The sequence below is a fragment of the Pseudoduganella sp. jia 12 genome, assembly GCF_055502675.1.
In genome coordinates this window covers 1-111729 of record NZ_JBUXKP010000006.1, presented here as the reverse complement: position 1 = coordinate 111729, position 111729 = coordinate 1, and the positions used below count along the sequence as shown (strand labels likewise).

Below are 111729 nucleotides of genomic sequence, written 5' to 3'. Positions count from 1 at the left end.
AGCGCGCCGCTGGCGCCCGCCTCCAGGCTGTAGCCGACGTATTCGGGGCGCGGGCAGTTCGGTTCGGACTTCGCCTGCTGCGGTACCGCGTTCTCGGCATAGTGATAGAAGCCACGGCCCGACTTGCGGCCGAGGAAGCCGGCATCGACCATTTCCCGCTGCAGCACGGAAGGCGTGAAGCGCGGGTCGCCGTAATAGGCATCGAACACGGATTTCGTGACGGCGTAGTTCACGTCGTGGCCGATCAGGTCCATCAGCTCGAAAGGCCCCATGCGGAAACCGCCCGCCTCGCGCATGACCGCGTCGAGCGTGGCCGTGTCGGCGGCGCCTTCGTTCAGCAGGCGCCACGCTTCGGCGTAGTATGGCCGGGCGACGCGGTTGACGATGAAGCCCGGCGTGGATTTCGTGTGCACGGGGTTCTTGCCCCAGGACGCGGCCGTGTCGTGCACGGTCTGTGCGCAGGCGTGGCCGGTGGCCAGGCCGCTGACGATTTCCACCAGCGCCATCAGCGGCACCGGGTTAAAGAAATGCATGCCCACGAGCCGTTCCGGGCGGCGCAGCGGCGCGCCGATCGCCGTGACGGAGATCGACGATGTGTTGGTGGCCAGGATCGCGTCGTCCGCGACGATGCCTTCCAGTTCCGCGAACAGCGCCCGCTTGGCGTCGAGGTTCTCGACGATCGCCTCGATGACGAGCGCCGCGTCGCGCAGCTCCGCCATGGAGGCCACGGCATGCAGCCGGCCGCGCGCGGCTTCGGCATCGGCCACGCTCATCTTGCCTTTCGCGGCCAGCTTGCCGAACGTGCCGGCGATGTCGTCGATCGCCTTGTCCAGGGCGTCCGGGCGGGCGTCGTACAGTTTCACGACGTGGCCGGCGGCGGCGACCACCTGGGCGATGCCGGCGCCCATGGCGCCGCTGCCGACGACGGCGACGATGGAATCACGATTCAATGCGGCCATCATTCCCCCTTGAAGTGCGGCGTGCGCTTGGTCACGAACGCGTCGACGCCTTCGCGGTAGTCGTGGCTGTTGCCCAGCTCGCGCATCATGTCCGTTTCCAGCTTCAGCTGGGCATGCAGGCCGTTGCAGGCGCTGAGCTGCATGGCACGCTTCGTGTAGGCCAGCCCTTTCGTGGGCGCGCATGCGAAGTGCTCGGCCATGGCCATGGCTTCCGTCATCAGCGCGTCGTCCGGCAGCGCCTTCCAGATCAGCCCCCACTCCTCCGCACGGTCGGCGGACAGTTTGTCGCCCAGCATGGCCAGCCCTCTCGCCCGCGCCGGGCCGACCAGCCGCGGCAGGTGCCACGTGCCGCCCGTGTCGGGGATCAGGCCGAGCTTGCAGAACGACTGGATGAACGATGCCGATTTCGCGGCCAGCACGATGTCGCAGGCCAGCGCCAGGTTCGCACCGGCACCGGCCGCCACGCCGTTGACGGCGCAGATCACCGGCATCGGCAGTTCCTGGATCGCCATGACGAGCGGCGCATAGTATTTTTCCACGGAGTCGCCCAGGTCCACGGGCTGGTCGCCGGCCGATACCGCGCGGTCCGACAGGTCCTGCCCGGCGCAGAAGCCGCGGCCGGCGCCGGTCAGCACCAGCACGCGCACGCTCTTGTCCGCCCGGATCCGGTCGAAGGCTTCGCGCACTTCCAGGTGCATCGCCTGCGTGAAGCTGTTCAGTTTGTCGGGGCGGTTCAAGGTCAGGGTGGCGATGCCGGCCTCGATGTGGAACAGGATGTTCTGGTAGGTCATTCGCTGGCTCCTTGTTGAATTCAGGGTACGAAAGGGTCAAGGAGTACTGGCCTGCAGGCCAGTACCGCTTCGCCGGCAAGGAGCGATGCTCCTTGAAACCCCGGCTACGCCCCGGCGGGTCTGCCCCCAGGGTTTGCCGTTGGGTTGCTTCTTGCTATTCCGCCTGATCAAAATCGATAATCACACGGTCCGTGGCGGGAAAACTCTGGCAGCTCAGCACGAAGCCGCGGGCGATCTCGTAATCCTCCAGCGCATAGTTGACGTCCATGTCCACCTTGCCGTCGATTACCTTGCAGCGGCACGTGGAGCACACGCCGCCCTTGCACGAGTAGCGCATTTCCAGCCCGGCGCGCAGGCCCGCATCGAGGATCGATTCCTTGTCTTTCTCCATCGTGAACGTGGCCGCGTTGCCATCCTGGATCACGGTGACTTCGGTAAGGTGTTGCGCCGTGTGCGCATCGAACTGCGCGCGCGGCTTGTGCTGGTGCTTCGGGATCGATGCGGCGAACAGCTCGATCTTGATGGCGGCTTTCGGCATGCCCGCTTCCTGCAGCGCTTCGGAAACGCCGAGCATCATGTCTTCGGGGCCGCAGATGAAGGCTGTGTCGTAGTCGGCGATGTCGATCCACTGCCGCAGGAAGGCCGCGGTCTTTTCCTTCGTGATGCGGCCGTTGAACAGTTCGATATCCTGCTGTTCGCGGCTCATCACGTAGACGAGGTTCAGGCGATCCAGGTACAGGTCCTTCAGCTCCATCAGCTCGTTGCGGAACATCATCGACGACGATGATCGGTTGCCGTAGACCAGCGTGAAACGGCTGTGCGGCTCCGTCATCAGGGTGGTCTTCACGATCGACAGGATCGGCGTGATGCCGCTGCCGGCCGCGAAGGCCAGGTAGCTCCGTTCGTTTTCCGCGGCCAGCGGCACGTTGAAGTGGCCCATCGGCGGCATCACGTCGACGACGGCGCCCTGCTTCAGCGATTCGTTGGCCCAGCAGGAAAACATGCCGCCCGGCGTGCGCTTGATGGCCACCCGCAGGGCGCCATCCTGCACGGCCGAACAGATGGAGTAGGAGCGGCGCACGTCCTCGTCGCCGATCTTCGCGCGCAGGGTCAGGTGCTGGCCCTGCTGGTACTGGAAACTGTCGCGCAGCTCGGGCGGCACGGCGAACGTGACGGCGATGCAGTCGCGCGTTTCGTTGTGCACGCGGGCGACGGTCAATGGATGGAATTTGCTCATCTCAGTTACTCTTTCCTTGCCCTGGATGGAATTTGCTCATCTCGGTTACTCTTTCCTTATCCGGTTCAGTGGCACTTGAAGTAATCGAACGGCTCCCGGCAATCGCGGCACCGGTACAGCGCCTTGCATGGGGTGGAACCGAACTGGCTCGTGAGTTCCGTGTGCGTGGAACCGCAGTGGGGGCAGGCGATCGCGGGTGCGATGCCGGCGCCTCGCAGGTGGGAACGCGATACCGCGGCGGCCAGCCCGCCGCGCAGGCCGGAAATGTCGATCACCTGCTGCGCGGGCGGGGCGATGCCGTAGCCTTGCAGCTTGCGTTTTCCCTCCGCGCTGAGCCAGTCGGTGGTCCACGCCGGCGACAGTTGCGTGACGATGCGAACATCCTCCGCGCCATGCGCCTGCAGCGCCTCGCGCACGGCCGCTTCGATCACATGCGTGGCCGGGCAGCCGGAATACGTGGGCGTGAGCGTGACGGTGACGGCGTCGCCATCCACCTCGACGGCGCGCACGATGCCGAGGTCGACGACCGAGATCACGGGGATCTCCGGGTCGGCCACTTCCGCGAGCCACGTCCACACGGTGGCTTCATCCAGTGCGGTGGTCATCATGGCCGTCACCAGCTCGCGTTCGGGTAGGCCCGCTGCAGGAACTGCATTTCCGCCAGCAGGTAGCCCAGGTGTTCGCTGTGCCGGCCCTGCTTGCCGCCCTTCTGCATCCAGGCATCCGGCGATGGCATCGCCAGCGTGGCTTCGGCGAAGATGTCGCCCACGTGGGCCAGCCATTGCGCGCGCAGTTCGGCGGCCGGCGGCGCGATGCCGGCGGCGACCATCGCTTCATCCACGGCGTCGTAGTTGAACACCTCCCCCGTGTACATCCACAGCTCGTCGGCGGCGGTTTGCGTGTAGTCGTGGCTGATCTCCGTGCCGTCGCCGAGGCGCACGACCAGGTCGCCGCTGCGGCGCAGGTGGTACGTGACTTCCTTCAGCGACTTTTCGGCGATTTCCGCGATGCGCGGATCAGGCGATTTTGCCAGCGCGCCGATCAGGAAGTAGTGCCACGTATCGAAGTAGAACTGGCGCACCAAGGTGTGCGCGTAATTGCCGTTCGGCTGTTCGACCAGCAGCACGTTGCGGAAATCATGCGCGTCGCGCCGGTAGGCCAGCGCATCCTCGTCGCGGCCCTGCCCTTCCAGCTCGCCGGCATAGGTGAACCACAGGCGCGCCTGGCCCAGCAGGTCGAGCGCGACGTTCGTCAGCGCCATGTCTTCTTCCAGCGCAGGGCCCTTGCCGCACAGTTCGGACAGGCGCTGGCTCAGCACGAGGGCGTTGTCGCCCAGGCGCAGCAGGTAATGGGACAAATCCGCGATCTTGTCGTTCATGGCGCGCCTTACAGGTTCTTCACTTCTTCCGGCATCGGGAAGAACGTGGGGTGGCGATAGACCTTGCTGTTGGCGGGCTCGAACAGCGCGCCCTTGTCGAACGGGCTGCTGGCGACGATGTCCGCCGCGCGCACCACCCAGATCGACACGCCTTCGTTGCGGCGCGTGTACACGTCGCGGGCGTTATTCACCGCCATTGCCGCATCCGGCGCGTGCAGGCTGCCCACGTGCTTGTGGGCCAGGCCGTGCTGGCTGCGGATGAACACTTCCCACAGGGGCCATTCCTTGCTCATTGCTGTCTCCTCAAGCTGCTTCTTGTGTTTTGCCTGCCGCTTTGTCCGCATGCGCCACCAGCGCATCGCGGAACCACTGGCCGTCGTCCCATGCCTTGACGCGGGTGCGCAGGCGCTCGCGGTTGCACGGGCCGTTGCCCTTCAAAACGTCGTGGAATTCCTGCCAGTCGATCTCGCCGAAATCGTAATGGCCGCGCTCCTCGTTCCATTTCAGGTCGGGATCGGGGACCGTCAGGCCGAGGAATTCGGCCTGCGGCACGGTCTGGTCGACCATGCGCTGGCGCAGCTCGTCGTTGGAGAACAGCTTGATGCGCCATTGCGACGACTGCGCGCTGTTGACGGAGTGCGCGTCCGACGGGCCGAACATCATCAGCGACGGCCACCACCAGCGGTTCAGCGCATCCTGCGCCATCGCCTTCTGTTCCGGGGTGCCGTTGCACAGCGCCAGCATGATGTCGTAGCCCTGGCGGGCGTGGAACGACTCTTCCTTGCAGACGCGGATCATGGCGCGCGCATACGGGCCGTACGAGCAGCGGCACAGCGGGATCTGGTTGATGATCGCGGAACCGTCGACGAGCCAGCCGATGGCGCCCATGTCGGCCCACGACAGCGTGGGGTAGTTGAAGATGCTCGAATATTTCGCTTTGCCGGAATGCAGGGCCTGCAGCAGCTCGTCGCGCGACACGCCCAGCGTTTCGGCAGCGCTGTACAGGTACAGGCCGTGGCCTGCTTCATCCTGGATCTTCGCCAGCAGGATCGCCTTGCGCTTGAGCGTGGGGGCGCGCGTGACCCAGTTCCCTTCCGGCAGCTGGCCCACGATTTCCGAGTGGGCGTGCTGGGAAATCTGGCGGATCAGCGTCTTGCGGTAGGCCTCGGGCATCCAGTCCTTCGGCTCGATCCGGATGCCTTCGTCGATGCGCGCCTGGAACGCGCGCTCCTGCTCGCTCATCGATTCGGCCGTCTGCACGTTCTTCAGCCCGGTTTCCACCATCTGTGCGTACATGGTTGTCTCCTCCTGTTGCATCACTCCAGCCATAATACGATACAGAATTTTATTTGCAAGCTGTTTTTGTGTGTCATATCGAAAGTCCGTATCTTGTTCGGCTGAGTACAATGGCGGCATGAACAATGAACTGACCAATGTGAGCTTGAACAAGTGGATCGACCGTTTCCTGGCCGACGAACCGCCCCGCTCGAAATCGCTGGTGATGACGGTCTTCGGCGACGCGATCGTCCCGCACGGCGGCCTGGCCTGGCTGGGCAGCCTGATCGACCTGCTGGCGCCGTTCGGCGTCAACGACCGGCTGTTGCGCACCTCCGTATTCCGGCTGGCGCAGGAAGGCTGGCTCGTGTCGCAGCGCGACGGCCGCCGCAGCCACTACACGATCACGCCGGAAGCGGCGCAGCGCTTTGCCCGCGCGTTCCGGCGCGTGTATGCGGCGCCGCACGTGCACTGGCATGGCAGCTGGACGTTCGTGCTGGGGACGAACAACCTGACGGCGGTCGAGCGGGCGACCTTGCGCAAGGAATTGCTGTGGGAGGGCTACAGCGTGGTGGCGCAGGGTATCGCCGGGCATCCCGCCGGCGATGCCGAAGCGCTGGACGATCTGCTGGGCCGCCTCGGCATGCGCGGCAAGGTGTACGTGGTGCAGGCGGCGCAACTGCCCGGCGTGCAGGGCAAGCCGCTGGCGGACCTGGTGGCCGAGGGATGGGACTTGCGGGAAGTGGCGGCCGGCTACGAGCGCTTCATCGCCACCTTCGCGCCGCTGCGTGCCCTGCTTGCCGGCGGCGTGGCGCCGGAGCGCGCCTTCGTCGTGCGCACGCTGCTGATCCACGCCTACCGGCGCGTACAGCTGCACGATCCGCAGTTGCCGGTGGAGCTGCTGCCCGAGCCGTGGCCCGGCGCTGCCGCCTATGAACTGGCGCGCGAGTTGTACTTGTCGACGTACGCGCCGGCCGAGCAGCATGTGCTGGAAGCGTTGCGGCGGGAGCAGCCGGAGGTGCCGGATGCGGGGGCGGCGTTCTTTGAACGGTTCGGGGGGCTGCGTTAGGCGGGGCCAGGGCGCTTTCATGCATACCATGCAGACCTTCGACGCTGCCCCCCCCGGCAACGTGTCCTTGATGCCGCACCTGCGAGCGATCCGAACTCCGGTTCGTCCATGACCGGTGCCCGGCTATCCGTGGCACATTTGCATCATTTTTTCTGTCCCCGTCGTGCTATCGTTATCGGGCGCCATCCTGCGACAAAACGGCGCCCCGATACCCCCGCAATGTCAACCACATCCGGACGAGGCACACCATGTTGCAGACCACGCGCGTCATCGCATTGCTTTCGTTGCCCCTCACGATCGGCCTCGCTGGCTGTGGCGGCGACGGCGACCAGGGCCCACAGGGCCCGGCCGGCACCCCCGGCGCCAATGCCGACGCCATCGCCACCATCGGCGAGGGCGCCATCATCATCGACGGCGCGGCCGCCAGCGATCCGAAGGAAAGCATCTATGTCCGCAAGGCCGGCCACGGCCCGAAGACCATCGTGCTCGTTCCCGGCAATAACACTTCGGGCGCCATCTTCGACGGCATGATGGGCTTCTTCCGTTCCGTCGATGCGCTCAATGACGCCTACACCGTCTATACCTTCGATTACCGCGGCAGCGGCAAGTCGAGCTACAACCGGAAGATCACGTCGCTGAAGGATTTCGCCGCCGACTTCGAGAAGGTGATGAACAAGATCACCAGCTTCCCCACGTCCGGCGTCACGGTGGTCGGCTACTCGATGGGTTTCGGCGTCGCACTGGAGATGGTCATCGCCAATCCCGGGCGGTATGCCAATGTCGTCAGCCTGGCGGGGATCGGTACACGCGGCGTGCGTGTCGGCTTCAATGCGGGCCAGGCCGGTATCGATCCGGCAGGCCACTCATGGGCGAATGGCGACTGGGTCACCATCGCGAACGATGCCGCCGGCCTCGCCGGCACCGCCTTCCAGCAGCGGTCATGGCAGGGCGAGCAGCGCACCTATGCCAACGTGCAGGCCACCTGGGATCTGGTCGTCTATAACGATGTCCTGAAATACGATGTCAGCAAGATCTTCACGCCGGCGGCGGTTACCGACCCCACGTTCCGCGCTTCGCCGAACTACAGCGGTTCCCTGCTCGACGGCTTCACCATCCAGTACATGCCGGAATCGCTGTACTACGCGCATAAATTCAACGTCTCGCCCGTCAACGTGGTCAAGCCCGCGCCGAATGCCGACGGCAGCGTGGTCACCATTCCGGGCGACGGCCGCCTGGGCGCGCTGTTCAACGGCAAGCGCGCGATGCTGGTGAAGGCCACCACCGACCTGGCCACCTGGCGCGGCGACCAGGTTATCTACGACAACTACACCGCCACCTCGAAATATGACCTCAAGCGCGCGGGCGCCAGCGTGACCGCGGTGATGATCAATCCGAACCAGGGCTTCGACCACGGCTTTCCGGTCGCGCGGCCGCTTGAAACGGTGCGGCTGGTCGACGCCTTCATCAAGGGCGATGTTTCGGCGCCCGGTGCCACGGGCGCACTGGGCGGCGCGGGCGTCGCCGTGTATCCGAATGCCGAAACCGCCTGGGAGACCAATACCTTCACCGGCTTCTGACGCATGGCGTATGCGGGGACGATGCCGCAGTAGCCGGCAGGGTCATCCCTCCGGACCAGCCACGCCCATGCACGAAGGTTGACACGCCGCTCGTTTCGTCTTAAATTTCTGTAACGACAGAAATTAGAGAAAACCATGAGTCTGAGTCCGACCGAACAAAAATACATCCTGCACTGGGGCGAGATGGGCACCCGCTGGGGCGTCAACCGCACCGTCGCGCAGATCCACGCGCTGCTGTTCCTGGCCAATGCGCCGCTCAACGCCGAGCAGATCGTCGAGCAGCTCGGCGTGGCCCGCTCCAATGTCAGCAACAGCCTGAAGGAGCTGCAAAGCTGGGGCCTGGTCAAGGTGACGCATGTACTGGGCGACCGGCGCGACCATTTCGTGGCACTGCAGGATGTGTGGGAAATCTTCCGTACCATCGTCGAGGAGCGCAAGCGCCGCGAAATCGATCCGACCTTGACCGTGCTGCGCCAGTGCGCCATCGAAGCCGAAGGCGACAAGGGCATGGAAGACGCTACCCGCGAGCGGATGGCGCAGGTGCTGGAATTCCTGGAAATGCTGACCGACAGCTACGACGACTACAAGCACCTGGAGCCGGCCACGCTGAAGCGTTTCATCAACATGGGCGGCAAGGTCGCCAAGCTGCTGGGCTGAGGAGGCATCATGGGCACACCCGAACTGACCGTCTACGTCGACGGTACCTGCGGCTTCTGCGTGGCCGAGGTCAATATGCTGAAGCGCCACGACCGCCTCGGCGCCCTGGCCTTCGTCGACCTGGCGACGCCTGGCTTTGCCGACTTCCCGCCGGGGACGGACCTGGCGACCCTGAACGCCAGGCTGCATTCGGTAACGGCCGATGGGCGCGTGCTCACTGGCCTGGACAGCATGCAGGCCATCTATCGCCAGGTGGGCCTGGGCTGGGTGGTCTGGCCGCTGCGTATCCGCCTTCTGCGTCCACTGATGGCCTGGTGCTACGAGCAGTTCGCGCGCCATCGCTACCACGTCTCGAACTTCTTCGGCATGCGCGTGACGCCCGCCACGCCGCGATGCGACGGCACTACCTGCCATGCCGGCAGCCCGTTCACGAAAGGCCTGCGCGATGAGTGAGAACCTGCGCGACTGCGCAACGGCCACGCCGGCGCTGACCCTGTACTACGACGGCGCATGCGCCTTCTGCACCGATGCCATGCTGACCCTGCGCCGCCACGACCGGCGCGGCGTGCTGGCCTTCGTCGATATCGCCGCGCCGGGCTTTGCCGATTTCCCCCCGGGCACGGACATGGCGGCACTGGACGCCAGGCTGCATGCCGTCACGGCCGATGGCCGCGTGCTGTCCGGCCTGGACAGCATGCAGGCCGCGTATTCGCTGGTGGGCATGGGCTGGGCCGTGCTGCCACTGCGCATCGCCCCGCTGCGCCCCGCCCTGGCCTGGGCCTACGACCACTTCGCGCGCAACCGCTACCGGGTGTCACGCCTGCTGGGCATGCGCCTGCCGGCGACGCATTGCGACGGCGATGTGTGCTATCGCGGCAGCCCGTTCGTGAAAGGCCTGCGCGACGACTGATACGATGGCTTGCGGCCTGGCGCGAAGGAGTGCTGCTACTATTCGCGATAACTTTCCGCCCCTATTTGCAAGCCAAGTCCAGAGGAGTACGCAAATCCTACGTTTTTTGATCACTACGGCGATACGCACGCCAAAGCTGACGATCGCTGTCGCGTTATGCGTGCTGGCCGCCCTGGCCGGCGCGATGACCTACACCGGTTTCCTGGTCATCGGGGTCCTGGCCGATTATCTCGGCACGGGCCGGTTCCTCGCCGGGCTGCTTCTCGGGGTTCTCTTTGCACGGTTTCCCTGGATCAGGAAAGGCAAGCCGCGCATCGTTGGACTGTTACCGAAACCTGTCCGCCGGCCACTCGTGGTCAGCTTGCTGGTACTTTGCACGCTGCATTTCCTGTCGCGAGGCGACTACGTGTCCGCGGGCTTTACCGGTTTTGCCACGGCTTTCCTTCTCACCTTCCCCTGGCTGCGGCGGGCCATTTTCGACCGGATGCTGTCGTCCGTCTTCAACTTCACCGGGCGAAAACCGTCCGCAAGCGCCGACGACACGGTGATCGATGGGGAGTTCAGGGAAAAGAAGGATTGAGATCGACCGTTCAGCGGCAGCTTTACATGTCGTAACGTGTGATACAGGTGACGGTATATCCTGCGCGCGCCTCAACCATTAATCTACTTCCACAGGCTAATCAATCGCCATGGGAGAAAATAATGGAAAACATCGCCACCGCAAGCCGTATCCACCCACTCGTTGCCGCGGCAGCCGTCTCGGTGATTGCCGTCAGCGCCGCCGGTATCGCCGCTCTCACCGGCGTACTGCCATCGAGCAAAGCCGAGCCGGCTGCGCAGATCGCTCCAGCGAGCCTGGCGGCCCAGCAGCTGGCAGCGGCGCAACCGGCTGCGCTGCAGCCCTTGCCGCAAACGCTGCAGCCGGCAGCGCTCGCGGAACCGGCCGCGGCGGTGCGCCAGCCGGCTGTACAGGCAGCGCCGGAACGCGTGATCGTGCGGGAAGTCGTCTACCGTGAACCCGCACCGAAGCCAGTGCACAAGGCGCCGGCCCGCAGCTATGCGGCGCAGCACCAGCAGCCGGTGCAGGCCCCGGCCCCGGTCGCGCAGGAAAGCAAGCCGAACTATGTGGCCATCGGTACCGGCGCCGTGGTCGGCGGACTGATCGGCAACCAGATCGGCGACGGCAATGGCAAGAAACTGGCGACCCTCGCCGGGGTGCTCGGCGGTGGCTATGTCGGCAACGAGATTGCCAACCGCAACAAGTAAGCTGCACAACCAAGCAACTCACGTAAGCAACTCAAGTAAGCAACACGAGTAAGCACCGACACCGCATGCTTCACCGGGCGAAAGCCGAAGCGGGCGGGTGCGACGTGGATGTCCGCTTCGGCCGAAGCGGACATCCTTGCTTACCCGTTCATCGTTTCAGCCGCCCTCCCCGACCGGTATGACAAACGCCCTGAGTTCGGCCAGCTTGCCGTCGCGCAGGCGCCAGACGTCGCTGTAGGCGTTCCGCACCACCTTCCCCGCCTCGTCCCGGCTTTCGATGTCGCCGAGTGCCACCACGTAGGCGCCATCGGCCACCAGTTCGCGTACGGTGAACACGGGCGGCTGCACATAGTCCTTCGCCATCAGGGCGCGCACCGCCTCCTTGCCATGCAGCGTTGCGCCGCCCACGGTGGACCAGACGATATCGTCCGTGCAGAACGCCAGGAAGCCTTCGTTGTCGCCGGCGGTCACCGCCGCATTCGCCTGTTGCAGGACACGCTTGTTCGCATCGGACATGGGCATTCTCCTCGTGGGTGTTGGCCCCCGAATCTATCACGTGAGGCGAACGCCAGGGAGGCTGCGGCGATGCGGAACATGCGGAGCTGTATCGCAGCAGGCGAACCACCTGCAGGCTTCGCGGGGTAGACGGTCAGGTACGGTCAGGTGCGCACCGCCCCGCGCGCCGTGCCGTGCAGCCAGATGAAAAGCGCCGTCGCGGCGCCGGCACCGGCCAGTTGCGCCAGCACGAAGGCCGGGGCGTCGACCAGGCGCAGCGCGCCGGCCTGGCCGATCGCCTTGGCCAGCGTCAGTGCCGGGTTCATGAAGGCCGAGGAAGAACTGAACCAGCAGGCCGCCATCACATACGCGGACACGGCGAACGGCGCCACGACCGGGCGGGCCCGGCCGCAGCCGATGAACACGCACAGCATGCCGAACGTGGCGACGAATTCGCCCAGCCACTGGCCGGTACCGGTGCGCACCTGCTGCGTGGCCATCGCCAGGTCCAGTCCGTACATGGCATGCACGGCCGCCACGCCCGCCACGGCGCCTACCGCCTGCACCGCGATGTAGGGCGCCACGTGGTCGGCACGCAGGTTGCCGCGCCACGCTTCGGACAGTGTCAGCACGGGATTGAACAGGCCGCCGGAAATATTGCCGAACGTGAGGATCAGCACAGCCAGCCCGGTGGCGCCGACGAGCGCGCTGACCAGCAGCGCCATCGCGGGGTCGCCGCCCGCCAGGCGCTGCGCGGCAATGCCGGCGCCGCTGCCGATCGCCAGCAGCAGTGCGGTGCCGATGAATTCGGCCGCCAGGCATTTTGCCAAAGCCTTGGACATATCTTCCCGAAATACATGTTAAAACACGTACTCTAGGGCAACGTGACGTAGGCGGCTATCGGAGCCGGACTATATTCTGTATGTAGCGGCAGCGGGGTATGGGTCGCTGCCGCCCTGCCGGGCCTGCGTCCGGTGTACTGGCAACCTTCTAGACGCCTGCCGCCGCGATCGTCTGCGCAAACTGCGACACGCCGTCGAGGTTGAACAGTTCGACCGTCATCGCCTTCGTGCGCGGGTCGATATTGACCTCGCCGAAGAACTGGTAGCCCGCAAACGGCGACGAAGCCTGGATCGGCGGCGCTTTCGAGAAGACCACGCTCGGGCCGAAAGTCCTGTCGAGCACGCCGGGGCCGAAGCTGCCGGCGTTCATCGGGCCGGCAACGAATTCCCAGAATGGGGAAAAGTTCGTGTACAGGGCATTGGCCGGGTCGTAGTAATGGGCGGCGCAGTAGTGGACGTCGGTGGTGATCCAGACCACGTTGGGCACGTCCTTGATACTGCCGAGCAGGCGGGCCATCTCGATTTCCCGGCCGAGCGGCACGCCGTCGTTGCCGTTCGCCACTGCTTCCCACAAGGCGTTGCCCTGGGCATCCTTGCCGTCGCCGACATTCAGGCCGATAGGCATGTCGGCGGAGATGACCTTCCAGGTTGCCTTCGACGCTTTCAGGCCGGCGATCAGCCATTCGAGCTGCTCGCGGCCCAGGAATGCCGAGCCGGCGTCTTCGATGGTTTGCAGGTTGGTGCTGTTCGGGCCGCGATAAGTGCGCATGTCCACCACGAACACGTCGAGCAGCGGGCCATGCGAGATGGTGCGGTAGATGCGTTGCGGTTCGCTTTGCTTGTAATAGCGCATCGGCGCATATTCGAGGAAGGCCTGGCGGCCGCGGGCCGTGAGCGTGGCGATGCTTTTTTCGGTGTAGCGCGCGTCGCCCGACAGGTTCTTGGCGTCGCTGTAGTTGTTCGTCACTTCGTGATCGTCCCATTGCCACACCTGCGGCACCTGGGCGGCGAACTTGCGGAAGTTCGCGTCCAGCATGTTGTAGGCATGGCGGCCGCGGAATTCCTTCAGCGTTTCCGCGACCTTGCTGACTTCTTCCGTGACCACGTTGCGCCACAACTGGCCGTTTTCCGCCTTTACCTCGGCCAGGATCGGGCCGTCCGCATACACCGTGTCGCCGTTGTGAACAAAGAAATCCGGGTCGCGCAGGCGCATCGCCTCGTAGATCTTCATGCCGCCAAAGTCGGTGTTGATGCCCCAGCCCTGGCCGCACTGGTCGCCGCTCCAGTGGAAACGCACGGCTTTCGTGCCATCGGCGGGCGTGGTCCTGAATTGACCGGATACGGTTTCGCTTTCGATCCGCGCATCGTCGGGATCCACGTAGCGCACGCGCACGAAGACCGTTTGCCCGGCGGGCAGGCCGCCCAGGTCGACACGGGTCGTGAAATCGGTGGCTTCGCTGGCATACGGGCCGACGATGCGGCTGGCATTGGCGAAACGGTCGCTCGTGTCGTATTCGACGATCATCTGCGCATTGCGGTCGCTGCGCCCCCAGATGATGGCCTTGTTGTCCGTGATGTCGCCGAACTGTATCCCCGACGGCATCTTCGGCCGTTCGTTTTCGCTGACGCCGATCGACGCGCTGCCGCCGCAACCTTGCAGCAGCAGCGTGCCACCCAATGCCGAACTGCCCGCCAGGACGCCGCTTCGAGAGAGGAAACGGCGGCGCGAAATGGATGAAGTCATGCTTGCTCCGGTAATTGATAAGCGGGAAAGTGTAGGTTGCGGATATGACGTGGCGATGAAACCGGCAGTGCGAATCGGCCTCTAGGGAACCTTGCGCGCCACCCACTTGCGATGGTCGATCAGGTCCAGCATGCCGCGGCAGTGATCGGCATGGCTCATCGCCAGCAGTTCGAACTTGTCGCCCGTCCACAGCCACCTGGCGGCATGGCCGCAATCGGCCAGGGTGCGCCCGGTGTAGGAACCCAGCACCTGGCCATCGAAATCGGCGTTGACGAGGACATCCGCCGGCAGGCCATTGGTGGGAAGGTCGAGCCGGCGCGGCCGATACGGAGGCCGCGCGTTGGCCAGCCAGGCTTCGTAAAAACTCGCCGTCGGGCCACGGCTCGATTCGAACAGGAACAGCAGCCGGCCATCCGCCAGGCGATACAGGTCATGGCGGTCGATCCATTCTTCCTGCGGCGGGCCGGTCTCCGCGAGGAATGCCGCTTCGATCCCGCGATCGGAGATCCGCTGCGCCGGCGGCGCCGCGCGCAGCACCGGCATGGCCGGCGCCGGGGGAACGGAAGATTCCGCACGGCTGCCGCGCCGGACCAATGCGCCGGGGGTATCGATCCGCCCCTGCAAGGCATCCATGCGCAACAGCGCCGCCTTCATGCCGGCGAGCGGCAGGGTCCACTGCTGCTGGCCGTCGCTGGCCTGGCCCTCCCTGCCGTCGATCATCCGGTCCAGCAGTTCTTGCGCCGCCGTCCGCGGCAACGGCTGGTTGGCGCGGAGCGTGACCGGCCGTTGCCGGTCCACCGTCAGGGTGAGATCGACGGGCTTTGCAGGCCCGCCTTCGGCAAGGACGATTCTGGCCTGCACCGCCGTACCCGGCCCCGCATCGCGCACCAGTTGCACGGCAAGCCATCGCGCGGTCTCGCGATCCGGTCCGTACCCGACCGCCTCGCAGTGGTTGACGTTATCGCACTGCACGGTCCAGTCCTCGTATTCCTGCGCGGCGCAAAGGAGTGGTGCCGACAGGGCCGCGGCGAGGGAGACGCATCGGAGCAGGACAGTGATCGTCATCGGGCCACTTGGTTGACGGTTGATCGGTGACAGTTGATTAGTAATTCGATGTGGCTCGCACTATAGCGCAGCGGCCGGCCCGGCATGCGGGAACCGCTTTGCGCTGCGGCGAACGCAGGATTTTGTTATCGTCACGGCATGAAGATCCTTGTCACCGCGCTGCTCGGCGCCTGCGCCCTCCCCGCCATTGCCGGTACGCCGGCCGGCTTCCATTTCGCCCATCACGATTGGGAAATTGCCTGCGACAACACGCGCACCTGCCGCGCCGCCGGCTACCATCATCGTGGCGAGGATGACGATACGCCGGAGGTTTCCGTGGTGCTGGAACGCGCGGCCGGGCCGGACCAGCCCCTGAAGGCAACGCTGAGGCTCGGCATCCGCGATGAAAAGGAATGGGTGCCGAAGGCGGGCGTGACGATGCATGTCGACGGCCGCGCACTGGGCCACGTGAAGATCGGCAGCGACTACATGACAGGCGAGCTCTCTCCCGCGCAGATACAGGCCCTGGTGGCGGCGGTTGCCGGCACCGGGATCGTGCAATGGCGTGATGGCGCGCGCGCATGGACGCTGTCCGGCGCCGGTGCGGCCGCCGTGCTGCTGAAGATGGATGAATTCCAGGGCCGCATCGGCACCCCGGGCGCGTTGCTGCGCAAGGGCGCCAGGGCCGAGAACAGCGTGCCGGCGGCACCGCCGATGCCCGAGGTGCTGGCGGCGCCGGCCGGAAACGCCGAAGTGGACCTGCCGCCGGCTGCCCGGGCCGCACTGTTGCGCGAGCTGCGCGGCACGCTCGGCGAAGGCGATTGCGAAGCCCTGGTGCCGGACGATCTGTCGATACGGCGGCTCACCGCCGCCAGGCTGCTGGTCTACGGCCAATGCTGGGCCGGTGCCGCCAGCACAGGCACTGCCTACTGGGTCGCCAATGGCACTGCGCCGTTCAAGCCGGTGCTGGTGACGACCGACGGCAGCGATCATGAAGCCGGCAAGATCTCCGCGAGCCACGGCATGGGCAGCTGCCGGGAAACCAGGGAATGGGTGTGGGATGGCAGCCGCTTCGTGCCGACGCTCGTCGCCGACACGGGCATCTGCCAGTCGGTGGGACTCGACGGCACATGGGACCTGCCCACCCATGTCGCCAAGGTGATACGCCCCCCGCGCTGATCACGAAGCACCGCTCAGCGCCGCCCCGCCGCGATCAGGTAATTCTGCATGGCCGCCTCGGCCACCGACGCCCACTGGTTCTGGTCGTGCCGGAACCGCTTCCAGGGCTCGTAGATCTTCCTGAACTTCGCGTTCTTCGCCGCTTCCTCTTCCATCACGGCTGTGGATTGCTTATAAGCGGCATCCATCACGTCCTTGCTGAAGTTGTGCAGCTTCGCGCCGTTCTTCAGCAGGCGGGCCAGTGCGCCGGGGTTTTTCGCATCGTAGTCGGCCTGCATGCGCACGTGGCATTCATACGTTGCCGCCTCGAGCGCGGCCTGGTACTGCTTCGGCAGCTTGTCCCAGTGCTTGCTGTTCACGTAGAACGACAGCTGCGGGCCCGTTTCCCACCAGCCCGGCGAGTAGTAGTGGGGCGCCACGCGCACGAGGCCCAGCTTTTCATCGTCGTACGGGCCGACCCATTCGGCCGCGTCGATCGTGCCCTTCTCCAGCGCGGCATACACGTCGCCGGCGGGGATCTGCTGCGGCACCACGCCCATGCGCTCCATCACGCGCCCCGCGAAGCCGGCCACGCGCATCTTCAGGCCCTTCAAATCGGCCACGGAGCGGATCTCCTTGCGGTACCAGCCGCCCATCTGCACGCCGGTGTTCCCGCCCATGAAGTTGACGATGCCGTAGCCGCGGTAGAACTCGCGCAGCAGTTCACGGCCGCCGCCCTGGTCGAACCATGCCGTCTGCTGGCGGGACGTGAGGCCGAACGGCACCGCGCAGTCGAATGCGAACGTGGGGTCCTTGCCGAAATAGTAGTAGGCCGGCGTGTGGCCGATCTCCACGGTGCCGGCCTGCACGGCGTCCATCACCTGCAGGCCGGGCACGATTTCGCCGGCGGCGAACTGGCGGATCTGGAACTTGTTGTTGGTGAGCTGGGCCACCCGTTTCACGAAGCCTTCGGCCGAGCCGTAGATCGTGTCGAGCGTCTTGGGAAAGCTCGAGGCCAGCCGCCAGCTGACGGCTGGCTGCGCCTGCGCGAAGGCCGGCGCGGAGATGGTCGAGGCCACTGTGGCGGTGCCCGCCACGGCGGCGGACTGGGTCAGGAAGGAACGGCGCTGCATCGTCGGTCTCCTCAGAATGGATGAGGCATTGTAGCCGCTTGGGAAGCGCGGGCAAAAGCCGTTATCATGGCGGCCTCGCGCCGCGGCGCTCCAATCCACCACAGGGACACACAATGTCTATCAAGATCAGCAGCCAGTTCGACGCTGGCGCCATCGAATTCGTCAGCGCCACCAGCGTTGGCGATATCGACCTGAACATCCGCAAGGATTCCCATGCCGACATCACGCAGTGGTTTTATTTCCGCGTGCAGGGCGCGGGCGGCATGCCGCTCACGATCCGCTTCCTGAATGCCGGCAAGGCCGCCTACCCGGATGGCTGGAAGGATTACCAGGCCGTGGCCAGCTACGATCGCGATACGTGGTTCCGTGTGCCCACCAGCTTCGATGGCGAAGTGATGACGATCGAGCACGCGCCCGAATACGACAGCGTGTATTACGCCTACTTCGAGCCGTATTCGTGGGAACGCCACCTGTCGCTGCTGGACAATGCCCAGCTGTCGCCGCTGGCCGAGCTGGTCGACCTGGGTTCCACGGTGGATGGCCGCGACCTGAACATGCTGGTGATCGGCGATCCGGACGCACCGAAGAAGGTGTGGGTCATCGCGCGCCAGCACCCCGGCGAAACGATGGCCGAATGGTTCGTCGAAGGCATGGTCGAGGCGCTGCTCGATCCGGCCGATCCGTTCGCCAGCCAGTGCCTGAAGGAAGCCGTGTTCTATGTGGTGCCGAACATGAACCCGGACGGCTCGGTGCGCGGCAACCTGCGCACGAACGCGGCCGGCGCGAACCTGAACCGCGAGTGGAACACGCCGACGATGGAGCGCAGCCCCGAGGTGTACCTCGTGAAGCAAGCCATGCAGGAAACGGGCTGCGACCTGTGCCTGGACGTGCATGGCGACGAAGGCCTCCCCTACGTGTTCGTGGCCGGCAGCGATTCGCTGGAAAACTTCACGCCCGAACAGAAGGCCGCGCAGGATGCGTTCATCGCCGACTTCAAGGTCGCCAGCCCCGACTTCCAGAGCGAGTTCGGCTACCCGGACGCGCCGTTCACGCCGGAAGTGCTGACGATGGGTTCGCCGCACATCACCCACCTGTTCGGCTGCCTGTCGCTGACGCTGGAACTGCCGTTCAAGGACAACGCCAACGACCCGGACCCGGTCAACGGCTGGAACGGCGCCCGTTCGATGAAGCTCGGCGCCGCGGTGCTGCAGCCGGTGCTGCAGGCGCTGCGCCGGTAATAGCGCTGGAAAATTCGCCGGCAGGGTCGCCAGCAACGGCGCTGGCAACGGCGCTGCCGCGCCGGAGCGCCGCGAAGGCCTCCGGCATCCATGGCCGCGCGGCCAGCAGGAACGTGACCGACTGCCGCTCCGCGTACGGCAGCCGGGCATCGGCCTGGTGCTGCTGCGAAAAGTCGTCCGCCACCTGGCGCAGCCGCGCCAGCAGCGCGCCGGTGGACGCCGGCGACAGCATCACGCTCACCAGCCGCAACGCCTCGCCCTCGCCATCGAAGCGCGCGTCGAGGTAATCGCCGGCGGCCTCGCGCCGGAACCATGTCTGGATCGGGCCGTTCGGGATCCAGTCGAACGTGCGCGCCACCAGCAGTTTGACCCGGTTGTTCGGCTTGAGCACGAGGAAGCCGATCCTGTCGAGCCGCAGCAGGTACTTCACCGTTTCCGCCTCGGTCAGCGTGAACGTGGCCACGATCTCCTCGACCGGCAAGCCGTTCAGCGCGGCCACCGCGACGAGCAGCAGCTTCGGGTCGCCGATCAGCTCCTCTTCCTGCGCATGGGTCAGTTGCGCCACCAGCTTCGGTGCGTCCAGCGCCGTGCGCGTGAGGTCGAGCAGGTCGATGCCGGCTGCGGCCAGGATTTCGTCGAGTCGCTGCAAGGTCAGGCTGCGCTGCGCGAACATGCGCTTCACGCTGGCCTCGGACATGCCGATGCGCCGCGCCAGCTCCGCATAGGTCACGCCGCGCGCCTTCAGTTCGCGTTTCAGGCCGTCCACCAGCATCACGCTGCTCGACATATAAAACCTTTTGAAAGTATCGTATTCCGATACTTTACCAGTAGTGGCCCGCCACCGTGGACATAACGCTTGCCCCGTTTTTCACCGCAGCCGATGATGCGTGCACCTTCACTTATAGGGAACGAATCATGAAAAGCCTGCTGCTTGCCACCCTGCTCTCGTTTGCCTGCGCCACCGGCCAGGCCGCAGATGCATCCAGCCCGTCCGAGTCCATCGGCGATGCTTCTGCCATCGTGGTGGCCGGGTCGCTGGCGCCTGTCGTTATCGGCGGCAGCATTCTCGTGGTGGCGGTGGACAAGGTTGGCGACGGCATCGATCTGCTGCTGGAAAGCGCGAAGGATGCCAGCCGCGCCACCGTGCGCCTGTCGGGCAAGGCGGCCGAGGGCTTGTCGGTGGCCGCCGGCACCGTCGTGAACGTATCGGCAACGGCCACCGGCCACGTGCTGGTCGCCTCCGGCAAGGTCATCGCCTTCATCCCGAACGAGGCGGGCAAGGCGCTGCTGCGCAGTACCAAGGCATCCTGACTTGCCACTCTGTAGTCATTCCAACGTTTGCATGCAGTACCCGGGCAGGCCATCATGGCCGCCCGGCCACCACCATGGAGTCGTTACGATGAAACTGTTGTCCCTTGCACTGGTCGCGTCGCTGCTGGGCACGACGCCCGTCATTCACGCCGCACCTTCCGAAGCCTCGTACGGCAGCGCCCTGCTGTCCGGCTACGTCGTGCTGGGCTCCGTCTTCGTGGCCGGGGCCTCCGGCGCCGCCATCGTCGAGAGCGTGCAGAAGGTGGGCGATGGCGTGGAGCTGGTGCTGACGAACACGTCCAACGCGAGCAAGGCCACGGTGCGACTGTCCGGCAAGGCCGCGCAGCAGCTGTCGGTGGCGGCCGGCACGACGCTCGACGTGGTGGCCACGTCCACGGGCCACATGCTCGTCTTCTCCGGCAAGGTGCTGGCGTTCATCCCGAACGAACTGGGCAAGGCGCTGCTGCATCACGAGAAGGTGACGTGATGACAGCGAAGACGATGCGGCGCGTGGCGCTGGCCGCCTGCCTGGTGCTGGCCGCCCCCGCGTGGGCTGGCCGCTCGTGCGAGGAAACGCCGATGGCGGTGGCCGATACCGTGAAATCGCTGGACCTCGCGCAGCGCACGTTCGAGGCGCTCGATGCCAGCGGCAGCCAGGTGGCGCTCATCTCGCGCGCCGGCCAGGATTTGAGCAAGTACGGTCTGCGCTACTCGCACATGGGCATCGTGGTGCGCGACCATCCGTCCGGGCGCTGGACCGTCGTGCACGAGCTGAACGAATGCGGTACGGCTTCGTCGGCGCTGTACAACGAGGGCCTGGGCAACTTCTTCCTTTCCGGCCTGTTCCGCTACGAGGCGCAAGTGGTCATTCCCGGCCCCGAAGCGCAGGCGCGGCTGGCCCAGCTCGTGACGACGCGCACCGCGCGCCGCCTGCACGATGCCGATTACAACATGCTGTCCTACGCCTTTTCGACGCGCTACCAGAATTCGAACCAGTGGGTGCTTGAAACCTACGCGGCGGCCAGCGCGCCGGCCAGCCAGGTGGAAACGCGCGAGGAAGCGCAGGCCTGGCTGAAGCAGACGGGCTTCGCGCCGATCACCGTGTACGTGCCCAGCGTGAAGCGGCTGGGCGGGCGCATGTTCCGCGCCAACGTGGCGTTCGACGACCACCCGTTCGACCGGCGCATGCTCGGCCAGATCGACACCATCACCACCGAGGCGATCGTTCGCTTCGTGCGGGCGACGGATGGCGCCTCGAAAGTGTTCATCGTCGATTGAAGGGCAGGTGCACATGGTTTGACCTGCCGCAAGTGCAGCGCCCCCGGCAGCGCAAAGATGGGCATTCGAACCCATCCAGTCGGAGACAACCATGCGCTTGCTTTCCCTGCTGGCTGCGGCCGCCTTGCTTGCCGGCTGCACCCTGCCCTACCGCCCGCCCCGGATCATGGAAGCGGATGCGGCATTTCCCGGCCTGATCGACTTCACCGCCCGTGCCGCCACGAAACAGACGGACGTGCTGCTCGTGCACGGCATGTGCACGCACGATGCCACGTGGGCCACGGAGACGGTGGGCAAGCTGGCCGCCCAGCTGGCGGCGAACGTGACGCCGGGCCCCGTCGAGCGCGCGGCCTCCCCGCTTGCCCCGGCCATCGGAATCGTGCCGATCGATGTCGGCACGCCGCACGGCACGATCCGCTTCAAGGCGCTGATCTGGTCGCCGCTGACGACACCCATCAAGCAGCAGCTGTGCTATGACCAGACGGACAAATCGCCGATCTGCGCGGGCGCGCCGCCATTCACGCCGGTGCGCGCGAAACTCAACGGGAAGGTCAAGGACCGGCTGCTCGACGACTGCCTGCCCGATGCGCTGATCTATCAAGGCGCGGCACGCGAGCAGATCCAGTTGCGCATGCGCGATGCGATCCTGGCGGCCACGGATGGCGCCGATCCCGATGCGCCCCTCGTCGTGATCTCGGAAAGCCTGGGCAGCAAGATCCTGTTCGACACGCTGCTGCGGATGATGGACGAACCGGCCACCAGCCGCGCGGCGCAGGTGGCCGCGCGCGAAGTGCAGCGGATGGCGTGGCTGGTCATGGCCGCCAACCAGATCCCCCTGCTGCAGATGGCCGAACAGCCGCTGGCCGATGCGGCCGGTGCGCGGGCGGGCATGCAGTCCACGCCGCCGGACAGCCTGCAGCGGCTCCTGCAGAAACGCCGCGCCCCGGCGACCGACCGGCGCGGCACGCCACCGCTGATGCTGGTGGCCTTCAGCGACCCGGGCGACGTGCTGACCTACACACTGCCGCCGGACCGCTACCGCGATGAAGGTGCCGGCGTGTTCAACGTGCTGGTGTCGAACGCCCCGACGTATTTCGGACTGCTGCAGGACCCCGTGCGGGCGCACGAGGGTTACCTGTCGAACCCGGACGTGGGCAGCCTGGTGGCCTGCGGGCAGCCCCGGAGCACCCTGTGCAAGTGATGCAAAAAACCGGGGACAGGCACCAATTCTTTGGGAATATTTCCCTGGAAATGGTGTCTGTCACCGGTTTTGAAGGTGGCCGGCGGTATGCCGGCGCTTCCGATCAATTGCGCAGGTTAATGCCGAACATCAGCTTGCGGCCCGCATACGCATAGTCGGCCAGCATTGGTGTGCCGTTGGCAAAGGCGTTGTAGCTGCCCTGGCTGTTCGACGTGGTTTCCTTGCCCAGGTTGCGGGCTTCGGCGAACACTTCGATGTTGTCGTTGATGCGATAGGCAACCTTGGCGTCGATGAACTTCGAAGCATCCTTGAAGTTCGGCGAGCCCGGGTTGTACGGCAGGAACGCGGTGCGGCCACCGCCGGCGTTCGGGTAGTTGTTGACGCCGGTGTTGCCGCACGCCGCGATGCAGTAGAAGAAGCCGGTATCGGCCTGCACGGCCACGCGGGCCGACAGCTTGCCGTCGTCATACCACAGCGACCAGTTGTACGAGTACTTCGATTCGCGCACCGGCGGCAGCGGCGTGCCGGTGATCAGGTCCACCACGTTGACCGCCGAGGTGGCCGAACGCACGCGGGTGTAGTTGATGTCCAGGCCCGTGTAGCGCAGGTACCATGGCAGGAAGGTGAACGCGGTTTTCGACGAGAATTCAAAGCCCTTGCGCACCGTGGCGGCGCCGTTTTCCCACGTGTTGTAGCTGAAGTCCACGTCGTCGAGCGGCCGGCCGGTTTGCGGGTCGACCAGGTTGGAGCCCTGGAACACCTTCACGCCGGAAACGCCGGTGGTACGCGACGGGCCGATCTTGCCGCGCTGGCGGAACGCGGCCAGTGAGAACTGCGTGTCGACGTTCGGATACCATTCCAGCGTCAGGTTCTGGTTGATGTTCGTCTGCGGCCGCAGGGCGGGGTTGCCCACGGTGCCGGAGCAGCGCATGTCCGCGTCGTCGCTGTTCGAAGACAGCTGCGTCGCATCGAACGTGCAGTTGCCGGCCGGGATCAGCTGGCCGACGGCCGGCCGGGCCACGGCCTTGCCCTGGTTGTAGCGCACCACCCACTCGTTCGGCACCATCCACAGTGCCAGGTTCCAGATCGGCAGGTAGTCGGTTTCGCTCGATTCCAGCGTGGTCAGCTTCGACACGGTGGCTGTCGTCCTGCCTGCCGGGGCGGAGGGATTCGCCGGATCGAAGTTTGCGTTCGGTACGATCGACGTGAACTGCATGCGCCCCGTCGCCTCGACCCGGGTATTGACGACGCGAACACCCGCATTGCCTTCCAGCTCCATGCCGAACGGCAGCGGACGGTCCGAGAACGGAATGTGGTCGAGCGCAAAGTCGGTCATCAGGTAGCCCGACCTGGTGCGTTCGCGGAACGTGTTCACCGGCTGCGCATACACCTGGCCATCGCTGCCGGTGCACTCCTTGACGCAGTTGAAGTTCACATTCGGCAGGTTCGCCATGGCGAACACTTTCTCGACGTCGATCTCGGTCCAGCCGTTGATCAGCTGCGACGGACGGTCCTTGGCGCCATTGAAGAAGTTGGTGGTAGCCGTGTGCATCGACTGGGCGATGATGTCCTGGAACTGGGCCGGTGTCAGTACCATCTGGCCGGACTGGTTCGTGGCGGTACCATGGGTATTGCTCGGTACATAGCCGTACTGGCAGGGCTTGCCGCCCGCGCCCAGCGAGCCGGGGGTATCCTGGCAGCCGACGAACGAGCTGCGCACGTTGGCCGATGGCACCATCACGGCGCGCTGGAAGCCCGGCTGCCCGAAGCTGCCCACGGCCGACTGGGCCTCGACACCGCCGCCGCCCCAGGCGCTGCCTTTGGTGTCGCGGAAGTTGAAACCGGACTTCAGGCGGGTCAGGAACGGAATGCCCTCGGGCAGCGCATACGTGAGGTCCAGCTTGGCGGTGCGTTCGCCGGTTTCGCTGATCTTCGGCGTCCAGGTGATCTGCGGTGCCTGCGTCTGCAGCGGCTGCTGGTCGATCGAATACGCGGGTGAGCCGTTGATGATCGTGGGACTCGGGTCCACGACCTTCTGGGCCACCGATGCCGGGCGCAACGTCGCGTACTGCGCCGCCGTGACGGCCGATGGGCCGCCGCCCTGCGGGAATTCATATGTCCACAAGCCGTTCGGCAGCACGGACAGGGTGGCCGGGCCGTAGTTGTAGCTCCAGCTGGTACGCTTGTCGCCGCGCGTGAAATCGGACTTCGCGTCGCCCACCAGGAACTCGGCGAACAGCCCGCCCTTGCGGTAGCTGCCGCCCAGCTGCAGGTAGCGGGCCGAGGTTTCCATGATGTTGTGGATCTGGTCCGTGCCCACGTTGCCATCGGCGATCGTGAACTTGGTCACATGGTGGGCGTCGTCGTAAGTGAGCGAGGCGGGATCGATGTTGACCACCGAGTTCGCCCATGGGTAGTTAGCCGAGCGGAACGAAGGCGTGGCATAGCTGAAGTAGCCGGAACCGGGCACCGGCACGAGGCGGTTGTTGGCAACGTCTTCGGTGAAGGCGGCGCCGGCGTAGTTCGGGTTGGCGGTCGATGCGGGATTGATGGCCACGCCGCCCAGGTTATAGGTGAGGAAGTTGTCGTCCACGCGGCGGCGCTGGTAGCTGCCCTTGCCGTACACGGTCAGTTCGTTGTTCACCTTGAAATCGACGCGCAGGTCGAGCGAGCGGCGCTTGTCGACCTGGCGCTTCTGCACGTAGCGGATCAGCGATGGCGTGTAATCGTTCCACTGGTTCAGGCACGACAGCTGTTCGTTACCCCGGTGGTTGATCGCAGCGCTGCGTTTATCCGATGCGATGGAATTGACCTGTGCTTCCGTCAGGTTCGGAAACGCCGCATAGCAGTCGGCCTTGGTTTGCGCGGCGGCCGAGCGGGTGACGACGTCCAGCGGGGTGGAGGCATCGAAGAAACCGCCGGCGGCCAGCGGGCTGCGCAGGGCTGGCTGCGTGGCCGTTGCGTCCGTGGTGGAGACGGTGGACGGGTTGTACGCAAACGTTTTTTCCGGCGAACCGTCGAAATCGATCGCGCGGGCATAACCGGAACTGTTGGCCCAGTTCTGCGCCGAGTGGCTTTCGTTGCGCACCTGCGAAGCGGAGCCGTTCAGCACCACGCCGAGGCGGCCGTCCATGAATTGCCGGGCGATCACCAGGTTGCCGTCCGGCGTCCAGTCCTTGTTCAGCGAGTTCTGCGCACCGGACAGGCGCAGCGAATAGAACGGCTTCTTGAAGTCGAGACCGGTACGGGTCTTGATGATGATGCTGCCGCCCAAGCCACCCTCGGTACCGTCGGCCGTGGCGCCCTTGACGATGTCCACGCTCTTGATCAAGTCGGCGGAAATCTCGCGCAGTTCCACGCCGCGGCCGTTGCCGCCGCCATTCAGGTCGGTACCACCGCCGGACTGCACGCCCTGGCCGTCGATTTCCACGCGGGTCAGGTCGGGGCCGTTGCCGCGCAGGGCGACATTGACGCCTTCGCCGAAATCGCCGCGGTCCACGGCGATACCCGCGATGCGCGAGATTGCTTCGGCCACATTACGGTCGGGGAAGGCGCCCACGTCCTCGGCGACGATCGAGTCGATCGCCGTGGCGGCGTTCTTCTTGCGCTCGATCCCGGATTGCTGCGATGCGCGCGTGGCGATCACTTGCACCTTCTGGATCGGCTCGGCGGATTCGGCGGCGGCCTGTTGTGCCATGGCGGTCGTGCTGCCGGCCATCGAGGCCAGCGCCAGCGACACGGCGGCGCTCAGCGTGCTGAGCCGGATCGGCTTTGTGAAACTGTGCATTCTCTCTACTCCACTTTTTAATTGAATTCTTGCTTTGGATACGTTGGTATATTTAAACGGCATACGGCGGAGATCCATTCCCCGATGTGCCTTTACTCAGCAAGTTGATTGGATCGCATATGTCGCACGCGCAGCATCGGCAGCCGCAGCCGCTTCCGGTTCGGTGCATGAACGAGCAAGGTGGAATCGTTATCCGCTGCGCGCATGCGCATTAATGCGAGAGATCGCTCAGGAAAGTGATTGAAGTGAAGATATTTTGCAGTGCAACATCAATCAGCAGGGCCAGGAAGGGCGAGTGTTGTATTAAACCAAAGCCATCCATGCTGATGATTTCGCTCTACGAGGCGAGGTATTCCAGAATGAATATTTGCTATATCGATCCGATATACGTCGGCGATAAAAAAGCCGGCAGGTTTTATCTTGCCGGCTTGCGCATTTGAATTTAATTACCTGTCACCAGCGGCTTATTTACCCCGGCCCGCATTGATCAGGTAATTCTGGATCGGGGCCTCGGCCACCGAAGCCCACTGGTTCTGGTCTTGCCGGAACCGCTTCCACGGGTCGTACACCTTGCGGAACTTGGCGTTCCTGGAAGCTTCTTCTTCCATCACGGCGGTGGCCGTCTTGTAGCAGGCGTCCATCGCATCGCGCGGATAGGTGCGCAGCTTCACGCCATTCTTCAGCAGCCTGGCCAGCGCCGTAGGGTTCTTCACGTCGTACTCAGCCTGCATGGCGATGTGCGCCTCGTAGGTGGCGACCTCGAACGCGGCCTGGTAATCCTTGGGCAGCTTTTCCCAATCCTTGACGTTCACATAGAACGAGAACGAGGCGGAAGGCTCCCACCAGCCGGGTGCATAGTAGAACGGCGCCACCTTGAAGAAGCCGAGCTTTTCATCGTCGTATGGGCCTACCCATTCGGCAGCGTCGATCGTGCCCTTTTCCAGCGCCGGATAAATGTCGCCGCCGGCCAGCTGCTGCGGCACCACGCCCAGGCGCTCCAGCACCTTGCCGGCGAAGCCGGCCACGCGCATCTTGGTGCCCTTCAGGTCGGCCAGTGTCTTGATCTCCTTGCGGAACCAGCCGCCCATCTGCGTGCCGGAATTCCCGCCCAGGAAATTGACGATGTTGTAGTCCTTGAAGAATGCGCGCATCAGTTCGCGGCCGCCGCCCTGGTCATACCAGGCCGTGTGCTGGCGCGACGTCAGGCCGAACGGCACGGCGCAGTCGAACGAGAACGTGGCATCCTTGCCGAAGTAATAGTACGAGGCGCTGTGGCCGCATTCGACGGTGCCGGCCTGTACGGCATCGAGCACCTGCAGGCCCGGCACGATCTCGCCGGCCGCGAACGAGCGGATCGTGAACTTGTTGTTGGTGAGCTGGGCAACGCGCCGCGTGAGGGTATCGGAGGCACCGAAGATGGTGTCCAGCGATTTGGGGAAACTGGAGGCGAGGCGCCAGGTGATGGTGGGCTGGGACTGCGCCAGGGCCGGCGCGGCAATGATGCCCGCACCCGCGCCCGCCGCGGCCTTTGCAATGAAGCGTCGACGTTCCATACGGTCTCCTGAGGTTTTTATAGCGTAAGGAAAAACGGCTACTGCTCAGGACAGTGTAGGGAAACGCCGATGGCGTGGCAACGGTTCAGTTACCGGCAACCACCATCTTTTCGATCAGGATGGAACCCGTCTGTTTCGTACCACGGATCAGCACGTCGTTGCCGATGCCGACGATCTGGCGGAACATTTCCTTCATGTTGCCGGCGATCGTGATCTCCTCGACCGGGTACTGGATGACGCCGTTCTCGACCCAGAAGCCGGAGGCGCCGCGCGAGTAATCGCCCGTCACGTAGTTGGTACCCTGGCCCATCAGTTCCGTGACCAGCAGGCCCGTGCCCATCTTCCTGAGCATGCCGGCGAAGTCGTCTTCCGGCCGCGTCAGCGTGGACGTCAGCGACAGGTTGTGCGAGCCGCCGGCATTGCCGGTGGTTTGCATGCCCAGCTTGCGGGCCGTGTAGGTGGACAGGAAATAGCCTTGCAGGATGCCGTCCTTGACCACGTCGCGGTACTGGGTGCGCACGCCTTCCTCGTCGAACGGCGCCGAACCGATGCCGCCCACCACATGCGGGTCTTCGCTGACCTGCACGTGTTCCGGGAACACCTGCTGGCCCAGCGTATCGAGCAGGAACGTGGACTTGCGGTACAGCGCGCCGCCGGACGTGGCCTGCACGAACGCGCCCAGCAGGCCGGCGGCCAGCGGCGCCTCGAACAGCACGGGGCAGGTGCGCGTGGTGATCTGGCGCGCATGCAGGCGTGCCAGCGCCCGCTCCGCGGCATAGCGGCCGATCGACTCCGGCGTGGCCAGTTTCTTCGGGTCGCGCACCGAGCTGTACCAGTCGTCGCGCTGCATGTGGGCGCCCTTGCCGGCGATCGGCGTGGCCGAGATGGTGTGGCGCGAATACGGATAGCCGCCGATGAAGCCGCGCGAGTTCGCCGACACGAAGTGCGACTGCTGCACGTGCACGCCGGCGCCTTCGCTATTGGTCACGCGGGGATCGACCTGGAACCCGGCCGCCTCGGCGCGCTGCGCCAGGGCCACCGCTTCCTCGGTGCTGATCGGCCACGGATAGAACAGCTGCAGGTCGCGGGGTTCGCGCTCGAGCAGGTGTTCCTCGGCCAGGCCGGCCGCTTCGTCGTCTGCCGTGAAGCGGGCGATGTTGAAGGCCGCCTCCACCGTGGCACGCAGCGATTCGGTGGAAAAGTCGGACGTGGACGCATTGCCGCGCTTCTTGCCGACGAAGACCGTGACGCCGAGGCCCTTGTCCTTGTTCTGTTCGATCGTTTCGATCTTGCCCTTGCGAACCGATACCGACAGCCCGCTGCCTTCGCTGATCTCGACAGCGGCATCGGTGCCGCCGGTCTCGCGCGCAAAGCCCAATACATCCCGCGCGATCTGTTTCAACTGGTCCTGGCTGTGGGTGAAATGCGATTCGCTCATAGGGTGTTTTGGTCGGCTGGACTTTAAAACAGTTATCATAGCAGCCGTTTACCGTTTTTACAGGCGCGCCTGAAGTGGCGCGTTCTTCATCATGCCAAATGCAAACCGCGGGGCCGTCGGCTTCGATTCCTCCGAATTCCAGGAAAAATACGAGCGGCCTTCCAAGACCGAAATGAAGCGCCAGGCCGACGCGCTGCAGGCGCTGGGGCAGGAACTGATCGACCAGCCGCGCGACCGCGTAAAGCGCGTACCGATGCCGGAGGATGTGCGGGATGCCATCCTGGAATGCCAGAATATCAAGAACCACGAAGGCCGCCGCCGCCAGCTGCAGTTCGTGGGCAAGAAGATGCGCACGCTGTCGGAAGAGGAAGTGACCATCATCCAGCGCACGATCGAAGGCTGGAAAGGCGCGTCGAAGGCCGATACGGCCGCGCTGCACGCACTGGAGCGCCGCCGCGACAAGCTGCTGGCCGACGACCAGGCGCTGACCGTGCTGTTGGCCGAGCACCAGGAACTGGACGGCCAGCACCTGCGCACGCTGATCCGCAATGCTCGCAAGGAACAGGCCGAGAGCAAGCCGCCGAAGGCTTACCGCGAAATCTTCCAGATCCTGAAGGACCTGGATGCGAAGGCGCGCGCCGCGGCCAAGGCGTCCGCGGATGCCGATGCCGAGGAAGGTGACGAAGACGATGACGACCGCGACGACTGATCCCGTCGGGGAGCCGAACATGCTGGTGATTGGCCTGGTCTCCGTATCGGACCGCGCCAGCGGCGGCGTCTACCAGGACCAGGGCATTCCCGCGCTGCAAGACTGGCTGAAGAGTGCGATCACCACGCCATTTCGCGTGGAGACGCGCCTGATCCCGGACGACCGGGCGACGATCGAGGCAACGCTGGCCGAGCTGGTGGACACCGTGAAATGCCACCTGGTGCTGACCACCGGCGGCACCGGCCCGGCGCGCCGCGACGTGACGCCCGAAGCCACGCTGGCCATCGGCACGAAGGAAATGCCGGGCTTCGGCGAGCAGATGCGGCAGATCAGCCTGCACTTCGTGCCCACCGCGATCCTGTCGCGGCAGGTGGCCGTGATCCGCGAGACGCCGGACGTTTCCCCACCCCATGCGGCGCTGGTGATGAACCTGCCTGGCCAGCCCAAATCCATCAAGGAAACGCTGGAAGGCCTGAAGGACGACGCGGGCAACGTGGTCGCCGCCGGCATCTTTGCCGCCGTGCCCTACTGCATCGACCTGATCGGCGGCCCGTACATCGAAACCGACGGCGCCGTGTGCAAGGCGTTCCGGCCGAAATCGGCGCTGCGCAGTTCACCCGACAACAAGGCGGCGGCAACCCCGCTGCAATGACGAGGAAACCATGATCGACGTCTTACCGAACATCGAAGTCTCCACCAACGACAACCCGCAGGTCGCGATCATCTGGATGCACGGCCTGGGCGCGGACGGCAACGATTTCGTGCCGTTCGTGAACGAGCTGAACCTGTCCGGCCTGCCGGGCATCCGCTTCATCTTCCCGCACGCGAACACGATGCCGGTGACGATCAACGGCGGCTACACGATGCGCGCGTGGTACGACATCGTCCACACCGACCTGGGCCGGCAGGAAGACGAGAATGGCTTGCGCGCCTCGCAATTGCAGGTGGAAGCGCTGATCGAGCGCGAAAAGTCGCGCGGCATCCCGGCCAGCCGGATCATCCTGGGCGGCTTCTCGCAGGGCTGCGCGATGACGCTGCAGACGGGCCTGCGCTACAAGGAAAAGCTGGGCGGGCTGCTGTGCCTGTCCGGCTACGTGCCGCTGGCCGACAAGGTGGCCACCGAGCGCAACCCCGCCAACCAGGACACGCCGATCTTCCTCGTCCACGGCCGGCTCGACCAGGTGATCCCCATCGCCCGCGCCACCGCCTCGCGCGACCTGCTGCAGAACCTGGGCTACCAGGTCGAGTGGCACGACTACTACATGCAGCACTCCGTCTGCCCGGAAGAAGTCAACGACATCTCCGGCTGGCTGCACAAGGTGCTGAAGTAAAGCAAAACTGGGGACGTACCCCTGTTTCCAGGCAACGTTCGGACAATCCGCTGTCCGGACCACGCCATGTGCAAAGTCCTGCCAACAGGGCTACGTCCACTATTTTTCCCATTTGAATAATTTCCGCTAAACAGGGCGGTCCGGCACCCCGGTACGTCCCCTGTTTTTTGATCCCTGTTGTCAGTGAGTTAGGGGTATGTTGTTCTGGCGTCATATCCGTCGGCATGCGCTCTGGCATTTGAGAAAAACTCACCTGCGGCAAGATAAAAATCAACGTCTTCGTGTTTCCTGCGGGCTAGTGTCAATCCGACAGACAACCACAGCGAGGACACCATGACCCAACTGATCCACCGGAACCTGCGCCAGACGCCCCCGACCGCCGTGTGCGCATTCGGCATGTACCTGCGCGACAGCAATGGCAATACCTACCTGGACGCAAGCGGCGGCGCGGCGGTGTCGTCGCTGGGCCACAGCCATCCGGACGTGCTGTCCGCGATGGGAGCGCAAATGAAGACGACGGCCTATGCCCATTCGGGCTTCTTCACCACCGACGTGGCCGAGGAACTGGCCCAGCGGCTGGCGACGGATGCGCCGGGCGACCTGAACAACGTGTACCTGGTGTCCGGCGGCTCCGAGGCGGTGGAATCGGCGCTGAAGATGGCGCGCCAGTACTTCGTGGAAAACGGCGAATCCGAGCGCCGTGTGTTCATCGCGCGCCAGCAAAGCTACCACGGCAATACGCTGGGCGCACTGGCCCTGGGCGGCAACGAGGCGCGCCGCAAGCAGTTCGAGCCGCTGCTGATGGACGTGGCGCGCGTGTCGCCATGCTACGAATACCGGCATCGCCCGGCCGGCCAGGACTTGAACGACTATACGGCCGGCCTGATCGCCGAGCTGGAACAGAAGATCCTGGAAGTGGGCGCGAAGAACATCATCGGCTTTTGCGCCGAGCCCGTCGTGGGCGCCACGCTGGGCGCCGTGCCGCCCACACCCGGTTACTTCAAGGGCGTGCGCGCACTGTGCGACAAGTACGGCATCCTGTTCATCGCCGACGAAGTCATGTGCGGCATGGGCCGCACCGGCACGCTGTATGCGATCGAGCAGGACGGCGTGGTGCCGGACCTGGTGGCACTGGGCAAGGGCCTGGCGGCCGGCTACCAGCCGATCGGCGCCGTGCTGGCGCGCGACCACGTGGTGGAACGCCTGCGCAACGGCAGCGGCACCTTCCAGCACGGGCACACGTACAACGCGCATCCGGTAGCGGCCGCCGCCGCGCTGGCGGTGCAGAAGGTGATCAAGCGCGACTGCCTGCTGGGCGCGGCAACGGTGCGCGGCACCACGCTGCGCCGCATGCTGCGCGATGCGTTCGGCGCCCATCCGCATGTGGGCGACATCCGCGGCCGTGGCCTGATGGTGGGGCTGGAACTGGTGCAGGACCGCGAGAGCAAGCGCCCGTTCGATCCGGACCTGAAGCTGTTCGCGGCAGTGCGGGAAAAGGCGATGGGCTGCGGCCTGATGGTGTACCCGATGGGCGGCACCGCCGACGGCAAGCGCGGCGACCATATCCTGCTCGCGCCGCCGTTCATCGCCACCGAGGCCGATCTCGCGCAGATCGTGACGCGGTTGTCGGATGCCGTGGGGCGGGCGTTGACGGCGATCCGGCCGGGTTGAGTTAGGTCGTTTTCGTAAAAGAATGGCGGTGTAAGGAGTGATGGCATGCATGCCATCACCGCTTGGCAGGCGCGGAGCATGCTCCGCGAAGGCACAGCCCTGCATGGCTGTGCCGTTCCGCAGGCGCGGAGCATGCTCCGTGAAACCCCTGCGTCACTCCCTGCCAAGCCACCGGTGTTCGCCGGCCAACAGCTATCGGTCAAGGCCATCGATTTGCCGTGACCAACCGCCGAATCAGAACTCCTGGAACCCGATCACATCCTGCTGCTGCTCGCCCAGCCCGGCGATGCCGAGGCGCAGGAAGTCGCCCTTCTTCAGGAAGCGCTTGCGCGCCATGCCCACGCCGGGCGGCGTGCCGGTGGCGATGATATCGCCCGGTTCCAGCGTCATGAACTGCGACAGGTAGGAAACGATCTGCGGCACCTTGAAGATCATCGTCGCCGTGTTCCCGGTCTGCATGCGCTTGCCGTTCAGCTCCAGGTACAGGTCGAGGTCATCCACGTTCCATACTTCGTCGCGCGTCACGAGCCACGGGCCGACGGGGCCGAAGGTATCGCAACCCTTGCCCTTGTCCCACTGGCCGCCCCGCTCGAGCTGGTACTCGCGTTCGGAAACGTCGTTCACCACGCAGTAGCCGGCCACGTATTTCTCGGCATCGGCTTCGCTGACATAACGGGCGCGGGTGCCGATGACGACACCGAGTTCCACTTCCCAGTCCGTCTTCTTCGAGCCTTTCGGCAGCATCACCGGATCGTCCGCGCCCGACAGGCTCGTGACGGCCTTCATGAACACGATCGGTTCGGTGGGCACTGGCAGGTTCGATTCGGCCGCATGGTCCGCGTAATTGAGGCCGATGCCGATGAACTTGCCCACCTTCCCCACCGGCACGCCGAAGCGCGGATTGCCGCGTACCAGCGGCAGCGTGTCGTACGGGATCTTCGCGACCTTCTTCAATACCTTGTCCGACAGGTTGGCGCCGGCGAGGTCGCCGATCACGCCGGACAGGTCGCGCAGCCTGCCCTCTTCATCGATCAGGCCCGGCTTCTCTTTACCGATGCGGCCGTAACGAACCAGTTTCATTTTCTCTCCTGCTGATAATGCGGCGGAAGCCGGAGCTTCCGGTCAAAGAACGGATTCTACAGGGTTCGCGACGAGTGGCCTGCGGCGGCGCCATGCGAACCACGCGATGCCGGGCACCTGCAGCAGCACGAGCATGAAGAATGCGGCCTGGTAGGCGGTGGCCGGATAGCGCTGCGCGGCGTCCGGCTGCCACAGGCCGATGACGAGGCCGAAGCCCGCCTGCACGATGAACGCGCCGGTGAAGATCAGCAGGTTCAGGCACGTCGAAGCCCTTCCCGTCAGTGCGGGCGGCATCGCCTGCGCCACGATCGTGTATTCGATGCCGGTGATCGTGCCCACCAGCGTGAACAGCACCGCCAGCATCGGAAAGCCGGGCTGCCAGCCCAGCGCAAAACCGCACTGCACGAGAACGAACAGCGACACGCCCGCGGCGGCCACGGCGATCGCGTCGACGCCGCGCCTTGCCGCCCATTCGGTCACCTTGCCAACGCCGATGGCACCGGCGATCACGGCCGCCGTGCCGATGGCCAGCAGCCATGCCACGTCGTGCTCGGAAAAGCGGCCGGCGTCCGTCAGCCAGCGCCCGATCCACAGGCCTTGCAGGCCGAAGAAGACCGTGTGCGGCACCAGCACCACCGCGGCCGTCTCGCGGAAGGCCGGGTGGCGGAACACCTCGGCGAAGATCGCCAGGCGGATCGGCTCGCGCGGTGCTTCTGGCTTGCCTGGCATCGCGGGCGTGGGCGCCAGCAGCAGCACCAGCAGCGCCGCGGCCACGCAGGCCAGCGCCAGCGCGACGAACAGCCAGCGCCACTGCGCATGCTCCAGGAACGCGCGCACCGGCAGCGTGGACGACGCGGCGCCCAGCCCGCCGGCGGCGATCAGGTAACCCTGCACCGACGGCAGCCTGGCGGCCGGCACCCAGGTGGCAAGCGCCTTCACGGCCGCCATGAAGCAACCGGCCAGGCCCAGCCCCATCGCGGTGCGCGCGGCCAGCATCTGCGCGAAGTCGCCGCTGAACGCGAAGGCCGCCGTGCCCATGGCCGCCAGCAGCAGCATCGGGAACTGCACCAGGCGCGGGCCGAAACGGTCCAGCGCGATGCCGACCGGCAGCTGGGCCACCGCGAAGGCCAGGAAGTAGGCGCTGGTCAGCACCCCCAGGTCGCCCGGTGTCAGCGCCGCCGCTGCCACCAGTTGCGGCGCCAGCACCGCGTTCACCGTGCGCAGCAGGCACGACAGGTAATGCCCCAGCGCGAACGGCAGGAACACCAGGCAGAACAAGGCCCGGGCGGACAATTGGCCCGGCACGTACCGCCTTCCGCCCGGCAGCAGCGATGGCACCGGCGCGGACGGCTCCATGGTCAGGCGGCGTTGCTGCGCGAACCGTAGTCCCGCGCGCTGGCGATCGGGATCACCTTGCGCTCCTGCGGCGCGTGGCTGTCCTCATCGGTCTCGAAGAAGAATTTCTCCTTGCCGAATGCGGGCTTCAGGTGATCGAGCCACGTGGCCTTCTCGTCGTACTTCGCGAAGAACGGCTTCTTCACCCAGTCGGGATTGCGGGCCTGCAGGAACTGCAGCGCGAACACCTTCTCGCCGTTGATCGTGACCACGCCATCGATGGCGACCTTGCCGGGGAACGCGCTCATCGACGGGCCGCGCACGGTGCGCGCCAGGCCGGACACCATCTGGTAAGCCTGCTGGAAGATCTCGTGCGCGCGCGCCAGCGGCAGCTGGAAGTATTCGCTCGGCCCCGTGTCGCGCTCGACGAACATGTAGTACGGGATCGCGCCCAGGCGCACGCCGGTGCGCCACAGTTCGGCCCAGCTGTGCGGATCCTCGTTGATGTGGCGGATCAGCGGCCCTTGCATGCGCAGCGTGGCGCCAGTGCCCACGATGCGCTTGACGGCCTTCTGCGCGATCTCCTGGCGCAGTTCGACCGCATGGTTGTAGTGGCCCATGATCGCCAGGTTCTTGCCGCTGGCAACGACCTTCTCGAACAGCCGCAGCAGGTCGTCCGCATCCTTGTCGGTGACGAAGCGCTGTGGCCAGTATGCGACGGACTTCGTGCCGATGCGGATGTTCTGGATATGGGCCATGTCGGGCCCCAGCAACGGCTCGATGAATTCCGCCAGCGAGCGGGTATTCATCACCATCGGGTCGCCGCCGGTGATCAGGACGTCCGTCACTTCCTCGTGCGACCGCAGGTACGACACGAGTTCCGTGGTTTCCCTGGCATCGAACTTCATGTCGTCCATGCCCACGAACTGCGGCCAGCGGAAGCAGAACGTGCAATAGGCGTGGCACGTCTGGCCGGCGCTGGGGAAGAAGAGCACCGTTTCCTTGTACTTGTGCTGCAGGCCCTTGAGCACGTGGTCGTTCACGCGCGGCACGTTGTGGGTCATCTGGCCGGCCGGGTGCGGGTTCATGCGCATGCGGATCCTGTGCACGAGGGCCGCAATCGCCGCATCGTCATTCTTCACCAGCACCAGGTCGCGCAGTTGGCGGTATTCGTCGGCCGGCAGCATGTCGGCATGCGGGAACACCAGGCGGTAGATGGGATCGTCCGGCACGTTGTTCCAGTCGATCAGGTTCTCCAGCACGTACTCGTTGGTGCGGAACGGCAGCACGTGCGAAACCACCTGCACGGCTTCCTGCTGTTCCGGCGGCAGCCATTGCCACTGGCGGGCCTGGCGGATGCTCTGGCGGGTGTAAGGCCTGAATTTTTGCGGGACGAGGTCGCTTATCATTTTGCTTGCTCCTGATCAAAGGAAACGAAAGGGAAACCACATCGTAGACATGCGCCAACGGGGCATGTTGCTGTATCTCAATATCCCTGTGGAAAATTTTCGTCGCGATTCTTTACACCTTGCGCTAGCGCAATTTCTTCCCGGCAGCGCCAGCGCACAATGGCTTGACCTTGACCAACTAATGGGAGCCCAACATGAAACAAGTATTGATACGCGGCATGACGTATCTTGCATTTGCCACTGTCACCGCGGCCGCGTTCGCCAATCCGGGACCGACCGAAAAAGACGCGATCGCCATGGCCGAGCGCGGTGCCGCCTTCCTGAAGGCGAACGGCAAGGAAGCGCTGATGAAGAAGCTGGTCGCCAAGGCCCCGGACTTCGTGCAGGGCGAGCTGTATGTCGACATGCGCGACCTCAAGACAGGCATCGTGCTCGCCCACCCGATCAACCCGTCGATCGTGGGCAAGAACCTGACGGACGTGCCCGATGCCAGCGGCAAGGTCTACCGCCGCGAGATCATCGAACTGGCCGCGAAGCACGGCAAGGGCTGGGTCGATTACATGTACAAGAACCCGGTCAGCGGCAAGATCGAGCCGAAGACGACCTATATCCTGCGCGTCGGCGACGTCGTGCTGGAAGCCGGCATCTACAAGAATTAGGCAGCCATCGCGCGTTGCCCACTCATCCAGTCGTACAAACCACTCATTCAACCTATTCATCCCTGGCGGGAGTCGTCATGCTGAACAAATTACGTATCGGTCCCAAACTGTTGCTGGCACCCGGCATCGTGCTGATCCTGCTGGTGGCCATCACTGCCTGCGCATGGGTCGGCATGGTGCGCCAGAACGCGTCCATGGAAAACCTCGTGCAGGTGCGCGCCGCGCGGCTGAAGGCCGCGGCCGACATCGCCGGCGAAGCCAAGTACGCCCACGCCAACATCTACCAGTTGCTGGCATGGGTCAACGGCAGCTTCGCGCAAAGCCGCCTCGACGAGCTGACCGACCGCATCCACAGCCGCCACCGCGGCATCGAGCAGCAACTGGTGCAGCTGGCGCGCGTGTCCGATCCCGAGGAGCGCAAGCTTGTCGATGCCTCCAGCCACGCACTGATCGCCTACCGCAAGGGCGTGCTGGAAACGATCGAGATGGCGCAGATGGACCAGTCGATCGCCACCAATGCGATGCAGAAGGCGGAGCGCCAGTTCGTGCTGCTGGAAGGCGAGTTGCAGCGCCTGGCGGCGCTGGAAAAATCGCTGTCGGAAACGGCCCACGCCGAAGCCAAGGCCGAATTCCGCCAGCTGGGCATCGCGATGGCGGCGCTGTGCGTACTGTCGGTGGCGCTGTCGCTGCTGGTATCGATGCTGGTGCGCGCCGCGCTGCTGCGCGACATCCGCTCGATCGCCGACGTGGTGCGCAGCCTTGCCGCCGGCAGGCTGACGTCGGCCCCGCCGAACGCCGGCCGCGACGAGATCGCGGAAACGGCCCGCGTGCTGGACCAGAGCATCGCCAACCTGAACCAGACGCTGCGCACGATCCGCGGCGCGGTGCAGTCGATCGACACGGCGTCGCAGGAAATCACCGTCGGCAACTTCGACCTGTCCAGCCGCACCGAACGCCAGGCCGGTTCGCTGGAAGAAACGGCCAGCGCCATGGCCACCCTGACCAAGGCGGTGCGGCACAACGCCGAAAACGCCCGCGAAGCGTGCCAGCTGGCAGCCACCGCCACGGCGATGGCGGAAAAAGGCGGCGCCGCCATGACCCAGGCCGTGACGACGATGGCATCGATCCGCGCCAGTTCCCGCAAGGTCGTGGAGATCACCGGCGTCATCGACAGCATCTCGTTCCAGACCAATATCCTGGCGCTGAACGCGGCCGTGGAAGCGGCCCGTGCCGGCGAACAGGGCCGCGGCTTCGCTGTCGTGGCCGGCGAAGTGCGCATGCTGGCCGCACGCTCGGCCGCGGCCGCCAGGGAAATCAAGGAACTGATCGCGGCCTCCGTTTCCACGATCGACAACGGCGCGGCCTCGGTCACGCTGGCCGGCAGCAGCATGGGCGACATCGTCTCCTCGGTGCAGCAGGTGAACCACATCATCGGCCGCATCAGCGCCGCCAGTGCCGAACAGGCGCAAGGCATCTCGGAAGTGAACCAGGCGGTAGGCCAGATCGACGACGTCACGCAGCAGAACGCCGCCCTCGTCGAAGAAGCCGCCGCCGCCGCGGAAAGCCTGCAGGAGCAAGCCGTGAACCTGTCGCGCGCGGTCTCCGTGTTCGAACTGGATGTGGGCATCGACGGGACGGGCCGTTCGCACTACGCGGCCGAGGCACTGACGCCGGCCGAGCGCCGCGCCTTGAGCAGCCCGATGCGCGGGCTGCGGCTGCAACCGCCGCCACCGGGTGGTACCCGCCGCGAGCGCCGCGGCTGACCGGCAGGGCTGGACCGGCTAACGGAACGGCTTGCTCAGGTAAGGCGACTTGCCCACGCCGAAACGCCAGGGCGTGTCCATTGCCTTCGAGATGCCGATGCGGGGGCCGGCCACCACGGGCAGCGCCATCGCCTCGGCATCGCGCGGCAGCAGGTGGAACGGTGGCAGCGCCAGCGACTTGCCGTTGTGCTCGCGCGTGATGCCCAGCGCCTGGCAAACGCGGCCCGGACCGGATGCCAGCAGCCGCGGATCCTCGAGCCCGCGGCGCACCGCCATCGTTTCCAGGCCGTGCAACGGCTCGATCGCGCGGATCAGCACGCCGGCGCCATGGCCTTCCTCGCGGCACACGAAGTTCAGGCACCAGTGGATGCCATACGAGCGGTACACATAGGCATGCGCGGGCGGGCCGAACATGGCAGCGTTGCGCTCGGTGGGGCCGTTGTAGGTATGCGAGGCCGGGTCTTCACGGTCGTAGGCCTCGGTTTCGACGATACGGCCGCCCACCCCGTCCACCAGCACCGTCACTCCGATCAGCAGCCGTGCCACCTCGTGCGACGGCGCATTGAAATCGATTCCTGCAAGATAAGTTGTCATGCGCGGATTGTAGCGCCGGCGCATGCAAGCCAGCGCCGGGGTCGACAGACTTGCCGATCCGCCAACGGCAATCTGTTCATTTCGCTATCGAAGCGGCGCGGATGGGCAACAGGACGCAGCGTCCTGAACAAAAATCTCGGTAAAAACGATATTGCCCTAACGAAACAGGCGATAATGCCATGTTCGCCGTTTCCCGCTGTTTTTGTATACAACCATGACCATCGCCACCGCTCACGCCAAGGAAGCCACCGTAGAAGATGCCCTGCTGCGGTCGATCCGTATCCCGCCGCGCCCGAGCCTGCTGGTGGACCTGCAGGGCGAGCTGGCCGAGGACGATCCGTCGCCGCGCCGCATCGCCCGCATCATCGGCAATGACGTGGGCATGTCCGGCGCGCTGCTGAAGCTGGCGAATTCGCCCTTCTTCGGCGCCACCCGCAAGGCCAAGTCGGTCGAGCAGGCGATCAATTTCCTGGGGCTGAACCAGTGCGCGGCACTGCTGACGGGCCTGCTGGCACGGCAGGCCATCGATGGCGGCGGCGGCGATCTCAACCAGTTCTGGGACACGAGCGCGCGGCGCGCCGAATCGCTCGTGTTCATCGCCCGCCGGCTGCGCATCGCCCCACCGGACATCGCCCACACGTTCGGCCTGTTCTGCGACATCGGCGTGCCGCTGCTGATGGACCGCTTCGCCGACTATGGCGACACGCTGGCGCTGGCCGGCAGCGACATGGGGCGCAGCTTCACCGAAGTGGAGGATGCGCGCCACAGCACCAACCACACCGCCATCGGCTGCCTGCTGGCACGCAACTGGGGCCTGTCGCCGGACGTTTCCTGGGCAATCCTGCATCACCACGACTATGCGGTGCTGGACGACGATGCCACCGACGACGCGATCCGCTCGCTGGTGGCGGCGTCGGTGCTGGCCGAACGGGGCATTGCGCGCTACCATGGCACCCGCGATTCGCTGGAGTGGGAAAAAGGCGGCGAACCGGCCTGCCGCCACCTGGGCCTGGATGCCGGGGAGGTCGAAGACCTGCTCGAGGAATTGCACGACACCTTCCACATCGATCACTGACGATGCCCTTCCGGGCGTCGGGAAACCATGCCCAAGAATAAAAAACCCGTCCCCCGCAAGTCCGCCATCCCCGAAGAAGAAAAAGAGGAAGCGCAGATCGCCGCGCTGTGCACGCTCGCGCTCGAACTGGCCGAGCAGGAAGACAGCGACACGCTGGGCGATGCGCTGCGCCAGAAGGAACTCGATTTCAACCGCCTGGTGCGGCGCTACCTGGCCCAGGGCCGCGACGATGTGCTGTACGGCGCCATCGACCAGGCCAGCCACGAAGACATCGGCGCGTTCCAGATGCTGCGCGCCGCCGTCGAGGAAGCGGCGGCTTCGCTGCAGATCCGCCGCGAGAATGCGCCCACGCTGGAAATCGATGCCTTTGCCATTCCCGTCTTCGTCGGCAGCACCGGCGGCCTGGTGGAAGCGGAAGGTTTCCAGGACGATGCGGCCTACGAGGCCCTGCTCGACAGCATGAAGAGCGCCGGCCTGGAAAGCCCGAAGGCAAAGCTGGTGCTCGTGCGCCACGCCTATGACGCGGCCGAGGCGAGCGGCATCACCTACAGCCAGTTGCACGCCATGGCGCGCGAAGCCTCTGCCGTGCTGGGCAGCAAGAAGGTGGCGGAAGCACCGGCGCTGGAACGCAGCATCACGGGCTGGAGCCCCGCCGCGTTCGGCCCGGATGACACGGCCGTGGAACTGCGCTTCCTGGTCGGTTTCTCGCAAAAGCATGCCGACGATCCCTTCTATGCCGTGCCCGATGGCGAGCAGGCGGCCGAAGACTGGTTCGAGGCACGGATGGAACGCTACCGCCGCTGGACCGAAGAGGCCGCGCCCCTGGTGCGACGCCTGCTCGCCCCGGCGGACCGCGACCTGCAACTGAACTTCCTGTACCAGGACCTGTTCTTCGGCGCCCGCACGCAGGGGCTGGCGGAGCAGGCGATGCTGGCGCTGATGGCCACGCTGGGCGCCGCGCTCGACGGCCACGAAGGCCCGGCCCGCGCCGTGGTCGGCCCGGCCGACGTGAAAGGCGATATGGTGCTGCGCGTGCAACTGCTCGGCGGCGACACGGTCATCGCCACCGCCGAGCGGCCGCTGGAACTGGGCAGCGACCTGGCCGTGGAAGTGGACGACGTGCGCGACGCCCTCGCCACGCTGGGCGTGGCGGACGTGGCGGTCGCTTCCCGCTTCGATGCGCAGGGCCACGCGGTCGATCCACGTCCGCTCGACTAGGGCGTTCGGGACACGTTTCCACTTCGGCTACACTGCACGCTTCTTGTGCTGACCGAACGAAGGAAACGATGTCCCGTCCCATTTCTGCGCCGATCGGCGCCCTCGCCCTCTCACTGTTCCTCGGGTTCGGCGGCGCCCATGCCGCCAGCCTGGCCGTCCACGACGACGCAACGGAAACCAGGGAAGCCAAAAGCGACCCGCGCGAGCGCTACACGAAGTACGAATTCCAGGTGCCGATGCGCGATGGCGTGAAGCTGTTCACGGTCGTCTACGTGCCGAAGGATACGGGCCGCAGCTACCCGTTCCTGGTGGAGCGCACGCCCTACAGCGCCGGCGTGTATGCCGATGAGCGGCTGCGCTACGGCGTGAACTTCATGCCGGAGAGACTCGGCCCGTCGAAGGAGTTCGAGGACAGCGGCTACATCTTTGTCGAGCAGGATGTGCGGGGCCGCTTCATGTCCGAGGGCAAGTGGCAGGAAATGACGCCGCACGTGAAGGCACAGCGCCTTGCGGGCGAAGGCAACGAGTCGCAGGACATGCACGACACCGTCGAGTGGCTGCTGAAGAACGTGCCGAACAACAACGGCAAGGTGGGTATCCTCGGCATCAGCTATCCCGGCTTCTACACGTCGGCAAGCATCATCGATTCGCACCCGGCCATCAAGGCCGCGTCGCCGCAGGCGCCAGTGACCGACCTGTACATGGGTGACGACGCCTACCATGGCGGCGCCTTCATGCTGGCCGCCAACTTCGACTTCTATGCCGCGTTCACCGAAGAACCGAACCCCACGCCGCTGCCGAAAACGTGGAGCGAGTTCGATTACGGCATGCCGGACGGCTACGATTACTTCCTGCAACGGCTCACGCTGGAGAACATCGCTTCGAGCCTGTCGGACAAGCAGCGCACGCTGTTCGCGCCGATGATCGAGCACACCAGCTACGACGACTTCTGGAAGAGCCGCAACATCGCGCCGCACCTGAAGAACGTGAAGGCCGCCGTGCTGACGGTGGGCGGCTGGTACGACGCGGAAGACCTGCAAGGCCCGTTCACCACCTACCACGCCATCCGCAAATACAACCCGACTACCTTCAACGGCCTGGTGGTGGGCCCGTGGGTGCATGGCGGCTGGGCCCGCGGCGACGGCAAGAGCCTGGGCCGCGTGCAGTTCGACGCGAACACGAGCGACTACTTCCGCAAGCAAATCCAGTTCCCGTTCTTCGAACAGCACCTGAAGGGCGTCAAGCCGGCCAGGGCAATCGCCGAGGTGACGGCATTCGAAACGGGCACGAACGTGTGGCGCCAGTACACCGCCTGGCCGCCGCAGGGCGCGAAGCCGCGCATCCTGTACTTCGGCGCGAACGGCGGCCTGGGCTGGCAGAAGCCGTCCACCGAGGCCGACCGCGACAGCGGCTACGACGAATACGTGAGCGATCCGAAGAAACCTGTGCCGTTCGTCGGCTACCCGGCCACCGGCGTGCCGAAGGAATACATGGTGTCCGACCAGCGCTTCGCCGCCACCCGGCCGGACGTGCTCGTGTACCAGACCGCACCGCTGGAGCAGGATGTCACGATCGCCGGGCCGGTCACGCCGAAGCTGTTCGTTTCCACCAGCGGCACGGACGCGGACTGGGTGGTGAAGCTCATCGACGTCTACCCGAACGAATTCCCCGAAGGCGGCGGCGAGCGCCAGCGCGGCAAGGACGTGCCCGCGCCGCGGCTGGCGATGGCCGGCTACCAGCAGCTGGTGCGCGGCAATCCGCTGCGCGGCAAGTTCCGCAACAGCTTCGAGCGGCCCGAGGCGTTCGTGCCGGGCAAGATCGAAGCGGTGAACTTCCACCTGGGCGACGTGCACCACACGTTCCGCCGCGGCCACCGCATCATGGTGCAGGTGCAAAGCTCGTGGTTCCCGCTGGTCGACCTGAATCCGCAAACCTTCACCGATATTGCCAAGGCAAAACCGGAGGATTTCAGGAAGGCGACCCAGCGTGTGTACCACGCGCCGGCAACGCCGTCGGGCCTGGAGCTGCTCGTGCTGCCGTCCCGCTGAACGGGCTTTGACAAGCGAAACGGCGGGGAGGATACTGGCCTGATCGGAGGGCCGCCATGCTCACTTGTCCGCGCCTGTATGTGCAACCTGGCCTGCACCCTGGCCTGTACCATTGTGTGCAGGCCCACTCGCCCACTGGCTTGTCCACTGACCTACCCGCGGCCCGGTTCCGGGCGGCTCTGCTGGCGCTGGCCCTGCTGCTGTCGATCTTCCTGTCCGGCTGCGCCACGGCGCCCGCTCCCGAAGCGCCGCCCGGCGACCTGTTCGCCGACCACCTGTTCGGCCCTTCCACCGCCACGATGACCGAAGCGGACATCTTCGGGCTCACGCCGGCGATGAAAGCCTATGTCACCGAAGTGCAGCGCCACCGCCGCGGCCGCGAAATCCGCCACGCGCTGTTCGAGGCGCTGTACCAGCGCGACGGCCTGCAGCTCGAATACGATTCCGCGATCACGCGCACCGCGGCGCAGGCGTTCGAAGCGCGCCAGGGCAATTGCCTCTCGCTCGTCATCATGACGGCGGCGCTGGCCAACGAGATGAACATTCCCGTCGTGTTCCAGGACATGCCGGTCGACGATGCATGGAGCCGCAGCGGCGAGCTGTATTTCAACAGCGGCCACGTGAACCTGAAACTGGGCCGCATCCTGCGCGAAAGCGTGTCTTCCTACGACAGCGCCACGTACATGGTGGTCGACTTCCAGCCGCCGCCCGGTGGTCGTTCCATGGACGGCAATACGATCAGCCGGCCGACAGTCGTGGCCATGTTCATGAACAACCGCGCCGCCGAGGCGCTGGCGCGCGACCGCTTCGACGAAGCCTACTGGTGGGCCCGCCATGCCGTCAGCGCCGATCCTTCGCTGCTGTATGCCTACAATACGCTGGCCATCGTCTACCGCCGGCACGGCGATGCGGCCATGGCCGAGCGCACGCTGCGCTGGGCCCTGGGCCGCGAGCCGAAGAGCACGATGGTGTTGAGCAACCTGGCGCAACTGCTCGACGCCGAGGGCCGCAAGGAAGAAGCCGGCGTGCTGCGCGAACAGCTGGCCCGGCTGCAACCGGTCGCACCGTTCTATTACTTCAACCTGGGCCGCACGGCGATGGCCATGGGCGACTGGAAGCGCGCCCGCACGCTGTTCGAGCGCGAGCTGCAGCGCGATCCCGACTATCACGAATTTCATGCCTGGCTGGCGGCAGCGCTGCGGCAGCTGGGCGATCACCGTGCCGCCAACCGGCACATCGAAAAGGCGATGGCCGCGAGCACCACGCGTGCCGACCATGCGCTGTATGGGGCCAAGCTCGACCGCCTGCGCGCCCATGCGCAGCCAACGCCGCAGCACTGATTCGTGACCGCATCAGCGAACACCTTTCAGTGCGCAGCTTGGTGAGAATTTCAAGCAATACTTCGTAGAGATTTCGCAACAGCTTGCGCGACGCGCTGTCGCGTTTGGCGGTAGACTGGACTCATGAGTACATCGAGAAAAGTCGCCGCCGCCGTGGGTGTGGTCGGTTTCCTGTGGGCAGGCATGGTTTCCGCGATCGCGGCCGGCCAGCGCAAGCTGCTGTTCAATCCCACGCTGGTCCGCGAAGTGCAAAGCCCGCGCAGCAGCGCGCACCGCACGCGCGCCGTGGTGCTGCGCGCGCACGACGGTACCCGCCTGGCGGGCTGGCTGATGACGCCGCACACGCCGGGCCCGCATCCCGCCGTGCTGTACTTCGGCGGCCGCTCCGAGGAAGTGTCGTGGGTGGCGCGCGATGCGGGCAACCTGTTCCCCGGCATGGCCGTGCTGGTGATGAATTACCGGGGCTATGGCGATTCGCGCGGCGAACCCGGCGAAGAACACATGGTCGAGGATGGCTGCATGCTGTTCGACTGGCTGTGCAGCCGCAGCAATGTGGACAAGGGCCGCGTGGCCGTCGTCGGCCGCAGCCTCGGGTCCGGCGTGGCCGTGCAGGTGGCCAAGGAACGCCCGGCGCACTCGGTGGTGCTGATCACACCCTACGATTCCATCCTGGCGCTGGCACAGCGCCGCTTCCGCGGCGTGCCTGTCAGCTACCTGCTGCGACACCGCTTCGAATCGATCAAGTATGCGTCGCTGCTGTCCGCTCCCACCTATGTGCTGCGCGCGGCCAGCGACGACGTGGTGCCGCACATGCATACCGACGTGCTGGTGGCCAAGCTCGTGCGCGTGCACATGGATGAGACGATTCCCGACTCGGACCACATGAACATCCCCTACCTGCCGGCCACGCAGCACAAGATCGCGCAGTTCCTCACCACGCAGTTCATGCTCACGCCACCGCTGCAGCCGGTGCCGGCAGAGGCGCCGACCGCCGCATAGCCTTACTTCGCCGGAAAATCGATGAACCGCACCGGCACCGCGCCGGTCAGCCACACGCCGTTGTCGGCCTGGTGGAATACCTGGCCTTGGCCATGCAGTTCCATGGCGCGGATTTCCAGCACGACCGGCACGCCGTAGCGCGCCCCTACCTTGACGGCCGTGTCTCGGTCCGTGGACAGGTGCACATGCTGCCGCGAGCCCGGCCGCAGTCCCGACTGGCGGATCGACGTGATGAAGCGGCTGGCCGTGCCGTGGTACAGCACGGGAGGCGGCACCGCCGGCGCCAGCGCCAGGTCGACGGAACGCAGCGAATGCCCCTGGCTCGCCCGAATCCGCGTGCCATCCTCGCTGAAGGCAAAGCGCTGCTTGTCGTTGCCGGCGACGACGTCGCGCAACGCCTCCAGCGTGAGCGGCGTGCCGTGGCGCGTGGCCTTGTCCAGCAGTTCGGCCACGTCGGCCCAGCCGTTCCGGTCCAGCGCCAGGCCGATCTTGTCGGGCGCGTGGCGCAGGATCAGGGACAGGAAGCGGCTAATGCGTTCATGGGTATTCCGGGCAGGCATCGTGAGGACTCGAAGGACAATGCCCGCGATGATAGCGGATCAGGGCGCCGCGCAGCCGTTGCGTGCGGCCTTGCCGGCAAAGCGGTCGGCGAACCAGTCGGGCAGGCGCGACGCCGCCTCGGGCACCACGGCCGAGTGGTCGAGCCCTTCGAACGCATGGTAGTCGACCGTGTTGCCGGCGCTGCACAGCGCCGTGCGCTCGCGCAGCGTGAGGTTGGGCGGCGTGGTCGTGTCCGCGCTGCCCTGGAAGATGGCGAACGGCATCGTGCCCTTCGGACTGAAATCGTCCACGGCCGTCATCGCCTCCCACCAGGGCGAGCCCGGCACCAGCGCATCGGGCCGGTAGGCATCCTCCACGCCGGCCGCCGCACTCCACACGTCGAAGCAGCCGTCCGCCAGCACCGGCAATTGCTCCATCGCCTCCGGCGCGAGGAAATCGCGGTACTTCAAGTCCGGAAAGGCCGCCTGGATACCGGGCAGCGTGGAGATCACGTAGCCGGCGTTTTCCGCCGTCGTCATGGAGTTCAGCGTGAGCTCGCGGATGCGCACCGCCGGGGCGACCAGCGCGGCGCCCAGGCCGGTGAATTCGGGCGCATAGGTGCCGGCGATGCTTTCCGCCCACATCGTGGTTTGTCCACCCTGCGACCAGCCATACATCACATAGCGGTTCGACACCTGCGCGCCGGGGAAGTTGCGGGCCACGCGCAGCATGTCGAGCGACGCCCGCGCGTTGGGCTGGCCCGCCATATAGAACGCCGGGCCGGGCAGGCCCAGGCCGGGATAGTCGCTCATCGCTACCACGTAGCCGCGCGCCAGCAATGCCGCCAAGGCGGGCACGCGATCATGACCGCCCTCCTTCGTGCTGCGGCGCGATGGCGCGCAGGCATCCGCCAGCCCGGCCGTTTCGTGGTTCCACAACACCACGTCGCGCGGCCCGGCGCCGCCACCGGCCGGCAGGTAGATTTCGCCGGACACATACGCCAGCCGCCCTGGTGCGATTTCAGAGACATAGACGACATTCCATCCCGTCGCCCCCTTCGGCGCATCGGTGCGCTTCTGCGCATGGAGGATGTCGCCGGTCTGCCCGCCTGGCGGCGGGGCCCCGTAGACGTTCCAGAAATCGGTGCCGAATACGGTGGGCAGGCGCGCGGTGGGGCCTGCTGCGCCAACCGCGCCGGCGGCCAGCGCCGAGCACAGAAATAGCAGACGCAGGCTTCCCTGCATCGTGGTGGTGATGGGCATTCCAGTCTCCTAGCGGTATATGGTATCGTTGAATATCAGGCAGTCTGATATTAAGTCCATCTTACGGCGAGCCGTGCGGGCCGTGACCTCCGCAGATGCAGAGGGGAGCGCGAGAAAGCGGGGAGATATGGAACAGGACTGGACCACGGGCCTGCGCGCCGGCGGCAGCCTGCCGATGGCGCTGCACGCGTCGTTCAGCGGCTGCCTGCTGGAGTTGCAGATGCTGGCGAGGCACGCCCGCGCGGATGCGCTGGCGCGCGACGCATTGCTGGCGTGGCGCCGGCTGGTACCGTTCGATGCCGGCTGGTGGGGCGAAGTGGCCAACGATCCGCCGCGCAACGTCGTGCACGGCAGTATCGGCCTGGCCGACTCGTTTGCCAGCGAATGGAACGGCATGATTGCCGGATGCGATACGTTCGCACAGGGCTCCATGGCGCAACCCGGCACGGTGTTTCGCGCCAGCGGCGGCTACCGTGGGCCGCCCGGCGCCATCGCGGACTTCATCGACCGCCACGGCCTGCACGCGATCATGGCGATCACGGTGGACTTGCCCGGCAGCGGCGTGCAATTCTTCATTGCGCTGTACCGCCGCGATCCGCACGCCGGCTTCGGCGACGTGGAAGGCGCATTGTTCGCGGAGTTCACGCGGCATCTCGTGCAATCGTGGCAATACCGGCTGGCGGAGCTTGGGCCACTGGATGCACTGGCGTTGAGCGACAGGAGCGGCCGCCTTTGCCATGTGGGCCGGCAGGTTGCCGAACTGCTGCGCCGGCATGGCAAGGATTGGTGCGGCACGACGTTACCGCCCGCATTGATGGCGGCGCTGACAGGTGCGCCGCGTTGTATTCGGTTTGCCGGTGCGAGGTTATCGGTCGGACCGGCAGGCGATCTGGTCGCCATCAGGATGGTGTGCGAGACCCCGGTGCTGGCGCCGCGCGAGCTGCGTGCCGCACTGCTGTTTGCACAAGGCCTGTCTTACAAGGAGGTTGCCCGTGCGCTGGCGTTGTCGCCGGCAACGGTACGTACGTACCTGAAGTCCGCTTACGCGGGCCTGCAGGTGACGAACAAGGTGGAACTGGTTGCTGCGCTCAGGTTGGTTACCTGAGTAAACCGCGCTGTGAAGCGATTAGCGGCGACGTGCGTGGTGCGTTGGCGCTGGGCCACGCTTTTCAATGTGACGGAACGTGATGCGACCCTTGTTCAGGTCGTATGGCGACATTTCCAGCGTCACACGGTCACCCGCGATGATGCGGATGTGGTTCTTCTTCATTTTGCCGGAGGTATAAGCGATCAGCTTGTGACCATTGTCGAGATCGACGCGGAAGCGCATTTCCGGCAGGATTTCCGTGACGAGACCATTCATTTCGATCAGTTCTTCTTTAGCCATATTCCCTTTCGATTGGTGTCCGCAAAGGCGCGGACGGATGCTGCGGTCGGCTCGATACAAACGAGCGATGGATGGAGAGCGCGCTTTGCACTAGCGCAGGCTACCCATATGAGGGCATACCGGAGAAAAAAAAGCCCGCTTGCTGCGGGCTTCGTTTCAATGTGCTACCAATGCTTCCATCGCTGCTTCAGCCCATGCTATCTGCGTGGTGCGAAACTCCGGGGCGCCCGTGCTATCTGCGTGGTGCGGCCGGCGTGTAATCCGACAAAGTGTGGAACAACAACCTGCAGGCGGCTTTTCTGCCCCGCCGCGTCACAGCTTTTACACTTGCCTGTTCGCGTCGCCTGCTTCGTTCGGTGCGAATAAACTCACCGACAAACAAAGTATAGCATAAGTCTTTTGGTGCGGCGCACAAAATTATGCGCGGAAATTACTGGTACTCTCCAAGTGTTGCGTTTTCGCCTCGCCGTCGAGGTCGGGGCGGTACATCCACAGCACCTGCAGGTCGATAACCGCATGAAGCACGATCGGCAGGAAGAGGCTGCCCGTGCCGATTGCCAGCAAGCCGAACACCAGGCCCATCACGGTAGAGGCCAGCATGCCGCGCCACCCTTGGTATAAATGGGCAAGCCCGAAGGCCAGTGCGCTCAGCAACCAGGCCGGCAGCAAACCGAGTTGAAAACCGCCCGGCCACTCGGCAAGCAGGCAGTGCAGCAGGAAGCCCCGGTAGAGCAGTTCTTCGCAGATTCCCGCCGTCAGACTCAACAGGATCCACCAGCGCCGTTCCACTGGGGATGCCGGCAGCAGGAAACGCATGGGTGCAAACGCCGGGGCGATCCGCTTGCGCCGGGAAGCATCGCGCAGGCAGGCCAGTCCCTGCATTGTATTAGCGAGGAAAAACGCACACGTAACAAGTACTGCGGCGCAGGCGAGCAGCCAGTGATCTTTTCGCCAAGCTTCCGCCACAGGCGATCGCATATGAAAAACGTGCCACTCCTGCCCTGCCATGAAGACCGCCACGGTGGCGATCCATAGCGTCAGCGCGCTGCGCCGGTAGACTGCGAGGCGCGCACATTCGCCCGGATTGCGGCGCAGCTCCGCCAGCTTGCGGCGGTCGAGGATTGGCAGCAATGCAACGATGAGGACCAACAAGCCGCTTTGCCAGATGTCCATGGTCCCACCAATAGGAAGATATATGTAAATGTGGGTTTACATTCGCATATTGTCCCGGCTTTGTCTATCATCGGCACATGGACAGTCCAAAAAATATTCACCCTCCCCGGCAAAAACGCAGCCAGGCAACCCTTGCCAGCCTGCTGAACGCCACGATCCGCGTGCTGGACGAATATGGCCTCGACGCCGCGACGATTCCGCGTATCGCCGGGCTCGCCGGCGTTGCCCCGGCCAGCGTGTATCGCCGCTTCGTCGACAAGGATGCATTGATCCGGACTGCGCTGTTGTCGATGCTGCGCACAAGCCGCGCCGAGGCACTGGTGGTGCCAGCCACCGAATCGTTGCCGGACACGGCACGGCGCCTGATGAGGCTGTTGTTCCTGCAGTATCGCCGGCATCCCCGGCTGTTGCGGGCACTGTCGCGTTTCCTGGAATCCGATACCGACGCGGCGTTCGTGACCGAAGCGCGAACGGTCGTCGCGGCCAACCTCGAGTTGCTGGTCGAACCCTTGCTGGCGCATCGTGCCGCCATCCGCCACACGGACCCACACGCTGCGCTGCGCTTCGCGCTGTTGCAGGCCCTGACGTCGATCGAGGCGATTGCGCTGGAACCGTTTTCGTTGTGGCATATCGCCATGCCGGACACGGACGACGAACTGGCGGAGCGGTTCGCGGAAGGATTCGTGACTTACCTGGTACGGCGTTGACCGGTTACTGGACAAACATGCATTTGCGCGATCCGGTTCTTGAGGTATACCTTGCATGACGCCGAATCCACCGGAGAGCACTGTGCCGATCAAGGTCATCGATGGTTACGAAGTATCATTTTCCGGCAAGGCGCTGGCGGGTACCACGCAATGGGGCGCGTATGTGTCGATCGCCGTTCCTTCCGCCAATCCGATGCACATGACTTCCGTCTACAAGAAGCGGCGCGTTTCGGCGGATCTTGCCTTGATGGACCAGCAGGCTGCGGAGGCGGAGGCGGAACGGGTGGCGATGACGGTCCTGGATGATCTACGTTCCAGACAATAGCTGCCGCCACACATCCAGCTTCTGCTCGAACGTCATCGCCATGTGCGCGGGCGAGCTCGACGGCAGCACGACGGTGCGATAGCCCCGCTCGTCAAACTGCGGCGCGAACTTGCCGGAGGCCTGCCCGTTGAATCCCACCGTTTCCAGTTCTGGGCAAAGATGCTGCAGCCGCTCGAAGTCGTTCGCAGCGGGTTTGCGGATCGCCGAATCCAGGCTGCCTTCCCGCTCGCAGGCACCGAGCACGTCCCACAGGCCGATGCGGTGCGCCAGCAGGCGCGGCAGGCGTTCCGCATAGGGCAGCGAGTACAGGTCGTCGCCCACGAGCGCGCCGATCAGCCGCCAGAACTGGTTGCGTGGATGGGCGTAATACTGCTGCGCCGCCAGCGACGCGGCGCCGGGGAAACTGCCGAGTACCAGGACGCGGATGCGGGAATCGATTACCGGCGCCAGGCCGGTCAGCAGGGGTAGAGATGCCATGCGCCGGATTGTAACGCCGCTGATTAAAATGGCCTCGACAGGAGGAACCCATGAGCGAACCGAAGACGATGGCGGCAGTGATCGATAAAGCCGAGGCAGGCACCGGGCCGGTCCATGCGCTGCTGGCCCGCTATGCCGAAAGCCACCGCGATCCCGTCAACGAACGCATCCATTTCGTGTGCGTGCCGGTGATCATGCTGTCGCTGCTGGGCTTGCTGTGGGCGGTGCATCCGCTCGTCGCGGTGGCCACGGTGGTGGTGGCCCTGGCGTATTACTGGAAGCTGTCGCGGCCCTTCGCGGCCGGGATGCTGGTGATGGGACTGGTGATGCTGGGGATCCTGGCGTCATTGCCGCCGATTGCTGTGCTGCCGCTGTCGATCGTCATGTTCGTGCTGGCGTGGGCCGGGCAATTCATCGGCCACATCATCGAAGGCAGGAAGCCATCGTTCTTCGACGATGTGCGCTTCCTGCTGGTGGGACCGCTGTTCGTGCTGGGGTTCGTGTACCGGCGGTTCCGCATCGCATATTGACCAGGAAAACGGATGACAGCAGCGATCAGAGCGGCGATGCCAGCCGCAGGGCGACCACGTGCTTCAACGCACCGTCGCCACAGGCGATCAGGAAGCCCGTGAGCAAAGCGATATAACACAGCAGCGCGAACACGTTCAACGGCAATATCCAGTTCATGATGGCGTTTCCCGGCGTGGTGAGATCTGCCATCGTAATTGCGATTCTTGCAGCTCGGTTGCCATCGCCCTTGTGCTTGCGTCCACTCAAGTGGCGTGGGCGACACAGCAACAGGCGGCGCTTCAAATTGCTCTATGGCAAGGACAAACAAACGCCGTATACTGCCGGGATGCCTTCTCCCATCCTGTTCATCATCGCCTGCCTGATCTGGGGTTCCACGTTCTGGGCCATTACCCTGCAGCTGGGCGACGTGCCGCCGGCTGTCTCGGTGGTCTACCGGTTCGCGCTCGCGTCGGCGGTGCTGTTCGCCTGGTGCAGGCTGCGTGGCGACAGCCTGCGCCTGTCCTGGCGCGCGCAAGGGTGGACGATCGTGCAGGGCTGCGCCACGTTCGGCCTCAGCTACATCTGCACTTACACGTCCGAGCAATATCTCGTGTCGGCACTCGTGGCAGTGCTGTTCGCGCTGATGGTGTTCTGGAATCCGATCCTGAACCGCATGATCCTCGGCACGCCGCTGTCGTCGCGCACGTGGGTGGCGGGAACGGTCTCCGTGCTGGGCGTGATCATGCTGTTCTGGCAATCGATCGGCGGCGCCATGCGCGAGATCGTCGGGGGCGGCAATGGCCACTTCCTGATGGGGCTGATCCTGGCATTGGTGGCCACGATCGCCAGTTCCATCGGCAATGTGCTGGTGGTCAAGGTGCGCGAACACGACAGCAATGTGCTGCTGACGATGGCCTGGGGCATGCTGTGGGGCACGCTGCTGGTAGCGGCCTGGGCAGTGGTTAGCGGCCAGCCGTTCGTGCTGCCCTCGTCCGCGCGCTACTGGGGGGGCCTGCTGTACCTGTCGCTGTTCGGCTCCGTGATCGCGTTCGCCTGCTATTTCACGCTGATCCACCGGCTCGGCTCGGGGAAGGCTGTCTACATCGGTGTCGTCACGCCCGTGATCTCGGTGCTGCTGTCGATCCGTCTCGAAAACTTCCGGCCCGGTGTCATCGAATGCCTGGGCATGCTGGTGTGCCTGGCCAGCGTGGCATGGGCGCTGAAAGGCCCCGCGCGCGCGCCGGCACCTGTATCCTTCATCGAACCCGAACCCGCTTTACTGAAGAAAGCCTCATGACCGAACTGCGCATCCGCCCTGCCCGCCCCGACGACGTTGCCCCGATCCTCGCGATGATCCGCGAACTGGCCGTCTTTGAAAAACTGGAACACATGGTCATCGCCGACGAGGCGATGCTGCACGATGCGCTGTTCGGCACACGGCCGCCATGCGAAGCGATCGTGGGCGAAGAAGGTGGTGAGGTGGTGACGTTCGCGCTGTTCTTCCATAATTTTTCCACCTTCCTCGGCCGCAAGGGCCTGTACCTGGAAGACCTGTACGTGAAACAGAGCCGCCGCGGCCAGGGCCATGGCAAGCGGATGCTGGCGGCACTGGCCGCGCTGGCCGTGGAGCGCCAGTGCGGCCGCTTCGAATGGTCGGTGCTGGACTGGAATGCGAACGCCATCGCGTTCTACGAAAAGATGGGCGCCGATGTGCTGCCCGACTGGCGCATCTGCCGCGTTACCGGCGAAGCGCTCACGGCGCTGGCCTCGAACCGGTAATCGCCGGGCAAAAAAAAAGCCACGCGGCACTTGGCGGCGTGGCGGGAACCCAGTTGTCAGTCGGGAGGGGAGATGAATCAACGGATTCAATATAGTCCCGTGCTCCCGGCCGCGGCCCGGGATTTTACAAATGCTTACGCCCCGTAGCAAAACACTTACTTCTTTCGCGCAACGACCAGCCGGCGTTCGAGCAGCTCGAACAGGCCTTGCGTCAGCAGCGCCAGCGCCGCGGCGGGCAAGGCGCCCGCCAGCAGCATCGTGTTGTCATTGAGCGCCAGCCCCGTGGTGATCCGCTCGCCATAACCGCCGGCGCCGATGAAGGCCGCGATGGTGGCGGTGCCCACGCTCATCACGGCCGCCGTCTTCACCCCCGCCAGGATCACCGGCAATGCCAGCGGCAGGTCGACGTGCCACAGGCGCTGGCGCGGTGTGAGCCCCAGCGCCAGCGCTGCCTGCCGCAAGCCCGGTGCGATGCCGAGGATGCCGGTACACGTGTTGCGCACGATGGGCAGCAGCGCATAGACGAACAGCGCCACCAGCGCCGGCACGATGCCGATCGTGCCCAGCAGCGGGATCAGCATCGCCAGCAGGGCCAGCGACGGCACCGTCTGCAGCACGCCCGTCAGCGCCAGCACGGGTTGCCGCAGCCGCGGGCGCAGCGCGGCCAGCACGCCGAGGGGCACGCCGGCGATGCAAGCCAGCAGCACGGACAGCGCGACAAGCATCACATGCTGCCCCGTGAGCCGGGCAAGGTCGGGTCCGAACAGCACGCCGGCCAGCGATCGCGGGGCGGCGGCCGCTTGCTCAGCATTGCCGCCGCCCTGCCGCGCCAGCCAGCGCCGTGCCACGTCCGCGAACGGCTGCCCTTCCAGTTCGGCTGCGGCGTTCATGCCGATCATGTCGCGCTCCGTGATCTTCCCTTCCAGCGCCCCGATGGCTTTCCATGCCTGCGGAAAGCGCTCCGGGGTGCCCAGGCGGTACAGCAGCACCGCGTCGTAGCGGGGGAAATAAGCGCGGTCGTCGCGCAGCACCGTCAAGCCGTAGCGCGCGATCTTGGCATCGGTCGAATAGATGTCGATGACATCGACCTGCCGCGCCGCCAGCGCTTCGTAGGCGATGCCGTGGTCGAGGCCGCGCGGCTGCTGCGGCAAGCCATAGCGGCGTACCAGGCCGGGCCAGCCATCCGCGCGGCCGATGAACTCGTGCGACAGCCCGAAACCCATCTCCGGGTGGCGCGCCAGTTCGGACACCGTGCCGATGCCCGCATCGCCCCGTACCGCCAGCGCATAAGTGTTGTTGAAACCCAGCGGCACGGCGATGCCGAACCCCATTTTTGCCAGTTCGCCGCGTATCTGTTCCAGGCTCGATGGCTGCGCATGTTTCAGGATCTCCTGGTCGATCGTGCCCACGTATTCCGGGTACAGGTCAATGCTGCCGTTCTGCAGCGCGGCCAGCACGATGGCCGTGTTGCCGAGGCCCTGCCGGTGTTCGACTTTTACATGCGGCGCGGCCGTCTGCGCCACCACCTCGGCCAGGATGTAGGATTCCGTAAAGCGCTTCGAGCCGATGCGCAGCGTGCCATCGTCGGCACGGGCGAACGAAGAGCACACCAGCAGCGCGGCTGCCAGCGCGGCAAGCAAAGTCGCCCTCACCCGCGCCCTCACCCGTCTATCTGCGGCATGCGCCACACCCCATTATTGACGACCGCCGCGCAGGGATTGAAGCCGATCGCATAGCACAGGTCCGCCGGCCGGGCGATGCGCCACAGCGCGAAGTCGGCGCGCTTGCCCACTTCGAGTGTGCCGATCTCGCCATGCAGCCCCAGCGCGCGGGCGGCGCAGGCGGTGGCGCCAAGCAGCGCTTCGCGCGACGTGAGCCGCCACAGCGTGCAAGCCATGTTCAGCGCAAGCAGCAGCGACGTCATCGGTGACGTGCCGGGATTGCAGTCAGTGGCGACTGCCATCGGCACACCGGCGGCGCGCAGGGCGGCAACCGGCGGCGGTGTGGTATCGCGCAGGAAGTAATAGGCCCCTGGCAGCAGCACGGCCACGGTGCCGGCGGCCGCCATGGCGGCGATGCCGGCATCGGCCAGGTGTTCCAGGTGGTCGGCGGACAGGCCGCGATAGCGCGCCACAAGCGCGGCGCCCCCCTGGTCCGACAATTGTTCGGCATGCAGCTTCACAGGCAATCCTGCCTGCTTTGCCGCGTCGAACACGCGCTCCGTCTGGGCCGCCGTGAAGCCGATGCGCTCGCAGAACGCGTCCACGGCATCGACGAGGCCCTCGCCGGCCAGTGCGGGAATCATCGCGCAGACCGCATGGACATAGTCGTCGGCCCGGCCCGCATAGTCGGGCGGCAAGGCATGCGCGCCCAGGAACGTGGTGGCCACGCGCACGGGCAGCGCCTGGCCCACGCGCCGCGCCACGCGCAGCATCTTCGCTTCGTTCTGCAGGTCGAGGCCATAGCCGGATTTGATTTCCAGCGTCGTCACGCCTTCGGCCAGCAGGCTGCGGATGCGTGGCAGGCTTTGCGCAAGGAGTTCACCCTCGTCCGCGGCGCGGGTGGCGCGCACGGTGGACATGATGCCGCCGCCCGCACGGGCGATGTCCTCGTACGTGGCGCCGTTCAGGCGGGCTTCGAATTCGTCGCTGCGGTTGCCGGCGTGAACGATGTGGGTGTGGCAGTCGACCAGCCCCGGCGTGAGCCAGCAGCCGTGCCCATCGCGCTCCTCGGCGGCGCTGCCATGCGCCGCCGCGTCGGCCTGCGGCCCAAGCCAGGCGATGCGGCCATCGCGCACGGCGATCGCGCCGTCCCGGATCGCGCCATATTCGTCGCCTTCACCACCGGCCAGCGTGGCCAGGTGCACGTTCGTGATCAGCAGGTCCCATCCACTCATCGATCGCTCATTCCTCATCCTCCTCGTCTTCCGGAATGATATCAACGATATAGACGGTGGCCTGGGGCGATTCCAGCACCCAGTTCTGTTCACGGTCGAGCACGACCGCATCGTAGCGCACCATCGACATGCGTTCGCGCTCGCTGTGCACGGTCAGCGTGTCGCCCTCGGCGAAGAACAGCACCGTCAGTGCGCTGCGCCGCTCCAGCGCCGCGTAGTCGCGGAACACGCGGCGCTCCACCTGGTGCGAGCAGCGGCCCCTTCGGGTCATCACATTGAAATCGACGGTGGGCGTGCCATCCACGGTCGCGGAAACGGGCACTTCGCCGGGAAAGGCCACCACCGGTTCACGCTCGGACAGCGCCACCTTGCGCTCGTTGCCCACATCGAGCACCACGTTGCCGCCATCGACCAGCGACAGCGTGCGGTCGACACCGGGATAGATCGAGAACGGACCGCTCTGGGCGATCGTGGCCAGACTGATGCGGAAGTCGAAATCGTCCAGCGTGGCACCGGGCGGCGATGCGAGGATCTCGGTGGTGCACCCGCCGCCGTTCTTCCAGGGGGTGGGATGCAGGCTTGCATACTGTATCAGCGTCGTCATGATGGCAGCTCGCGCAGGTTGGCCAACGTTTCCTTGAAGCGCGCGGCGATCGCCGCCTGCGCCACGTGCTCCCGGCCGCGGACGACCCACTGCCCGCCGGCCAGCACATCCTTCACCAGGTTGTCGTTGCCGCTGAAGATGAAGCCGTTCAGCAGCTCGGGGGGCGCGGACACGTTCGGGTGCGCCTCGTCCAGTACCAGCAGGTCGGCTGCATAGGCCGGCGCCAGCGCGCCGACCTGCCTTCCCGCCGCCTGCGCGCCCCCTGCGAGGGCGGCGCGCCACAGATGGTCGCCGACACGGCGCTCATTCGTTGCCACGGCCACGTTGCGCCGCTGCCCCGCCAGCCGCTGGCCATATTCGAGCCAGCGCAGTTCTTCCACCGGGCTGGTGGACACATGGCTGTCGCTGCCGATGCCGAACCGGCCGCCCCGCGCCAGGAACGGGGCCAGCGGGAACAGCCCGTCGCCCAGGTTCGCTTCCGTGGTGGGGCACAGCCCGGCAACGGCGCCGCTGGCGGCAATGGCGGCCACTTCATCATCGTCCACGTGCGTGGCGTGGACAAGGCACCATTGCTCATCGACCGGCAGATTATCGTACAGGAACTGCACGGGGCGGCGCCCGCTTTGATCGATGCATTGCCGCACTTCGGCCTCCTGCTCGGCGATATGGATGTGCACGGGCCGGCCCCGGGGCAAGGCCCGCAATACTTCGCGGATCTGCGCCACCGATGCCGCCCGCAGCGAATGGGGTGCCACACCCACTTCGACCATCGTGCCGCGCAACGGTTCCAATGATTCGACGATGGCGAGCACGTCGGCCGGCCCCGTGCGGAAGCGCCGCTGCTCGTCGCGCAGCGGCGCATCGCCGAATCCGGCGTAACTGTAGAGCACGGGCAGCATCGTGATGCCGATGCCCGCGTGGCGCGCGCCGGCGATCACGCGGCGGGCGGCCTCGGCCACGTCCGGATACCAGGCGCCGTCGGGCGCCCGGTGCACATAATGGAATTCGCAGACCGACGTGTAGCCATGGCGCAGGCATTCGGCGAACAGCTGGGCGGCGATGGCTTCCATCTGCTCCGGGGCGATGCCCAGGGCGAAGCGGTACATCAGGTCGCGCCACGTCCAGAAGCTGTCCGCGCCGCAGCCCACCTCGCCGGCGATTTCCGTCAGGCCGGACAGCGCCCGCTGGAAACTGTGCGAATGCAGGTTGACCATGCCGGGCAATACATAATCCGCCACCTCGATGCCGGGCTGCTCCGCTGCATCCGGCGTCACGGCGGTGAAACGGCCATCGCTCCCCCACGCCAGCAGCACGTCGCGCCGCCACCCTTCCGGCAACAGCGCGTGGCGTGCGAACAGGGCATTCACGCCGTGCCCTCCTCTTTCGCCCATTGGGCGGCGGCTTCCAGCATGTGCCGCAGCAGCGGCTGCACCTGCCCGGCCAGGTCGGGGCGATAGGCGAACGGCGCCGGGTCATCCACGCGTTCATTCATATAGGTGCTCTGGCACATCTCGAGCTGCAAGGCATGCACGCCGGCTTCCGGCCGGCCATACGTGCGCGTGATGTGCCCGCCCTTGAAGCGGCCGTTGATCGCTATCGTGTAGCCGCCATCGGCCCGGGCGATGCCGGTGACGCGCTCGGTGAGCGCCGGGTCGCAGCTGGTGCCGCCGGCACTGCCGAAATTCAGGTCCGGCAGCTTGCCTTCGAAAAAGCGCGGCACAATGGAGGCGATCGAATGCGCTTCCCACAGCACGACCCTGCCGTGCAGGCGCGACAGCCGGTCCAGTTCGGCCTGCAACTGTTCGTGGTACGGCTGCCAGTACAGGGCCAGGCGGCGCCGCACTTCCCCTTCATCCGGTGCGCGCCCCGGCTGGTACAGCGGTTCGCGCGCAAAGGTATCGAGCGGGCACAGGCCGGTGGTGTCCTGCCCGGGATACAGGTTCGCATTGTCCGCCGGGCGGTTCAGGTCGATCACATAGCGCGACCAGTGCGCCGCCAGGGTGGAGGCGCCCAGCTCGCGGGCAAACGCGTACAGCTCGCGCAGGTGCCAGTCGGTATCGGCCATCAGCAGCGCCGCGGGCGTCATCGTGCCGGCGATGTCTTGCGGGATGCCGGTGCCCACGTGCGGCATCGAGACCAGCAGCGGGAGCGTGCCCGCCTCGAAATGGAAATCCAATCGAACCTCCTCAGGGATGCAGCGGCTTGAACAGCTGGCGGCACTCGGCGGACAGGTCGCCATCGAGCACCATCCGTTTCGCCGCCTCGATATCGGGTGCGAAGTAACGGTCGGCATCGAAGAACGGCACGCGCCGGCGCAACCGGGCGTGTACGTGCTCCAGGTGCGGGGACGTCTTCAGGGGCCGGTGGAAATCGATGCCCTGCGCCGCCGCGAGCAGTTCGATGCCGACGATCGCCGCGGTATTGTGCGCCATCTCGTCGAGCCGGCGCGCCGCGAAGGTGGCCATGCTCACATGGTCTTCCTGGTTGGCCGAAGTGGGCAGGCTGTCCACGCTGGCCGGGTGCGCCAGCGACTTGTTTTCGGAAGCCAGTGCCGCCGCTGTCACGTGGGCGATCATGAAGCCGGAATTGACGCCCGGTTCGCGCACGAGGAACGGCGGCAGGCCGGACAGCGTGGCGTCGATCAGCAGCGCGATGCGCCGTTCGGCGATGCTGCCGATTTCCGCGATGGCCAGCGCCAGCGTGTCCGCCGCGAAGGCCACCGGCTCGGCATGGAAGTTTCCGCCCGAGACGATGGTCACCTCGTCGCCCGCATCGCCGCTTCCCCTGAACAGCAGCGGGTTGTCGGTGACGGCATTCGCCTCGATCAGCAGCGTGCGGGTGGCGTTCGCGATCAGGTCCATGCAGGCGCCCATCACCTGCGGCTGGCAGCGCAGGCAGTAGGGATCCTGCACGCGTTCGTCGCCCAGCAGGTGCGAGGCACGGATCGCACTGCCCGTCACCAGCTGGCGGTAGATGGCCGCGGCGGCGATCTGCCCCGGCTGGCCGCGCACCTCGTGCACGCGGGCGTCGAACGGCGCATCGCTGCCCTTGGCGGCATCCAGGGAAAGCGACCCGGTCACCATGCCCGCTTCCAGCAGCCGCTCGGCCATGAACAGGCCGTGCAGCGCCAGTGCCGTCGAGGCCTGGGTGCCGTTGATCAGCGCCAGCCCTTCCTTCGGCGCCAGCACCACGGGCGCGATACCGGCCGCGGCCAGCGCATCGAGTGCTTCCATCAGCTCGCCCTTCACGCGCACCTGGCCCACGCCCAGCAGCGCCAGCGTCATGTGCGCCAGCGGTGCCAGGTCGCCCGAGGCGCCGACCGAGCCCTTGACCGGGATGGCCGGCACGATGCCGGCGTTGTACAGGGCGATCAATGTATCGATGACGACGGCGCGGATGCCGGAAAAGCCGCGCGCCAGGCTGCCGATTTTCGTCAGCATCAGCAGGCGGACCACGTGATCCGCCATCAGCGCGCCGGTACCGACGGAGTGCGACAGGATCAGGTTGCGCTGGAGCTGCTCCAGCCGGTCGTCCGGAATGCGGGTTTTCGCCAGCAGGCCGAAGCCCGTGTTGATGCCATAGGCTGCGTCGCCCTTTTGCACGATGGCCTGCACGGCCCGGGCGGAAGCATCGATGTCCGCATACGCTTCGGACGCCAGGGCGATGGGGCTGTGCGCCGCCCAGGCGGCACGCAGGTCGGACAAGGACAGTTTTCCGGGATGGAGGGTCAGGGTCATCTGCATTTCCTTTACTTCACCATCGGCAGGTTCAGGCCATTGCGCCGCGCGCAGTCGATGGCGGTTTCATAGCCGGCATCGGCATGGCGCATCACGCCCGAGCCGCTGTCGTTGACGAGCACGCGGGCCAGCCGCCGCGCCGCCGCTTCGGTGCCGTCGGCCACGATGACGACGCCGGCATGCTGCGAGTATCCCATGCCCACGCCGCCGCCATGGTGCAGCGACACCCACGTGGCGCCACCGGCCGTGTTCAGCAGCGCGTTGAGCAGCGGCCAGTCGGACACGGCATCGCTGCCATCCTTCATGCTTTCCGTTTCGCGGTTCGGGCTGGCGACGGAACCCGTGTCGAGGTGGTCGCGGCCGATCACGATGGGTGCCTTCAGTTCGCCTTTTTTCACCATCTCGTTGAAGGCCAGGCCGGCGACATGGCGCTCGCCCAGGCCCAGCCAGCAGATCCGCGCCGGCAAGCCCTGGAACGCGATGCGTTCGCGCGCCATGTCCAGCCAGCGGTGCACATTGGCGTGGTGCGGGAACAGCTCCTTGATCTTTGCATCGGTTTTATAAATGTCTTCGGGATCGCCGGACAGCGCCACCCAGCGGAACGGCCCGCGGCCTTCGCAGAACTGCGGCCGGATATAGGCGGGCACGAAGCCGGGGAAGTCGAACGCGTTCCGCACGCCTTCGTCGAACGCCACCTGGCGGATATTGTTGCCGTAGTCGACCACTTGCGCGCCCAGCGCCTGGAAGTCCAGCATCGCCGCCACATGCACGGCGCACGATGCGGCGGCGGCGGCTTTCAGTTCGGCGTGCCGCGCCGGTTCGGCGCGCGCCGCCTGCCAGTCGGCCACGCTCCAGCCCTGCGGCAGGTAGCCGTTGATCAGGTCATGCGCGGAGGTCTGGTCGGTGACGAGGTCGGGCACCATGCCGCCTTCGCGGGCGCGCCGTGCCAGTTCGGGCAGCACGTCGGCGGCGTTGCCGAGCAGGCCGATCGAGATCGCCTCGCCCTTCTCCTTGTGCTGCCGCACCAGGGCCAGCGCTTCGTCGATGGAGGCGGCCTGCCTGTCCAGGTAGCGGGTGCGCAGACGGAAATCGATGCTGGCCTGCTGACACTCGACGGTGAGCGACACGGCGCCGGCCATCGTGGCGGCCAGCGGCTGCGCACCGCCCATGCCGCCCAGGCCGGCGGTCAGGACCCACCGGCCCTTCAGGTCGCCGCCGAAGTGCTGGCGGCCCGCCTCGGCGAACGTTTCGTATGTGCCCTGCACGATGCCCTGCGTGCCGATATAGATCCAGCTGCCGGCCGTCATCTGGCCATACATGAACAGGCCCTGGCGATCGAGTTCGTTGAAGTGCTCCCAGTTCGCCCATTTCGGCACGAGGTTCGAATTGGCGATCAGCACGCGCGGCGCGTCGGCATGGGTGCGGAACACACCGACGGGCTTGCCGGACTGGACCAGCAGCGTTTCTTCCTCGCCCAGGTCTTTCAGGGCAGCCAGGATCGCATCGAAGCATTCCCAGTTGCGTGCCGCACGGCCGATGCCGCCATAGACAACGAGCGCCTGCGGGTTCTCGGCCACTTCCTTGTCGAGGTTATTCTGGATCATGCGGTAGGCCGCCTCGGCGCCCCAGGTCTTGCAGGTCATGCCAGGGCCGCGCGGGGCGCGGATGTCGCGGGTGGGATCGAAGCGCGGGTCGCTCATGGCGTCTCCTCGGGAGGTGGCTGATCCTCACAGCATAGGTTGTCTATACAACCTGGTCAAATTGTTTTTGGCGCTGTCAGCCGAACCTGTGGAAGTTTCGCCAAGCCATCAGTTAATGCTGCCGCACAGTGCTGCAATCAAGCAATCTGCCGGCGTTTTCCAGCGCTGCCCATCGAGGCCATGACGCCAGCCCAGGTAGTTCGATAGATACCTGCTCGCCACCCCGTTGAAACGCGCCAGCCAGCCATGGAAGCGGCTGTGGTACCCGTTCACATGCTGCAGGTGGATCGCGCCGCGCGTGCGCACCCCTGCGTTCAAGTTGACAGCTTCGTGCAGGATGCCGGTACGGCGTGCAAATGTCCGGTAGGCAGCGGCGCTGTCCGATACCAGCAGCACGTCCGCGGCCAGTACCGGCGGCAGGTGATGCGCCAGCTGGCGCGCCGTGACCGGACCACGGCCGCAAACGAAATCCCTCGTCTTGCCATCACGGTCGCGGGCCACGAGGATGCAATCGAGTTCCCTCGAAATGCCGCGCCGGCTGGCCTTGCCGCCACGCCTGCGCGCCGGCCTGTCCAGGTGCCTGCTGCCTTTTTGCGATTCCAGCAGATAAGTCTCGTCCGCCTCGACGATCCCTTGCAACTGCGACGGGCGATCGTGCTTGGCTCCGGCCATGAAGCGATGGCGCCAGCGAAAGCTGGTGTTGCGATGGATGCCGGTTTTTTCGGCGGCGGCGCGCACCGTCCGCGAATCGAGCACTGTCTCCAGGAACGGCAGCCATTTGTGACGCAGGCGCAGGAAAGCGAGCGGTGTGCCGGTCAAGGCATTGAAGGTTCGGCCGCAAGCCAGGCAGCGATAGCGTTGCAGGCCATAAGAGAAGCCGTGACGATGGATACGTGTCGCCGCGCAATGTGGGCATGTATGGCAGGGTCGCCCGAATCGTTCGATCAGCTCGAGGCAGGTCGTCAGCGACGAGGCCGACCCGAGCAAAGCGCGCAACGCCGCCAGTTGCGCGCTTGAACATTGAGCGACTTGCCCGCGCAGCCGCTCCAGCAAGTTATCGAACAGTCCGTCATGCATCGCCGCCTCCGTCGTCAGTACTGTTGAGACAGCGGTCTTGGCGAATGGTTCAGTTCAGCCCACAGGCTCGGGTGACAGCGCCTTGTTTTTATGGCTACTCCCGGGCATCCCGGATGAAATCGATGAACGCCCGCAGCGGCGCGGGCACGAGGCGCCGGCCGGGGTAATACAGGAAAGGCCCGGAAAAGCTCGGCCACCACGGTTCCAGCACCGGCACCAGTTCGCCGCGCGCGAAATAGGGCTTCAGCCAGTCCTCGAACAGGTAGACGATGCCGGCGCCGGCCACGGCCGATGCGACGGCAAGGTCGGCGCCCGCACCCAGGCGCACGCGCAGCGGCCCCTGCGGGTCGACACGCACCGTTTCGCCGTCGCGGGCGAACTCCCATTGCACGGTGGCGCCGGCGGCGAAATACCCGGCCAGGCAGGCATGCCGGAGCAGTTCGCCGGGGTGGCCGGGGTGGCCATGGCGCTCGAGATAGGCCGGCGACGCGGCGGCGGCGAAGCGCTGCAGGCGCGGGCCGATGGGCACCGCGATCATGTCCTGCTCCAGCCGCTCCTCGTAGCGGATACCGGCATCGAAGCCGGCGGCCAGCATGTCGACGAAGCTGTCCTCGACGGCGACATCGACCACGATGTCCGGATAGGCGGCCAGGAAGCGCGGCACGATGGCCGGCAGCACCAGGCGCGCCGCAGCCTGCGGCACGTTCAGGCGCAGCGTGCCCGTGGGCCGGTCGCGGAACGCGTTGACCACGTCGAGCGCGGACTGCACTTCGTTCAGCGCCGGGGCCAGCCGGTCGAGCAGGCCGCGGCCCGCCTCGGTGGGCACCACGCTGCGGGTGCTGCGGTTCAGGAGGCGCACGCCGAGCCGCGCCTCCAGTCGCCGCACTGCCTCGCTCAGCCCGGACGCACTGACACCTGCCACCCGTGCCGCATCGCGGAACCCGCCCGCTCGTGCCACCGTGACGAAGGCGTTCAAATCGCCGAGATCGACCTTCATTGCCCCCTCCATTGTTCGTTTTTTCGCACAACCCATGCACACTTTACCGGATTGTCGTGCACTGAATGCGCTCGTATCCTTGCTTCATCACTCACCAAGGAGAACGGCATGTCGAACTTCACGCACACCACGCAAACCTGGCAACTGGGCGACCGCGCGGTCAAGCGACTCGGCTACGGCGCCATGCAACTGGCCGGCCCCGGCGTGTTCGGCCCGCCGAAGGATCCCGAAGCGGCACGCGCCGTGCTGCGTGCCGCGGTGGCGGGCGGCGTCGATCATATCGACACGTCGGATTTCTACGGGCCGCATGTCACCAACCAGCTCATTCGCGAGGCCCTGCATCCCTACCAGGACAACCTCACCATCGTGACGAAGATCTGCGCGCGCCGCGACGGCCAGGGCAACTGGCTGCCGGCATTTTCACGGGAAGAGCTGACGGCGGCGGTCCACGACAACCTGCGCAACCTGGGCCTGGCATCGCTGGACGTGGTCAACCTGCGCGCCATGTTCAGCGTCCATGGTCCGGCCGAAGGATCGCTGGAAGAACCGCTGGCCGTGCTGGCCAGCCTGCGCGAGCAGGGCCTGGTGCGCCATATCGGCCTGAGCAACGTGACCGCTGCCCAGGTACGCGAGGCGCGGCGCATGGTGCCGATCGCCTGTGTGCAGAACCACTACAACCTGGTGCACCGCGGCGACGACGCGCTGATCGACGGGCTGGCCGCCGACGGCATCGCCTACGTGCCCTTCTTCCCGCTCGGCGGTTTTTCCCCGCTGCAGTCGGACACGCTGTCGCGGGTGGCCGCGCGCCTCGATGCGACCCCGATGGCGGTGGCGATCGCGTGGCTGTTGCAGCGTTCGCCGAACATCCTCGTGATTCCCGGCACGTCGTCCGTGGTCCATTTGCGGCAGAACCTCGCCGCCGCATCGCTGTCGCTGCCGGCGGACGCGGTGGCGGAACTGGACGGCATCGCCGCTATCGCTTGAACACCTGCCTGCCGCCCACCCACGTTTCCAGCACGCCGATCCGGCCGATCTCGGCCGGCGGTACCGTGAACAGGTCGCGGTCGGTGACGATGAAGTCGGCCCACTTGCCCGGCTCCAGCGAACCGAGCACGTTTTCCTGCCGTGCCGCGTACGCCGCATCCAGCGTGAAGCAGCGCAGCGCCTCCTTCACCGTCATGGCCTGATCCCGGTGCCAGCCTTGCGGGGGCTGGTCCCGCATGTCCTGCCGCGTGACGGCGGCATGCATGCCCTCGAAGGGATTGGGCGACTCGATCGGGAAATCGGACCCGCAGGCGATGCGCGAACCCTGCTTCAGGAACGTGCGCCACGCATAGGCACCGCGGATGCGCTCCTTGCCCACGCGCTGCTCGGCCATATTGTGGTCGGACGTGGCATGCGTGGGCTGCATCGACGGAATGATGCCCAGTTCGGCGAAGCGCGGGATGTCGGCCGGGGCCACCACCTGCGCATGCTCGATCCGGTGGCGCAGGCCGGCAGCCGGATACTGCTTCAGCAGCGTCGCGTAGCCATCCAGGATCTGGCGGTTGCCGGCGTCGCCGATCGCGTGCACGTTGACCTGGTACCCGGCCTTCATCGCCTTCGCCATCCTGGCGCGCATCGCCGCGTCGTCGTAGAACAGCAGGCCGTGCGTGTGCGGCGCGTCGCTGTAGGGCTTGATCAGCGCGGCGCCACGGCTGCCCAGCGCGCCGTCGGCGAACAGCTTCACGGACGACAGCGCGTAGACATCGTTGGCGTAGCTCTTGAGCGGGCCGTTCGCCGCCAGCCGGTCGAAGTCTTCCGCCGTATCGCCGATCATCGCGTACACGCGGGTGGTCAGCTTGCCGGCATCGGCATAGGCGCGGTACAGCTTGTCCGCGCCGATACCGATGCCGGCATCGTGCACGCTCGTCAGTCCCACGCCTTTCAGCATCGCCAGCGCGCCATCGAGGGCGGCGCGCGACTCGGTCTCGGTGGGCCGCGGCACCACCTTGTTGACGAGGTCCATCGCCGCATCGACGAGAATGCCGGTCGCATCGCCGTCCGCATCGCGCTCGATCCTGCCGCCTGCGGGGTCTTTGGTTTCCTTCGTGATGCCGGCCAGCGCCAGCGCGCGGCTGTTGACCCACACGGCGTGGCCATCGACGCGGCGCATCAGCGCGGGGCGGTCCGCCACCGCCATGTCGAGCTCACGCGCGGTCGGGAAGCGGCCCAGCTTCCACGTTTCCTGGTTCCAGCCATTGCCGATCACCCAGCCGCGCTGCGGATTGGCACGGGCGAAGCCGGCGATCGTCTTCACGGCGCCCTCGAGGCTTCGGGAACTGTACAGTTCCGCGCCCGTGGCGATCTCGCCCAGGCCGAACACGTGGCCGTGCGCGTCGATCAGGCCGGGCAGCACCGTCCTGCCCTGCACGTCGACGTGGGTGAAGCCCGGCGCCTTCGCCGCCACGTCGCGCGCCGTGCCGACGGCAACGATGCGGCCGTTCGCATCGAAGGCGAGCGACTGGAAGCGCACCAGCCGGTCGCCGGCAGCCAGCGTATAGCCGTTTGCGTTGTCGATCACGGTGCCGGGGGCGGCGTGGGCTTGGGCGGCCAGGACAACAGCGGTGGAGACAAGTGCGACGAGGGGCAGCAGGCGCATGGGGATCCTTTCGGGTACGAAAGGCATCGAGTGTAGCGAAAAAGCGCTACGTCGCGTCGTGAAAAATAATGCCCAGCGTATGCCGCTGCCCGCCGCGCAGCCGCGACACCCCATGCCGCATGTTGACGCGATAGACGCCCCGCGTGCCGCTCACGGGCCGGTGGTGCACGGGGAAGATCACGCAGTCGCCCTGTTCCAGCGGCACCACCTCGGCGCGCGACTGCATGCGCGGCCGCTGCTCCGTCAGCACGAATTCGCCGCCGCTGAAATCGGTGCCGGGCCGCGACAGCAGGAACACGGCCTGCAGCGGGAATACGTGAGCGCCATAGACATCCTGGTGCAGGCAGTTGTAGTCGCCCTCCCCGTAGCGCAGCAGCAGCGGCGTGGGGCGTTCCTGGCCGGCGGCATGGCAGCGGGCCAGGTAATCGGCATGCCGCGGCGGAAAGCGTTCGTCGATGCCGAGCGCCGCATGCCAGCGGTTCGCGATCCCGGCCAGCGGGCCGTACATCGCTTCCCGCAGCCGCTGCACGGGATCGGGCAACGGGTAACGGAAATACTGGTACTCGCCACGACCGAAGCCGTGCCGCGCCATCACGATGCGGCTGCGGAACAGGGTGGCGTCATCGTAGGCACCCGCCAGAAGCGCGCAGTCCAGTGGGGCCAGCAGGCCGGATACGCGGGCGCAGCCGAAGGCATTCAGTTCCTCCTCGACGCGCCGCCAGTCGGCGTTCATTGACCGCCCTCGCGCGCGGTCTCCCTTTGCAGCAGCGCTTCCTTGCGCTCGACACCCCAGCGGTAGCCGGAAACCGTGCCGTCGTTGCGCACCACGCGGTGGCAGGGAATCGCCACCGCGATCGCATTCGCGGCACAGGCACCGGCCACGGCACGCACGCTTTTCGGCGACCCGACCATCGCAGCCAGCTCCGTGTAGCTGACCCTGCGGCCGGCAGGGATGGTGCGCAGCGCCTGCCACACGCGCTGCTGGAATGCCGTGCCGCGCACGTCCAGCGGCAGGTCGAGCCCCGTTTCCGGCGCCTCGACCAGGCCGATCACCTGCGCCACCACGGTTTCGTAGTCACGCTCGGCGCCCACCAGTTCGGCGTTCGGGAAGCGGTCCTGCAGGTCGCGCGCCAGCGCGCCGGGATCGTCGCCCATCAGGATCGCGCAAATGCCGACATCGGTGCTGGCCACGAGGATTGCGCCCAGCGAACATTGGGCAATGGCGAAGCGGATCGTGGCGCCGCGGCCGCCGCGGCGGAATGCCGTGGGTGTCATGCCCAGCGAGGCGCGCGACGTGGCATAGAAACGGCCGCTCGAGTTGTAGCCGGCGGCGTAGATCGCTTCCGTCACCGACGGCTGTTGCGCAAGACCCGCGTGGACACGTTCCTTGCGCCGTGCTGCCGCATAGGCTTTCGGCGTGATGCCGGTCTGCGCCTTGAAGATGCGGTGCAGGTGGAAACGGCTGATGCCGCTCGCCGCGGCCAGCGTGGCCAGGTCGGGCTCCTCCTCCGCCTCGTCGATCAGCCGGCACACCTCGGCCACCAGCGCGGCGTGGCGTTCGGCCAGCGGCGGGCCGTCGGGCTTGCAGCGCAGGCAGGGTCGGAAGCCGGCCCGCTCCGCTTCGAGGACACTGGCATGGAAAGCGACGTTCGCCCGCAGCGCCGGCCGTGCGCCGCACGACGGCCGGCAATACACGCCGGTGGTGCGCACAGAATAGAAGAACCGGCCGTCGGCGGACGGGTCGCGCCGCTGCACGGCGGCCCAGCGCGCATCGTCGCCGTCGTACGCCGTTTCGCCGGCGCGCCGGCCGGCATCCTTGAAGGTGGGATCGAGAGTGTTGTCCATGGCCTGCTCCAGTGTGCATTGTATGCCGCCATCGTAGGCAATGCCCGTTGCGCCGGCACCCCGGCCCTTGCTTTTGAATTCCTTGCCTTGGGCTTCACTAAGGACCTAGAATGCCGCGACCCATGGCGCAGCAGAGGAGGCAGGGTTTGGAAGCACCGCACGATGCAGCAGGCACGCCCATTTTCCAGCGGATCAAGGATTTCCTGGTGGCGCAGATCGCCGCCGGACACTGGAAGGAAGGCGACGTGATCCCTTCCGAACAGGCTTTGGTGAAGCAGTTCGGCGTGTCGCGCATGACCGTCAACCGCGCCGTGCGCGAGCTGACGGCCGAAGCCGTGCTGACGCGCCGCCAGGGCTCGGGCACCTTCGTGGCACCGCAGAAGGTGCAGGCCACGCTGCTGGAAATCCGCAGCATCGCCGACGAGATCCGCGCACGCGGCCATACGCACCGCAGCACGCTGCAGCGGCTCGACCAGGCGAGCGCCCATGAATTGCTGGCCAAGGGGTTCGAGGTGACCGCCGGGCATATCCTGTTTCATTCGATCATCGTTCATTTCGAGAACGGCGTGCCGATCCAGGTGGAGGACCGCTGGGTCAACCCGGAGGTGGCGCCCGATTACCTGGCGCAGGATTTCACGCGCGTGACACCCAGCGAATACCTGCTGGCAGCGGCGCCCCTGCAGGCCGCCACCTACAGCCTGGAAGCGCTGGCCGCGCCCTGCGACATTGCCGACATGCTGGCCATGGATGCGCGCCAGCCCTGCCTCGTGCTGCGCCGGCGCACGCGCTCGGCGGGCAAGGTGGCGTCGCTCGTCACGATGTGGCACCCCGGCCACCGCTACCAGTTCGCCGGCAGCGTGGCGACCGGTGCGCACGCCTGAGTGCGCCGCTGGGGTGCGCCGATGTATAGTCTTGTCTTGACGATCGCCCGTTCCACTGCCTGAGCCGCCTTGTAGAAAGGAAGCCGTTGCCGTCCCATCCCGCCCGCCCCGCACGCCGCCTCCTGCTGCAGGCGGCCCTGCTGCTGTGCGCCTCCGGCCCCGCATTCGGGCTGGAAAAAGTGGCCGTGCAGCTGAAGTGGCGCCACCAGTTCCAGTTCGCCGGCTACTACGCTGCCCAAGACAAGGGCTATTACCGCGACGAGGGGCTCGACGTGGCGCTCCTCGACGGCCAGCCCGGTGGCGATCCGGTGCGCAGCGTGCTGTCCGGCCGGGCCCAGTACGGCACCGGCAACAGCAGCCTGCTGCTGCACCGCGCCGCGGGCGACCCGGTCGTGGTGCTGGCAACGATCTTCCAGCACTCGGCCGCGGCACTGTTCGTGCGCCGCACGCCGGACGGCGAGGCGCTGCCGTTACGCAACGCGCGCATGATGCTCGCGCCCGGCGACGACGAACTGCAAGCCTTCCTGCTGCGCCAGGGCGTGAAGCCGGCCGACCTGAAACTGCTGCCGCACACCCGGCGTGTCGATGACCTGGTCGAAGGCAAGGTCGATGCGATGTCGGGCTACATCACCGAAGTGCCTTACCTGCTGGATCGCGCGGGTGCGCGCTACGACGTGCTGTCGCCGCGCGCGGCCGGCATCGACTTCTACGGCGACAACCTGTTCACCACCGAAGACGAACTGCGCGAACATCCGGAGCGGGCGCGCGCGATGCGGGCAGCCACGCTGCGCGGCTGGCGCTACGCGATGGAGCATCCCGAGGAAATCGTGGACCTGATCCGCGCCCGCTATCCGCAGGGCGCTTCGCGGGAACACCTGATGCACGAGGCGCGCCAGACCGCGAAGCTGATGGAACAGCCGCTGGTCGAACCCGGCTACAGCAATCCGGCGCGCTGGAAGGCGATCGCCAATACCTACATCACGCTGGGCATGTTGCCGCGCAGCGTGCCGCTGGAGGAATTCCTGTACAGCGAACAGGTGCCGCGCCCGCGTTGGCCGCTCGTTGCAACGGGCATGCTGGCGGCATTGCTGGGGGCCGCCGCCATCTGGCGGGTACGCAGCGCCCGCCCGCAGCCGCAGCCGCAGCCGGCACTGCCGGTGGCGCCACCGGCGCCAGGGGCCGAACGCGCGCTCGATGCGGCCTGCGAGGGTGTGTGGGAATGGCATCCGCAAAGCGACGAGGTGCGCCTGTCGCCGCGCGTCGGCGAATTGCTCGGCTATGGCGCGAGCGGGTTCTCGCCGGCGGACCGCGATGCGTGGCTGCAGCACGTGCATCCGGACGACAGGATGCACCTCGTGCACGAGATGTCGCGCATCGGCTCCGATCCCGTCGACGACACGCTGCTGGTGCACGAGTGCCGGATGCGCTGCCGCGACGGCGGTTTCCGCTGGACCGTGCTGCGCGGGCGGGTGACGGAGCGCAGCGGCGCGCATGCCTTGCTGGCCAGCGGCACGATCGGGCCGGTGAGCGACCGCGCGGTGGCCGAACGGGAGCGGCTGTCCGGCGTGCTGGAAGCGATGCCCGGCGGAATCCTGGTGGCCGACCGCGCGGGCCGCGTGAAGCAGGTGAACCGGGCCGCTGCCGCCTGCTTCGGCTACCAGCCGGGCGACATGGCCGGGCTGTCGATGGAATTGCTGGTGCCGGAAGTGATGCGCAGCGCGCCTGGCCTGCCGCGCGAACTGTTCTCGCGCCCGAACCTGCCGGGCCGCGTGCTGACGGCGCGGCGCGCCGACGGCGCCCACTTCCCCGCCATGGTGCACTTGGCGCCGATCGAGGTGGCGGGCCAGGGCCTGTCGGTGGTGTCGGTGCGCGACATGACCCAGCGCCAGCGTTCCGAGCAGGCGCTGCACGCCAGCTCGGAACGCTACCGGCTGATCGTGCAGACCGCCACCGAAGGCATCTGGATGCTCGAGGCGGGCGATCGCACGTCGTTCGTCAACCCGACGATGGCGCGCATGCTGGGCTACGAACCGGACGAGATGCTGGGCCGCCCCATGAGCGACTTCCTGGACGAGGAGAGCGTGGCGCAGCTGACGCGGCAGAACCAGCGCCGCCGCCCCGGCGAGGCGGAACAGGGCGATGCGCGCTTCTACCGCAAGGATGGCTCGTCGATGTGGGGGCTGGTGTCGACGACGCAGATCCATGCCAACGACGGCGCATACACCGGCACGCTGGCGATGATCAGCGACATCACGGACCGGCGCCTGGCCGAGGTGGCGCTGCGCAATTCGAGCCAGCGCATGGCCTCCGTGTTCAATGCCGTGACCAACGGCCTGGTGGTGCTCAACAGCGAAGGCGTGATCCTCGAGTGCAACGCGGCGGCCGGCCGCATGCTGGGCGCGGCCGCCGCCAGCGGCGCGCGCCTGTGGCCCGGCGTGCACGAGGACGGCCGCCCGTTCGGTCCCGGCGAACACCCGGTGCACCAGGCGCTGGCCAGCGGCAGCTCGGTGCGCGACGTGGTGATGGGCGTTACCGGTGGCAATGGCGCCATCTGCTGGCTGTCCGTAAACGCCGAACCGATGCGCGGCGAACTGGGCGCGGCCACGATGGCCGTGGCCAGCCTGACCGACATCACCGAGCGCAAGAACAGTGTCGACGCGTTGCGGCAGGGCGAGCAGCGGCTGCAGGAAATCATCAGCATGATGCCGATCGGCCTGTTCCTGAAGGGCCCGGACCTGCGGTTGCTGTTGATGAACCCCGCCTGCGAACGCCAGTTCGGCTACACGATGGCCGACCTGCACAACGGCACCTATGCGCATTTGCATTCGCCGAAGGAGCTGGCGGCATTTGCCCGGCGCGACCGCGAGACGTTCGCGCGCGGCGAGCTGATCGACTACGAGGAAACGCTGTTCAATCCCGTGCTGCGCCAGCACCTCACGCTGCGTACGTTCAAGAAACCCGTGTTCGACGAGCATGGCGAGCCGGCATACCTGATCTGCATGTCGATCGACATCACCGAGGCAAAGCGGCAGGAACAGGCGCTGCGCGAATTGAACGAGCACCTCGAGGAGCGGGTGGCGCAACGTACCGAGCAGCTCGACCAGGCCAAGCAGATCGCCGAGGAAGCCAGCCAGGCCAAGGGCCACTTCCTGGCCAACATGAGCCATGAGATCCGCACGCCGATGAACGGCGTGATCGGCATGGCGCACCTGGCGCTGAAGACCGAGCTCGATCCGCGGCAGCGCGACTACCTGGAAAAGATCCGCTTCGCCGGCGAGCACCTGCTGGGCATCATCGACGACATTCTCGACATCTCGAAGATCGAGGCCGGCAAGCTCGAGGTCGAACAGGTGGAATTCCCGCTGGACCAGGTGATCGAAACGCTGACGACGGTGGTGGCGCCGAAGGCGGCCGGGAAGGAGCTGCGCCTCGACATTGCCATCGATCCCGATGTACCGCGAACGCTGCGTGGCGACCCGCTGCGGCTGGGCCAGGTGCTGATCAATTACGTCAACAACGCGATCAAGTTCAGCGAGCAGGGCACGATCGGCCTGCGCGTGCGGCGCGTGGCGGCGGGCGACAACGGCTGCGTGCTGCGTTTCGAGGTCAGCGACGAAGGCATCGGCATGACGCAACAGGAGATGGGCAGGCTGTTCCAGTCGTTCGAGCAGGCCGACACGTCGACCACCCGGGCCTATGGCGGCACCGGTCTCGGCCTGGCCATCTGCAAGGAGCTGGCGCAGCTGATGGGCGGCGACGTGGGCGTGTCGAGCGTGCCCGGCGAGGGCAGCACATTCTGGTTTACCGCTCGTCTGGTCATTGGCGGTACCGCGGCTCCCGCCGACGCGCCCCCGCCGATACCGGCCGCCGAACCGGCTTCGCTGAAAGGCGCCCACATCCTGCTGGTGGAGGACAATGCCTTCAACCAGCAGATCGGCCTGGAAATGCTGGAAGAAGCCGGCGCCGCAGTGCGGCTGGCGGGCAATGGCGCGGAAGCGCTGGAACAACTGGAGGGTGCCAGCTTCGACTGCGTGCTGATGGATGTGCAGATGCCGGTCATGGACGGGCTGGAGGCAACGCGCCGGATCCGCGCCGATGCGCGCCTGGCCGGCCTGCGCGTGCTGGCGATGACGGCCACCGCCACCAGCGATGAACGCGAGCGCTGCCTGGCGGCCGGCATGGACGACTTCATCGCCAAGCCCATCCAGCCAGCGCTGCTGGTCCGCACGGTCGCGGCCTGGCTGCCGAAGCGCCTTGCGAATGGCAGCGATGGCGATGGCGGCGGCGATGGCGGCGACGGTGCCGCCGCGCGCCCGCATGGGGCGCTGATGGGCGACCCCGCCGTCATCGACCTTTCCGTGCTGGCCCAGGTGCTGGGCCACCAGCCGGACAAGATCCGCAATTTCGCCCTGAAGTTCCTGCAATCCGCCGAGGCGGGGCTGGCGGAACTGGACGAGGCGCTGGCCGCCGGCGACGTGGCGCGCATCCGCGAGCTGGGCCATCGCCTGAAGGCGGCCGCCCGCACCGTGGGCGCGATCGGCATGGGCGACCTGTGCGAGCGCATGGAAGCGCTGCCGCAGGCCGGTCCGGCGGCCGAACGGGGCGCCTGGGCGCTGATCGGGCAATTCCGCCCGCTGCTGGGCCAGATCAGGGAGCACATCATGAACCACACGACCATTGGCGACCATTCGACATGACCCACGCGCTGCGCATCCTGCTACTGGACGACGACGCCTTCACGCTGGAGATGCTGAAGGACATGCTGGCCGCCCTGGGCTATTCCCACGTGCACGCCGAAACCGATGCCCGCCGCGCGCTGAAGGCGCTGCCCGCGTTCCGGCCCGACCTGCTGGTGTGCGACCTGTCGCTGCCCGAAATGGATGGCATCGAGTTCCTGCGCACCGTGGCCCACGAGGGTTTCGATGGCAGCGTGATCCTGCTGTCGGGCATGGACAGCGGCATCCTGCGCGCGGCCCGGACGCTGGCGATGGCGCAGGGATTGACGATCCTGGGCGCCTGCAGCAAGCCGCTGTCGAGCACCGCGCTGGCCGACCTTCTCGAGGTGGCCGCCGGCAGGCCCGCGCAGCTACACGGCGACAGAAAATAGGTTATTATTTGATCCATCCCCGCCTGATTCCCACTTGCAAGCTTCATTATCCGGGTCCTGATCGATCTGCCATCGATTCGTGATCGGTAACGAGGCTGACATTGAATTGTTACGCGACGGCTCCATCTCCCCCGTAACGGGCTGGTGGTACCGAGCAGAAGCGCCGGGCGCCAGGCGACCTTAATCTGATCCCGAAAGGGGAAAACAACATGAGCGAAAACATCAAACACATTACCGACGCGTCGTTCGAAGCCGACGTGCTGAAATCCGATCGTCCCGTGCTGGTGGACTTCTGGGCCGAATGGTGCGGCCCATGCAAGAGCATCGCCCCGATCCTGGAAGAAGTTGCCAAGGAATATGATGGCAAGCTGACGATCGCCAAGCTGGACGTGGATGCGAACCAGACTGTGCCGGGCAAGTTCGGCATTCGCGGCATCCCTACCCTGATCCTGTTCAAAAACGGCGTGCCGGCTGCCCAGAAAGTAGGCGCAATGGCAAAAGGCCAGTTGACCTCTTTCATCGACAGCAATATTTGAGTAATATAGGTGGTGCTGCGCCCGCAGCACCACCTGCATGGCCGGGTTCGCGGCATCAGCCCCCCGATAATTTATTAGTCCACGCAGTTCCCTCCCCTACCCTACTTTCCCGTCACGGGACACTCAAACATCTATGCATCTATCTGAATTAAAGGCCTTGCACGTTTCGGCGTTGCTGGAAATGGCCATCAGTCTGGATATCGACAATGCGGCCCGCCTGCGCAAGCAGGAGCTCATGTTCGCGATCCTGAAGAAGCGCGCCAAGGCTGGCGAGCAGATCTTCGGCGACGGCGCCCTGGAAGTGCTGCCGGACGGCTTCGGCTTCCTGCGCTCGCCGGACGCCAGCTACATGGCGTCCACCGACGACATCTATATCTCCCCGTCGCAGATCCGGCGCTTCAACCTGCATACCGGTGACTCGATCGAAGGTGAAGTGCGCACGCCGAAGGATGGCGAACGCTACTTTGCGCTGGTCAAGGTGGACAAGGTCAACGGCGAATCGCCGGAAGCCTCGAAGCACCGCATCCTGTTTGAGAACCTGACGCCGCTGCACCCGAACGAGCCGCTGCGCCTCGAGCGCGAAATGAACGGCGCCGAGAACATCACCGGCCGCATCGTCGACCTGATCGCGCCGATCGGCAAGGGCCAGCGCGGCCTGCTGGTGGCGTCGCCGAAATCCGGTAAATCCGTGATGCTGCAGCATATCGCGCACGCGATCACGGCGAACCACCCGGACGTGACGCTGATCGTGCTGCTGATCGACGAACGCCCGGAAGAAGTGACGGAAATGCAGCGCTCGGTGCGCGGCGAAGTCGTCGCCTCCACGTTCGACGAACCGGCCACCCGCCACGTGCAGGTTGCCGAGATGGTCATGGAAAAAGCCAAGCGCCTCGTCGAGATGAAGAAGGATGTGGTCATCCTGCTGGACTCGATCACCCGCCTGGCCCGCGCCTACAACACCGTGATCCCGGCGTCGGGCAAGGTGCTGACCGGCGGTGTGGACGCCAACGCGCTGCAGCGCCCGAAACGCTTCTTCGGCGCCGCCCGCAATATCGAGGAAGGCGGCTCGCTGACGATCATCGCCACCGCGCTGATCGAAACCGGCTCGCGCATGGACGACGTGATCTACGAGGAATTCAAGGGCACCGGCAACATGGAAGTGCACCTGGAGCGCCGTCTGGCCGAGAAGCGTGTCTACCCGGCGATCAACCTGAACAAATCCGGCACGCGCCGCGAGGAACTGCTGATCAAGCCGAACGAGCTGCAGAAGATCTGGATCCTGCGCAAGCTGCTGTACTCGATGGACGAGATCGAAGCGATGGAGTTCATCCTCGACAAGATGCGCGCCACGAAGACCAATACCGAGTTCTTCGACATGATGCGGCGCGGCGGTTAAAGCCGCCACCGAACCGGAGCCTGGCGCTCCGGTTTTTTTTTTGGCAATGTTTCCCGAAAAATGGGGTCCGTCCCCATTTTTGGGGAAACATTGCCTGGAAAATGGGGTACGTCCCCATTTATCCAGCAACGGTTGGTGTATAATCCCCGGCTGTTTTTAACCCTGGCAAGTGAGTGGCAATCGGGTCAAGAAGCTGTTGGACCGACGAAGTGCCGTTTGGCTACCAAATTTTGAGAGTAAGCACCATGAAAAACGAAATTCATCCGGATTACCGCGAAGTTGTGTTCCACGACCTGTCCTGCGACTTCAAGTTCGTGACCCGTTCCACGATCAACACCCGCGACAAGATCACCCTCGACGGTAAAGAATACCCGCTGGTCAAGATCGAAGTCTCGTCGGAATCGCACCCGTTCTTCACGGGCCAGCACAAGATCGTCGACACCGCCGGTCGCGTGGAAAAGTTCCGCCAGAAGTTCGGCAAGGTCGGTTCCAAGACCGCCGTCTCGCAGGGCTAATCCCTCCGGGCACGAAAAAAGGCAGCTGCGGCTGCCTTTTTTTATTGTTATCACCGATACTCCTGTTTCCAACGTCAGCACGACCGATTGAATGAAGCCAGTCCGCCTTCCCGCCTCCGCCGTCCTTGCCCTGCCCCGCTGGGCCCTGTTTGCCCTGGCCATGCTGTATATCCTGCCGGGCGTGATCGGCCGCGATCCGTGGAAGAACGACGATGCCGCCAGCTTCGGCATCATGTGGACGATGGCGCATGGCACCTGGCAGGACTGGCTGTGGCCGAACATCGCCGGCATGTCGATGCCGGAGGAAGGCCCGCTGATGTTCTGGCTGGGTGCGCTGTGCATCAAGCTGTTCGGCGGCTTCGTCGGCGACGTGCTGGCCGCGCGCATCGCCACCATCGGCGTATTCCTGCTGGGCGTGCTGTCGCTGTGGTACACCACCTTCAACCTGGGCCGGCGGCCCGAGGCGCAGCCATTGCGGCTGGCGTTCGGCGGCCAGCCCGAGCCCGACGATTTCGGCCGCACGCTGGCCGATGCGGCACTGCTGATCTACCTGGGCTGCCTGGGATTCCTGCAGCACAGCCATGAAACCACCTCCGAACCGCTGCTGACGGCGCTGCTGGCCCTGACCTTGTACCGCTCGGTGCGCTACATGGAAAAGCCCTGCTGGCGCAATGCCGCGCTGATCGGCATGGCGCTGGGCCTGATGACGCTGTCGCGCGGCTGGGTGCCGCCCGCCTTCCTGCTGGTGGCGCTGTTCATCTGCACGCGCTTCCTGGCGATTCCGGCCGGCAAGGCGCTGCCGCACTTGCTGGCCTCGCTCGGCGTGGCCGTTGCCGTCACCCTGCCCTGGCTGGTGGCGGCGGCGATCGCGCAGCCATATGGCCAGGTGCCGCTGGCGGCCTGGAATACATGGAACATGGCCCAGCTGGCGCTGCCGAGCCTGCGCCCGCTGCAGATCCTTCTGCGCGACGGCGTGTGGTTCTTCTGGCCCGCCTGGCCGTTCGCACTGTGGGCGGGCTACGCGTGGCGCCGGCAGAACAACCTGCTGCACATCGTGGTGCCGACCACGTTCGTACTGATCGCCACCATCATGCTGCTGATGCACCCGGCGCCGGAACATGCGCAGCTGCTGATGCTGGTCCCGCCGCTGGCGATCATGGCCGCGTTCGGCCTGCTGACGGTGCAGCGCGGCGCGATCAATGCGATCGACTGGTTCTCGGTCATGGTGCTGACCCTGGGCGCCGCCGTGCTGTGGCTGTTCTGGTATTCCCAGCTGACGGGCTGGCCACCGAAGCCGGCCCATAACGTGCTGCGGCTGGTGCCCGGCTACGTACCGGAAGTGAACTGGCTGGCGCTCGTCGTGGCGGGCGCCGCCACGCTGGGCTGGTTCCTGCTCGTGCACTGGCGCGTCTCGCGCCGGCCATCGGTGCTGTGGCGCGCCGTGGTGCTGTCGTCGGGTGGCGTGATCCTGATCTGGATCCTGTGGATGACGCTGTTCCTGCCGCTGACCAACTACAACAAGAGCTATGCCGCGGTGGCACGGCAGGCCGCGGCCGTGCTGCCGGCCGATACCGATTGCGTGACCAGCAATGCCGGCCCGGCCCAGCGCGCATCGTTCGCCTATTTCGGCAAGCTGCCGTTCAACAGCATGGACCAGCCGCAGTGCCGGCTGCTGCTGTGGCAGGACTACTCGCGCGGCGTGCGGCGCGACCCGCCCGGCGACTGGACGCTGCTGTGGGAAGGCCGCCGCGTCAGCGATCGCAGCGAGCGCTTCCGGCTGTTCCAGCGGACGGTACCGTGATCTTCTTGCGCGGCAGCGAGCCAGCGCGCCAGCACGATGTCACCGGTGACCAGAAACCTGCTGACCAGCACACCGGTGGCGTGCGCTCTTCCATAGGATGCGGCGCATCGCCGGGCCACCTGGGCCGCTGCCGCACGAGGCGAAACGCTCCGTGAAACAGCCCTTGTAAATCAGGCTAGACAGACCGTAATTAACAGTTGCAAAACCTGTTGTGCCTCAAGATTTTTTCTTCAGGAAACTAAAGACAAAGCTTGTGTGGCCCGGTATAGTCCACATATACGCTACGTTGCCGCCCGGCATTAAAGACCGCTTACAGGTCAACATATACAAGCTGTCGCCCAGGCAGCGCCCGTGCCTCGCCAACGACACTCCGGCAGTGCCCCACCTCGCGTGCCGGATTAACCAGTTGGTGCTGATGCGCCCCGCAACCGCGCATCGGTGTCTTGCTAATGACAATACTTGTCTTGTTGAGTCTGCCACATGTTCAATTTCTATAAACTTCAGCTTGCGCTCAAGAACACCTGGGTGCGCCTTGCCCTCGTCGTGTTGGCAGTCGCAGCCGTGGTTTTCGCTGTCATCCGCACCGAAGTGACGCAGGACACCAGCCCGGTCGTCCGCTCGCAAAACATCTCGGAAATCACGGCACTCGTTGGCCAGCGCGCACGGCTCGATTACCTGCTGATCGCCCGCCCGCTGTCGGATTCGCCCCGCTATATCTACAAGTTCAAGGATTCGGCCCAGCTGCACGTGGTGAAGGTGCCGAGCACCTCCCACCTGAGCCTGGAGCGTGAAGTCCTGCTGCGCAACGGCTTGCCGTACGCGATCGCAAAAGAGGATTACCTGGCCAATCACAAGGCCGTGCTGCTGGACGACGGCGGCAAGATGGCAGGCGTGACTGCCTTCCTGCAACGCCATGCGTTCGACATCTTCCTCGTGGTGCTGCTGCTGTTCGTGCTGAAGTTCGGTATTCCCGGCATGGGCGGCGCCTCCGCTTCCGTGATCTCGCCGGACAAGCTGAAGGGCTCGATGGACGACCTGATCGGCATGGAAGACATCAAGCAGGAAGTGCTGCACCTGGAAGACATGATCCGCAACCGCGAAGTCTACAAGCAGCACAACATCGACAAGCCGTTCAACGTGATGCTGACGGGCCCCGCCGGCACGGGTAAAACCAAGCTGGCCGGTTACCTGGCCAAGCGCCTGGGCTACCCGCTGATCTCGGCTTCGGGCTCGGCACTGGAATCGGGCTATATCGGTGGCGGTTCGAAATCGCTGAACGCGCTGTACCGCAAGGCGGCAGCACGCGGCAACTGCATCATCTTCCTCGACGAAGCCCAGGCGCTGTTCATGCCCCGCGGCCGCGGCGAGAAGAAATGGGAAGACGATACCGCGAACACCCTGCTGGGCCTGCTGGACGGCGTGAAGAGCGACGAAGGCAAAGGCGTGATCTGGGTGGTGGCGTCGAACTTCGACGACAACAATTCGCAGATGGATGAAGCGATGCTGCGCCGCTTCTCGGTGAAGATCAACTTCCGCCTGCCGAACAAGCAGGAACGCCGGGAACTGCTGAGCTCGTTCCTGAAGCGCAAGGAAGAAGGCCTGGTGGACTGGAACGACATGAACCTGGACCAGGTGGCGGAAATCACCCAGAACCTGTCGCCGGCACTGCTGGAAACCGTGGTCGACCGCGCTTCGCTGCTGTCGATCCAGGACAAGACCGTGATCAACACCGACCTGATGTTCCGTGCCTTCGAGCGCGCCACGATCGGCCTGACCGACCGCGCCACCACGGCCGAGAAGACCCGCCAGCGCGAGCGCATCGCCTTGCACGAACTGGGCCACTTCTTCATGCAGATCGACCCGTTCCTGCGTGCCGGCATGACGCTGGACGAAGTGAAAGAAAAGTCGCACCTGCTGAAGATCAGCACGGAATCGGTGTCGAAGCTGAACGCGCTGGGCTACGTGCTCTCCGCCGGTGACGACATGTCGCTGCGCACGCTGGAAGAACTGGAACGCGACGTGATGCAACTGTACGGCGGCGTGGCGGCGGAAGAACTGTTCTATGGTGCCCGCGGTATCTCGGTGGGCAGCCAGAACGACATCCAGAAAGCGACCTCGATGCTGCACACGATGGTCAACAGCCTGTCGATGTATTCCCGTTCCAAGCTGGACTACAGCCAGTTCAAGAACGAGATGAGCGGCGAGCACACGCTGGTGCAGGTGGAAGCCAAGGCGGACGAACTGTACAGCGAAACGCTGAAGTCGATCGGCGACTATCGCGACGTGATGGAATCGCTGAAGGACGTGCTGATGGAACGTTATGTCCTCACGAAGGACGACGTGTTCAAGCTGCTGCACGAGCGCCTCGATCCTGTGCCGCTGCGCCTGGCCGCATAAGGTTCCCTGCGCCAGATACGACAAGGCCCGCTGATGTGGGCCTTTTGCCGTTGGTGCGCATCGCTTTACATCAGCGGCGCGCGATCATCTGCACGTTCACTTCGTTGGCGGCCACGCGCGCTTCCGGCAGCCGCTCGAACCCGCTGATCCGCACTTCGTCGCCATGGTCGTGGAACGTCAGCTCGGCACCGCTGTCGGTCACGAACGCGCCGGGGCCAACCGGACGCAGCCGGGTGGAGGCGATCGACCGGGCGGTGCTGTCGGCACGCTGCATCGTGCGCAGGGTGTCTTTCAGCTGGACATAGTAATGGTTGCCGCGCTGGACGAACCTGGCAACCTGGCCGTTGCTCAGCGCATAGGCGTTGGCAAATTCCGTGAATTCGTTGGTGCCCAGCGTGTAGGACTGGCGCGGTGCGGTGACGGACACGCTTGCCTGGTCCTGTGCCTGCGATGCTGGTGACTGTGCTGCTGCGAATGGCGACAGGATGGCAAGGATGACTGCTGCTGCGCCGATGATCGATTTGTTCATGTGATTCTCCGAAGTGGTTGCCAGGTGGTCACCGCCTCTTATGTAATGTGCGGCGACGTGTGTAAGGTAACAAAGACAACTTCGGGAGGGCAGCGGGAAGCGATGAAGCGTCGGAAATGCGGGATGAAATGCATGGCGCCCCGCATGGAACGCTTTGCAGCAGGGCATAGTGGATGGGCTGGAATGCCTTGAGTGCCGGGCTACCATTCAAGCGGGCCGGTGGGGTCGGGATCGCGGATCAGGTAGCAGGAGAGCATGTGCCCGGGGTACGATTCGAACTTGCCGGCTTTATGCTCAAGGCAGGTTTGCTTGTCGCGGTAACCCATGACTTCCCATCCTTCATCCATGCCTTTCCTGCATGGTGAACGGGTGAGACGAAGCTATACAGGCACTGTGCTGCTGGACGATTCAATTGAAAAGTTATGGCTGACTCGAGCGTTTCGGCGGCCTCTTCGCGCATGCGGTCCATCGCTCCCTCGCCGCCCTACACGTGCGAGTCGACCGTGCGGGCGTTCATGAAGATGCAATTCCTGAAATGGCCGAAGAACATGCGCTGCCCCCACGCCAGCGCATGCAGCCCGCCGCCGAGCGACGTGCCGACGATGAACAAGGCCGTGTAGTCGTCCGGCTGTGGCTCGACCGGCTCGCGGTTCGGCCCGAACGGCTGCGTAGCGAATACGTTGTCCACGGAGCGAATGGCCTGCTTCGTGCCGCCGTAGTAATTGCGGATGCAGATGCACAGCGCGTCCATCACGTCGATGTATGCTGAGGGACATCCACAGGAGACATTACTACTTGGCGCTAACAGTGGCAGCGTGCAGGGTTGCTCCTGCTGGGCAAATCAGTGATAATGCACGGCGCGTTGCCGGGATGGCGGAATAGGTAGACGCACGGGACTCAAAATCCCGCGCCGCAAGGCGTACCGGTTCGATTCCGGTTCCCGGCACCACCCTCTTGTATCTCAAAGCATCATAAAAGCTCAAACCCGCGTGTTCTCAAGGCACTGCGGGTTTTTTGTTACCTCAAGCTGTATCACGCAGTAGCCTCAAAGCTCAGTAGTTTGTTGGACGTGGGCCTTGCTGGCCAGCGGCATCGATCCAATCCGGGCAAAACGTGAAGAGCGTGCAGCACGCGCTACAGTTGCGGAAAGTACATTCGAGACTGTCGCACGCACCTGGTTGGCCAGGACCGCCGCGAACCGGGCCGCCACCAGCCAGGAAAAGAACTCCAGCTGGTTGGAGAAGAACGTATTTCCGTCGATCGGCAGGATGCCTGTATCGGAGATCGGCCGGCGCGACGTGCTGGCCGCGCTGCAGAAGACAGAGGCACGCGGCGCTCTGGAGTGCGCGCACAAGATCAGGCAGCTCTGCGGCCAGGCCTTTCGCTTTACCGTCGCTGGCGGCCTGGTCGAGCGCGACGTGGCGGCGGATCTGCGCGGCGCCCTGTTCGCGGTGCCGAAAGCCCACTTCGCAGCCATCACCGAGCCGGCGCAAGCTGGCGCCCTGTCGCGGTCGATCCACGGCCATTCATACGCTGCAGCGGCGCTCGAGCTCTTCCCTATGCTATTTGTGCGGCCTGATGAATCCGGCCTGATCGGGCACCAGCCAGCGCACGCCGCCCGCGACGCAAATGGCCGGGCCTGCAAACCATCCCATTTTTCCAGCCCGGCGCGCAATGATGCAGCGCCGGGCTGATTATCTGGACCAGATAGAAGTTTGGCGCGATAAAATAGTAGGGAAATTCAGGACCGGTGATCCATTCAATATATTCTCGAATGAAGGAAGCGCTTCTTCGATCGCAATGGTGCGTTATCAGGTTCTTTCGACCAGGATAACAGCGACGATATTCTTCAGCCATGGCGCCTCGGCAATGACGCGTATCGCGCACTTGGAGGCATTGAAACGCAAGCTGATTTTGATGCTGCCCTGTCGGAGCACCAAAAAGGCAGGAAGGTTTTTGCAGCGGTACTAGCCGAAGACAGCGCCCATATGGATTTAAAAATAAGGATGGCTTGCCGCGAGCTGGCGATCAAGAACGCGCGCAAGTGCAAACACTGCGGCGTTTCGCTGCTCCCGCAGTCACGTGGGAACAACGAGATGGTGCCCCATGGCGTGGTGCGCTACATCTGCCACCTTCGGTCAAGGCGCACCAGCGGGTCGGTCGCAACGCACGCCGCAGAGTGCCTTGCAATCCGCTATTGTTGCATATAAGATAATTCTTGGCTCCACCATAGTATTCTCATCAATCCTAGCTAAACTGTCTTTCCTGATAAACAACAGGGGAACAAACATGCTGAAGAAAACCATCGCCACCATCGCATTGTGCAGCGCGGCTGCGGCACAGGCGCACGCTGCTCCGGCCACGGTGACGGCAACCGCCAGTGGCAGCAGCGCCGACTTCTGGTCCATGTACGACTGGGGCTTCGGCGAGGTGAACGGTACAGGCCCCTACCAGGTGAAGGTGACGGCCAACTTTGCCGACTGGCCTACGAGCGGCATTGCCAGGCAAGCTGGCGATATCGACGTGCAGCTGACCTACGAAGGCCTCACGCGCCACGCGGTACTGACCGGCTGGTTCGAGGCCCGCAGCTACGCAAGCGTAGACAGCGCCGGCAATGTCCTGACCACCCTGTCGCTGAACTTCAGCACCCGCAGCGGCGGTCCGTGGGACATGTATCACGATCTCTACCTGCGGACGACCTACGCGGCCGACGTGCTGACTGCCGGCACGCTGCCGGCCGCCGGGTCGGCTGCGCTGCTGTCCAGTGCCGGCGATTTCTCGATGGGCTATTACTACTATAACGACGTCATCGACGTCACCATCGGCAATGCCCAAGGCATTGTCGATACCGCGAGCTTCCAGGTGACCAGCGCCGTGCCGGAACCGGGTACTTATGCAATGCTGCTGGGTGGCCTCGCACTGGTGGGTGCCGCGGCACGCCGCCGCGCGCAGCACCTGTCCTGAACCGTTACCCGTGCCCGCAAAATAATCCAGGCGCAGCGCAATGACAATGCCGAGGCGTTTGCGCCAGCCACGGTAGTTGGGCACGAACCGCGCCGGCAGCGGCGCAGCATCCATCGGATGATATCGGCGACCGTGCCGGGATCGTCACAAACGATTCGTGTCAGGGTGCCTGCAATAGTGGTGCCGGCTTGCCTCCATAACGCGCAGAGCGCTCAAAATGAGCTGGCAGAGCTGCTGCGTCCGCTTTATCCGCAATGCCTTGGCCCATGCCGGAAAGGGCCAAGGCAAGCGGCGCTCGATGATCAACACGATTTTTGTGCAAGAATCTGCAGAGACCGCCAGCGTACAGTGGCCAGGATTGCGGATCTCCAATCGCCGCTTCAATGCCCGTTCGTATTAATCAGAACATTTTTCATCGCGATTTCCAACCGCTTGAATGCCGTTTATTCTATCGCCAGCATTTGGAAAATAATCCGACCCAGCTTCCTGTTTGCAAGCGTTGCGCCCTGCATACGATCATGGAAATTGCTGAGTTATATTTTTAATATTACAATGCTGCACTGGGCGATCTGCGCCGGTCACGGCAACGAGCCCTCTCATTACAAAGGATAAGCCAATGTTGAAACAGGTTGCAGCAATGGTATTGGCGGCGTGTGCCGCTTCCGCCCAAGCGGAGCAGTTCGAACAAAAGTGGGACTTCACGTGGGCCGGCAAGTTCTATTATTCCGAATTGGACGCGATACGCGACTACTCCTTCAAAGGCTCTTTCAGCGCGATCGACGCAAACGGCGACCAACAGATCGTGACGAGCGAACTGACAAGCCTTACCTTTGATTACCAGAGTATTCTGCCCTGCCAATCCACAGAGTGCAGCGTCAGTGACTTCAGCTACACGGGTGGCAATGCACTGACGTTCTATGCATATACATATCAATATTATGGAGGCTCTGACGACCCATGGGACTCCTGGATCGCGTACAGCACCGGCTGGAGCATCGCCGATGGGCAAATCAACAAGCAGACGTATTGCACCCAATGCCAGATCTACAGCTGGTTCACCGCCGAGGATGTAACGATGACCGTGACCGAAGTGACGGCAGTACCCGAACCCGCAACGTACGCAATGCTGGGCCTGGGGCTGGCAACTGTTGGTGCCGTGGCACGGCGTCGCCGGCGCAAGGACTGATCACCCTGCATGCCTGGCGTCGCGATGCGCGATCGCGGCCGCAAAATGCCGCTTCCAGCCGCCGCATCGGCGGCCCGGCAAGGGAGGAATCCACCGCCAAACGGAAAAACGTGCGCTATTTTAAGGCGGGCATTCAGGTGCTCAGACGTATCTCGTAAGCAGCAATTTGTTCCGGCGATCGTTTTTGAGACTATCGGAACTGGGGCGATGTCAGGCCATTGTGTAAAGGCGAGCCACGAACTAATTTGTCTTACCGCGCCTTTACACAGTGGCCTGATGCACCTCCCTCGACCCTGGATACGGTGCCGGCACCACAACATGCACTGCTTTCAAGCGAATCGACAGCGCCGCGTGCTTGTTGCTGAGGCGTTGAGCAAGCAAAGCGCCGCTGGTACCGGAACCCTGCTCGCTCGTGATAGGGTTCAGCCCATGCAGCTCATGACCAGTTCGCACGTGCGCGGTGCCAGCGCCTATGATCCGCCATCGGCAGGCGGGACCGACAGTGGCCTGGGGCAGTCCGGCTAAAATTTCAGCCGGTGAAGATGTGCCCAGTTCCCGGCGAATCTCGATCAGGGACGGCCCAAGACTTCGGGCGGTCGGTGCCGGTGCACGTTGGCCGCTCGGCTGAACATTCACCCGTACGCCCTCGGAAGGGCCTGCATGAAGCGGCAAACCGGGGTGGCGCCAGGATACGCACCGTTTGGCTGCACAATGGCATTCGACCACGACAGTCGACATCAAATGACCCAGCTGTTCTCCCGATACGTTTCCGAAATCCGTAGCGTCGACCTGTCAGCGGTAGGCGGCCATGACGGGATTCCGCCAGCCTTCCTGCTGGATCGGCACGGAACCCTCGAAGTCAACTACATCCCCTTCGAATCCATCAACCTCGCGGCACGTGTGGTGCTGGTCGGCCTGACACCCGGCTTCATCCAGTGGCGCAACGCCGTTGCGGAGGCGCAGGTTCAATTACAGGGCGGCGCAACACCCGAGCATGCGCTGTTCGCCGCCAAGCGGGCAGGCGCTTTCAGTGGTCCCATTCGCCCCAATCTGGTCGCGCTGCTCGATCGCATCGGCCTGCAGCACTGGCTGGGGTTGCCCACTTGCGCCACCCTTTTCGGCGAAGACGCCCATTTGCTGCACATCGCCTCGTTGCTGCGCCATCCCGTCAGCCATGGCGGAAAGAACTACAGCGGCACGCCGGCGCCGGTCAATCATCCATTCCTGCGCCAGCAGATTGCCAGGTACTTTGCGCACGAAGCGGCCCTGTTTCCGCACGCCCTGTTTATCCCGCTCGGCCCCGCGGTAGCGAACGGCTTGCACTGGCTCGCGAGCCAGGGCGTGCTCCAGCCCGGACAGATCCTCGACGGCTTGCCGCACCCTTCGGGCGCGAACGCCGAGCGGGTCGCCTATTTCCTGGGCAGGAAGGACCGGAGCACGCTGTCCACCAGGACCGATCCGGAACGGCTCGATACCGCCCGGGAAACGCTCACCCGAAAGCTCGGACAAATGTGTTCGAACTGAATGTGCCGCCATCACGGAACGTCTTGCGGCTCTCCTTCCCCGGCGCCAAAGACAACCGTTCGCGCGGCCGAAAAGTCATGCCCGAGTACCAGTGCCGCAATCCCCGCAGCGATTTTCCGCCCGCCTTCGGACGACGGTTCGATCGGCGACGATGCAGCGTAATCGCCTGGCGCCGGGCAGACCAGGCGCAGGTCGAGCACCGGGATGCGACGCATGACGGCTTCACGCAGGATCACATCGTTGAACAGCGACAGCGCGCCGCGCAATCCCGGTGACAGTCCGGGCACCTGGTCATAGATGGTCGACACGGCGAACGGAATACCGCAGGCCGATACGAGATCGAGCATCGCACGGTAATCGCGCCGGAAGCCTGCCTGCCAGGCCGCGAGCAACTCGGCGGCTTCCAGCACCGAGGCCGCGGGGGTTTGCATCGCACCGACCAGGCCCAGGACGTCGTTGCCGCCGCAACTGATCATCAGGTGGGTCGGGGCCTGGCGCAGGGCGGGAATTCGCCCGACTTGTGCCCCCATGTCCGCCAGCACGCTGCCGTCCCGCGCGCCCAGCGCGACCTCATGCCCGGCACCGAGCCGGCGCCGCAATTGCTCGACAACCTGCATGCCTTCGGGAACATACGACCCGTTGTCGAAAATCGAATCTCCCAGCAATACGACGTGTGCCATGACCGCGACCTTGTTCGTGAAAACACGATATTGCCATCGTGGAGCGGCAGGCCACGCCACGTTGCGATCTTTTGCCGGCGGCGCCATCCACAATCGCATCCACAACCGCATTCACAATATAAATACAGTCCATTTCCGCATTCATATCGCTAAATCCGCGCCACTGCCGTACATTGGCATCCGCCACGACGAACCGGAAACCGCCATGAAACTGCATACCTACTTCCGCAGCTCCGCCGCCTATCGCGTGCGCATCGCGCTGAACCTGAAAGGCATCGATGCCGAGCTGGTACCCGTACATCTGCTGAAGGACGGCGGCGAGCAGTTCGCTGCGGCGTACGACGCGCTCAATCCCCAGCACCTGGTGCCGCTGCTCGAAGACGATGGCCTGGTACTGCCGCAGTCACTGGCGATCATCGAATACCTGGACGAAACCCATCCGCAGCCACCCTTGCTGCCGCCCGATGCGCGCGGCCGGGCCCGCGTGCGCGCACTGTCGCAGGCGATCGCGTGCGACATCCACCCGATCGACAACCTGCGCGTGCTGAAATACCTGAGCGGCACGCTGGGCGTGACGCCCGAGCAGAAAAACGCGTGGTACCGGCACTGGGTGGCATTGGGGCTCGAAGCACTGGAACGCCAGGTCGCCGGTGCTGCCGGTACCGGCCTGTTCTGCCACGGCGACACCCCCACGATGGCGGACTGCTGCCTGGTGCCACAACTGTACAACGCCCGCCGTTTCGACTGCGACCTGGCGCCGTATCCAACGCTCATAGCCATTGCCCGGCGTTGTGAGGCGCTGCCGGCATTTGTCGCTGCGAGCCCCGAAAAGCAGACCGATGCCCATGAAAGCCGCTGAACGGCACGATCCTGGCGGATCGATTTGTACCGGCATGTATCCGCCGCCCCGCAGGACAACTTTGCGGCCCGGCCGGATACATGCCGACGTTTCCCCTACACATGGCCGTGGCCTACTGTGACTACTCCATCAATCACACAGGAAACCGCCATGAAAACCCTTCGCCTCCACATCGCCGCCACCGCCCTGCTCTTCGCCGCTTCGCTGTCCATGGGTGCCCATGCCCAGGTGGCGGGCCTGGGCCGCGTCGACCTGCTGAAGGAAAACCTCACCGTGCCCGGCAAGGAACTGGTGCAGGTGCGGGTCGACTTCGCACCCGGCGTCAAGGCGCCCCGCCACTCGCACCCCGGCGAGGAAGTCGCCTTCGTACTGGAGGGCACGCTGGAGTACCGGATCGATGGCCAGCCGCCCGTCACGCTGACGGCGGGGCAAACGCTGTTCATCCCGGCCGGCGCCGTGCACTCGGCGCACAATGTGGGCGATGGTGAATCGAAGGAACTGGCCACGTATATCGTGGAGAAGGACAAGCCGCTCGTGAAGCTGGCGAAATGACGGTGCCCAGGCCCGATGGTACCCATCCGTGGCGCCGCGATCGGCGGCTTCTTGCTATGAATGCCCTGACGGCCTGCCGCCCGGCGGACCGCGACCGGCCGCTTTGCCGGGTCAGCATGGGAGGAAACGCATGAGCTTTGACCGGTCCGCCGCCAACGGCCGGGCCCGCGCCGACTTCGACCTGAAGGATGCCCTCATGGTCGGCGTGATCGTGTATGCCTGCTCGATCGTCGGCATCTATACCGCGGTCCCCGGCGTGCTCGCGGCGTTCTGGCCGGCCAATGCGGTACTGGTCGGCCTGTTGCTTCGGCGCGCCCATCCCCCCGGCGTGGCGCACTGGATCGCGGCGATCGCCGGCTATGTACTGGCCGACCTGACCATGGCGCACAGCTGGCCGAAGACCATCATGCTCGTCTTGACCAATTTCGCCGGCATTTCGGTCTGCTACCTGCTGTTCAGGCGCATGAGCGCCGATTACCTGGGCTTGCGCCATCCGCGCTCGATGCTGGCCTTCGTGCTGGTGGTCACGGCCGGTGCCGCGGCGGCCGGCGTGAGCGGCATCTTCATCCACCCTGTCCTGTTCGGCGGCACGCCGCTGAACGGCTTTGCGTTCTGGTTCACCACGGAACTGGTCAGTTACATCGCCATGCTGCCCGTGATGCTGACCATGCCCAGGCTGTCGCACCCGCTTGCCTGGCGCAAGCGCCGCAGCGACTGGCCGGGCTGGCGCGTCGAGCAACTGGCACCGCTCGGCGCATTCATCGGCAGCCTGTGGCTGGGTACCGTGCTGGGCGGCCCCGGGGTCGTTCCCTACCCCGTTCCGGCGCTGCTCTGGTGCGCGCTGACCTACAGCCTGTTTGCCACGGCCGGCATCACGTTTGCTTTTTCGGTGTGGACACTGCTGGCGATTTCCAGCGGCACGCTGGTGATCGGCGCCAGCGTCGACAGCCCGCAGGCGATCATGTCGCTGCGCGTGGGCGTGATCCTGACGGCGCTGGCGCCGCTGACGGTCGCCAGCGTGATGATGGCGCGCAACGAGCTGCTGGCGCGGCTGAAGCATGCGGCTTCGCACGATCCGCTGACCCATGTGCTCAACCGGGGCGGCTTCCTGGCCGGCGCGCAGGCCTTGCTGGCGGCGCCCGTGCGGCTGAAAGCGCCGTCGGCCGTGGTGCTGATGATGGATATCGATTTCTTCAAGAAGGTCAACGACACATATGGCCATGCTGCAGGCGACGAGGTGCTGACCGGCTTTGCGCGCCTCGTGGAAGGCTGCCTGCGCAAGGGCGATTTGCTGGGCCGCCTCGGGGGCGAAGAGTTTGCCGTGCTGCTGCCGGAATGCGGCCTGCACGATGGCCTCGCCATTGCGCAGCGCGTATGCGACACCTTCGCCGCCCAGCCGATCAGGCTGGTGGACGGCACGCAATTGCACGCTACCGTCAGCATTGGCGTGGCGCACTGGAACGAGCCGGGAACGCCGGTCGAAACGATCCTCACGGCGGCCGACGTGGCACTCTACGATGCCAAGCGCGCTGGCCGCAACAGGGTCGTGGCCAGCGGAGCGCCCGCGATGGGCAAAGTCTCGGGCTGATCCAGCCGCGCCGGATGCAGGTTCACGCCTGCTGTGCGCGGCGCTCCCGGATCAGCGCATAACCGGCTTCCCGGTCCGGCAGCACGCCGGCATGCACGAGCCTTGCCACGATGCCGCCATCGGTGCGCCCCAGGTGCGCGGCAATTTCGCCGATCGGCTTGCCGGCCTCGAACTGCCGGAGCAACGTGTCGGCATCGTCGGCGGACCATTTCTTGCCCGCGTTCGGCAGCACCGTGCCGTTGCGGATCACCGGCCCACGGCGCGCCGGGCGGGCAGGTTCCGCAACCAGCACGCCCTGCAAGGCATTGCGCGCGATGAACAATGCGCGAATGATTTCGGGCGCCGTGCACGCGTCGCCTTCGCGCAGCAGCTCGCCGGTTCGCGGGTCGGTGCCCAACGCCAGCTGCTCGAGGAGGATGGCTGCCTGTTCCGGGGTCATGATATGCCTTTCGCTCAGCGTTTGACGGTTCATGGTAGCTGCCGGAGGCGCGGCTGCGGGCGCTTCGGCGACCGCCGCTGGTGCTCCTCAACCGCAAACGACATCAGCGGAACCAGTGTTCAAGGCGGGCTGGTCATTACGTGGCATCGGTGTGCGAGGCCCGTCCGGCATCGGGCCCGACATGGCATGAACCTGCATGAACCTGCGTGAACGGCTGCGGGTCAACGGTCCTTGTAAGACGCGGCGCGCAGCGTATCGGGCCGTGGATCGGGCGGACTGGTATCGATCTCGCACAGCCACGACTGCGCGTATTCGACCGTTTCACCATGGCGGTTGCGGATGCGCTCGAAGCCAGTAAGCGTAAAACGGTTATCGCCGCACCACAGGATGCGGGGATCGATCAGGGTTTCGCGGATCACCTGGGAATCGTGTGCCATCAACCGCGCCAGCTTGACGGGGCGGCGCAGGCCCTGGTCGTCCGTGTCGAGGATGCGCAAGTCGCCGAAACGCGGCGCGGCCCGGTCTCCCAGAACACGGCTGGGAAGCGACACACCCCCCATCCGCAATTTGACCATTTTTATTCTCATGCTTACCCACCAGAAACATACTGTGTTTTTATACAGTATATCAGCAGCGGGAAGGCATGCCGTTATTTTGGCATCCCTACCGGGGCAGCACCGTTCCGCCCCCGAGCCGTTGCACTTCCTCGACGGCTTTCTGCGCATTTTCCTTCGACAGGATCACACGCTTGCCGTCGCGGTCGGCATTCTTGCGGGGAATGAGGCTGCCGGTCGGCGTGTATGCATCTTCGAATACGGGTTCCTCGCCGGCCGGCCCGGGCGCGGTGCATGCGGACAACCAGGCAGACAAGAGCGCGGCGGCGAGGCAGGCGGATTTCACGTGTCAGTTCCGGCCGCTACCTGCCGCATTGTTCATGGACTGGGCGTCGTGCAGCATCTTGCCGGCATCGTCGCGCGACAGCACGAGGGTCTTGCCGTCCTTGTCCACCTTCTTGCGCGGGATATTGCTGCCGGTAGGCACGTAGCTGGTGTCTTCACTGAACGTATTGACCTGGTCTCCCGGAGCGGGAGCGGCGCAAGCGACCAGCAGGAAAGGAATGGTCAGGATGGCATATCGCATGAAGTCCTCCATGTAATCGAGTGTTCCAGCGTAGCACTGCTTTCCACGCCTGTGCCGGCCTGACATGCATAAAAGACAATTTCGCGACAATTGAAGATGAGTTGTAAAGTCATCATACAACCCGGCGGAGCGGGGTAGCGTGCTGGTATAATCGACCTCTTCCCGAGGACACTCATGCGCATGACCGACACCGCCACCCATCCCGCCGCGCCGAAAAAGCGCCACCGCAACCTTGCCCAGGGCGTGGTCGAAAGCATTGGCACGAGCATCCGGGAAGGCGTGCTGAAACCCGGCGAAAAATTGCCGACCGAATCCGTGATCATGGAACTGCATGGCGTGAGCCGCACCGTGGTGCGCGAGGCGATTTCGCACCTGCAGGCCGCCGGCCTGGTGGAAACGCGGCACGGCATCGGCACCTTCGTGCTGGAACCGCCGGCACCGGCGCTGCTGATCTCGCCGGATACGATCCGCACGATCGAAGACGTGCTGGCGATCCTTGAACTGCGCATCAGCCTGGAAACGGAATCCGCCTGGCTGGCCGCGGCGCGCCGCACCGACCAGCAGGTGCGCGACATGGGCGAAGCGCTGCAGCGCATCCTGCAGGGCGGCTCGATCGAGGCGGACATGCAATTCCACATGCTGATTGCGCAAGCCACCGGCAACCGCTATTTCGTCGACATCCTCACGCACCTGGGCACCACGATCATCCCGCGCGCACGCCTGAACTCGGCGCAGCTGTCGCACGACGAGCCGTCGGCCTACCTGCAGCGCGTGAACCGCGAACACGAAGACATCTTCCACGCCATCGAACGCCGCGACCCCGAGGGCGCCCGCGCCGCGATGCGCACCCACCTCTCCAACAGCCGCGAACGGCTGCGCAAGGCACAGGAAGAAAGCACCGGCAGCTGAAGTTTCCTGAAAAATGGGGTACGTCCCCATTTTTCAGGAAACATTGCTTGGAAAATGGGGTACGGAAGGAATGCTGGCTTGCAAGCCAGCATCGCTACGCCGACAAGGAGCGCGGCTCCTTGAAATCCCGGCTACGCCCCCGTTTTTGAAGCAACAATCCACGTAGCAAAACGCTTGCCCTGCTTTCGATAAGGTTGTACGATGTCATACAACGATGGCGAGCCATCAGAACCCTTTACCCCGTTGTTCATTTCTTGAGAAGCGAGACACACATGCAACCGTTAGAACTCCAAAAAATCCTGAACCATGGCCTGCTGTCGTTCCCGATCACCGACTTCGATCAGGAAGGCAACTTCCGCGCCGACACGTACGCGAAGCGCCTGGAATGGCTGGCTCCGTACGGCGCCTCGGCCCTGTTCTCGGCTGGCGGCACGGGTGAGTTCTTCTCGCTGACTCCGAATGAATACGGCGACGTCATCAAGACCGCCGTCGACACCTGCCGCGGCGTGGTGCCGATCCTGGCCGGTGCCGGTGGCCCGACCCGCCAGGCGATCGCCTACGCACAGGAAGCGGAAAAGATCGGCGCGCAAGGCATCCTGCTGCTGCCGCACTACCTGACCGAAGCAAGCCAGGATGGCCTGGTGCGCCACGTGGAAGAAGTCTGCAAATCCGTCGATTTCGGCGTGGTCGTGTACAACCGCGGCGCCTGCCGCCTGACCGCCGACTCGCTGGAAAAGCTGGCCGACCGCAACCCTAACCTGATCGGCTTCAAGGACGGCATCGGCGACATCGAACTGATGATGTCGATCTGGCGCCGCCTGGGCGACCGCTTCAGCTACCTGGGCGGCCTGCCGACCGCGGAGATTTATGCCGCTGCGTACAAAGCTCTCGGAGTCCCTGTATACTCGTCGGCTGTCTTCAACTTCATGCCGAAGCTGGCGATGGACTTCTATCACGCTGTCGCCAACGACGACCGCGCGACCCAGAACCGTCTGATCGACGAATTCTTCCTGCCGTACCTGGAAATCCGCAACCGCAAGGCCGGTTACGCCGTGTCGATCGTAAAAGCAGGCGCGAAGATTGCAGGCTACGATGCCGGTCCGGTGCGTGCACCGCTGACCGACCTGACGGAAGAAGAAGTCGCAATGCTGGAAAAACTGATGCGAGCACAAGGCCCGCAGTAAAAGGAGAGCACATGCAGCAGATTAAAGGTGAAATGATCATTGGCCGTTCCGTAGTGAGCGGCAAGGAAGGCTCCGTCAAGGCCATCGATCCGTCTCGCAACGAGCAGATCGAACCGGCTTTCGGCCTGGCTTCCCAGGCCGAGCTGGACCTGGCCTGCAAGCTGGCGGACGAGGCGTTCGATCGCTACCGCGAAACGACGCCGGAACAGCGCGCCAAGTTCCTGGAAACGATCGCTGACCGCATCATGGACCTGGGCTCGACCCTGGTCGAACGTGCGATGCAGGAAACGGGTCTGCCGCAGGCCCGCCTGGAAGGCGAGCGTGGCCGCACCTGCAATCAGCTGCGCCTGTTCGCCAAAGTCGTGCGTGACGGCCGTTACCTGACCGCCACGCTGGACTCCGCGCTGCCGGACCGTGCACCGGCACCGCGCCCGGATATCCGCCTGCGCAAGATCGGCCTGGGCCCGGTTGCCGTGTTCGGCGCCAGCAACTTCCCGCTGGCGTTCTCCGTGGCCGGTGGCGACACCGCTTCGGCGCTGGCGGCAGGTTGCCCGGTCATCGTGAAGGCCCACTCGGCCCACCTGGGTACCTCCGAGCTGGTCGGCAAGGCCGTGCAGCAGGCAGCCATCGAGTGCGACATGCCGGAAGGCGTGTTCTCGATGCTGATCGGTTCCGGCCAGACCATCGGCCAGAATCTGGTAGCGCACCCAGCCATCAAGGCTGTCGGCTTCACCGGTTCCCGCGCAGGTGGCGTGTCGCTGATGAAGACGGCCGCTGCCCGTGAAGAGCCGATCCCTGTGTATGCAGAGATGAGCTCGATCAATCCGGTGTTCATCCTGCCGGGCGCGCTGGCTGCCAACGAAAAGCTGCCGCAGCAATTCGCGGATTCGCTGACGCTGGGCGCCGGCCAGTTCTGCACGAACCCGGGCCTGCTGATCGCTCTCGATTCGCCGGCACTGGACAAATTCCTGGAAGGCGTGAAAGTCGCGCTGGGCGCCAAGGGTGCCGCCACGATGCTGACCCCGGGCATCCACTCCGCCTACAACAAGGGCGTGGCGCAACTGGCCGGTATCGAAGGCGTGAGCCTGGTTGGCCAAGGCAAGACGAGCGAAGTGCCGTGCGGCGCAGTGGCTGCACTGTACGAAACCTCGGGCGAACACTTCCTGGCCAAGCCGGAACTGGAAGGCGAAATCTTTGGCCCGACGTCGCTGCTGATCCGTGCCAAGGACGAAGCTGAACTGGTAGCGGTAGCAGAACACGTCGAAGGCCAGCTGACCGCCGCCGTGCACGCTACCGGCGACGACATCGCGGTTGCCCGCAAGCTGCTGCCGACGCTGGAACGCAAAGCCGGCCGCATCCTGTTCAACGGCTTCGGCACCGGCGTGGAAGTGTCGCACGCCATGGTGCACGGCGGCCCGTTCCCGTCCACTTCGGACAGCCGCTCCACCTCGGTGGGCGCTTCGGCGATCGACCGCTTCCTGCGTCCGGTTTCGTACCAGGACGTGCCGGCCGAGCTGCTGCCGGCCGCACTGGACAGCGCGAACTCGCTGGGCATCCCGCGCGTCGTCGATGGCGAGCTGGTGCTGAAGTAATGGCAAACCCGTCGATCGAACGCATCGACGGCGTGCATTGCGCGACGGGCGAAAGCCCGGCGTGGGATGCCGCCGCCCGGGCGTGGTACTGGGTCGACATTCCCGCGAAACGCGTCTGGCGGCTCGCTGCCGCCGGCAAGGCACGCTCGTGGGACCTGCCCGAGATGGCCGGCTGTGTGGCACCCCGTGCCCGTGGCGGCCTGATCGCCGGCATGGAAACGGGGATGTATGACGTCGACCTGTTCGACAATGGCACCGTGGCGACCACGTTGCTGGGCAAGCCGGCCGATCTCGGCGCCGGCATGCGCTTCAACGATGGCCGCACCGACCGCCAGGGCCGTTTCTGGAGCGGCACCATGTTCATGGACATGGCTGCCGCGAAAGACATCGGGCAGTTGTACCGCTACGATGGCAACGGCCTGTCGCAACCTGTCGTGTCCGGGCTGTTCACGCAGAACGGCCTGTCATGGTCGCCCGATGGCAAGACGATGTACCTGTCCGATTCGCATCCGAAGAGCCGCCTGATCTGGGCCTTCGATTACGACATCGAAACGGGCACACCGTCGAACCGCCGCGTGTTCGCGAACCTGGCCGACCACGTGGGCCGTCCCGATGGCGCCGTGGTCGATGCCGATGGCTGCTACTGGATCTGCGCCAATGACGCCGGCGCCCTGCTCCGCTTTACGCCTTCGGGCAAGCTGGACCGCCGCATCGACGTGCCGTTCGCGAAACCGTCGATGTGCACGTTCGGCGGCGCCGATTTGCGGACCATGATCGTGACTTCGATCGTTTCCGGCAAGCCGGAAGATGCGGAATGGGGCGGCAGTGTCATTCTGCTGAACCCTGGTGTGCAAGGGTTGGCGGACGCTACCTGCGCGTTCTGATTTAATCGAGCAATATTGTTGTCACGGCTGAGCCCGTGTCCCCGTGCCTGGCACGGGGACACGGGCTCTTCTATTTATGGACACCGGTTTTGCTAAGCCGACGCCCACTTCCCTTCATACACGGGCCGCCCTTCGTCGAACTGCAACGTGGCGCGAATGGAACGCAGTCCGGTGACGGGTGCCAGCGTGCAGTCGAGCTGGGCCAGCAGCGCCTTGCCGACCGCGTCGAGCAACGGCTGCGGCCGGCCGGGGGCGATGCGCAGCAGCAGGTAGAGGAAGGCGCGGTCGGGAGCGCCGTCGGCCACCGCCGCATAGGGCGCCGGATACGCCAGCACGCGCGTGCCGGTCAGCGGGAAAACGGAGTTGCCCGTGTCGTCCTGGAACTGCGTCAGGGTACGGCACAGCACGTTGCACAGCGACTGCATGTCGACGTGGCCGTCGAGGTTGCCGGTGTATTCGATTCTCAGGTGGGGCATGTCGCGGGTTTTCTGGTCAGGTAGGCCATCGTAATCGGTTCTTCACCGGAGCACATAAGCCCGGCGATATACCGTAGAAAACGGTTACTGTAACCCGAGCGGCGTAAGGCGGCAGGCGCCGCCCGCTCAGTTGCGGTTCGCGGTGGAACCGCGCAGGATCAGTTGCGGCTCGATCAGCGTGAACGGCTCCGTGGGCCGGCCGGCGATGGTGTCGAGCAGTTTTTCCATCGCCGCCACGCCCATCCGCTCGCTGTGCAGGTCGACGGTCGTCAGCGGCGGCGACGTGTAGTTGCCGTACACGATATTGTCGACGCCAGCCACGGAGATGTCGGCCGGAATGCGGAAGCCCAGCGTTTGCGCGGCCTTCATGAAGCCCAGCGCCATCAGGTCGTTGTAGCAGACCAGCGCGTCCGGGTGGTCGGCGCCCAGCATCATGTCGGCGCACAGGCGCTCCCCTTCCTGCGCCGACGGCGACGCGGCATCGTACACCGCCAGTTCCAGCCCGTGGGCGGCCAGGCACTCCTTCACGCCGCCCATCCGCTCCTCGTCGCGCCGCGATCTTGAAAAACCCATGTAGGCAAAACGCTTGTGCCCCAGCGTGACGAGGTGGCGCGTCATCATGTAGGCGCCGCGGTGGTCGTCGCTCGCCACCGTAGGCAGCGTCATGCGCGGCAGGCGGCCGAAGAACACCAGCGGTTTGTCGAGGCCGGCCAGCCATTCCAGCTCCGTATCCGGCATGCGCGAAAAGATGATCAGGCCGTCGACACGGCGCGACAGCGCCTCGAGCAGCGCCCGTTCGCGGCCGGGATTCTCTTCCGTATCGACCAGCAGCACCGTGTAGCCGTGTTCCTGCGCCACCCGGTTCGCCCCCTTGACGATGCTGGTGAAATGGGGATTGGTCACGTCCAGTACGGACAGCCCGACGGTTTTCGTCTTCCCCGTGATCATCGATTGCGCCAGGGGGTTCGACCGGTAGCCCATCTCGCCGATCACCTGGGCAATGCGCTCTTCCACGGCCGGCGAAAAGCGCTGCGTGCCATTGATGAACTTGGAAATGGTGGCGGTCGAGACGCCGGCGGCGGCCGCCACGTCGCGGATGGTCGGGATGGTTTTTTTCATGATCGGATCGGCCAGGGGTGCCGGTGATCTTAACCCGGCGGCCGACGGGAAGGCAATCGCCGGGGCTGGTTTTGTAAAACGTTTAACCTGGATTTACGTCGTGATGGGCCAGATCGGAGGAAAACCGGTGGCGGAGCAGGGATTTCGAGAAGCATGCTTCTCGCCTGCATAGCGGAGAAGGCCTGCAGGCCTTCTCTCCTTCCTGACACCATTTCTGGGAGATTCACCCAGAAAATGGTGTCAGACACCGCTGCCTCATGGGCTGGTGGCCGGCATGCAGGTGCCAGGCGCGGCGCCGGGTGGCAGCGCCGAGAAGCGGAACGTCGTCACCGCCTTGAATTCCTGGCCCGGGTACAGCGCCGTGGTCGGGAACGATGGCTGGTTCGGGCTGTCCGGCAGGTGCTGCGTTTCGAACGCGAAGCCGTCGTGCTGCTGGTAGGGCCGGCCGCTGCTGCCGCGCTCCGTGCCGTTGAACCCGTTGCCGGTGTAGAACTGCGCCGACGGTTCGCTGGTGAAGACTTCCATGCGCCGGCCGCTGGCCGTGTCGTCGATGATGGCCACGCGCGCAAGCTGGCCGGGCGGCTGGCCGAATACATAGCTGTGGTCGAAGCCGCGCGGCGGTGCCAGCGTGCCCGCCGGTTTGGCCAGCAGCGGCGTGATATCGGTTGGCCGGCGCAGGTCCAGCGGCGTGCCGGCCACCGGTGCCAGCTCGCCGGTGGGCAGGCGATCGTCGTCCGTTACCGCGTAGCGTTCGGCGGCGATGCAGAACCGGTGCGTCTGCAGCCCGCCACTGCCGGCGCCGGCCAGGTTGAAGTAGCCGTGGTTGGTGAGATTGAGGACCGTGGGCTTGTCGGTACGCGCCGCGTACTCGATCGAGAATTCGTCGCTCGCCCGCTGCAGCCGGTAGGTGACGTCGATCGTCAGCGTGCCGGGAAAGCGCTGGTCGCCATCCGGGCTGACCAGTGTGTAGGTGGAACCGACCGACGCCTTGTCGGCGAAATCGCGGCGTTTCCACACCCGTTTTTCGTAGCCGTCCGGCCCGCCGTGGATGGTCATGCCGCGGGCGTTCGGGATCAGTTCGACCGTCTTGCCGTCGAGCGTATAACGCGCGTTGGCGATGCGGCCGGCATAGCGGCCGATAACGGCCGCATGCTTGGTTTTCGACCGTTCGTAGGTGGCCAGATCGGGCTGGTCGAGGATCACATTGGCGCGCCGGCCGGCGCGGTCCGCCACGGTGGCGGCGGTGATCGTGGCACCATAGTCGATGTAGGACAGCGTCATGCCGCGGTCGTTCATCAGCGTGACCTGTTCGATGGGCTGGCCCGTGGCCAGAACGCCGAAGGGCCGCACGGCGATACCCTGATGGGTACCGGTGCGGCCCTCGGCGGCCGCCGCGCTGGTCAATACCAGCGCCAGCGCGGCCGTCGTGATGGAGGAATGGATCATGGGGCAGGAATCACAGGTCCGTGATTTCCTTGTGGTGCGGTACCAGGGCCTTCATCAGGAACCAGGCCAGCAGGTAAGCCACGGCGCACAGCGTGAACATGATCATGTAGCCGGTGGACAGGCTGCCCTGCGCACCGTAGTAGTCGAACAGCCAGCCGCCCAGCTTCGACACGGCCACGCCGCCCAAGCCGCCGGCCATGCCGCCGATGCCGACCACGGAAGCGACGGTACGCTGCGGGAACATGTCGGACACGGTGGTGAACAGGTTGGCCGACCATGCCTGGTGGGCCGAGGCGCCGATACCGATCAGGATCACGGGTACCCAGAAGCTGATCGAGCCCAGCGGCTGCGCGGCCAGCACCACGAGCGGGAACAGCGCGATTACCAGCATCGCCTTCATGCGGCCGTCGTACGGCGACATGCCGCGGTTCATGAAGTAGGCGGGGAAGTAGCCGCCGCCGATACTGCCGAACATGGTCATGCTGTACAGCACGGCCAGCGGAACCACGATGTCCGCCGGGCCCATCTGGTATTCCGAGGCCAGGTACTTTGGCAGCCAGAACAGGAAGAACCACCAGATGCCATCGGTCAGGAACTTGCCGCCCGCAAACGCCCACGTCTGGCGGTAGGTCAGCAGCTTGGTCCATGGCACCTTCTTGGCGCCCACGGGCGCCGCCGCGGTGGCACCCGTGCCGGAATCGCTGCGCACATAGGCCAGTTCGGCGGCCGACAGTTTTTTCTCCGGCGAGTCGAACATCAGGTGCCAGAAGATCATCCAGATGAAGCCGATGGCGCCGATCGCGATGAACGCGGCCTGCCAGCCCCAGTAGATGGCGATGACCGGCACCGTCAGCGGTGCCAGGATCGCGCCCACGTTGGCGCCGGAGTTGAAGATGCCGGTGGCAAAGGCGCGTTCCTTCTTCGGGAAGAATTCCGCCGTGGCCTTGATCGCGGCCGGGAAGTTGCCGGCCTCGCCCACCGCCAGCACGGCGCGCGAAATGATGAAGCCGACGATGGAAGCTGGTGCCGCTACCATGCCCAGAGCGCCCATCGCGCTGCCGACCGCGTTGCCCATCGGTACCGCATAGGCATGCAGGATCGCGCCGCCGGACCAGATGGCGATCGCCCACATATAGGCTTTCTTGGTGCCGAGTTTGTCGACGATCGGGCCGGCAAACACCATCGACAGCGCATACACGAACTGGAACGCGGCGGTGATGTTGGCGTAGTCCGAGTTGGACCAGTTGAATTCCTTCGAGAGCTGCGGCGCCAGCAAGGACAGCACCTGGCGGTCGAGATAGTTGACGGTCGTGGCAAAGAACAGCAGCGCGCAGATGGTCCACCGGTACTTACCGGCGGGTGCTACGGCGCGCTGGCCAGCGCCTTGCTGGCTTACGGGCTCGTTCAGCTTCATAGGGATCACTTGTGTAGGTTATCGTTTGATCTCTCTCGGTCTCCAGCGAGATCAGCAGCAGCACCAGGCGCGGGGCCATAGTTGTATGTCATCGTACAACCTAACAGGGCGTTAAGCAAGCAAAAATCCCGGCCTTTCGATCACTGGCCTGACCAGTTTTCGTCGCCGCTTTTTGCAGCCGGATACGCGGGCACGTGGCTTCGGGCACCGCATGCCGGCACCACGGCGTGGCAATAAGCTATTCATTCCGATACCAATCAGACAACCGTGTCGCAACCCTGCAACGACAAGGCTGGGAGCGCCATGCGAAAGCCTTTCCAAATCACGCAAGTCTTTAATTCCGAACCGGAAAATGTGATACCTTGCAGCAACTATTAAATTCCTTCCCCGCCATGGATATCCTTGCGCTGACCACCCTGTTCTTGCCGCCGGACGACCCGTCGCTACTGCAATACGGCACCTACGATTTCCGGCTGGTGGCGCTGTCCGTGCTCATCGCGATCTTTGCATCGGGCATGGGCCTGTATATCGCCGGTCACCAGAGCGCCGCGCAGACCCGTGGCTTGCGCGCAGCCGCGCTGCTGTCCGGCAGCCTGGCGCTCGGCGCCGGCATCTGGGCCATGCATTTCATCGGTATGCTGGCATTCGACGTCTGCACCGGCACGCAATACGAACCGGTGCTCACCGCCCTGTCGATGCTGCCCGGTATTGCCGCATCGGCGGTGGCGCTGTCGATCACGCGGCGCGAGCGGCTCACGCGCGGCACCCTGCTGCTGCGCGGCGTGCTGGTGGGCGCGGGCATCGGCGCCATGCACTACAGCGGCATGGCGGCCATGGAGACGGCGCTGGACCTGCACTACGATCCGCTCATGTTCGCGCTGTCGATCGTGGTGGCCGTGGTGCTGTCGACGGTCGCGCTGGGCGTGCGCTTCGGCTTGCGCCAGCGCGCGCAGCACCTGTCGTCGCGGCAGCGCCTCGGCATCAGCGCCGTCGTGATGGGCTGCGCGATCACGGGCATGCACTACACCGGCATGGCGGCGGCGCGTTTCGTCGGCACGCCGCCCGCCATCGCCCTGCCGGACGACACGGACGAAATGGCCCTTTCCGTTTCCGTCATCACGATCCTGTTCACGCTGGCGGTGATGGCTGTGCAAGGCCTGCTGCGCTACCGCGAGATGTACCGCAGCCTGCTGCAGAGCGAACGGTCGATGCACGCGCTGACGACGACCACCGTCGACGGCGTCGTCACGATCGACGAGCAGGGCATCATCCGCGAATTCAATGCATCGGCCGAGCGCATCTTCGGCTGGACGCAGGATGAGATCGTCGGCCAGCCCGCCAAGCTGCTGATGGCCGATCCAGAGGCTTCGGAGCAGCATGGCCTGTTGCGCTGCATCCGCACCGGCGACATGCACCTGGCGCGCGCCGGCGAGGAAGTGATGGGCCGCCGCAAGGATGGCTCCGAAGTCCCGATCCGCAAGGCGCTCGGCCATGCCAAGCTCCTCGACGGCAATGTGTACGTCCTCTTCATCACCGACATCAGCGAACGGCGCCAGATCATGCAGGCGCTGCGCGACAGCGAACAGCAGTTCCGCTCCCTGATCGGCAGCATTCCCGGCATCGCGTTCCGCTGCCGCGCGGAAGACGACTATCCGCTCGAATTCATCAGCGATGGCGTGGAATGGGTCACCGGCCACCCGGTGGCCGATTTCGTCGGTCCCAACAGTTTCCGCACACTGAACGACCTGGTGTTGCCGATCGATGCGGCGCGTGTGACGGCGGTCTGCAAGCTGTGCGCGGAGAACGGCCTGCCCTACACGGTCGAATACCGGATTGGCCATGCGGACGGCACGTGGCGCTGGGTCTGGGAGCACGGCACGATGGTGAGGGGCGACGATGGCAGGCCACGCTGGTTCGATGGCGTGATCCTCGACACCACCGAGCGGCGCCAGATGGAGGAAGACCTGCGCGACGCCAAGGAAAAGGCGGAACAGGCATCGGCGGCGCGCGCCAGCTTCGTGGCCAACATGAGCCATGAAATCCGCACGCCGATGAATTCCATCCTCGGCTTCACCGACGTGCTGCTCGACACCGAACTGAAACCGGACCAGCGCGGCCACCTGGACACGGTACGCAATGCCGGCCGCTCGCTGCTGCGCCTCTTGAACGAGATCCTCGATACCGCCAAGCTGGAAAAAGGCGCGGTGGAGCTGGAGCTGGACGACTACAACCTGCTGAACCTGATCGACGAACTGTCGTCGACGTATAACACCACGGCGCGCGCCAAGGGGCTGGCGCTGAACATCGCGTTCGCGCCGGAGCTGTCGCCATGGCTGCACGGCGACGAGCTGCGCATGCGCCAGGTGCTGACCAACCTCGTGGACAACGCGATCAAGTTCACCGCCGCCGGCAGCGTCACGCTGTCGGTCACCCGGCTGGGCGAGGAACTGGCGATCGCCGTGCGCGATACCGGCATCGGCATCGCGCCGGACCGCCTGGCCGCGATCTTCGACCCGTTCACGCAGGCCGATGCGTCGATGACGCGCCGCTTCGGCGGCACAGGCCTGGGCACCACCATCAGCAAGCAGCTGGTGGAACTGATGGGCGGCCGAATCTGGGCCGAGAGCACGCCGGGCGAAGGCACCACGTTCCACGTGGTGCTGCCGCTGGTGCCTGCCATCGACCCGCAGCAGGCCCTGACGCCGCGCCAGCGCCAGCGCGTGGCCTACGAACTGCCGCCGCTGCGCGTGCTGGCCGCGGACGACGTGGCGCAGAACCTCGAGCTGCTGGGCCTGTTGATGGGCAAGCGCGGCCACACGCTGACACCGGCGCAGGATGGCGCCATCGCAGCCGAACTGGCGGCACGGCATGACTTCGACGTGATCCTGATGGACGTGCAGATGCCGAACGTCGACGGCTTGGCGGCCACCCGGATGATCCGCGAGGAAGCCGCCCGCAACGGCCGCCCGCGCGTGCCGGTGCTGGCGATGACGGCCAGCGTGCTGGAAGCGCACCGCAAGGCCAGCACGGCGGCCGGCATGGACGGTTTCGCCTCCAAGCCGGTGGACTGGTATGCGCTGTCGCATGAAATCGCCCGCGTGCTCGGCTTGCAGCCGGTCTGCGCGGTCCCGGCCGCCGGCACGCCGGGCGCCGCGCAAGTGCTGAACCGCGTGGCCGGCGCGCTGCGCTGGGGCGGCAGCACGGAGCACCAGCTGGCGCTGTGCCGCTTCGATGCGGACCATGCGCCAGGCGCAAGCCAGCTGTTGGCGCTCCATGAAGCCGGCGACACTGCCGGCCTGCAGGCGCAGGCGCACCGGGTGCGCGGCGTGGCCGCCAACCTGGGCCTGGAACAGCTGGCGGAAACGCTGGCCGGGATCGAGAAGGCAGCCATGGATGATCGCGATGCATTGCCGGCGCTGCTGGCACGTCACGCCGGCGAGCTCGATGTGGCGCTGGCAGCGGTGCATACCGAGCCTTGCCCCAAAGCCTTGGCCGATTCCTGCGCTGCCGGGCAAGCCGCACCGGCGGCGCTGCTCGATGCCGCCGCCGTGCGCGCCGCCGCCGATGCGCTGCAGCAGTCGCTGGCACGCGGCGCCCTCGACGACACCGCGCTGGCCAGCCTGTCGCGGGCGCTGCACGGCCATGCGCCACCCGTCACGCTGGCGCCGCTGCAGATGGCGATCGACGACTTCGACTTTACATTGGCCGAAACCAGGCTGGCGACGATGCTGCAAACGGTCCTTGCCACCGATATGGAACCCACCGAATGAAACAGAATTCCCACCTGCCGCTGGTCCTCGTCGTGGACGACGAAGCCAGCAACCTGCAACTGCTGCGCCAGATCCTGCAGGACCACTACCGGCTGCTGTTCGCCAAGGATGGCGCCCGGGCGCTGGAGTTGACGCGCCAGGAACACCCGGACCTGATCCTGCTCGACGTGATGATGCCCGGCATGACGGGCCATGAAGCATGCCGCACGCTGAAGGCCGACCCGGCCACGGCATCGATCCCGGTCATCTTCGTGACGGCGCTGACCGATCCGGAAGACGAAGTGCGTGGCTTCGACGCGGGCGCCGTGGACTACATCACGAAGCCGGTCAGCGCGCCGATCGTGCGCGCCCGCGTGCGCACCCACCTGTCGCTGGTGCGGATGGACGAGCTGAAGGAAAGCCGGCTGGAAATCGTGCAGCGCCTCGGCCTGGCGTCGGAATACAAGGACAACGAAACCGGCATGCACGTGATCCGCATGAGCCATTACGCGCGCCTGCTGGGCGTGGCCGCGGGCATGAGCGAGGCCGAGGCGGACGACCTGCTGCACGCGGCGCCGATGCACGACGTGGGCAAGATCGGGATTCCCGACCGTATCCTGCAGAAACCGGGCCCACTGGACCCGGACGAGTGGACCATCATGAAATCGCATGCCGCGATCGGCGCCGACATCATCGGCGAACATGCGCACGGCATGCTGAAGCTGGCGCGCAACATCGCGCTGACGCACCACGAGAAATGGGATGGCAGCGGCTATCCGAACGGCCTGGCCGGCGAGGCGATCCCGCTCGAAGGCCGCATCTGCGCGATCGCCGACGTGTTCGACGCGCTGACGTCCGAACGCCCGTACAAGAAGGCGTGGCCCGTGGAGGAAGCGGTGGAACTGCTGCAGAAGCAGCGCGGCGTGCAGTTCGATCCGCAACTGGTGGACCTGTTCGTGGGCCTGCTGCCGGCGATTTGCGCGATCAAGGAAAAGTGGGCGGAAACAGCGTAGCCGCGAATTCAACGAGCATCGCTCCTTGCCGGCATAGCGGTGCTGGCCTATGAGCCAGCACCTCAACCGGCATCGGAATTCAACGAGCATCGCTCCTTGCCGGCGTAGCGGTGCTGGCGTCTGGCTTCAATCCAGCTTTCGGAGCCGGTGCCCGAAGGTAATACAAAGAATCTGGTGGACTCTCGCCGCCGCCCCGTTGTTGCGCTGCACGTTCAGGAATTTGCAGACCGTGACGACGGCAGGGAGTCCGGTATCCATATTAGCGGTGCGTCAGGTCGCTGCCTTGATCTAAGTCAAGGCATGCAAGCTTACGCGGAACTATTTGCAACTTCACAATACAGCGCCGCGTAATCCGCCGCCATCTTTTCCGAGGTGAACAAGGCACGGTAACGCTCGCTGGCGCGCTGCCCCATTGCCTGGGCGAGCGCCGGGTCTTCCCACAGCGTGCGCATCGCGTCGCCGAATGCCGCCGGGTCGCTGGGCGGCACCACGATGCCCGTATCGCCATCGATATTGATGTAGCTGGTGCCGGTGCCGATCTCGCTCGAGATCATCGGTTTGCCGTACATCGCCCCTTCCAGCAGCGAAATGCCGAATGCCTCGGAGCGCAGGTGCGAGGGGAACGCCATCGCGTAGCACAGCGTCAGCAGCGCCACCTTGTCGTGTTCGTCCACGGCGCCGACGAAGCGCACGTGTTCCAGGCCGAGGCGCCGCGCATGTTCCTTCAGCTCGTTTTCGATCGGCCCCGCGCCAACGATCACCACCGGGTATTCGCAGCGCGCCAGCGCATCGAGCAGGATGTGCAGGCCCTTGTAGTAGCGCAGCACGCCGACGAACAGGAAGAAGCGCTCGCCCACCTCGGCGCGCCAGTGCGCCAGCCGTTCCGGCGACGGCTGCGGATACGTGTTCCGGTCCAGCCCGAAGGGGATCGCGCGCACCTTCTCGCCATAGCGCCGCAGCACGTCGGACGATGCAAAGTAGTTCGGCGACGTGGCGACGATGCCGTCCACGTCGGCCAGGAAACGGTGCATCAGCGGCGAGTACAGCTTGAGCAGCGCCTTCTGGCGCACGATGTCCGAGTGATAGGTGACCACCGAGGGCTTCTTCACGCGCGCGAGGAAATGCGCCAGGTCGCCGAACGGCCAGGGGAAGTGATAATGCACCACGTCCGCCGAGCGTACCAGCCGGGCCAGCGCGCGGATCGACGCGAACGACATCGCATTCGAGGCGATCTCGATATCCTGCGGCACGCGGTGCACCACCTGGCCGTCGATCTCCATGCGCGCCGGGCCGCCATTGCGGGTCAGCGTCAGCACTTCGTTGGTGATGCCCAGGCGCGCGGTGCTCATGCAGATCTGGCGGATGGCCTGTTCCACGCCGCCCCATGAGTCGGGGTAATACGTCTTGTAGAAATGAAGAACGCGCATTCTGTTTCAGTTTTTCAGCACGGCTTCATAGACAGCCGCAGTCTTGCGCGCCGTGTCGCGCCATGTCAGCTCCGCCGCGCGTGCCTTGCCGGCGGCGATGCAGCGATTGCGCAGCGCCTCGTCGCGCGCCAGTTCCAGCATGGCCGCGCCGATGGCCGCGCTCGACATCGGGTCGACATCGATCGCCGCGCCGCCCGATACTTCCGGCACCGAGGTCGCGTTCGACGCCACTACCGGCACACCGGAAGCAAACGCTTCCACCACCGGGATGCCGAAGCCTTCATACAGCGTGGGGAACACGAACACGCCTGCGCCCGCATACACATGGCGCAGCGCTTCGCTGCTGGTCAGGCGGCTGAGCCACACCACGCTCTCGCCGTTCTGCTGCGCAGCCTTGATGCGGGCCACGAGTTCCCCGCTGCGCGCACCGGCCGCGCCCACGATCACGAGCTGGCGCCGGGCGCGCACGCTGGCCGGCAAGCCGAGATAGGCCTCCAGCAGCGCGCCGATGTTCTTGCGCGGCTGCAGCGTGCCGACGGTGAGGAAATAGCCGGGCCGCAGGCCGTGCTGCGCCAGCGTGGCGGCGACCTGCCCGGCATCGGGCGCGTCGAGCCATTCTTCGTCCACACCGCACGGCACCACGCTGATGCGGCGTTCGTCGACGCCGAAGCACTGCACCAGCTCGGCGATGGTGTAACGGGTATGGGCGATCACGTGGTCGGCCTTGCGCGCGGCCCTGGCCTGCAGCCAGTTCTTCAGCCCGCGCAGCCTGGGGTTGCACCATTCGGGATGGGAGATCGGCAGTGCGTCGTGCAGCGTGGCCACGATGGGCCGGTCCATCCTGACGATGCGGTAATCGGTGGCGTGGAACAGGTCCACGTCCAGGTGTTCCCGGGCACCGGGCAATGACCCGGGCAACACCAGGTCGCGCACGGTCGCCAGCGGGAACGACCGCGGCATCGGACGGCCAACGGTGAGTTGCGTGGCGGGGCCGAACGAGCGGGCGTCGACGGTGATGCCGGCGCGCGGCAGTTCGCGCAGCAGCGCGCGGCTGTACACGCCGATCCCGTCGAGATGGCCGCCGGTGAGGCCGGGTTCAATCGTGGTGGCGGAGACGCCGACTTTCAGTGTCACGCCTCGTACATCCAGCGCAAGGTCTGCTCCAGCGGCGGCGGGGCCATCGTGCCGACGACGGCTTGCAGGCGCGTGTTGTCGCCGGTCAGGCGCACCACTTCGTTGGCGCGCACGAAGGCGGGATTGACGTGCACATCGATCCGGTAGCCGGCGATCGTGCCCATCATGTCGAGCGCTTCGCCCAGCGAATACGCCTTGCCGGAGCAGACATTGAACGTCTTGCCGATGGCGGCCGGACCGGCAGCGACCAGGTGGCGGTAGCTGCCGGCCACCACACGCACGTCGGAGAAATCGCGCCACACGTGCAGGTTGCCCAGTTCGATGCGCGCCTCGCGCCGCCTGAAGTGCGCCACGATCTTCGGCAGCAGGAAGTTCTCGGCCTGGCCCACGCCGGTGTAGTTGAACGGCCGCACGATGATGAGCGGCAGCCGGTCCATCCACAGCCGCGCCATGTATTCCATGGCCAGCTTGCTGACGGCATAATCGTTGGCGGGAGCGGCCGGCACATCCTCGCCGATCGTGCCGGCATCGGTGTTGCCGTAGATGTTGGCGGACGATGCGAGCAGCACGGCCGACGGCTTCTTCGGCGAGGTCGCCAGGGCTTCGAGCAGGTTGCGGGTGCCGGTCACGTTGACGCGGTAGATCTGTTCGACGTCGCTGTGGGCGACGAACGCGATCGCCGCCAGGTGGACCACCACGTCGGGTTGCAGCGAATGCACCGCGGCGGCCAGCGCCACGCGATCGGTCAGGTCGACCGCCACCGTTTCGGGCCCGTGCCCGCGCCCCGGGCTGGCCAGGCCGAACACTTCGTAGCCGGCGGCGCGCAGCTCCTGCGCCACATAGCGGCCCGTGAAGCCGGCGATGCCGGTCACCAGCGCGCGCTTGCCAGCGCCTTCGCGGGCCGGTGACAACAGCTGCAAGGCCGCGGCCATGTCAGAACGAGAAGCCGGCGGTATTGCGGCGCAGGTCGGCCTCGACCATCATCTGGCACAGCTCTTCCAGCGTGGTCTTCGGCTCCCAGCCCAGTGCCGTTTTCGCCTTGGTGGCGTCGCCGATCAG

The 111729-nt window shown here is 65.4% G+C and carries 107 protein-coding genes, 1 tRNA gene and 1 pseudogene (1 of these 109 only partly in view); 55 read left to right on the top strand and 54 right to left on the bottom strand.

Annotation, left to right across the window (positions count from 1 at the left end; translation table 11 throughout):
- From paaH to paaA, 7 genes are all read right to left on the bottom strand, one after another.
- Positions 1-959, bottom strand: the 5' portion of a protein-coding gene (gene paaH / locus ACY65G_RS14840) for a 3-hydroxyacyl-CoA dehydrogenase PaaH (protein ID WP_464998370.1). Its footprint begins 598 nt before the window's first position; 959 of the gene's 1557 nt are visible here — the first part of the coding sequence; the start codon lies at positions 957-959; its stop codon lies off the left edge, out of view.
- Positions 959-1750 carry a 2-(1,2-epoxy-1,2-dihydrophenyl)acetyl-CoA isomerase PaaG gene (gene paaG, locus ACY65G_RS14835; RefSeq protein WP_464998095.1) on the bottom strand — a complete coding sequence of 264 codons (792 nt, stop codon included), beginning with the start codon at positions 1748-1750 and terminating at the stop codon, positions 959-961. Before paaG ends, paaH begins: the two co-directional genes overlap by 1 nt.
- Before the next feature lie 154 nt (positions 1751-1904).
- The gene (paaE, locus tag ACY65G_RS14830; RefSeq protein ID WP_464998094.1) at positions 1905-2987 is read right to left on the bottom strand and encodes a 1,2-phenylacetyl-CoA epoxidase subunit PaaE; all 1083 of its coding nucleotides are present in this window, start codon (positions 2985-2987) and stop codon (positions 1905-1907) included.
- A 65-nt stretch (positions 2988-3052) separates the two neighbouring features.
- Positions 3053-3595 (bottom strand): 1,2-phenylacetyl-CoA epoxidase subunit PaaD, encoded by a 543-nt coding sequence (paaD, locus tag ACY65G_RS14825; protein WP_464998093.1) that lies wholly within the window; start codon positions 3593-3595, stop codon positions 3053-3055.
- A gap of 5 nt (positions 3596-3600) precedes the next feature.
- Positions 3601-4365, bottom strand: a complete 765-nt coding sequence (gene paaC / locus ACY65G_RS14820; protein WP_464998092.1) for a 1,2-phenylacetyl-CoA epoxidase subunit PaaC — start codon at positions 4363-4365, stop codon at positions 3601-3603.
- A gap of 8 nt (positions 4366-4373) precedes the next feature.
- A complete protein-coding gene (gene paaB, locus ACY65G_RS14815; RefSeq protein ID WP_464998091.1) occupies positions 4374-4658 on the bottom strand; it encodes a 1,2-phenylacetyl-CoA epoxidase subunit PaaB in 285 nt (94 codons plus the stop codon).
- A 10-nt stretch (positions 4659-4668) separates the two neighbouring features.
- Complete coding sequence (paaA, locus tag ACY65G_RS14810) at positions 4669-5661, bottom strand: 1,2-phenylacetyl-CoA epoxidase subunit PaaA (protein ID WP_464998090.1); 993 nt, start codon at positions 5659-5661, stop codon at positions 4669-4671.
- Between the two features lie 118 nt (positions 5662-5779).
- Here paaA and paaX point away from each other — a divergent pair, with 118 nt between their 5' ends.
- From paaX to ACY65G_RS14775, 7 genes are all read left to right on the top strand, one after another.
- Positions 5780-6709, top strand: a complete 930-nt coding sequence (gene paaX, locus ACY65G_RS14805; RefSeq protein WP_464998089.1) for a phenylacetic acid degradation operon negative regulatory protein PaaX — start codon at positions 5780-5782, stop codon at positions 6707-6709.
- 248 nt (positions 6710-6957) lie between these two features.
- The gene (locus ACY65G_RS14800; RefSeq protein WP_464998088.1) at positions 6958-8286 is read left to right on the top strand and encodes an alpha/beta hydrolase; all 1329 of its coding nucleotides are present in this window, start codon (positions 6958-6960) and stop codon (positions 8284-8286) included.
- Between the two features lie 135 nt (positions 8287-8421).
- Positions 8422-8943 carry a GbsR/MarR family transcriptional regulator gene (locus ACY65G_RS14795; protein WP_464998087.1) on the top strand — a complete coding sequence of 174 codons (522 nt, stop codon included), beginning with the start codon at positions 8422-8424 and terminating at the stop codon, positions 8941-8943.
- Between the two features lie 9 nt (positions 8944-8952).
- The gene (locus ACY65G_RS14790) at positions 8953-9396 is read left to right on the top strand and encodes a thiol-disulfide oxidoreductase DCC family protein (RefSeq protein WP_464998086.1); all 444 of its coding nucleotides are present in this window, start codon (positions 8953-8955) and stop codon (positions 9394-9396) included.
- Positions 9389-9853: a thiol-disulfide oxidoreductase DCC family protein gene (locus ACY65G_RS14785; protein ID WP_464998085.1), complete on the top strand. Its 465-nt coding sequence runs from the start codon at positions 9389-9391 to the stop codon at positions 9851-9853. The genes ACY65G_RS14790 and ACY65G_RS14785 overlap by 8 nt, the downstream gene beginning before the upstream one ends.
- A 160-nt stretch (positions 9854-10013) precedes the next feature.
- Entirely contained in the window at positions 10014-10433 is a 420-nt protein-coding gene (locus ACY65G_RS14780; RefSeq protein WP_464998084.1) for an FxsA family protein, read from the top strand.
- A gap of 122 nt (positions 10434-10555) precedes the next feature.
- Positions 10556-11119 (top strand): glycine zipper 2TM domain-containing protein, encoded by a 564-nt coding sequence (locus tag ACY65G_RS14775; protein WP_464998083.1) that lies wholly within the window; start codon positions 10556-10558, stop codon positions 11117-11119.
- Between the two features lie 156 nt (positions 11120-11275).
- Here the strand turns inward: ACY65G_RS14775 and ACY65G_RS14770 are convergent, their stop codons facing one another.
- From ACY65G_RS14770 to ACY65G_RS14755, 4 genes are all read right to left on the bottom strand, one after another.
- Complete coding sequence (locus ACY65G_RS14770; RefSeq protein ID WP_464998082.1) at positions 11276-11635, bottom strand: nuclear transport factor 2 family protein; 360 nt, start codon at positions 11633-11635, stop codon at positions 11276-11278.
- 143 nt (positions 11636-11778) lie between these two features.
- Positions 11779-12456, bottom strand: a complete 678-nt coding sequence (locus ACY65G_RS14765) for an aquaporin (RefSeq protein WP_464998081.1) — start codon at positions 12454-12456, stop codon at positions 11779-11781.
- 148 nt (positions 12457-12604) lie between these two features.
- The gene (locus tag ACY65G_RS14760; protein WP_464998080.1) at positions 12605-14200 is read right to left on the bottom strand and encodes an alkaline phosphatase D family protein; all 1596 of its coding nucleotides are present in this window, start codon (positions 14198-14200) and stop codon (positions 12605-12607) included.
- Positions 14201-14281: 81 nt separating this feature from the next.
- Positions 14282-15265, bottom strand: a complete 984-nt coding sequence (locus tag ACY65G_RS14755) for a DUF1176 domain-containing protein (RefSeq protein ID WP_464998079.1) — start codon at positions 15263-15265, stop codon at positions 14282-14284.
- A 138-nt stretch (positions 15266-15403) separates the two neighbouring features.
- On the opposite strand from ACY65G_RS14755, the gene ACY65G_RS14750 reads away from it, so the two are divergent.
- Complete coding sequence (locus ACY65G_RS14750; RefSeq protein WP_464998078.1) at positions 15404-16423, top strand: DUF1176 domain-containing protein; 1020 nt, start codon at positions 15404-15406, stop codon at positions 16421-16423.
- A gap of 14 nt (positions 16424-16437) precedes the next feature.
- Here the strand turns inward: ACY65G_RS14750 and ACY65G_RS14745 are convergent, their stop codons facing one another.
- On the bottom strand, positions 16438-17535 hold the full coding sequence (locus ACY65G_RS14745; RefSeq protein WP_464998077.1) for a TRAP transporter substrate-binding protein: 1098 nt from the start codon (positions 17533-17535) through the stop codon (positions 16438-16440).
- A 113-nt stretch (positions 17536-17648) separates the two neighbouring features.
- Here ACY65G_RS14745 and ACY65G_RS14740 point away from each other — a divergent pair, with 113 nt between their 5' ends.
- Positions 17649-18773 carry a M14 family metallopeptidase gene (locus tag ACY65G_RS14740; protein ID WP_464998076.1) on the top strand — a complete coding sequence of 375 codons (1125 nt, stop codon included), beginning with the start codon at positions 17649-17651 and terminating at the stop codon, positions 18771-18773.
- On the opposite strand, the gene ACY65G_RS14735 is transcribed toward ACY65G_RS14740, so the two are convergent.
- On the bottom strand, positions 18694-19560 hold the full coding sequence (locus ACY65G_RS14735; protein WP_464998075.1) for a helix-turn-helix domain-containing protein: 867 nt from the start codon (positions 19558-19560) through the stop codon (positions 18694-18696). The genes ACY65G_RS14740 and ACY65G_RS14735 overlap by 80 nt on opposite strands.
- 128 nt (positions 19561-19688) lie before the next feature.
- On the opposite strand from ACY65G_RS14735, the gene ACY65G_RS14730 reads away from it, so the two are divergent.
- The 4 genes from ACY65G_RS14730 (at position 19689) to ACY65G_RS14715 (ending at position 22563) form a co-directional block, all read left to right on the top strand.
- A complete protein-coding gene (locus ACY65G_RS14730) occupies positions 19689-20084 on the top strand; it encodes a hypothetical protein (protein WP_464998074.1) in 396 nt (131 codons plus the stop codon).
- An 88-nt stretch (positions 20085-20172) separates the two neighbouring features.
- Positions 20173-20571, top strand: a complete 399-nt coding sequence (locus tag ACY65G_RS14725) for a hypothetical protein (protein WP_464998073.1) — start codon at positions 20173-20175, stop codon at positions 20569-20571.
- Positions 20571-21362 carry a DUF2145 domain-containing protein gene (locus tag ACY65G_RS14720; protein WP_464998072.1) on the top strand — a complete coding sequence of 264 codons (792 nt, stop codon included), beginning with the start codon at positions 20571-20573 and terminating at the stop codon, positions 21360-21362. The genes ACY65G_RS14725 and ACY65G_RS14720 overlap by 1 nt, the downstream gene beginning before the upstream one ends.
- A 91-nt stretch (positions 21363-21453) precedes the next feature.
- Positions 21454-22563, top strand: a complete 1110-nt coding sequence (locus ACY65G_RS14715) for a hypothetical protein (RefSeq protein WP_464998071.1) — start codon at positions 21454-21456, stop codon at positions 22561-22563.
- Positions 22564-22666: 103 nt separating this feature from the next.
- On the opposite strand, the gene ACY65G_RS14710 is transcribed toward ACY65G_RS14715, so the two are convergent.
- The 3 genes from ACY65G_RS14710 to pmbA all read right to left on the bottom strand — a co-directional run bounded on the left by ACY65G_RS14710 (position 22667) and on the right by pmbA (position 29341).
- Positions 22667-26350: a TonB-dependent receptor gene (locus ACY65G_RS14710; RefSeq protein WP_464998070.1), complete on the bottom strand. Its 3684-nt coding sequence runs from the start codon at positions 26348-26350 to the stop codon at positions 22667-22669.
- A gap of 464 nt (positions 26351-26814) precedes the next feature.
- Positions 26815-27903 carry a TRAP transporter substrate-binding protein gene (locus ACY65G_RS14705; protein ID WP_464998069.1) on the bottom strand — a complete coding sequence of 363 codons (1089 nt, stop codon included), beginning with the start codon at positions 27901-27903 and terminating at the stop codon, positions 26815-26817.
- Positions 27904-27988: 85 nt separating this feature from the next.
- Complete coding sequence (gene pmbA, locus ACY65G_RS14700) at positions 27989-29341, bottom strand: metalloprotease PmbA (protein WP_464998068.1); 1353 nt, start codon at positions 29339-29341, stop codon at positions 27989-27991.
- Positions 29342-29432: 91 nt separating this feature from the next.
- Here pmbA and yjgA point away from each other — a divergent pair, with 91 nt between their 5' ends.
- The 5 genes from yjgA to ACY65G_RS14675 all read left to right on the top strand — a co-directional run bounded on the left by yjgA (position 29433) and on the right by ACY65G_RS14675 (position 33274).
- Complete coding sequence (gene yjgA, locus ACY65G_RS14695; RefSeq protein ID WP_464998067.1) at positions 29433-30050, top strand: ribosome biogenesis factor YjgA; 618 nt, start codon at positions 29433-29435, stop codon at positions 30048-30050.
- Between the two features lie 19 nt (positions 30051-30069).
- A complete protein-coding gene (gene mog, locus ACY65G_RS14690) occupies positions 30070-30702 on the top strand; it encodes a molybdopterin adenylyltransferase (RefSeq protein ID WP_464998066.1) in 633 nt (210 codons plus the stop codon).
- Between the two features lie 10 nt (positions 30703-30712).
- The gene (locus ACY65G_RS14685) at positions 30713-31381 is read left to right on the top strand and encodes an alpha/beta hydrolase (RefSeq protein WP_464998065.1); all 669 of its coding nucleotides are present in this window, start codon (positions 30713-30715) and stop codon (positions 31379-31381) included.
- A gap of 333 nt (positions 31382-31714) precedes the next feature.
- On the top strand, positions 31715-33052 hold the full coding sequence (locus tag ACY65G_RS14680; protein ID WP_464998064.1) for an aspartate aminotransferase family protein: 1338 nt from the start codon (positions 31715-31717) through the stop codon (positions 33050-33052).
- Positions 33053-33097: 45 nt separating this feature from the next.
- Positions 33098-33274, top strand: a complete 177-nt coding sequence (locus ACY65G_RS14675) for a hypothetical protein (protein WP_464998063.1) — start codon at positions 33098-33100, stop codon at positions 33272-33274.
- 12 nt (positions 33275-33286) lie between these two features.
- Here the strand turns inward: ACY65G_RS14675 and ACY65G_RS14670 are convergent, their stop codons facing one another.
- Genes ACY65G_RS14670 through ACY65G_RS14660 form a run of 3 tightly spaced genes read right to left on the bottom strand, consistent with a single transcriptional unit; the run spans position 33287 to position 36876 of the window.
- A complete protein-coding gene (locus ACY65G_RS14670; protein ID WP_464998062.1) occupies positions 33287-34132 on the bottom strand; it encodes a fumarylacetoacetate hydrolase family protein in 846 nt (281 codons plus the stop codon).
- 42 nt (positions 34133-34174) lie between these two features.
- Positions 34175-35488 (bottom strand): MFS transporter, encoded by a 1314-nt coding sequence (locus tag ACY65G_RS14665; protein WP_464998061.1) that lies wholly within the window; start codon positions 35486-35488, stop codon positions 34175-34177.
- Positions 35489-35490: 2 nt separating this feature from the next.
- Positions 35491-36876: a KamA family radical SAM protein gene (locus ACY65G_RS14660; protein WP_464998060.1), complete on the bottom strand. Its 1386-nt coding sequence runs from the start codon at positions 36874-36876 to the stop codon at positions 35491-35493.
- A gap of 194 nt (positions 36877-37070) precedes the next feature.
- On the opposite strand from ACY65G_RS14660, the gene ACY65G_RS14655 reads away from it, so the two are divergent.
- The gene (locus tag ACY65G_RS14655) at positions 37071-37535 is read left to right on the top strand and encodes a cache domain-containing protein (RefSeq protein ID WP_464998059.1); all 465 of its coding nucleotides are present in this window, start codon (positions 37071-37073) and stop codon (positions 37533-37535) included.
- A 77-nt stretch (positions 37536-37612) separates the two neighbouring features.
- Positions 37613-39298: a methyl-accepting chemotaxis protein gene (locus ACY65G_RS14650; RefSeq protein ID WP_464998058.1), complete on the top strand. Its 1686-nt coding sequence runs from the start codon at positions 37613-37615 to the stop codon at positions 39296-39298.
- 18 nt (positions 39299-39316) lie between these two features.
- Here ACY65G_RS14650 and ACY65G_RS14645 read toward each other — a convergent pair whose 3' ends face one another.
- Positions 39317-39892 (bottom strand): DNA-3-methyladenine glycosylase, encoded by a 576-nt coding sequence (locus tag ACY65G_RS14645; RefSeq protein ID WP_464998057.1) that lies wholly within the window; start codon positions 39890-39892, stop codon positions 39317-39319.
- Between the two features lie 214 nt (positions 39893-40106).
- Here ACY65G_RS14645 and ACY65G_RS14640 point away from each other — a divergent pair, with 214 nt between their 5' ends.
- The 5 genes from ACY65G_RS14640 to ACY65G_RS14620 all read left to right on the top strand — a co-directional run bounded on the left by ACY65G_RS14640 (position 40107) and on the right by ACY65G_RS14620 (position 46572).
- A complete protein-coding gene (locus ACY65G_RS14640; protein WP_464998056.1) occupies positions 40107-40967 on the top strand; it encodes an HDOD domain-containing protein in 861 nt (286 codons plus the stop codon).
- Positions 40968-40994: 27 nt separating this feature from the next.
- Complete coding sequence (locus ACY65G_RS14635; protein ID WP_464998055.1) at positions 40995-42185, top strand: hypothetical protein; 1191 nt, start codon at positions 40995-40997, stop codon at positions 42183-42185.
- 68 nt (positions 42186-42253) lie between these two features.
- A complete protein-coding gene (locus ACY65G_RS14630; protein WP_464998054.1) occupies positions 42254-44233 on the top strand; it encodes a CocE/NonD family hydrolase in 1980 nt (659 codons plus the stop codon).
- A 140-nt stretch (positions 44234-44373) separates the two neighbouring features.
- Entirely contained in the window at positions 44374-45573 is a 1200-nt protein-coding gene (locus ACY65G_RS14625; RefSeq protein WP_464998053.1) for a tetratricopeptide repeat protein, read from the top strand.
- Between the two features lie 123 nt (positions 45574-45696).
- Complete coding sequence (locus ACY65G_RS14620) at positions 45697-46572, top strand: alpha/beta hydrolase (protein WP_464998052.1); 876 nt, start codon at positions 45697-45699, stop codon at positions 46570-46572.
- 2 nt (positions 46573-46574) lie between these two features.
- Here the strand turns inward: ACY65G_RS14620 and ACY65G_RS14615 are convergent, their stop codons facing one another.
- Both ACY65G_RS14615 and ACY65G_RS14610 read right to left on the bottom strand, forming a co-directional pair.
- Positions 46575-47132, bottom strand: a complete 558-nt coding sequence (locus ACY65G_RS14615; RefSeq protein ID WP_464998051.1) for an RNA 2'-phosphotransferase — start codon at positions 47130-47132, stop codon at positions 46575-46577.
- A gap of 39 nt (positions 47133-47171) precedes the next feature.
- A complete protein-coding gene (locus tag ACY65G_RS14610; protein ID WP_464998050.1) occupies positions 47172-48374 on the bottom strand; it encodes a lipase family protein in 1203 nt (400 codons plus the stop codon).
- A gap of 127 nt (positions 48375-48501) precedes the next feature.
- Between ACY65G_RS14610 and ACY65G_RS14605 the strand changes: the two genes are divergently transcribed.
- Positions 48502-49479: a helix-turn-helix transcriptional regulator gene (locus tag ACY65G_RS14605; protein ID WP_464998049.1), complete on the top strand. Its 978-nt coding sequence runs from the start codon at positions 48502-48504 to the stop codon at positions 49477-49479.
- A gap of 21 nt (positions 49480-49500) precedes the next feature.
- Here ACY65G_RS14605 and infA read toward each other — a convergent pair whose 3' ends face one another.
- Positions 49501-49761, bottom strand: a complete 261-nt coding sequence (gene infA / locus ACY65G_RS14600) for a translation initiation factor IF-1 (protein ID WP_130187479.1) — start codon at positions 49759-49761, stop codon at positions 49501-49503.
- Positions 49762-50178: 417 nt separating this feature from the next.
- Positions 50179-50934 (bottom strand): CPBP family intramembrane glutamic endopeptidase, encoded by a 756-nt coding sequence (locus tag ACY65G_RS14595; protein ID WP_464998048.1) that lies wholly within the window; start codon positions 50932-50934, stop codon positions 50179-50181.
- 77 nt (positions 50935-51011) lie between these two features.
- On the opposite strand from ACY65G_RS14595, the gene ACY65G_RS14590 reads away from it, so the two are divergent.
- Positions 51012-51641 (top strand): TetR/AcrR family transcriptional regulator, encoded by a 630-nt coding sequence (locus tag ACY65G_RS14590; RefSeq protein WP_464998047.1) that lies wholly within the window; start codon positions 51012-51014, stop codon positions 51639-51641.
- A 55-nt stretch (positions 51642-51696) separates the two neighbouring features.
- Entirely contained in the window at positions 51697-51966 is a 270-nt protein-coding gene (locus ACY65G_RS14585) for a hypothetical protein (protein WP_464998046.1), read from the top strand.
- Here the strand turns inward: ACY65G_RS14585 and ACY65G_RS14580 are convergent.
- A complete protein-coding gene (locus tag ACY65G_RS14580) occupies positions 51949-52443 on the bottom strand; it encodes a DNA-deoxyinosine glycosylase (RefSeq protein WP_464998045.1) in 495 nt (164 codons plus the stop codon). The genes ACY65G_RS14585 and ACY65G_RS14580 overlap by 18 nt on opposite strands.
- Before the next feature lie 50 nt (positions 52444-52493).
- Between ACY65G_RS14580 and ACY65G_RS14575 the strand changes: the two genes are divergently transcribed.
- Entirely contained in the window at positions 52494-52973 is a 480-nt protein-coding gene (locus ACY65G_RS14575; RefSeq protein ID WP_464998044.1) for an Mpo1 family 2-hydroxy fatty acid dioxygenase, read from the top strand.
- A 25-nt stretch (positions 52974-52998) separates the two neighbouring features.
- Here ACY65G_RS14575 and ACY65G_RS14570 read toward each other — a convergent pair whose 3' ends face one another.
- Positions 52999-53163: a hypothetical protein gene (locus ACY65G_RS14570; protein ID WP_464998043.1), complete on the bottom strand. Its 165-nt coding sequence runs from the start codon at positions 53161-53163 to the stop codon at positions 52999-53001.
- Between the two features lie 136 nt (positions 53164-53299).
- Between ACY65G_RS14570 and ACY65G_RS14565 the strand changes: the two genes are divergently transcribed.
- Positions 53300-54250 carry a DMT family transporter gene (locus ACY65G_RS14565; RefSeq protein ID WP_464998042.1) on the top strand — a complete coding sequence of 317 codons (951 nt, stop codon included), beginning with the start codon at positions 53300-53302 and terminating at the stop codon, positions 54248-54250.
- Complete coding sequence (locus ACY65G_RS14560; protein ID WP_464998041.1) at positions 54247-54732, top strand: N-acetyltransferase family protein; 486 nt, start codon at positions 54247-54249, stop codon at positions 54730-54732. Before ACY65G_RS14565 ends, ACY65G_RS14560 begins: the two co-directional genes overlap by 4 nt.
- 155 nt (positions 54733-54887) lie before the next feature.
- Here the strand turns inward: ACY65G_RS14560 and ACY65G_RS14555 are convergent, their stop codons facing one another.
- The 9 genes from ACY65G_RS14555 to ACY65G_RS14515 all read right to left on the bottom strand — a co-directional run bounded on the left by ACY65G_RS14555 (position 54888) and on the right by ACY65G_RS14515 (position 65743).
- Positions 54888-56384: a glycine betaine ABC transporter substrate-binding protein gene (locus ACY65G_RS14555; RefSeq protein WP_464998040.1), complete on the bottom strand. Its 1497-nt coding sequence runs from the start codon at positions 56382-56384 to the stop codon at positions 54888-54890.
- A gap of 8 nt (positions 56385-56392) precedes the next feature.
- A complete protein-coding gene (hutI, locus tag ACY65G_RS14550; protein WP_464998039.1) occupies positions 56393-57628 on the bottom strand; it encodes an imidazolonepropionase in 1236 nt (411 codons plus the stop codon).
- Positions 57629-57635: 7 nt separating this feature from the next.
- Positions 57636-58232, bottom strand: coding sequence for a HutD/Ves family protein (locus ACY65G_RS14545; RefSeq protein ID WP_464998038.1), 597 nt, complete (start codon positions 58230-58232; stop codon positions 57636-57638).
- Positions 58229-59623, bottom strand: coding sequence for a formimidoylglutamate deiminase (locus ACY65G_RS14540; protein ID WP_464998037.1), 1395 nt, complete (start codon positions 59621-59623; stop codon positions 58229-58231). Before ACY65G_RS14540 ends, ACY65G_RS14545 begins: the two co-directional genes overlap by 4 nt.
- Positions 59596-60408 (bottom strand): N-formylglutamate deformylase, encoded by an 813-nt coding sequence (gene hutG / locus ACY65G_RS14535; RefSeq protein WP_464998036.1) that lies wholly within the window; start codon positions 60406-60408, stop codon positions 59596-59598. Before hutG ends, ACY65G_RS14540 begins: the two co-directional genes overlap by 28 nt.
- Positions 60409-60418: 10 nt before the next feature.
- On the bottom strand, positions 60419-61975 hold the full coding sequence (hutH, locus tag ACY65G_RS14530; protein WP_464998035.1) for a histidine ammonia-lyase: 1557 nt from the start codon (positions 61973-61975) through the stop codon (positions 60419-60421).
- Between the two features lie 5 nt (positions 61976-61980).
- A complete protein-coding gene (gene hutU, locus ACY65G_RS14525) occupies positions 61981-63669 on the bottom strand; it encodes a urocanate hydratase (protein ID WP_464998034.1) in 1689 nt (562 codons plus the stop codon).
- A 108-nt stretch (positions 63670-63777) separates the two neighbouring features.
- Positions 63778-64746 carry an IS1595 family transposase gene (locus ACY65G_RS14520; protein ID WP_464998033.1) on the bottom strand — a complete coding sequence of 323 codons (969 nt, stop codon included), beginning with the start codon at positions 64744-64746 and terminating at the stop codon, positions 63778-63780.
- Between the two features lie 94 nt (positions 64747-64840).
- Positions 64841-65743: a LysR family transcriptional regulator gene (locus ACY65G_RS14515; RefSeq protein ID WP_464997351.1), complete on the bottom strand. Its 903-nt coding sequence runs from the start codon at positions 65741-65743 to the stop codon at positions 64841-64843.
- Positions 65744-65851: 108 nt separating this feature from the next.
- Between ACY65G_RS14515 and ACY65G_RS14510 the strand changes: the two genes are divergently transcribed.
- Positions 65852-66727: an aldo/keto reductase family oxidoreductase gene (locus ACY65G_RS14510; protein WP_464997350.1), complete on the top strand. Its 876-nt coding sequence runs from the start codon at positions 65852-65854 to the stop codon at positions 66725-66727.
- Here ACY65G_RS14510 and ACY65G_RS14505 read toward each other — a convergent pair.
- Genes ACY65G_RS14505 through ada form a run of 3 tightly spaced genes read right to left on the bottom strand, consistent with a single transcriptional unit; the run spans position 66717 to position 70229 of the window.
- Entirely contained in the window at positions 66717-68384 is a 1668-nt protein-coding gene (locus ACY65G_RS14505) for an amidohydrolase (protein ID WP_464997349.1), read from the bottom strand. The genes ACY65G_RS14510 and ACY65G_RS14505 overlap by 11 nt on opposite strands.
- A gap of 46 nt (positions 68385-68430) precedes the next feature.
- A complete protein-coding gene (locus tag ACY65G_RS14500; protein ID WP_464997348.1) occupies positions 68431-69117 on the bottom strand; it encodes a 2OG-Fe(II) oxygenase in 687 nt (228 codons plus the stop codon).
- Positions 69114-70229: a bifunctional DNA-binding transcriptional regulator/O6-methylguanine-DNA methyltransferase Ada gene (gene ada, locus ACY65G_RS14495; RefSeq protein ID WP_464997347.1), complete on the bottom strand. Its 1116-nt coding sequence runs from the start codon at positions 70227-70229 to the stop codon at positions 69114-69116. The genes ACY65G_RS14500 and ada overlap by 4 nt, the downstream gene beginning before the upstream one ends.
- Positions 70230-70351: 122 nt before the next feature.
- Here ada and hutC point away from each other — a divergent pair, with 122 nt between their 5' ends.
- The 8 genes from hutC to ACY65G_RS14455 all read left to right on the top strand — a co-directional run bounded on the left by hutC (position 70352) and on the right by ACY65G_RS14455 (position 82862).
- Positions 70352-71110, top strand: a complete 759-nt coding sequence (gene hutC / locus ACY65G_RS14490) for a histidine utilization repressor (protein ID WP_464997601.1) — start codon at positions 70352-70354, stop codon at positions 71108-71110.
- Positions 71111-71196: 86 nt separating this feature from the next.
- Positions 71197-75807 carry a PAS domain S-box protein gene (locus ACY65G_RS14485; protein ID WP_464997346.1) on the top strand — a complete coding sequence of 1537 codons (4611 nt, stop codon included), beginning with the start codon at positions 71197-71199 and terminating at the stop codon, positions 75805-75807.
- The gene (locus ACY65G_RS14480; RefSeq protein WP_464997345.1) at positions 75804-76217 is read left to right on the top strand and encodes a response regulator; all 414 of its coding nucleotides are present in this window, start codon (positions 75804-75806) and stop codon (positions 76215-76217) included. The genes ACY65G_RS14485 and ACY65G_RS14480 overlap by 4 nt, the downstream gene beginning before the upstream one ends.
- 209 nt (positions 76218-76426) lie before the next feature.
- A complete protein-coding gene (gene trxA / locus ACY65G_RS14475; protein WP_107140476.1) occupies positions 76427-76753 on the top strand; it encodes a thioredoxin TrxA in 327 nt (108 codons plus the stop codon).
- A 133-nt stretch (positions 76754-76886) separates the two neighbouring features.
- Complete coding sequence (gene rho / locus ACY65G_RS14470; RefSeq protein ID WP_137314774.1) at positions 76887-78149, top strand: transcription termination factor Rho; 1263 nt, start codon at positions 76887-76889, stop codon at positions 78147-78149.
- Between the two features lie 245 nt (positions 78150-78394).
- The gene (locus ACY65G_RS14465; RefSeq protein WP_130187462.1) at positions 78395-78664 is read left to right on the top strand and encodes a type B 50S ribosomal protein L31; all 270 of its coding nucleotides are present in this window, start codon (positions 78395-78397) and stop codon (positions 78662-78664) included.
- A gap of 91 nt (positions 78665-78755) precedes the next feature.
- Complete coding sequence (locus tag ACY65G_RS14460) at positions 78756-80465, top strand: ArnT family glycosyltransferase (RefSeq protein ID WP_464997344.1); 1710 nt, start codon at positions 78756-78758, stop codon at positions 80463-80465.
- A gap of 480 nt (positions 80466-80945) precedes the next feature.
- Positions 80946-82862: an AAA family ATPase gene (locus ACY65G_RS14455; RefSeq protein ID WP_464997343.1), complete on the top strand. Its 1917-nt coding sequence runs from the start codon at positions 80946-80948 to the stop codon at positions 82860-82862.
- A 70-nt stretch (positions 82863-82932) separates the two neighbouring features.
- On the opposite strand, the gene ACY65G_RS14450 is transcribed toward ACY65G_RS14455, so the two are convergent.
- The 3 genes from ACY65G_RS14450 to ACY65G_RS14440 form a co-directional block, all read right to left on the bottom strand.
- The gene (locus ACY65G_RS14450; protein ID WP_464997342.1) at positions 82933-83391 is read right to left on the bottom strand and encodes a hypothetical protein; all 459 of its coding nucleotides are present in this window, start codon (positions 83389-83391) and stop codon (positions 82933-82935) included.
- A gap of 200 nt (positions 83392-83591) precedes the next feature.
- Positions 83592-83738: a hypothetical protein gene (locus tag ACY65G_RS14445; RefSeq protein ID WP_464997341.1), complete on the bottom strand. Its 147-nt coding sequence runs from the start codon at positions 83736-83738 to the stop codon at positions 83592-83594.
- A gap of 137 nt (positions 83739-83875) precedes the next feature.
- Positions 83876-84145 carry a hypothetical protein gene (locus ACY65G_RS14440; RefSeq protein WP_464997340.1) on the bottom strand — a complete coding sequence of 90 codons (270 nt, stop codon included), beginning with the start codon at positions 84143-84145 and terminating at the stop codon, positions 83876-83878.
- A 110-nt stretch (positions 84146-84255) separates the two neighbouring features.
- Here ACY65G_RS14440 and ACY65G_RS14435 point away from each other — a divergent pair.
- From ACY65G_RS14435 to ACY65G_RS14410, 6 genes and pseudogenes are all read left to right on the top strand, one after another.
- Positions 84256-84340: transfer RNA gene (locus ACY65G_RS14435), tRNA-Leu, on the top strand.
- A 127-nt stretch (positions 84341-84467) separates the two neighbouring features.
- Positions 84468-85085 carry a tyrosine-type recombinase/integrase gene (locus ACY65G_RS14430; protein ID WP_464997339.1) on the top strand — a complete coding sequence of 206 codons (618 nt, stop codon included), beginning with the start codon at positions 84468-84470 and terminating at the stop codon, positions 85083-85085.
- A 595-nt stretch (positions 85086-85680) separates the two neighbouring features.
- Positions 85681-86355: a PEPxxWA-CTERM sorting domain-containing protein gene (locus ACY65G_RS14425; RefSeq protein WP_464997338.1), complete on the top strand. Its 675-nt coding sequence runs from the start codon at positions 85681-85683 to the stop codon at positions 86353-86355.
- Between the two features lie 196 nt (positions 86356-86551).
- Positions 86552-86707: pseudogene (locus ACY65G_RS14420) on the top strand (transposase); the annotation flags it as partial.
- A 264-nt stretch (positions 86708-86971) separates the two neighbouring features.
- Entirely contained in the window at positions 86972-87541 is a 570-nt protein-coding gene (locus ACY65G_RS14415; RefSeq protein ID WP_464997337.1) for a PEP-CTERM sorting domain-containing protein, read from the top strand.
- Positions 87542-88282: 741 nt separating this feature from the next.
- Positions 88283-89065 (top strand): hypothetical protein, encoded by a 783-nt coding sequence (locus ACY65G_RS14410; protein ID WP_464997336.1) that lies wholly within the window; start codon positions 88283-88285, stop codon positions 89063-89065.
- 11 nt (positions 89066-89076) lie between these two features.
- On the opposite strand, the gene ACY65G_RS14405 is transcribed toward ACY65G_RS14410, so the two are convergent.
- Entirely contained in the window at positions 89077-89832 is a 756-nt protein-coding gene (locus tag ACY65G_RS14405; protein ID WP_464997335.1) for an SGNH/GDSL hydrolase family protein, read from the bottom strand.
- A 118-nt stretch (positions 89833-89950) separates the two neighbouring features.
- Between ACY65G_RS14405 and maiA the strand changes: the two genes are divergently transcribed.
- From maiA to ACY65G_RS14390, 3 genes are all read left to right on the top strand, one after another.
- The gene (gene maiA / locus ACY65G_RS14400) at positions 89951-90604 is read left to right on the top strand and encodes a maleylacetoacetate isomerase (protein ID WP_464997334.1); all 654 of its coding nucleotides are present in this window, start codon (positions 89951-89953) and stop codon (positions 90602-90604) included.
- Between the two features lie 150 nt (positions 90605-90754).
- Entirely contained in the window at positions 90755-91156 is a 402-nt protein-coding gene (locus tag ACY65G_RS14395; RefSeq protein ID WP_464997333.1) for a cupin domain-containing protein, read from the top strand.
- A 130-nt stretch (positions 91157-91286) separates the two neighbouring features.
- Positions 91287-92744, top strand: coding sequence for a GGDEF domain-containing protein (locus ACY65G_RS14390; protein ID WP_464997332.1), 1458 nt, complete (start codon positions 91287-91289; stop codon positions 92742-92744).
- 22 nt (positions 92745-92766) lie between these two features.
- On the opposite strand, the gene ACY65G_RS14385 is transcribed toward ACY65G_RS14390, so the two are convergent.
- The 4 genes from ACY65G_RS14385 to ACY65G_RS14370 all read right to left on the bottom strand — a co-directional run bounded on the left by ACY65G_RS14385 (position 92767) and on the right by ACY65G_RS14370 (position 94323).
- Positions 92767-93216, bottom strand: a complete 450-nt coding sequence (locus ACY65G_RS14385) for a hypothetical protein (protein WP_464997331.1) — start codon at positions 93214-93216, stop codon at positions 92767-92769.
- A 188-nt stretch (positions 93217-93404) separates the two neighbouring features.
- Positions 93405-93758: a hypothetical protein gene (locus ACY65G_RS14380; protein ID WP_464997330.1), complete on the bottom strand. Its 354-nt coding sequence runs from the start codon at positions 93756-93758 to the stop codon at positions 93405-93407.
- A gap of 88 nt (positions 93759-93846) precedes the next feature.
- Entirely contained in the window at positions 93847-94083 is a 237-nt protein-coding gene (locus tag ACY65G_RS14375; protein ID WP_464997329.1) for a hypothetical protein, read from the bottom strand.
- Between the two features lie 3 nt (positions 94084-94086).
- Positions 94087-94323, bottom strand: a complete 237-nt coding sequence (locus ACY65G_RS14370) for a hypothetical protein (protein WP_464997328.1) — start codon at positions 94321-94323, stop codon at positions 94087-94089.
- Between the two features lie 174 nt (positions 94324-94497).
- On the opposite strand from ACY65G_RS14370, the gene ACY65G_RS14365 reads away from it, so the two are divergent.
- From ACY65G_RS14365 to ACY65G_RS14350, 4 genes are all read left to right on the top strand, one after another.
- Entirely contained in the window at positions 94498-95232 is a 735-nt protein-coding gene (locus ACY65G_RS14365; RefSeq protein WP_464997327.1) for a FadR/GntR family transcriptional regulator, read from the top strand.
- Positions 95233-95504: 272 nt separating this feature from the next.
- On the top strand, positions 95505-96416 hold the full coding sequence (gene kdgD, locus ACY65G_RS14360; protein WP_464997326.1) for a 5-dehydro-4-deoxyglucarate dehydratase: 912 nt from the start codon (positions 95505-95507) through the stop codon (positions 96414-96416).
- An 11-nt stretch (positions 96417-96427) separates the two neighbouring features.
- Positions 96428-98008, top strand: a complete 1581-nt coding sequence (locus tag ACY65G_RS14355) for an aldehyde dehydrogenase (NADP(+)) (protein WP_464997325.1) — start codon at positions 96428-96430, stop codon at positions 98006-98008.
- Positions 98008-98892: an SMP-30/gluconolactonase/LRE family protein gene (locus ACY65G_RS14350; protein WP_464997324.1), complete on the top strand. Its 885-nt coding sequence runs from the start codon at positions 98008-98010 to the stop codon at positions 98890-98892. The genes ACY65G_RS14355 and ACY65G_RS14350 overlap by 1 nt, the downstream gene beginning before the upstream one ends.
- A gap of 92 nt (positions 98893-98984) precedes the next feature.
- On the opposite strand, the gene ACY65G_RS14345 is transcribed toward ACY65G_RS14350, so the two are convergent.
- The 4 genes from ACY65G_RS14345 to ACY65G_RS14330 all read right to left on the bottom strand — a co-directional run bounded on the left by ACY65G_RS14345 (position 98985) and on the right by ACY65G_RS14330 (position 103347).
- Positions 98985-99368, bottom strand: coding sequence for a 5-carboxymethyl-2-hydroxymuconate isomerase (locus tag ACY65G_RS14345; RefSeq protein WP_464997323.1), 384 nt, complete (start codon positions 99366-99368; stop codon positions 98985-98987).
- A gap of 126 nt (positions 99369-99494) precedes the next feature.
- Positions 99495-100487, bottom strand: a complete 993-nt coding sequence (locus ACY65G_RS14340) for a LacI family DNA-binding transcriptional regulator (RefSeq protein ID WP_464997322.1) — start codon at positions 100485-100487, stop codon at positions 99495-99497.
- A gap of 255 nt (positions 100488-100742) precedes the next feature.
- A complete protein-coding gene (locus ACY65G_RS14335) occupies positions 100743-101933 on the bottom strand; it encodes an aldose epimerase family protein (RefSeq protein WP_464997321.1) in 1191 nt (396 codons plus the stop codon).
- A 10-nt stretch (positions 101934-101943) separates the two neighbouring features.
- Positions 101944-103347, bottom strand: coding sequence for an MFS transporter (locus tag ACY65G_RS14330; protein ID WP_464997320.1), 1404 nt, complete (start codon positions 103345-103347; stop codon positions 101944-101946).
- A gap of 362 nt (positions 103348-103709) precedes the next feature.
- Between ACY65G_RS14330 and ACY65G_RS14325 the strand changes: the two genes are divergently transcribed.
- Complete coding sequence (locus ACY65G_RS14325; RefSeq protein WP_464997319.1) at positions 103710-107117, top strand: MHYT domain-containing protein; 3408 nt, start codon at positions 103710-103712, stop codon at positions 107115-107117.
- Positions 107114-108109: an HD domain-containing phosphohydrolase gene (locus tag ACY65G_RS14320; RefSeq protein ID WP_464997318.1), complete on the top strand. Its 996-nt coding sequence runs from the start codon at positions 107114-107116 to the stop codon at positions 108107-108109. The genes ACY65G_RS14325 and ACY65G_RS14320 overlap by 4 nt, the downstream gene beginning before the upstream one ends.
- Before the next feature lie 308 nt (positions 108110-108417).
- Here the strand turns inward: ACY65G_RS14320 and ACY65G_RS14315 are convergent, their stop codons facing one another.
- The 4 genes from ACY65G_RS14315 to ACY65G_RS14300 all read right to left on the bottom strand — a co-directional run.
- Positions 108418-109536, bottom strand: a complete 1119-nt coding sequence (locus ACY65G_RS14315; protein ID WP_464997317.1) for a glycosyltransferase family 4 protein — start codon at positions 109534-109536, stop codon at positions 108418-108420.
- Between the two features lie 6 nt (positions 109537-109542).
- A complete protein-coding gene (locus tag ACY65G_RS14310; RefSeq protein WP_464997316.1) occupies positions 109543-110670 on the bottom strand; it encodes a glycosyltransferase family 4 protein in 1128 nt (375 codons plus the stop codon).
- Complete coding sequence (locus ACY65G_RS14305) at positions 110667-111602, bottom strand: NAD-dependent epimerase/dehydratase family protein (RefSeq protein ID WP_464997315.1); 936 nt, start codon at positions 111600-111602, stop codon at positions 110667-110669. The genes ACY65G_RS14310 and ACY65G_RS14305 overlap by 4 nt, the downstream gene beginning before the upstream one ends.
- A gap of 1 nt (position 111603) precedes the next feature.
- On the bottom strand, positions 111604-111729 hold a 126-nt coding region (locus ACY65G_RS14300), incomplete at its 5' end, for a GDP-mannose 4,6-dehydratase (protein ID WP_464998369.1).

What these genes read in the sequence shown, in the direction of transcription:
- paaG (WP_464998095.1), bottom strand. Translation starts at nt 1,750, where the DNA reads ATGACCTACCAGAACATCCTGTTCCACATCGAGGCCGGCATCGCCACC.
- paaE (WP_464998094.1), bottom strand. Translation starts at nt 2,987, where the DNA reads ATGAGCAAATTCCATCCATTGACCGTCGCCCGCGTGCACAACGAAACG.
- paaD (WP_464998093.1), bottom strand. Translation starts at nt 3,595, where the DNA reads ATGATGACCACCGCACTGGATGAAGCCACCGTGTGGACGTGGCTCGCG.
- paaC (WP_464998092.1), bottom strand. Translation starts at nt 4,365, where the DNA reads ATGAACGACAAGATCGCGGATTTGTCCCATTACCTGCTGCGCCTGGGC.
- paaB (WP_464998091.1), bottom strand. Translation starts at nt 4,658, where the DNA reads ATGAGCAAGGAATGGCCCCTGTGGGAAGTGTTCATCCGCAGCCAGCAC.
- paaA (WP_464998090.1), bottom strand. Translation starts at nt 5,661, where the DNA reads ATGTACGCACAGATGGTGGAAACCGGGCTGAAGAACGTGCAGACGGCC.
- paaX (WP_464998089.1), top strand. Translation starts at nt 5,780, where the DNA reads ATGAACAATGAACTGACCAATGTGAGCTTGAACAAGTGGATCGACCGT.
- ACY65G_RS14800 (WP_464998088.1), top strand. Translation starts at nt 6,958, where the DNA reads ATGTTGCAGACCACGCGCGTCATCGCATTGCTTTCGTTGCCCCTCACG.
- ACY65G_RS14795 (WP_464998087.1), top strand. Translation starts at nt 8,422, where the DNA reads ATGAGTCTGAGTCCGACCGAACAAAAATACATCCTGCACTGGGGCGAG.
- ACY65G_RS14790 (WP_464998086.1), top strand. Translation starts at nt 8,953, where the DNA reads ATGGGCACACCCGAACTGACCGTCTACGTCGACGGTACCTGCGGCTTC.
- ACY65G_RS14785 (WP_464998085.1), top strand. Translation starts at nt 9,389, where the DNA reads ATGAGTGAGAACCTGCGCGACTGCGCAACGGCCACGCCGGCGCTGACC.
- ACY65G_RS14775 (WP_464998083.1), top strand. Translation starts at nt 10,556, where the DNA reads ATGGAAAACATCGCCACCGCAAGCCGTATCCACCCACTCGTTGCCGCG.
- ACY65G_RS14770 (WP_464998082.1), bottom strand. Translation starts at nt 11,635, where the DNA reads ATGTCCGATGCGAACAAGCGTGTCCTGCAACAGGCGAATGCGGCGGTG.
- ACY65G_RS14765 (WP_464998081.1), bottom strand. Translation starts at nt 12,456, where the DNA reads ATGTCCAAGGCTTTGGCAAAATGCCTGGCGGCCGAATTCATCGGCACC.
- ACY65G_RS14760 (WP_464998080.1), bottom strand. Translation starts at nt 14,200, where the DNA reads ATGACTTCATCCATTTCGCGCCGCCGTTTCCTCTCTCGAAGCGGCGTC.
- ACY65G_RS14755 (WP_464998079.1), bottom strand. Translation starts at nt 15,265, where the DNA reads ATGACGATCACTGTCCTGCTCCGATGCGTCTCCCTCGCCGCGGCCCTG.
- ACY65G_RS14750 (WP_464998078.1), top strand. Translation starts at nt 15,404, where the DNA reads ATGAAGATCCTTGTCACCGCGCTGCTCGGCGCCTGCGCCCTCCCCGCC.
- ACY65G_RS14745 (WP_464998077.1), bottom strand. Translation starts at nt 17,535, where the DNA reads ATGCAGCGCCGTTCCTTCCTGACCCAGTCCGCCGCCGTGGCGGGCACC.
- ACY65G_RS14740 (WP_464998076.1), top strand. Translation starts at nt 17,649, where the DNA reads ATGTCTATCAAGATCAGCAGCCAGTTCGACGCTGGCGCCATCGAATTC.
- ACY65G_RS14735 (WP_464998075.1), bottom strand. Translation starts at nt 19,560, where the DNA reads ATGTCGAGCAGCGTGATGCTGGTGGACGGCCTGAAACGCGAACTGAAG.
- ACY65G_RS14730 (WP_464998074.1), top strand. Translation starts at nt 19,689, where the DNA reads ATGAAAAGCCTGCTGCTTGCCACCCTGCTCTCGTTTGCCTGCGCCACC.
- ACY65G_RS14725 (WP_464998073.1), top strand. Translation starts at nt 20,173, where the DNA reads ATGAAACTGTTGTCCCTTGCACTGGTCGCGTCGCTGCTGGGCACGACG.
- ACY65G_RS14720 (WP_464998072.1), top strand. Translation starts at nt 20,571, where the DNA reads ATGACAGCGAAGACGATGCGGCGCGTGGCGCTGGCCGCCTGCCTGGTG.
- ACY65G_RS14715 (WP_464998071.1), top strand. Translation starts at nt 21,454, where the DNA reads ATGCGCTTGCTTTCCCTGCTGGCTGCGGCCGCCTTGCTTGCCGGCTGC.
- ACY65G_RS14710 (WP_464998070.1), bottom strand. Translation starts at nt 26,350, where the DNA reads ATGCACAGTTTCACAAAGCCGATCCGGCTCAGCACGCTGAGCGCCGCC.
- ACY65G_RS14705 (WP_464998069.1), bottom strand. Translation starts at nt 27,903, where the DNA reads ATGGAACGTCGACGCTTCATTGCAAAGGCCGCGGCGGGCGCGGGTGCG.
- pmbA (WP_464998068.1), bottom strand. Translation starts at nt 29,341, where the DNA reads ATGAGCGAATCGCATTTCACCCACAGCCAGGACCAGTTGAAACAGATC.
- yjgA (WP_464998067.1), top strand. Translation starts at nt 29,433, where the DNA reads ATGCCAAATGCAAACCGCGGGGCCGTCGGCTTCGATTCCTCCGAATTC.
- mog (WP_464998066.1), top strand. Translation starts at nt 30,070, where the DNA reads ATGCTGGTGATTGGCCTGGTCTCCGTATCGGACCGCGCCAGCGGCGGC.
- ACY65G_RS14685 (WP_464998065.1), top strand. Translation starts at nt 30,713, where the DNA reads ATGATCGACGTCTTACCGAACATCGAAGTCTCCACCAACGACAACCCG.
- ACY65G_RS14680 (WP_464998064.1), top strand. Translation starts at nt 31,715, where the DNA reads ATGACCCAACTGATCCACCGGAACCTGCGCCAGACGCCCCCGACCGCC.
- ACY65G_RS14675 (WP_464998063.1), top strand. Translation starts at nt 33,098, where the DNA reads ATGCATGCCATCACCGCTTGGCAGGCGCGGAGCATGCTCCGCGAAGGC.
- ACY65G_RS14670 (WP_464998062.1), bottom strand. Translation starts at nt 34,132, where the DNA reads ATGAAACTGGTTCGTTACGGCCGCATCGGTAAAGAGAAGCCGGGCCTG.
- ACY65G_RS14665 (WP_464998061.1), bottom strand. Translation starts at nt 35,488, where the DNA reads ATGGAGCCGTCCGCGCCGGTGCCATCGCTGCTGCCGGGCGGAAGGCGG.
- ACY65G_RS14660 (WP_464998060.1), bottom strand. Translation starts at nt 36,876, where the DNA reads ATGATAAGCGACCTCGTCCCGCAAAAATTCAGGCCTTACACCCGCCAG.
- ACY65G_RS14655 (WP_464998059.1), top strand. Translation starts at nt 37,071, where the DNA reads ATGAAACAAGTATTGATACGCGGCATGACGTATCTTGCATTTGCCACT.
- ACY65G_RS14650 (WP_464998058.1), top strand. Translation starts at nt 37,613, where the DNA reads ATGCTGAACAAATTACGTATCGGTCCCAAACTGTTGCTGGCACCCGGC.
- ACY65G_RS14645 (WP_464998057.1), bottom strand. Translation starts at nt 39,892, where the DNA reads ATGACAACTTATCTTGCAGGAATCGATTTCAATGCGCCGTCGCACGAG.
- ACY65G_RS14640 (WP_464998056.1), top strand. Translation starts at nt 40,107, where the DNA reads ATGACCATCGCCACCGCTCACGCCAAGGAAGCCACCGTAGAAGATGCC.
- ACY65G_RS14635 (WP_464998055.1), top strand. Translation starts at nt 40,995, where the DNA reads ATGCCCAAGAATAAAAAACCCGTCCCCCGCAAGTCCGCCATCCCCGAA.
- ACY65G_RS14630 (WP_464998054.1), top strand. Translation starts at nt 42,254, where the DNA reads ATGTCCCGTCCCATTTCTGCGCCGATCGGCGCCCTCGCCCTCTCACTG.
- ACY65G_RS14620 (WP_464998052.1), top strand. Translation starts at nt 45,697, where the DNA reads ATGAGTACATCGAGAAAAGTCGCCGCCGCCGTGGGTGTGGTCGGTTTC.
- ACY65G_RS14615 (WP_464998051.1), bottom strand. Translation starts at nt 47,132, where the DNA reads ATGCCTGCCCGGAATACCCATGAACGCATTAGCCGCTTCCTGTCCCTG.
- ACY65G_RS14610 (WP_464998050.1), bottom strand. Translation starts at nt 48,374, where the DNA reads ATGCCCATCACCACCACGATGCAGGGAAGCCTGCGTCTGCTATTTCTG.
- ACY65G_RS14605 (WP_464998049.1), top strand. Translation starts at nt 48,502, where the DNA reads ATGGAACAGGACTGGACCACGGGCCTGCGCGCCGGCGGCAGCCTGCCG.
- infA (WP_130187479.1), bottom strand. Translation starts at nt 49,761, where the DNA reads ATGGCTAAAGAAGAACTGATCGAAATGAATGGTCTCGTCACGGAAATC.
- ACY65G_RS14595 (WP_464998048.1), bottom strand. Translation starts at nt 50,934, where the DNA reads ATGGACATCTGGCAAAGCGGCTTGTTGGTCCTCATCGTTGCATTGCTG.
- ACY65G_RS14590 (WP_464998047.1), top strand. Translation starts at nt 51,012, where the DNA reads ATGGACAGTCCAAAAAATATTCACCCTCCCCGGCAAAAACGCAGCCAG.
- ACY65G_RS14585 (WP_464998046.1), top strand. Translation starts at nt 51,697, where the DNA reads ATGACGCCGAATCCACCGGAGAGCACTGTGCCGATCAAGGTCATCGAT.
- ACY65G_RS14580 (WP_464998045.1), bottom strand. Translation starts at nt 52,443, where the DNA reads ATGGCATCTCTACCCCTGCTGACCGGCCTGGCGCCGGTAATCGATTCC.
- ACY65G_RS14575 (WP_464998044.1), top strand. Translation starts at nt 52,494, where the DNA reads ATGAGCGAACCGAAGACGATGGCGGCAGTGATCGATAAAGCCGAGGCA.
- ACY65G_RS14570 (WP_464998043.1), bottom strand. Translation starts at nt 53,163, where the DNA reads ATGGCAGATCTCACCACGCCGGGAAACGCCATCATGAACTGGATATTG.
- ACY65G_RS14565 (WP_464998042.1), top strand. Translation starts at nt 53,300, where the DNA reads ATGCCTTCTCCCATCCTGTTCATCATCGCCTGCCTGATCTGGGGTTCC.
- ACY65G_RS14560 (WP_464998041.1), top strand. Translation starts at nt 54,247, where the DNA reads ATGACCGAACTGCGCATCCGCCCTGCCCGCCCCGACGACGTTGCCCCG.
- hutI (WP_464998039.1), bottom strand. Translation starts at nt 57,628, where the DNA reads ATGAGTGGATGGGACCTGCTGATCACGAACGTGCACCTGGCCACGCTG.
- ACY65G_RS14545 (WP_464998038.1), bottom strand. Translation starts at nt 58,232, where the DNA reads ATGACGACGCTGATACAGTATGCAAGCCTGCATCCCACCCCCTGGAAG.
- ACY65G_RS14540 (WP_464998037.1), bottom strand. Translation starts at nt 59,623, where the DNA reads ATGGGCGAAAGAGGAGGGCACGGCGTGAATGCCCTGTTCGCACGCCAC.
- hutH (WP_464998035.1), bottom strand. Translation starts at nt 61,975, where the DNA reads ATGCAGATGACCCTGACCCTCCATCCCGGAAAACTGTCCTTGTCCGAC.
- hutU (WP_464998034.1), bottom strand. Translation starts at nt 63,669, where the DNA reads ATGAGCGACCCGCGCTTCGATCCCACCCGCGACATCCGCGCCCCGCGC.
- ACY65G_RS14520 (WP_464998033.1), bottom strand. Translation starts at nt 64,746, where the DNA reads ATGCATGACGGACTGTTCGATAACTTGCTGGAGCGGCTGCGCGGGCAA.
- ACY65G_RS14515 (WP_464997351.1), bottom strand. Translation starts at nt 65,743, where the DNA reads ATGAAGGTCGATCTCGGCGATTTGAACGCCTTCGTCACGGTGGCACGA.
- ACY65G_RS14510 (WP_464997350.1), top strand. Translation starts at nt 65,852, where the DNA reads ATGTCGAACTTCACGCACACCACGCAAACCTGGCAACTGGGCGACCGC.
- ACY65G_RS14505 (WP_464997349.1), bottom strand. Translation starts at nt 68,384, where the DNA reads ATGCGCCTGCTGCCCCTCGTCGCACTTGTCTCCACCGCTGTTGTCCTG.
- ACY65G_RS14500 (WP_464997348.1), bottom strand. Translation starts at nt 69,117, where the DNA reads ATGAACGCCGACTGGCGGCGCGTCGAGGAGGAACTGAATGCCTTCGGC.
- ada (WP_464997347.1), bottom strand. Translation starts at nt 70,229, where the DNA reads ATGGACAACACTCTCGATCCCACCTTCAAGGATGCCGGCCGGCGCGCC.
- hutC (WP_464997601.1), top strand. Translation starts at nt 70,352, where the DNA reads ATGGCGCAGCAGAGGAGGCAGGGTTTGGAAGCACCGCACGATGCAGCA.
- ACY65G_RS14480 (WP_464997345.1), top strand. Translation starts at nt 75,804, where the DNA reads ATGACCCACGCGCTGCGCATCCTGCTACTGGACGACGACGCCTTCACG.
- trxA (WP_107140476.1), top strand. Translation starts at nt 76,427, where the DNA reads ATGAGCGAAAACATCAAACACATTACCGACGCGTCGTTCGAAGCCGAC.
- rho (WP_137314774.1), top strand. Translation starts at nt 76,887, where the DNA reads ATGCATCTATCTGAATTAAAGGCCTTGCACGTTTCGGCGTTGCTGGAA.
- ACY65G_RS14465 (WP_130187462.1), top strand. Translation starts at nt 78,395, where the DNA reads ATGAAAAACGAAATTCATCCGGATTACCGCGAAGTTGTGTTCCACGAC.
- ACY65G_RS14460 (WP_464997344.1), top strand. Translation starts at nt 78,756, where the DNA reads ATGAAGCCAGTCCGCCTTCCCGCCTCCGCCGTCCTTGCCCTGCCCCGC.
- ACY65G_RS14455 (WP_464997343.1), top strand. Translation starts at nt 80,946, where the DNA reads ATGTTCAATTTCTATAAACTTCAGCTTGCGCTCAAGAACACCTGGGTG.
- ACY65G_RS14450 (WP_464997342.1), bottom strand. Translation starts at nt 83,391, where the DNA reads ATGAACAAATCGATCATCGGCGCAGCAGCAGTCATCCTTGCCATCCTG.
- ACY65G_RS14445 (WP_464997341.1), bottom strand. Translation starts at nt 83,738, where the DNA reads ATGGATGAAGGATGGGAAGTCATGGGTTACCGCGACAAGCAAACCTGC.
- ACY65G_RS14425 (WP_464997338.1), top strand. Translation starts at nt 85,681, where the DNA reads ATGCTGAAGAAAACCATCGCCACCATCGCATTGTGCAGCGCGGCTGCG.
- ACY65G_RS14415 (WP_464997337.1), top strand. Translation starts at nt 86,972, where the DNA reads ATGTTGAAACAGGTTGCAGCAATGGTATTGGCGGCGTGTGCCGCTTCC.
- ACY65G_RS14410 (WP_464997336.1), top strand. Translation starts at nt 88,283, where the DNA reads ATGACCCAGCTGTTCTCCCGATACGTTTCCGAAATCCGTAGCGTCGAC.
- ACY65G_RS14405 (WP_464997335.1), bottom strand. Translation starts at nt 89,832, where the DNA reads ATGGCGCCGCCGGCAAAAGATCGCAACGTGGCGTGGCCTGCCGCTCCA.
- maiA (WP_464997334.1), top strand. Translation starts at nt 89,951, where the DNA reads ATGAAACTGCATACCTACTTCCGCAGCTCCGCCGCCTATCGCGTGCGC.
- ACY65G_RS14395 (WP_464997333.1), top strand. Translation starts at nt 90,755, where the DNA reads ATGAAAACCCTTCGCCTCCACATCGCCGCCACCGCCCTGCTCTTCGCC.
- ACY65G_RS14390 (WP_464997332.1), top strand. Translation starts at nt 91,287, where the DNA reads ATGAGCTTTGACCGGTCCGCCGCCAACGGCCGGGCCCGCGCCGACTTC.
- ACY65G_RS14385 (WP_464997331.1), bottom strand. Translation starts at nt 93,216, where the DNA reads ATGAACCGTCAAACGCTGAGCGAAAGGCATATCATGACCCCGGAACAG.
- ACY65G_RS14380 (WP_464997330.1), bottom strand. Translation starts at nt 93,758, where the DNA reads ATGGTCAAATTGCGGATGGGGGGTGTGTCGCTTCCCAGCCGTGTTCTG.
- ACY65G_RS14370 (WP_464997328.1), bottom strand. Translation starts at nt 94,323, where the DNA reads ATGCGATATGCCATCCTGACCATTCCTTTCCTGCTGGTCGCTTGCGCC.
- ACY65G_RS14365 (WP_464997327.1), top strand. Translation starts at nt 94,498, where the DNA reads ATGCGCATGACCGACACCGCCACCCATCCCGCCGCGCCGAAAAAGCGC.
- kdgD (WP_464997326.1), top strand. Translation starts at nt 95,505, where the DNA reads ATGCAACCGTTAGAACTCCAAAAAATCCTGAACCATGGCCTGCTGTCG.
- ACY65G_RS14355 (WP_464997325.1), top strand. Translation starts at nt 96,428, where the DNA reads ATGCAGCAGATTAAAGGTGAAATGATCATTGGCCGTTCCGTAGTGAGC.
- ACY65G_RS14350 (WP_464997324.1), top strand. Translation starts at nt 98,008, where the DNA reads ATGGCAAACCCGTCGATCGAACGCATCGACGGCGTGCATTGCGCGACG.
- ACY65G_RS14345 (WP_464997323.1), bottom strand. Translation starts at nt 99,368, where the DNA reads ATGCCCCACCTGAGAATCGAATACACCGGCAACCTCGACGGCCACGTC.
- ACY65G_RS14340 (WP_464997322.1), bottom strand. Translation starts at nt 100,487, where the DNA reads ATGAAAAAAACCATCCCGACCATCCGCGACGTGGCGGCCGCCGCCGGC.
- ACY65G_RS14335 (WP_464997321.1), bottom strand. Translation starts at nt 101,933, where the DNA reads ATGATCCATTCCTCCATCACGACGGCCGCGCTGGCGCTGGTATTGACC.
- ACY65G_RS14330 (WP_464997320.1), bottom strand. Translation starts at nt 103,347, where the DNA reads ATGAAGCTGAACGAGCCCGTAAGCCAGCAAGGCGCTGGCCAGCGCGCC.
- ACY65G_RS14320 (WP_464997318.1), top strand. Translation starts at nt 107,114, where the DNA reads ATGAAACAGAATTCCCACCTGCCGCTGGTCCTCGTCGTGGACGACGAA.
- ACY65G_RS14315 (WP_464997317.1), bottom strand. Translation starts at nt 109,536, where the DNA reads ATGCGCGTTCTTCATTTCTACAAGACGTATTACCCCGACTCATGGGGC.
- ACY65G_RS14305 (WP_464997315.1), bottom strand. Translation starts at nt 111,602, where the DNA reads ATGGCCGCGGCCTTGCAGCTGTTGTCACCGGCCCGCGAAGGCGCTGGC.